Genomic DNA, 115,343 nt, shown 5'->3' with positions numbered 1-115,343 from the left:
CAGCGTTGCCGAGGTTGATCGACGTCGTGCCGGCGTTGGCCAGCGTCAGCGCGGGCAGGGTGCCGGTGGCGACGACCTGGAACGTGCCGGACGAGGGAACCGGCGTGTTCGGGATGGTCAGCGTCGACGACAGGTTCTGGACGCTGCCCGCGTTGTCCACGGCGATGTTCGTGGTGAGCGTGCCGTCGACGGAGCGGCCGCCGATCCACCACAGCGTGTTGCGGACGTCGTCGGACACGGTGGACGTCACCGACGCCGACGCCGGCGCGGTCGGCACCCCGACGGCGGCCGAGTCCGGCATGTTCGGTGAGCTGACCACGGTCGGCACGTCGTGCGTGCCCGCAACCGAGAACTGGCACGAGTAGGTGAGGCTCAGCTCGGCGGTCGCGGCGGAACTCGTGCCGGCCGTCGCCACGCTCAGCGCTCCGGCAACCATCAGAACTGCGGCTGCGCGCGTGAAAAGTCCGGTCTTCATCTGCAGGGACCTCCTGAGTACGTCATTGAACTGCAAGAAGGCGATGTTGCGTTACTCGTCAGTAAAGTAGCCAGCTCCGATTCGGCAAGGCAAGCGAAAACCGGCTTTTGTCACCTGCGTACGAAATGACTTACGGGTGTTTGTCAGTCGCGCAGCAACAAATAGTGCGCGCGCAGGGCGAGTTCGAGGTTGAAGCGCTCCTCCGCGTCGTGCATCCGGTCGCCGAAGAGTTCGTCCAATTGGTTGACGCGGTAGCGCACGGTCTGCGGATGCACCTTCAGCCGGGCGGCGACCTCGGGCGCCCCGCCCCGAGCCGACAGCCACACCAGGAGGGTCTCGGCGAGCTTGGTGCGTTGCAGATCGGTGAGCGAGGCGAGCGGCGCCAGCGCCCGTTCGGCGAGCTGCCGGGCCAGGAACTCGTCCGCGAGCACGGTCAGTTCGACGATGTGGTCGGCGCAGTCGAGGACCGGCCGGTCCGGCAGCACCTTCTCCCTGGACAGGGCGAGGACCCTGCGTGCGCAGGCCAGTGACCTGCGCACGTCCTGAGGAGCCACGGGCAGACCGACCGCGGCGCGCCATCCCGGCAGTGCCCTGCGCAGCCAGCGCGTCACCGCGGCCGGGTTCGGCACCAGCAGGTAGGGCGTGGCGTCCTCGAAGTTGACCAGCACGTCGGCCGGCAGGTCGTCCGCGGGCGCGGCGGACGGCTCGAGCGCGACGGCCACCAGCCTGTCCGGCATCGGCCAGACCGCCGCCCGCGCCGCGTCCAGCACCGCCTGCCAGTTGCCGGCCGAGTCGCCGACGAGCAGCTCCATCAGCTTGCGCCGCTTGCGTTCCAGCGTGCCGGCCGCACTCGCCTGCGCGGCCGCGTACCCCTCGACCGACAGGCTCACCAGCTCGTCGACGTGGGCGAACATCGCCTCTCCCAGCACCGACATGAGGCGAAGCGACAGTTCGCGCCGCTCGGCGAACCCGCAGACGTGCCGCCACGCCACCCGCGCGCCGATCCGGTAGGCGGCCTGCAGGCTGTCGAGGCTGCGCCCGGACTTGAACTCCCACGCCCCGAGCTTGCGGTGGATGTCGTCGTGCGGATCGGGTTCCGCATCCGGCGCGGCGATGCGGTCGACGAACTTCACCAACGCCTGGCGGATTCCGTCGACCACGTTGTCCCGGAACGCGCTGTATTCCGGAATCGATTTCTCGATCGCCTCGAAAATGCTCACCGAAACCGGCGTCACTTCCACCCGGAGCAACGGCGCCAGTTCGCGCGGGACCGATCTGCGCGGATCGTCCAGCCCAGTCACCCTGGCAAGTGTAGAAGGAAAACGAAACCGGGTCGTTCAGCCAACCGGGCCAACCGGTTCACACGAAGAACAACCGCGCGATGGCGTCGCGGGCGACCAGGAACCCGGCGATGCCGAGAATCCAGCCCGTCGTGCTCGCACCCTTCTCCGCGAACCACGTGCTGATCTTCGTGAGGAACGGCTCGATCCGCTCCCGCACGGCGAGCCTGGCGACGAGCAGGACGAGCGCCGGCACGATCATGACCAGGCAGTACCCGGCGAGCAGCAACCCGATCTGGCCCGCGTCGAGGTTCGCGGTGCTCATCATCCCGATCGCGCCGAGGTACGGCAGCATCGTCGCGAGCTCGACCACGCCCGCCAGCACCGCGATCCCCGCCAGCGCGGCCACCGACCCGTTGGCGTTGATCCGGTTCTGCCACTTGCCGGTGTTCGCCTTCTTCTTGCCGTCGAACCGGAAGCTGACCGCGAACAGCAAGACGCCGATCACCAGCTGGATCCACAGCGCGACAGGTCCATCGAGGTGGCCGACCACCTGCGAGGCGCCCAGCACGAGCAGAACGCCGATCACGAAGTAGAAGACCGTGATCGTGCCGAGGTAGACGGCGAGCCTGCTCACCTTCAGCCGCCCCGGCGTGAGCATCAGCCAGATCGGGATGAACAACGTCCCGATGCTCGTCGAGTCGAGCAGCGCCAGTCCCGCCAGCGCCGCCACCAGTCCCAGAGTCATGTGCTCCCCCACAGTTGTTCGAGGTGGCGGCCGATCACCTGCGCGGCCACCTCCTCCGTCATCACCTCGGGCTCCAGCGCCCGTTGCACCGTCACCCCGTCCACCAGAGCCGCGAGCCCGACGGCCTCCCCGCCGTCCAGGTCCGCGAGCTCCAGCACGTGCCGGCACAGATCCCTGATCACACGGGCGCCCTCCACGTGCCGTTGAAGCAGCACCGGACTTGCGGCCGCACGAGCAGCGAACGCGAGCCACACCCGTGCGCGCGCCGCGTTGTCCACGAGCGCGATGGCGCACAACGCCTTGTGCAGCCGTTCCTGGAGGCTCCCCTCCTCCTCCAAGACCGCCTGCACGCTGGCCGTGAGCTCCTCGGTGAGCTGGTCCTGCGCGAACAGCAGCAGCTCGTCCTTGCTGCGGAAGTACTTCTGCAGCAGGCCCGTGGTGGCACCCAGCTCCCTGGCGATCCTGGGGAGGCTCGCCGCGTCCAGGCCCTCGGTGTCGACCACCCGGTAGAGGGCGGCCACCACCTGCTGACGCCGTTCGACGGGATCCGCGCGTTTTGGCACAGTCGTGAGATTACGTCCTTAATCTGATCACTGCAACCTGCGGCCGACGCCAACGGCGAGAGTCATGACATCTGTCATGGGGAACTGGTGTGGGACGGCACTGCCGGTCCGCCGTTTCTCCCGAGATCGTTCACCCATGACAGCGATCGAGGTGCGGGGGCTGACTCGCCGGTACAGCGGGGGTTTCGAAGCTGTGCGGGGCGTGTCATTCGACGTGGAGCGGGGCGAGATGTTCGCGCTGCTCGGCACGAACGGAGCGGGGAAGACCTCGACGGTGGAGGTCGTGGAAGGACTGTCGCGCCCGGCCGAGGGGTCCGTGCGCGTGCTGGGGCACGACCCGTTCGCGGAGCGCAAGCTCGTGCGGCCGCGGATGGGCGTGATGCTGCAGGAGGGCGGTTTCCCGCCCGACCTGACCGTGGTCGAGGCTGCCCGGATGTGGGCGGGGACGCTGACGTCGCCGCGGCCCGTCGACGAGGCGTTGTCCCTCGTCGACCTGGCGCATCGGGCGTCGGTGCGGGTCAAGCAGCTCTCCGGGGGTGAGCGGCGGCGGCTGGACCTGGCGCTCGCGTTGCTGGGGAAGCCGGAGGTGCTGTTCCTCGACGAGCCGACGACCGGGCTCGACCCGGAGAGCCGGCGCAACACGTGGGAGTTGATCCGTGCCCTGTTGCGGGAGGGAGTGACCGTGCTGCTGACCACGCACTACCTGGAGGAGGCGCAGGCGCTGGCCGATCGGCTGGCGATCATGCACCGCGGCCGGATCGTGGCGCAGGGAACGGTGTCCGAGGTGGTCGACGCGTATCCGTCGCGCATCTCCTTCGTGCCGCCCGAGGGGATCGCGCTGCCCGTCGTCGCCGACGTGGACTCGTCGGGGCGCGCGACCGTGCGGACGAACGAGCTGCAGGCCACCCTGCACGAGCTGCTGGTGTGGGCTGAGCGCAACAACGTCGAACTGTCCGGATTGGACGCCCGGTCGGCGTCGCTCGAAGAGGCGTTCCTGGCGATCGCGGAGGAGGCGGCATGAGGGCCGTGGCTGTGGGACAGGCCGAGCTGAAGTTGTTCTGGCGCAACCGGACCGCGCTGTTCAACTCGCTGCTGCTGCCGTTGTTGCTGGCGCCGGTGCTGTACTCGGTGGACGCGGACGGCGTGCCGCTCGTCGTCGGGCTCATCGGGTTCGCGCTGCTGAAGGCGGTGTACTACAACCTCGTGACCACGTTCGTCGCGCGACGCGAGGAGCTGGTGCTCAAGCGGCTGCGCGTCGGTGAGCTGACCGACCCGGAGATCCTGGCGGGCGCCGCCCTGCCGTCCGTCGTGGTGGCGTTGGGTCAGATGGTGCTGTACACCGTGGTCGTCGGGGTGGTCACCGGCGTCGCGCTGCCGTCGCGGCCGTGGTTCCTGCTGCTCGGTGTGCTCGGCGGCGTCGCGGTGTTCGTGCTGCTCGCGGCGGCGTCCTCGGCGTTCACCCGGACCGTGGAGATGGCGCAGGTGACGTCGTTGCCGGTGCTGATGGCGTGCCTGTTCGGCTCCGGCCTGGTGTTCCCGCTCTCCGTGCTGCCCGACGAGGTCGCGTCCGTGCTGCAGTACCTGCCGCTGACGCCGGTGCTCGAACTGCTGCGCGCGGGGTGGGCCGACGGGCCCGTGCTGAAGCCGGTGATCGTCCTGGCGGTGTGGATCGTCCTGGGGACCTACGCTGTGCAGCGGTGGTTCAGGTGGGATCCGCGGAGGTGAACTTGCTCGGCTGGTGGCGGTCGCGGGGCAACGCGGCGCGGTTCGACCTGTTCGTCCGCTACACGTTCTACCTCAGCTACGTGTTCCTGCCGCCGCTGCTGATCACCAGCCTGGCCCCGGAGATCAGCACGGCCGCCCTGGTCGTGCTCGTCGCCGGGCTGCTGGTCTACGTGGCCCTCAGCTGCCGCCTGGTCCACCTCGGCATCGAGCACCACCTCGGCCGGGGCCCGTTCCCGCGCACCCTGCTGACGACCTACCTGATCGCCACCTGCGCGGCGCTGGCCGCCGGCGCGCTGGCCTACCCGGATCCGTTGCCCGGCAAGCCCGACAGCCCGGGCGACGGCATCTCGGTTATCTTCCTGGTCCTGGCGATCACCACCCTGTCCGCCGTGCTCCGCCCGCGCTACCTCGTGCTGGCGGCGCTGGCGGGCGGCGCCTGGATGCTGCTCACCGCCCCGCCCGGCCACGCCCTGTTCGTCAGCCTCATGCTGCAGTTCCTGGTGGTCGCGTTCCGCTCGACCCTCTGGATGCTCGCGATCGTCTGGGAGCTCGACCGCTCCCGCGAAGTCCGCGCGAACCTGGCCGTGGCCGAAGAACGCCTCCGCTTCGCCCGCGACCTGCACGACGTGGTGGGCCGCAACCTCTCCGCCGTCGCCCTGAAGGCCGACCTGGCGGCCCAGCTGGCCCGCCGCGGCCGTTCCTCGTCGGCGGTGGACGAGATGCTGGAGGTCCGCCAGATCGCCCAGGACTCCCTGGACGAACTCCGCGAGGTGGTCAGCGGCTACCGCACCGCCGACCTCTCCGTGGAGCTCGCGGGCGCCCGCTCACTGCTCGCCTCCGCCGGCATCGACTGCCGGGTGATAGGCGACGTGACGTTCGACGGCGAACCGGCCGGCGCCCTCGGCTGGGCGGTCCGCGAGGGCGTGACCAACGTCCTGCGCCACAGCGAGGCCAAGAGGTGCACGATCACGTTGCGCGGCAAGGTCCTCACGATGACGAACGACGGCGTCTCGCAGAACGCGTTCCGCTTCGGCAGCGGGCTGACGGGCTTGCACGAACGCGTGGCGGCCCTGGGCGGCTCCGTGACCGCGGCCCCGGAAGCCCCCAACCGCTTCGTCCTGACCGTGGAGCTCCCGTGATCCGCATCCTCCTGGCCGACGACGAACACCTGATCCGAGGCGCCATGGCGGCCTTGCTGTCGCTGGAAGACGACCTGGAGGTAGTAGCCCAAGCCGCCACCGGCGCCGAAGCCATAGCCACCGCCCGAGTCGTCCGCCCCGACGTGGCCGTCATCGACCTGCAGATGCCGGACCTCGACGGCGTAGCGGTAGCCCAGTCCCTGGCCGTCGAACTACCCACCTGCTCCACCATGATCGTCACCAGCCACGGCCGCCCAGGACACCTGAAACGCGCCCTGGCGGCAGGAGTACGAGGCTTCCTCCCGAAAACCGTCTCCTCGGACGTCCTGGCCACAGTGGTCAGAACCGTCCACACAGGCGGCCGCTACGTGGACCCGGCCCTCGCCGCCGAGGCCATCAGCGCAGGCGACAGCCCCCTGACCCCACGAGAAGCAGACGTCCTGGAACTGGCACTGGAAGGCGCCCCCATCGAGGAGATAGCCCGCCGCGCCTCCCTGTCCCCAGGCACGGTCCGCAACTACCTCTCCTCAGCCGTGGGCAAGACCGGAGCCTCGAACCGCCACGAAGCAGCCCGCTTCGCCAGGGCGAAGGGCTGGATCTAGCTCTCCCACCACCGAAGAACCCTCAGCGCGTAGAAGGTGAGCCACTTCGACGGCAACCCCTTCTCCACGTCGATCTCGAACCAGACCCGCCCAGGGTGCCGCCCACCCTGCAACCAGGTCCCGTCCTCCTGCCGAGCAGCCCGAACCACCTCAACGGCCTCCGCCATCCGAGGATCCTTCTTCCCGGCGGCCCGGAAGTAGTCCAAGGCGTTGAGCACGCTGTACCCCCACCGAAACGGGGACCGAAATACAAAGGCCCACTCCCCCACAGCCTCCCCGGTAGAAAGCCGTTTGAAGAGCGCGCGCTCCAACAGGTACTCGTCCCCACGCTCCCGAGCAGCCCGAGTAGCCACACTCCCACCAGTGGCAACCTCGTGAGCCAGCAACCCCTTCAACGAGTTGAGCGTCGAGTGGAACGAAGACCGAACCGACCCCTCAACCCACTCGCAGTTCCACCCGCCGTCCCCAAGCTGGTGCTCGACAAACCAGTCGGCGATCCCCTCGACAGGAGCCCCAAGCCACAGCCCGTTGGCCAAGGTCCACGAATTGATGCAGCAGTCAACCTCGCCACCCCAGTAGGGCAGGTCCTGGTACTCCCACCGACACCCGGCCGCAAGCAACTCAACGGTCCCCTCCAGCACCGCCGGCTCAAGCCCCCACTCCCGCAACGAAGTCAACGACCAGGTAGTGGCCGTCCAGGGCTGCCCCTCCTCCTTCCCGTCGAACCCAGCGGGAAAGAAGGCCCCACCACCCCACATCCCATCCGCACCCTGAAGCCCAACCAACCGAGCCCCGAACCCCTCAAGACCCACCCGAGCCCGAGTAGCACGCCAAACAGCCTCAGGTGCCCCCACCAAATCCCGCTCGACCTGCCACCGAAGCGCAGGGTCGGAGTCAAGCAACCACCCAGTAACCTCAACCACACCACGACCCTAACTGCAGCCCGCCGACCAGCACAGACACAACCAGGTCCCCCCGATTTTGGCGCGCGCTGACGATCATGTAACCTATGCACACACCACGGCGCGAGCCGGGGCACAACCGAATACGTCCGGGTGGCGGAATGGCAGACGCGCTAGCTTGAGGTGCTAGTCCCCGAAAGGGGGTGGGGGTTCAAGTCCCCCCTCGGACATAAGCATTACCCACATTGGCCGTGAGATTGATGGAAACATCAGCCTCACGGCCAATGTGCGTATAGAGGACTTGCAGGTCAAGCCGCTTGTAGACGTCAGCGAGGCTCTCAGGCTTGGCGTCAGCCAGCTTGGCGCCCACGTCCCCGAGCGCATCGATCATGGCCTGGATCTCGGCAGCCTCGAACCCGCGCGCGGTCGGCACGTCCACGAGTTCAGCCTGAGCAACCGCCCGACTCGCCTGTGCCTCGTTGATCCCCTCGACCAGTGCCGCCGGATCGACGCCCGCCTTGATCGCGTTCTGGAACCTCTTCAATTCCTCCTCCGCCTTTGTCAGCCGCTGACGGGCCGAACCGTGCTTAGTCTCGCTCCGCTTCTCGGGTTCCTGCGCCTCCAGCAGCGCCGCGACCGTTCGATCCACGTTCTCGGGTGCGAACAAACCGCCGATCCAGGCATTGACCGCCTCGGTCAACACGTCCTCGCGCAAATAGACCGACGGAGGATGTTCGCCAGCCACCTCAGAGCCTGGGACCAACGTCCGGCTGGCGCACCGGTAGTACATGGCCTTGCGCGGAGCACCCTCCATCTTTCGCTGGCATTCGGCATGCCGCAGTCGACCGCGGAACAAGTACGGCCGTTTCGTCGGCCGTCCCGACCGTTCCGCTTTGCACGCTGTCGCCAGCCCACCAGCGCCCTTGCCCTGCCGGATCAATTGCGCCTGTGTGAACTCCTCCACGCTGATGATCTGCGGATGCGCCGGCATCCTCGACCGAACAACCTTGTCCGGCGCCGCGCGACGGAATCGCACCACGTGACCAGCGGCCACGTCATCGGGATCAAGCAGCACCTCGTGACGCGTCCAACGCCCAAAGAACGCATACCCCGTGTACTTCGGGTTCTCGACAATCACCCGGACAGTGCTGCCCTGCCAGCCGTCCGCAAGGCGATGCTTGTTCTGCTCAGGCTTCTGCCTCGACGGGCACGGAATCCCATCCCGGTTGAGCCCCTCCGCGATAGCACGGTCTCCCATGCCCGCGATGTACTCGGCAAAGATGCGCCGAACGACCGCCGCGCAGAACTCATCGACCGCCAGAACTCGCAGCCGGAACCCCTCAGCAGCCTTCTTTGGGTTCGGATGCGGCCCGCCGTCCACCGTGACGAACCCGTAGGGCGCTCGGCCGCCCTGATGTCGCCCCTCGTTGACCACCTGGGCGTCCATCGCGGCGCGGACGCGTGCCTGCACGTGCTGGCGCTCGGACTCGCTCATACCTCCGAGCACGCTCATGAGCATCTTGTGCGAGGGGTTTCGCGGGTCGTATTTGCCGCCCAACTCCGGCACCCACAGGTCCACGCCGTACGCCTCGAACCGCGGAGCGATCAGCGAGAACTGGTTGCCGAACCAGCACCGCGTCCCCTCACCCACTACCACCGCGTGCCAGCCGCGGCGCGGATTCTTCAACTCCGCCAGCAGTCGCGATGCCTCGTGCCGCCGATCCCAGGGCACCGAACGCGACTGGCCAATGTCGAAGAACTCCGCGACAACTTCCGCGCCGAAGGGCTCTACGAACTTCGTCGCGTTCCCGAACTGCCAGCCGCGAGAGGTCTTCGGATCCTGGTTGTCCTCGGTCGAACAGCGCCCGTAGAGCGCCACCGGCCCGATGCCGTCCAACACGTCCTCAGCGACTTCAAGACCCCACAGGTCGTCAAGAGTGGGCCGGCGTAGGCGGACAGAAACGCTTCACCCTGACGAGATCAGGAGCTGGACTGGTCAAATTCCTGTTGTCTGAGGACCCCATCTCTCCCGACACAAACTGACATGGATGCCTGGCTCTGCCCTCCTTCGGAACTGATCCTCTCAGCGGCGGTAGTCACGCAGCCGACTATCCACCACGCGCCAGCCCGGCTGACGCTGGTCCCTGTCCGAACCTGTGCGTGCCGAAAACTACGTCCATGCAATTCGAGGCATGGCGATAGTCCTGGATGACTCTGCCGAGAAGATCTAGTCGGTCTGTGGCCAAGCGTTCGATCTGAGCGGGTTCGACAGGCTGAGGCCGGATCTACAGGAGTGCCGCGCCAGAGTGATCGGTGGTGCGGTGCTCGTTGTGGTGCCGCTCGTACTCACACAGTGCTTGCGCAGGTGGGCCTGATTCCGCATCAGCGTGCCGTCCAGCAGTTCGCCGCGAACGTTCTTGACCTCAGTCACCAGAACCTAGCGACGAAAGATTGAATCGTGTCGACCGGCCCTCTTCCATCCCAGCCTGCCTCCCTTGCCAGCCGGAGATCACCATCTTGCCAGTCGCCGCGACAAGCCGTCAGCGACGGCTGCTGATCACAACAGATCCCGTCATAATCCTGGGAGACGACGAGATAGGCGAAGCGGACCATCGCGGCCGCGATCATGCCGGATGATGACCGCTATCCACCGACGCCTGCTGACCTGCACGGACGCATTTCCCGGCACGCACAGGGCCGACGCCGCTACGCCCATGCATTCAGGTGGTCGACTTTACTGAGCTCGGTGACGCCTTACTGCAGCAGGGCTCGCAGCACCGTTTGGCGGTCGGTATCGCTCAGCTCGCTGAGGCTTGCAAGTACGTAGCTGGTGGCGATGGACGGTGGAAGGGCGATCGAATAGGCGTTACGGAGAAGGGTGGCGCTCAGTGGTAGCGGGTCGGAGGCGTGCTGGTCAACATCGTCGCTGTCAGCAAGCGCTCGTCGGGCGGCCGTCACGAGCTTGGACGCTAGTGCGCCTTGGGCGGCCGTGTTCTCAAGTGCGAGGGCGAGCAAGCGTGCGGCGATGTCGGTGGCCGTGAAGGGATCGGCGGCGGCGAGTGTTGCGCCAACAATGGCGGCGTAGAGCCAGTCCGGCGCGTCCATGGGGCGATATGGGCGCGAGGATTGGAGCAGGTCGGCGAACAGGGTGACGGTACGTGACCTGTTGGTCCATGCCGCCGGACGTGAAAGGACAACCGCGACTGACACCGGTGCCCATTCTTCGTCCTCAGCGAGCTCCATGAGGCGCTGGCCGTTGACGGGAAAGTCACCCACCCGCGCTTTGATCATTGAGCGAACGGCATCCTCGTGGCGATCGGACGTCAGGACGCTTTGCTCGAACAGGTAAGCGAGTAGCGCTGGGGTGGATAGAGCGGAGAGCCCAACTTGACGCGCAATGGACCGCAACACGTGATCGTCTGTCCAAATGGGTATCTGTTGGTCGAGCGCCAGGTCGATAACAGACATCCAACCGGCGAAGGCCGGCTCATCGGTATCCAGGACCGCGCGGCAGGCCGGCCGCGGGTAACGGGTGAGTCCCTGGATCATTGCCAGCAACTGGGCTGATTGACGAGCGAGCCGGTCGGCCTCGGCCTCCGACACCTCGGCCATCCGCCCAGACCGGGCATGAACGTCATAGAACCAGGTCGCCGTGGTCCGCTGGGTAAGACTGTCGTGACCGTTGCGGACGTCGCGCAAAACGTCATCGGTGGTGACGAGCCGACTGAAGCTGCGCGCGGCCAACTCCTGAACGTCGGCTGGCAGCGTGGCGAAAACGGCGACTGCGTCGATTCCGATCGCTACGTCCTTGTCGATGGCCCGCCTGACCGCAGCCATGGAAGCGGTGAACTCGCGCTGGTCGGGATGGAGCGCAGGAATGATCCCGACGCCTCGACGGACAATGATCTCCGTGTAACTCCGTTTGATTGCCTGGGTGAGGATGCCCAGCGGAAGACGTCCGATCATGAGATCTCGGGTCAAACGCCGCCGGCGAACGAGTTCTTCCTCAGACGGTGTGACCATCTCGGTGAGGCGAGCGAGGAGTTCGGTGGTGTCGTCGGTGCTGATCCTGCGCAGGTAGGGGCTGTCGGGCCACTGCTGGAAGAAGGCGTCGATCGCCCGGTGGAAGTCGGCGAGGACTGCGGGTGGCAGCGGGTCTCGTGAGGAACCGGGAGCCAGTAGCGACGTGAGGACGTAGGCGCTGAATTGTTCTGACGTGCCGAAACGGCGTAGCAGAGCAATCGATCCGTTAACCGTCTCGTCAGCCGGGCCGAAGCGACGGTGAAGCTCGATCCACATCTGCGCTTCGCCGACGTTGCGCGCTTCCAGTGGGTGCGGGGCCGTGGTGAGTGTGCGCCACGCGGCGGCGAGGTCGCTGCGTCGCATGAGGATATGGACAAGGGCCCAGCGACTCGACTCGTCGGTCGGCGCGAGCCGCATCAAGGTCTGCAGTAGTTCGGTGGCACGATGAAGGTCGTGACGTCCGTAAGCGAGCTGCGCGGCGGATCTGACCGCGTCGGCCCTTCCCGGCCAGTCATCTGCTGTCACGGCCAACAGTGACTGCAGCTCCTGCTCAGCTTCGATGGTCCGACCGGCTTCGGCGAGGGTGGTTGCCGCGCTGTAGCGCAGGGAAGGGTCGTGGAAGTCGCCTGCGGCCTCCAATAGCGTGGTTACGCAGCGATCGATCTGTCCGGAGGTCCTGTATGCCTGGGCGAGACTCAGCGCGGCAGTGATCGAGGTGCGCCGCTGACCTCGCAGCCGGTTAATGGCCGCACCTGGATTGCCTGCGGACAGTTCGGCCATGGCCCGGATCTGTTCGCCCGCCTCGGGATAGCGTGCCGCGAACTGGTCGAGCCCAGGTACGTCCTGGCTTTGGGCAGCCATCGCGTATCCGGTAAGTGCTTGGGCAAGCCGCTCGTCGTTATCACCGGCGAGGGCAACGGCTTGCCGCCAGTGAGGTACGGAGTCGGTGCCACTCGCCTCAGCGAGAAGCGCGTCAACGCGGGCCCGGGCGAACGGGTCTGTGAGGTGTTCGGCCGACGCCCGTGCCAAGGAAAGATCGCCAAGTTGGCTTGCCGCGACGGCCACGTACTCGCGCACCTCGGGCGTATTCGCCTCTGCCGCGGTTGCGCCGTCCTCGCCAGGCGTGCCCAGGCGGATAGCACCGACGAGATCGATCGAGAGAACCGCCGCCTGGCAGGCGAGAGCCGTGGGCTCGGCGCTGTCGCCACGCCAAGCGCGCCGTTCATCGCGGGCACGAACTGCAAGATCGCGGGCTTGCTGCAGGTCCCGATACAGTGCCGGTGAGTCGCCCAGCCGTGCGCGGTACATCAGCATCCGAGCCCGGGCAATGGCCAAACCCGACGTCCACTGCTGGTCGAGGGCGCGGCCGGTCACCTCTAGGGCGGCCTCCAGCGAAGCCACGCTGAAGGGTTCCTCCGGATCGCCAACAGCCAATCGCAGTGCAAAGCCTGACCGGACGGCCTGCTCCATAGGGTCATCGGGAACCCACTCCTGCAGGTGGGCCGATGCCCCTGCAAGGTCGCCCTCGAACAGGGCAGCAACCGCACGCGCTAACGGGTCCGTGCTGTCGGCGCATCGGCCGTTCGCGGTCAGGGCCGCGTCGCGACGACCTGGGTCGTCAATGTTGTCGAACAGTAGCGCGGCCCGGGCAAGCCAGCGATGACGGCGCGGGACTCCTTCCCGAGCGGCCCGAACGAACAGGTCGCCAGCGAGGCGCCGTGCCCCGTATGCAGTGGCGAGTTCACCGGCCGCAATCTGGACTTGCCAAGGTGCGTCGATCAGCCATTGCGGTGCGGCGTCCTGCCATTCGTCGACCACGTCGCGGGGCAGGGCGTCCATACTGGTCAGGGTGGTGACTAGTCTCCATGTTCGTGCCTGATCGTCGTGCCAGGAGGCCTCGAGTCTGGAATGGGTTAGTGGTGGCAGCTGATCAAGGCGATCCCGCAGTTGCTGTTCATCGGCAGCTGCCTGCGTCGATGGTGCTGTGGCAGCGATTGGTAGGCCACCTGATCGACGTGCTGTGGGCGCGGCCCGCGCCGTCGGGTGTATGCCTCGGCCTTCAAGATGTCGCCAAAGATCAGCCGCTTCCAACTCCCGATGGATCTGGTCATCGGCGAACTGCCCCAGGATGTCGTTGACCGTGTCGGGATGGCCGTCGACAAGGCCGCCCAGGCGTATCCGGACCAGCTCAGCGAGGTTGCGTTCGTCCATGGTTTGGACGTCAACCCGTCGTAGGTTCTTGAAGACGTGCTCGTCGTCGATTCCGACCCAAAGGTTGCGTAAGCGAGTGAATCTGGTTCGCTGCTGCTCCGCGACGAGGAAATGTTCGTCGTACTCCGCCCATGTTTGGGCATCTCTCGCTCGTTCACACAATTCGCGCAGTTCATCAGCACTAGTACCCGAGGCAAAGACGCAGTGCCCACCTGCCTGGAGCTTTGGGAGCCAGGCTTGGAGGAAGCCCTCGTTGGCCATCGCCGCGATCGTCCAAGCCCCCGTGTCGCGTTGCCGCTTGGACTGGTACCAGTACGGCGTTCCGCCGACGATTAGTCGAAACTCGGCACCCGCGCCCTCCTCGCCGGGCACCTCGATGCGCAGTGACTCGGCGACGCCGGCGATCACATCGAGCATCGCGCGTACCGCCCAGCGCCGCTCGTATCGGTTGCCCACCTTGTCGGCCGGGCCCCCGGCCATCGGCATGGGCGCTCCTCACGAAATGTCCGACTGATTCTACGGCCGGACGTCCCCACGGGTAACAGACCACGCCGACGCCTACGCACTAAGCCGATGCGAGACCGCTCAAGGCGCGCCTGGAGGAGGTCGCCATGCGCGTGGCTCACGGCTCCGTTCCCGCCTGGATCGACCCGATGCTCGGCTCCACGGTCGCTTCCCCGGTGTCGAGGGCGATTGGCTCGGCGTCGTGAGCTACGAGATCGACTACGCCGCCGGGACAAGCCGTACCTGGTCGATCAGCTGGTGCCGTTCCACGTACTCCGAAAGCTCTAGCCGTCCTGGCGATCCCGATCGGCTCTGACGCGCGACGTTAGGCCGATCGGGTTACCTCCAGATTCCTGCACGCATGCATCGTTGTCACGTGATCAACTCTTTGCGAGGCTGATCGGATGCCCGACGATCTGTCGTACTGGGACTGGCGCGACGCGTTGCTGATGCACCCGGAAGGACGCGCGAAGGGTGGCGAGCCCTGCGTCAAGTGCTCGGAACCGGTCCCGGCCAACGCGCATTGGAAGCATCGAGACCGGCATGTCTGCGGTACGCGCTGCAACTCCAACCTGGGTCGACAGATCAACCGACTCATCAAGAACACCGGCGACCTGGATCTACACGGCCGCGAACTCGGTGCTCCCGCGAAGATGACGAATCCGCGGACGAGCGGTCCGCGGATCTTCCGCACGATCAACGGGCAGGAACCACCGTTCGAGTGGGAAGGGTTCGGTGTCCGCCAAGGAGATCTGGTTGAGCGCTATGGCGTCCTGGTCGGGTACGCGTTGCTCAGTCGCGCCACCGAGGAGGCGTGGCCGAACTGGTGGCCGGACCACGTGCTGATCGCAATGGAGCTGCGGAGCAGACAACAGTTCATCTGCGGCGCCACCGCCGATTGGGACCTCACGCGCCTGCAGATCGGCTACTTCGGGCCGCAAGGCGAGCCACGCAACGAGGCGACGTTCACGAGCGGCGGCCAGCTGCTCCGATGGCATTGGGAACGCATCCGCGACGTCACCCCAGACGGCCAGGAGTTCAACTGGGAAGCGTTGGTCGCTGCGCCCGCCGACTCGCCGTACCGCGGCGACTGGTGGTCGCCGGCACGTACCGCGTTGAGCGAGAAGCGCAAGCGCGAGACGTCCACGAAGTCTCGGCACGCGCGACGGGTCAGGCTCGAAGACGCTGTCGTCGAGCGGTTCGATCCTGAGGAGATCTATGAGCGGGACGGGTGGGTCTGCCAGCTGTGCCTCCGGCCCGTGGACCGCACGCTGGCGTGGCCGCATCCCGAGAGCAAGAGCCTCGACCACGTGTTGCCACTCGTGGCGGGTGGCAACCACTGTCGCGCCAATACACAGCTCGCCCACTGGCTGTGCAATGTCCGAAAAGGCGCGCGGACGACTTGAGCGTGAACTCCGAAGGGCCGAGGTCCAGTAGTTCCTCGTAGAACCCGCCGATCTCCTTGTCCCGGTCGACGAGGTCGATCTCCAGGATCCAGTGGCAGATCTGGCCGTTGCGGTCGGTGCGGCGCATCAGCTGGTCGTTACCGGGGGCGATGTACGAGGCGATCTTGGCGCCGTCGGTGGTCTCGTGCGGGAACTGGTCGATCAGGTGGCCGCTGTACGCCCCGCCGAACTCCCTGTGGGGTGCCAAAACACGGCCCGATAGACCTGACCTGCGCATCAAGCCGCTACAGGTTCGTACTCGTTGATCAAGCCGCGTGCGCCACGTGGCGCCTTGTTGTATCCCCGGTTCAGCCGGGAGGAACTCGGAGGATGGTTCTTGGGTCCGATGGCTTACCTGGAGCCGAAATGCGAAGGGGACAAGAGCATGCCAGGAAAGCAGCGGTCGCGCCCAGGTGAGCTTCCCCGATAACCGAGGCGGTTGTTACCTGACTGCGGTCGGTGATGCCGGGATGGTAGTCGGTTCCGTTCGGGTGGTGTGCCAGGCGGTTTCGTACTCGTCGGGGCTGAGCCAGCCGAGGTCCTTCTGGATGCGTTCGGTGTTGTAGAACCCGTCGATATAGCGGAAGAGCTCGTTCTCGGCCTCGTCGCGGGTGCGCCAGGAGCGGCGATCCCACCCGATCGGTTCGTCGCCACCCCGGCGCTTTGATGAGCAGAAGCCGGAGGGGTATGGCATCCTGCTCAGCTGACCTCCGGTCGGCACGGCCGCCACAGCCGGCAGCGGACACGTTGAGGAGAAAGCCTGTGATCGCTCCCACCATGGAGGAGCTGCGCGCACCCGACGAGCGCACACAGCACTGCACCCCCTTCGGCTTGGGTATCACTCACATGCTCACGCCGGAAGCTGCCCTGGCCTATCAGCACACGTTGCTGACCGGCACCGACTTGGTCGACGAGGTCGCCGAGGGCACTCGCCAACACTTCGAGGCCCTGCGCACTCTCTACCTCTACGGCGTGCTGCGGTATGAGTTCTTCACCCTCGCCGGAGACACCGCGCGCCTAGTCGTCGAGCACGCTCTGCGCGACCGGTTCCTGGCCTTCTACGAACACCGCATCGTCCAGGTACACGCTTCCAGCGGGCTGGAACGTACCGTGGACGCGTCCACGTTCGACCAAGTGCTGGCCGCCTTCAAGCAGCGGCGCACTCCATGGCGGCTCAAGCTAGCCGCGCCCGGCAAGCCGATGGTGTTCGACGGCATGTTGAGCGCCTTGTGGGAGTGGGCACGACGGGAAGGGCTTCTGCCCGGCCAGCGGGCCAGAAGCATGCAGCGTGTACAGGTCTCGCTGCGCAACATAGTCGCGCACCCTTCCGGATATCACCTTGGAACTCCTGGCGACGCGGCACGGGTCATCCGCGACCTGGCCGAGATCATCAACTGCCTATGGGGCGTTCGGACTCCCGGTGGGCGTCTGCACCCCGCGCCCGTGCACAGGTCGGTGCTGCTCATCGCCTGGGACAACACCGGACGAGTGGAAATCGGCGGCGACGACTACAAGCCAACCGGGAAGATGGCACCAGATTCGACCTGCGTACTCGTGCGCGCGGTAGCCGAGGACCTCGAGCAGTTGCTCGGATACGACCCTCGGTTCGAGTCCACACACCGTCCAGTGCAACTGCTATGGGGACCTGGTTCCATCGACCATGCGCATGCTTGGACCCAGACGCACCAGCCCGAGGGCGACAAGGCCGACATGCTCGACCGCCACTTTGCGATTCGTCACCACGGTGACCACATCGACCCGCCCCGCAGCACTGCGGTGACCGCCGGACTGCCCACCGACCGGCGCAGCGGCACCTGGTTCCTCGTCAAAGCCGACGACCCGCTCAGTGCGTTCAACCACATCCGAAACCAGACTGACCGCACCAGCGCCTGCGCACGCCGCGGCGAATGCCGCAACTGCCCAACCCATACCGTCGCCCAGGGCGACTGGCGCACGATCCTCCAATACGCCGCCCACATCGGACTCGACACCGCTCCCCTGACACCGCCAGAGGTCCAGGTGCCCTCGTTTCTTCCTCCCTGGACCGACTCCTGAACGAAGTTCACACAGGTGCGGTTCGCCTCGCTGTCCCGTCGGCCAGCGAGCACGCCGGCCGACGGGACGGAGCAGTTCCTAGATCTAAAGCGGGCGATCCGACACCCTTTCCGAGAACACGCTCCACTGCGGCCACGACCTTCTCACGACCAGTCATGCGCAGGGAGCCACAGCGCGGCGACGGCGGGCAGACGGCGAGGTAGGCAAAGCGGACCAGTACGACCGCGATCATGCCGGATGATGATCGGCAACTCGCAGATGCCCGCTGACCTGCACGGACGTGTTTCTCGGCACGCACAGCGCTCTCGCATTCAGACACGTAACCGCCGCGTCAACGCGGCCAGCACCGCGCGATCAGCCCAATCCAACCTCTGATGCCGATAGCCACAACACAACACCGCGACCTCGTGCACAACACCGAGCAACTCGACGTCCTTGGCCGACGAGGACCGGCCGATCAGAACCAGCCAGCCACCAGCTGAACAAAGACGAGGCATAGCAGTCGCAGCGCCACGCCCACGATCATGCTGTCAGGCCATCAACGTGGTCACCTCAGCTCAACGGGCAAGTGCAGAGTTTCGGCACCCCACAAGCGACCAGTCACACTCCACAGTGGAAGTACGGCGCCCATACTGTCGGCTGGCGACGCCCACGCAGGTCTCGGAGTATTTCGTGCAGTGACTCAGCGCCCCGGTGAACACCGAGGGGTCTGCTGCACGAGTAGGTGACACTGTCACCTATCGGTGCAGCAGACCCATGCGCCTCGGCATCAACCTGTCTACCAGCGCTCCTTGAGCCAACCGACAGCCGCGAGATCGCGAGCCAACCATTCGTAAGCGACGGTCGTTGCGGCGCAGGAGTCGTGCAACGGCAGATCGATGTCCTGGACAACGTGCTGCTTGAACGCGGCACGCGTGATCTGCTGGCGATCGCGTCCGAACTCCCAGAAGGTTTGGTCATCGCGGCTGGTGATCAGTCGCATGTGGACCGGCGGGCTTTCGTTGTCTGCGGACGTCGGCGTGGGATCGAGAAGGAGTCGCAGCTCGACAGCGGTTGCGTCTTCGTCCTCAGCGAATCTGCCTACCAGGCCGTCGACTCGAAGCGGCATCATGCTGTACAGGCCCAGCGCGTCGCCAAACGTCGGAAAGTTCTGCTCCACGAGTTGCCGATAGCCGACCAACGCCTCACGCACCACTGCCGTGGCCAAGGTCAAAGTGAGCTCTGGCGAGTATCCCTGCCAGACCCACCTTCCGCGATGATCTATGTCCCCTTCTGGCCAAGGCGCCGCCAGCACGTCGCTCTCCTCGGTCGCGAGCTGGGCGGACAACCACCGGATGTCATCATCACCATCGACTTCGCGACCACTGCTCGAGCCCCACCTCATCAACTGTGCCGCGTCCGCTCGTTCCTTCCAAGCAGCAACCGTTTCCCGGAGCTCGGCTACGTTGATGAACCGGCTCGGTCTGCCGCGACCGTGGTCGACCACGAACTTCCCGAGCCAGAACGTGCGTTCACGCGCGAGCCACGAATTCGGCGGCACCTGCAACTTCCGGCGTGTGATCGTGGTGTTCAGCTCCCTCTGCAGGCTGTCCTGCGCAAGCTGCCAACGCCCGAAGTCCGCCGTCGGAAAACTGAAATTGGTCGATCGATGCCATCCCTGGGATAGGTGCGCGCGAGGTTCGGCGAGCCTGATCACTTCCGGAGGCGGCACTCTGTCACGGGCGCGGGCGAGCGTGAACCGGCCGCCTTTCAGCCAGGCGCCCCACTGCGTCAATTGCCCGTCACGATGGCGAGCGAGTCGATGCGCGAGCGGGCCGATCCCTTGGAGCAAGGCCTTCTCCGCGTCACGGAGCCACAGACCAGCCCTGATCGCAAGATCAGGCTCCACCGCGCCGCCTGTGACGTCGCGGCGTCGGAGCAAGGCCGCGATCGCCTCCTCGGGCGGTCCCTCCAGCGACTGGTGCTCCTTGGAGGCGATCTCACCGAGCACCCAGAACGCGGCGGCCGGGTTCACCCTCGCGAGGGTCGTCAGCAGTTCCTCCTGCCGACGCGGTGCCGCAGTTGTGACGGCGAAGGCCAGTGCATATCGCCATCGGGGAAACGCTCGCGCCCCAGCTGCGTCGTTCAAGCTCACCAGTCCCAACGCGATAGCCTGGGAAGCGAAGTACTGCTCGAACACAGGCAGCGCGAACGTCAGTTGGCGTCCGTCATGGACGACGAGACCAGTCTCTATGAGCCGGCGCACCCGTGGCGGCGGTCCGAACCGACGGCCTTCGGCGAGGTACGGCTCCTCCAGGACGGCGACAGCAAGCCTGGCGAGATCGTTCCACGTGTCGTCGGAGACATCTTTGCCGTGTGATTCCAGGACTTGAGTAGCAAGATCTGCGAGAAGCTGAGATCTCGTCACCTTGGTGTCCCGACCGGCATGTACACGGGCAGCCAGTGCCAAGGCGGTCAACGGGCTCGTCAAGAGATCAGACGTCTCGGCGGTCCACAAGCGGTGAGGAACGTAGTCGCCGAGCGCGAGTTCAACAAGGGCCGCCCCGCGGTCGACAGTCCATCGCGGAACGACAATCTTCTCCTTGTCCCCCAACGGAATACCTGGACGCGTGGTGGCGAGAATGCTGACTTGGGGCCACACTTGCACCAGTTGCCGTGCTTCGCTCAAGATGCCTGAGGCTTCTGCGATCGACACGCCGTCGAGCTCGTCGACGACGACGCGACAGCGACGCACCGGATCCCCACCCAGGTTATCCGCGATCGACTGCTCCAGTACGTCTACTACCGTGCGAGCGGTGAAGTACTGAGGGAGCTCGTGTTCAGGATCATCGGCGGCTGTCTGCAGGCCGTCCTCCCACCAGCGAAGTGCCTGCTCCGATTTCCCTGCACCGAGCGGTGCCACGAGCACTCGGACGCTGCCGGCCGGGACGTCCACAATCGGATCGTCAAGGCCCTTCATCCAGGCCAGCACTGCATCCAACCGCTCCTCCGGCACGAACGGAATCAAGCGATCCACCCGCCGAGCACGCGCCTTGCGGGCAGCGATATCCAATGCATCCGCTCGACTCCGCATCCGGAGACCGGACTGCACCACGCCCCTCGCTACTTCCGAAAGGAACCGGATGACCTGGGAGAGCTGGTGATCGGCAAGTTCGAGTCCAGTCCCCCCGGCGGTCTGAAGCCGTTTCCAGTCGAGGAGTTCATCGATGGAATAGGTCGACTCGTGGTCGTCCACAGGCTTATGGTGCACACCGCACAACAGCAATAGGTTCTCTTCGGAGTTGACCTTTCTGTAGCCGGGTACATGCCTTGGGCCTTTGAACGACTCAGACCTGATGTGCGCGATCTGGGCAACGACGGAGACGCGGCCACGATCTTCGAAGATCAGCTGTTGACCACAGCCTGGGTAGGCGCACCTGTTCGCACGGCCGAACAGAATCTTGAGCGTTCGCTCCTGGTATGTGCGCCCCACGGCAGCACCCTAGCCTTCCCACAGCCAGGCACAGCGACAACACGGCCCTTTGGAATGGTGCAGGGTGATTCGCGTGATCCGGACGCCCTCACAACTCGTGCGATCGCGGGCCTCTCAGCCAAGGACCTACCTCCCGAGCCGGAGAAGGCGCGAACCGCCAGCACCGATGTCAGCAGGGATAAGATCGCAGCGCGACCCGATCGCGCAGCGCAATTCGACGACCGGGTCGACCAGTGCGTGGCGGTGGCCGGGGCCGACTCCAGCGTCGCGGTGATGACCGCCTCGACCTGATCATCGGTGATCGTGCGCGGACGACCCGGACGTGCCTCGTCCAACAGGCCATCCCACTGGTCGATCCGCGTGTCGCCACGCCAGCTACGTGGGACGAGGTCCGTGGTTACACCAACCCGAAGCAGTTGATGTTCACTGCCGAAGAGGTGGTCGATCGGGTTGCGCTACTGGGTGTCCTCCCTCGTACCGGTCGAACACATTCGACCCCCTGTCTTTGGGCATTGACGTTGTTCTGGCTCAACTGTCCGCAGGTAGGAAACCGTCAGCGGAACGCGTCACCTAGCCGGTAGGTCAGAGCCACACCTTCAGGCCAGCCAACGCGAACGAACGCCTCGAGCAACGAATGAATCGCGGTTAGCAGATCGGCGTTCGAGGTCAGGTGGTCGCGGAACTCAGCGAGGTACCGTTCGATGAGCCCGATGACCACGTCTGACGCCATCGGGTCGTAGGTGTAGGCGTCACCAGACCTTACGTAGTCCTGAACCAGCCGCAGAGCCCGAGCAGGATCCACCGGCGCCAGATGCGACAGTGTACGAACAGCGTGATGCACGGTCGAGGGGCTCTTGAAACCGGTCAGCAGAGCCAACGCTGCGAACACCTCGCGGGCGAACCCGGGATCAGGGTCCCGCGCCGGCTCGTCACCGTTCGTGTGCGCTCCTGACGCGAAGTAGATCTCAGAGACCAACGCATCCGCACACCTGTGCACGTTCCGGGCTGTCGGGTCCGCATTACGCGACTGCTCAAGCGCCGCCGCACCAAGCTTCAGCAAATCGAACGCACGAGCACGTTCTTGGGCCCGGTAGTCACCGAGCTCCAGCCATGGCCGCAACTGGTCCGCCGCCTGTCCCGCCGCATCGGTGTCGGATGGAGACCTGAACCAACTGTCAGCAAGTGCAGTCGCAGTGGGCGTCCGCCACCGCAAAGCCAGATATAGAACCAGATCGCATAGCAGCTCGATACGATCGTCGTGACCTTCGTGGGTTCTCGTCTGCAGCACAGTCCGCCAGTGCTCGACATCGAGCACCGCACTGAGCACGGTGTCGATTTTCTCGTGGGAGGAGTCCTGGAACCTCGCAATCTGCCGAATCAACACAGCCGCCACCTCACGGTGCGGCTCAGCGAGCAATCGGGTCTGGAGAAGTTCTAGGCTTTCCACCTCGCCGTCACCGAGGAAGACCAAGCTATGTGCGGCGTACCACCGGATCACAGGGTCCTCGTCAGCTACGGCGTCCAGCAGGCGTCGCCTGATCTCGTCGCCGTACTCCGACGACCGCCACTCCGCGCGGCACTGTAGGTTGACGAGTCCCGATATCGCTCTGCGACGCGGTGTAGGAGACCAAGTCATCATCGCTACTTCAACGCTCCGTCCTCGGGAGACTCCGTCTCTGCTGCGGCCAGGCAGAGCTTGACGACCAGCTCGCCCAGCGGTGTGCCTGGATCCGGTCGACGATGCGTGACCAGCAGATCGGCCGCCCAGATGACGAGGCTCGCAGTGCGCTCATCCGGCCCGTCGTGGACCGTGCGCCACAACTCGGCCTCCAGCGCGCCAACCGCGGACGGATCCGCATCCTCGACGCTGGCCGCATCGATTGCTTGTCTGAGCGGGTCGTCGACCACCTGTTCAGGCAACGGAACGGCTGCTTCATCAGCGTCGACGACGGTGGGCGGGAGTGGCTCGGCGATCACGATCAGCTCGGCAATCCTGTCCGCAATGTCCGCCGGAAGATCCCGGATCGCCGCGTCGACAACGTGACGCTCCGATGGGGAGAGCCGTGGTACTGCGGCCCGCACGAGTGCGCAGGCGGACTCGCGCGTGCCCGAGTGGATGAACAGCCCGCCAGCCAGCAACGTTGGAACGAACGCGCGGCCGATTACGTCGAAGTTTTCCGCGGCCGCGTGCAGAACTCCGCTCCATGCCTCGGGGTGCCTGATCAATCGCACCATGGCTGCCACGAGTCGGTCAGCATCGGAACCGGACAACTTGCTCGCGCGCATGGCCTCCGCGAAAGCGTCCACCAACGCCGGAGACTCCCGGGCAACGGTATGCCTCAGCGACCCAACCACCACGTCGATACGACCGCTGGCCGTCGCTACCTCCACCGGATAAGACGAAGCGGGCGTGAGCACATACGGAGCCTCGGCAGTGGTCGCGGCGGCCAGTACCGGAACTGCTCGCTCGAGTCCCACCACTGCGATGTAGGCCTCGAACTTCCGTCCGATCAGCCACTTCACGTGCCCGATATCCTGGTTTCGCGTGCTCGTGATCGCCACAACGCCTCGCAACACCGACGTGATCTCCTCGCTGTTGTCATGCAGACGCCAGGACGACAGCAGCACGTCCTCTGCCAACTGGGCATCCGTCGTAGCGATCAGCGCGACGTTGTCTACGTAGAACTCGAGGTAGCGCGTGAGCCACCCGCTTATGACCTCTGGGGCGAGAGTCCGTCGTAGGACGTTCGCCGGTTCAGGACTCACTCCCAAGGCCCTGGGCAGGTAGCGGGCCACCTGCTGCCCGTACCACTCCCGTTCGGCAGGCTGTTGCAGCGAGGCCGTCATCAACTGGACCAGGAACAACGCCCGCTCCTCGGCCCCGGAGACGCCCGGCCCCAGCGGATCCAGATCATCCAGGGCGTGCATCAGCCGGAGAGACTGGCTCGCGAGGTCATGGTCGAATTCGTCGGCAAGGCTCGTGCCGGCGGTGGCCAGGATCGAGGCCCACAGGGCCAATACGCCACGAACACGCTTCTTCACCCTGTCCTCGGCAGCACTCATCACTCCCGCGATCCAGCCGATGATCGCGCAGTACGCAGGACCGGCCGGTAGCTCGATCAGCCATCGCAGGTCTTCGCCACGACGTGTTTCGCGCACCAGCACGGATGCGGCCGCGAGGCCAGCGATGCTGTGACCTGCTTCGGCCAAGCCGATCACCACCTCCGCGAACACCTGCCGGGTGCGGTCGGCGTGCCACACGGCGGCCAGGTGGAGGTCGATGCTGGGACGCGCGACCAACACGAGGTTCGGATCGCCGTCGAGCGCATCGCGAAGCCGTGACCGGTCGCCCTCCGCTAGCAGCAGCGCCGCGACGGCGTAGTCGAACAGGACGTGGTGGGAGAACACGAGCATGTCTGCTCCTCCCAGCGCCAGCCGCGCCGGGCTCTCCCTCAGCACGCCGTCACGCAGTACCGCTCGCCGGGCGGCAAGCGACGATTCCGGGATGATCGACGACCGCACCCGCAACGCGCGCTGCCTCACCATCTCCTGGCTCACCGCACCCAATACTCGGCCGCGTTCCTCACCGTCCGGCTGGTCCAGCACCCGCCTGCGCCAGTACCGCTGCAACAGGTCGAGCCGATCGCGTGCAGCCACCGGTTCGGCGGACGGAAGCAGCTGACACGCGAGCCTGAGGTTGAACGGGTTCCTGATTAGCTGGAGGAAGTCCTCGTCGGCGTACTCGACGAGAGCCCGGACAGTGGCATCCTCAAGCGCCAGCCGTTCGAGGTCTTCCGCAGCGAAGTCGCCGAGAACGACGTGCCTGACATCGCGGAGCTCAGGGTCGCGTCGTGCGCGACGTGCAGAGATCGGCACCCCGGCGAACGCATTGCGCCACACCTGGGCATAGCGAAGATCGAAGCTGCGCATCGTCGCGATAGTCCGCCAGCGAGACCCATTCAAATCGCCGACGAGGTTCGCCAGCCAGGTGAGCGAACCCTGCCTCGACGCGTCCAGCCCGTCGATTAGCAGCGTGCCCCGCTCTTCACTCTGCCAGCCGTTGAGCACCTCAAGTGCAGGGCGCGTCAGTGTCACGTCACCACGCACCGCCCCAGCTGCCTCGCCTAGGGTCTCCACCGTCAGCAAAACGACGTCCTCGCCACGTTGCCGCAGGGACTCCGCGATCCCGTACAACGCACCCGACTTGCCACTTCCGGGCTCCCCAGTGATCACAAAGCTGCGCTCAGTACGGAGCAGCTCTTCCAGCTCCGCGCGGTCCACTCGGGATCGGCCAACACCGCGAGCAGGAAGGCCACTATGGTCCGCCAAGGCTCGCAGATTGGCTTCGGTGACATCGCGCAACGTCTCAACGTCGTCCCGGCCGTTCTCGGAGGGCACGGCGCGGGCCGTAAGTGCGCCGATGAGAAGTGTGAGTGCGACGACCACGAACCAAGTCCATGGCTTGCTGTCGGAATCGGTGGCCAGGTTGATGAACACACCCGCGGCACTGGCCAGTACCGCGGAAACCAATCCCCACAACCATCTGCGCACCGTTGGGTCGCACCTCCCCCAGCACGACGTGCCGACGACTACTCCTTCGGCAGCAGATCAGCATGTGTTACCACGAATGCCGACAAGTGCGGACGACCATATCAACGGGTCAGCTGCAACCGCTCGAGCAGCCGAACACGCTCTGGTAGCCGTGAGCACGCTTCTTCGCATTGACGGCGTCTGTCCTCGGAATAACGGTCGTCCGACGCGGGGCCGGATCGGCGCCAGCGGTCTTGGGGATCTCCCACACCGTCGAAGCGGCGATCGCGACACCGAGCAGCGCGAGTTCACCGTGGATACGTCGATACCCCCACGACGGGTTCTCGGCCGCCAGGCGCAGGACGAGGCGTCTGATCGAAGCGACAGTGCGCGGGCGTCTGGGCGCCCGGTTCACGCTCACGCGAGCGTGGCGCCGCTTGATCAGGTCGCGATGCCACCTCAGCACCGTGTCCGGGCTGACCAACAGCCGAAGCCGGCGCAGCGACGCGCGGGCCAAGGGTACGAGCAAGGCTGCGAGCAAAGCCCTGTCCTCAGGCCACAACCGTGGGCGCTCATCGCCGAATTGCCTGCGCAGGCCCGCGAGTTGGTGGCGTAACGCGAGGATCTCCACGTCCTTCTCCCGATCGGTCATGCGCAAGAGCCACAGCGCGGCAAAGGCTTGAGAGACGGCAAGGTAGGCGAAGCGGACCAGCACGGCCGCGATCATGCCCGAAGATGATTCGGCAACATGTCGATGCCTGCTGACCTGCCCGGACGTAGTTCTCGGCACGCACAGGCCCCCGGAGTCACACTCTGCGGCATTGGCATGTGCGTTGGTCCGTTCGGGGCGTAGAGGCGCGTTGATAGACGTTGCTGGTGACGTCGCGGTGCACCATCGCACGATGCGTAGGTGGGTCATGGTGATCCTGGCCGGTGTGGCCGTGCTAGCTGTTGGCGGAGTGATGCTGGCAGTCGGGTTGGACACCGCGGACAAGATCGGCAGCGTCGTCGGTGCTGTGTGCGGCATGGTTGGCCTCGGCATGTCGGCCTATGGATTGGTCGTGGCGCGTTCTGCGGACCGACAGACGGCACCGGGGGCGCACACCTCCGTGACGAACTCGGCATCTGGTTCAAGCGTCACGGGTGGCGTCACCCAGGTCGGTTCGGTCAGCCGCGACTTGGTGATGGGTGGGATGAGCATCAGTGGCGCAAACCCGGTGGTCGCAGGACCGGGCAGCACCATCATCGGCCGCGTGGAACCGGTAGGGCCGCACACGTCGGCTGTGGCGGCCGAGCCGTTGCCTCCTCCAGCGGTTGAGCTGTGTATAGGGCGCAACGAGCAGATTCACGCGGTGTCCAGGGCATGGAGGACCGGTCAGTGGGCTGTCGTAACTGGTGGACCGGGGATTGGTAAGTCCACGCTGCTGGGCCGCGCGATCGGTCTGGATGTGATCGTCACGGCGTTCGGGGAACGCAGGTTTGTGGTGTCTTGCGATGGCGCCAATGCTCCAGGTGCAGTGATCGACAAGATGGCGACGGCGCTGGGTGTTGGCCTGGGTGAGCACTTGCGGAACCGAGTGGTGTCATTCCTGCGTGCTGCGCCTTGCGCGCTCGTGCTGGACAACTTCGAGACCGTAACCGATGCCGATCCGGCGGGGGCTGCAGAGTTGCTGTCGACACTGCGCGCAGTCCCAGGTCTTGTTGCAGGGATCGGATCACGTGGCGCACATGTACCCGCAGGCCTTGTCGGACTACGTGAGATCAACCTGGGCCCACTGCCCCAGGAAGCCGCAGTGGACGTATTCGTGGCTGTCGCAGACGAGCACCATCGTGCCGATCCCGCATTGGAAGCGTTGATGGCGGATTTGGACGGGGTGCCGTTGGCCATCGTGCTGATGGCCTCTCTCGCCCGCTCAGAGTCTCGCCTGGACACCCTGGCCGCGGCGTGGCGTTCCAAACGCACCGACCTTCTTCAACACAGTGCTAATTCCGACCGGACATCCAGCCTGCCGGTGTCGATTGAACTGTCCTGGGACCAGCTGAGCCCAGACGGGCACACAGCACTGTCACTGGCCGCGCTTCTGCCCGATGGCTGGCCCCACAACAAGGCCGGGATGTACCTGCCGGACGAACTGGCGGCCGGAGTGATTGAACTCAGCCATCGGGCACTACTGCATGACGACGAACTCCGGCAACGATGCCTGGCCCCCCTACGCCAACACGTCCTCGCACGACACCCACCCGGCCCCGCACAAGTCGGTTTGCTCACCGCGCAAGTCCACAGGCTCACCTCGCGCGCCGTACAGGTGGGCCGTGTGGGAGGCGCTGAAGCCGCAAAAGACGTTGCTCCTGAACTGACCAACCTGACCGAAATCATCCGAGCCGGACTTCCCAGCACATCCGACCTGGGCGACGCGGTGCCCGACCTACTGGAATTCCAACGCTTGACAGGCCTCGGAGATGACCAGATCGGCGTAGCCGCACTCGCTCATGCCAAGTCACCAACTTCCCGTGCAAGACAAGCCAGTGCGCTCGCTCAGCTCTACCTCCGCCGCAGCAACAACGAGCAGGCGCGTGGGCTGTTCAACCAGGCACTACCCCTCTACCAGCGCATCGGCTCAGTCCTGGGCGAAGCCAACTGCCTGAATAATCTCGGCCGGCTGGCGTTCCGCGAGTCCGACAACGAGCAAGCCCGTGGACTGTTCAACCAGGCACTACCCCTCTACCAGCGCGTCGGCGACGTCTTGGGCGAAGCCAACTGCCTGATCAACCTCGGCCGGCTGGCGTTCCGCGAGTCCGACAACGAGCAAGCCCGTGGGCTGTTCAACCAGGCACTACCCCTCTACCAGCGCGTCGGCGACGTCTTGGGTGAAGCCAACTGCCTGATCAACCTCGGCGAGCTGGCGTTCCGCGAGTCCGACAACGAGCAAGCCCGTGGGCTGTTCAACCAGGCACTACCCCTCTCCCAGCGCATCGGCTCAGTCTTGGGCGAAGCCAACTGCCTGATCAACCTCGGCGAGCTGGCGTTCCGCGAGTCCGACAACGAGCAAGCCCGTGGGCTGTTCAACCAGGCACTACCCCTCTCCCAGCGCGTTGGCGACGTCTTGGGCGAAGCCAACTGCCTGAGCAACCTCGGCCGGCTGGCGTTCAGCGAGTCCGACAACGAGCAAGCCCGTGGACTGTTCAACCAGGCACTACCCCTCTACCAGCGCATCGGCTCAGTCTTGGGCGAAGCCAACTGCCTGATCAATCTCGGCCGGCTGGCGTTCCGCGAGTCCGACAACGAGCAAGCCCGTGGGCTGTTCAACCAGGCACTACCCCTCTACCAGCGCCTTCAAGATCGACACTCGGCAGCAATCACACACGCGTGGCTCGCACGCACCACAGATAACGAACAGCACACCGAGCACAAGAGTCAGATGGAACGACTGGCCACTGAGCTAAACCTGCCAGACTTCCACGAATCGCTTCGCACCATCGCCGAGGGATGATCCCGAAGTTCCATCGTGCGGCGTTTGGATACAGACCCTGTAAGTCGCCGAACTGCACTAACACATACGCAACGTTCCTGCGTCCCGTGACTGTCCCGCGCTCGACGACACCACGCCAAGGGAGATTAATCAACGGTAGCTACTTGCCAGTCGGATCAGGCTCGACCGCAGCTCCGGGCTTAGGTTTGGTGGTAGCCAGCAAGCCTGACGCCTCTGTTACATCTGCGGCTAGTTCCACTACGTCGCCACCGTACGCATCGTGGTTGACGACACGCAGCACCAGGCAAAACGACGTCAGTGCACCGTACTGGGAGTACAGCGAATCTTGCTGCTCCACCAGGTATTGCGCTGCCGCGCGGTTGGTGACAGCAGATTGACCACAGACTAGGAACAGCGGGTGGTGTTTGCCTGGGACTACGACGCGGGCCAACAGCACGTACTCCGACACGCCCTGTTCACGAGTGAAAGCTCGGTCACCCACGCCGCAGTGCCAGTCCCTTCGGATCCTCCTCATAGGACGCCTGAGAGACACCCGGCAATAGCCAACGCAGGTGTGCAGCGGTGCGATGGTTCGACGACGGACCACCTACGCAAAACTCGACCTGATCTCCGACACCCTCAACAACAGCTGTGTGCAGCGCGATCTTGATGGCTGCCTGCGAGGCCATGTAGTCCTTCTCGCTCAGCACGACGTCCGTGGCCTCACCAGCCCGATTCGGCACGAACCCGTGCAGGTGCAGGATCTGACCGGGTTCGACGTGGTCGGCGATCTCGAAGTCAGGATGCGGGTCCCGCAACTCGATCACCGAGGTCCGCAGCTCGACCGGGGGCAGTCCGCGCCGCTTCCGGTTCTGCGCCAGCACACCGGCTTCCTCTTCGATGAACTCGTCGTAGTTCGTGGTGACCACACAACAACTCTTGCCGTGGTCAGCCAACGCGGCCGCGAGCTTCACCACCGCCGTCGCCAACGCCCCTGCCGCCACGCCCGCCCCTCGTAGAGAAAGCCCCGGATGTCGTTGCCCAGCTCGCCCTGCCAGCCGTCCGACCGGTTCGAGTAGAGCTGGATGACGATCGACCCGGCCTGCAACGGCGTGTTCGTGGCCATGATCGCCCGGCAGGCCTCATCACTGTCCTTGTGCTTGCGCAGCAACTTCTGCACGAGCGCGGGCCACGACAACCCCGTGCGGTCGATCGTGACACCCGCGCCGGCGTAGATCACGAGCGACTGCTGGTCGGCGACGCGTTCGATCAGGGTGTAGGTCTCGGGATCGTTGAAGAACGGGTCGGCACTGCGCGAGAAGGTCATGCGGTCCCTCCTCTGGGCGGCGTCCTTCCACAGCAGACGTTTGATCGCATTGGCGCGATGTTCGTTACGCCGCACCGATTCCACGTCGGACGGCTCAGTGCCGCACTGCCCGGCACCACACCTACTCCGGCGGCTGCATTCCAGAGCACAGCTCGTACGCCCTCGCGAACTCCATCGTCCCCACCCGCACGTCTTCCACGGTCCCGGTCGGCTCGCCGGACAGGAAACCCAGCGTGCCCGACGTGCCGGTGACCGTGACGAAGTAGCCGCTGACGCTGTAGCCCTCCTCCATCGGACTGCCCGCGTACGCCTGACGGACCGCGGCGAAGGTGCTGCCCACCCGACCTCGCGCTCGGTCTTCCCGCCACGCGGGATCCGTACGCCCAGCACCCGGCCAGAGCGGTTGAGCAACGCGAACACGTCCTGCGGTGCCGGCCCCTGGAGGTAGGTGCACACGCCACTCGTGCGCTGGGTCAGCGCCACCTTGCTCGCTTTGATGGCTTCGGCGGCGGTCATGCCGAGCTTGATCCCGTCGTAGCCGTCGGCGAGGACCGCCCGCTTCACCGGAGTGGCGGCCTGGGACACGGCGGCGACCAGGCGGGTGAGCACCTTCTCGTCGCCGAGCTGGTTGCTGTGCGAGCAGGGCGCGAACTTCGTCGCTTCGAGCAGGTACGCGATGGCGGTGGGGGAAAGCTCTTCCTCCTGGAGCGCGGGCAGGGTGAGGAGGTCCGCGGCCGCCACGGTCCCGGCCCGGCCGCCGAACGCCACGGAGAGGGCACGGCCGAGCACGCCGTGGTCCACCCGGCAGCTCTCGCTGGCCGTAACGGTCTTCGCACCCAGTGGAGTGCCCGGACCGGAACGCGCGTAGCCGAGTGCCGAGCTGACGGGCACGATCCCGTCGCTGGACAGAGGAAGCGAGTACAGGCGGAACCCGAACAGGTTCCGGTCGATGGACACGTCACCGGCGATCTGAGTGACGCGCGTGGCCGCCGGAAGCCAGGGCGGCAGATCCCCGCAGCCTGACACCAACGGTGCGCCGTCGGCGTGCTTCGCCAGGCACGTCGCACCCGTCGCGTCGCCTGCCTTCGGTACCTCGCGCCCCTGGGCGTGCGCCGATGCGTAGCCCGTGGCCAGTCCGGTGCCACCCCAGGGCGAGCCGAGTGCCGGCGTGCCCACGGTGATTACCTCCGACACCACGTCACTCTGACCGCGCAACGCGTACCGGATCGCCAGCCCGCCCATCGAGTGCGCGACCACGACGACCTTGCCGTCACCACCGTTGTTCCGGTGGACCTCGGCCACGCTGGCGACGAACGCGGCGAGGCACCCGGCTATCGAGTCGTCCGATGCCCAGAACATCGCCCGGGCCCGGTAGTCGAAGGTGAAGGTGGAGACGCGCGAACCGAGCCGTTGCTCCAGCACGCCGGCGACCGGCGCCATCGGGTCGCCCATCCACCCGTGCACCAGGACCACGGGCCTGCGGTCGGCGGGCACGTCGCCTGTTCGTTCCACGCAGGAGGGCGCCGCGACCGCCCCTCCCCACGCGATCGGCAGCAGGCTGAGCACGACCGCCAGCACCACCGCTCTCACAACGCCTCCGTGCTGCTGATCTTCCACGCCTCGCCGACCAGGACGAGGTAGACCGTCCACATGGGACTCCCACCGCGCAGCGCCGTCACTTTCGCTGTGCCGTCACCGTTGTCCTGGAACGAACTCACGTCGAACGTCAGCGGCGCCAGCGTGGCGAACTGCGCCACGGCGGCCGATTCGATCTGCTGCCCGTCCGCCACCGCGACCACCGCGCGCAACCGCTTCTCGTCGCCGCTCGTCAGCTCCGTGGTCAGGAACGCCGCCTGCTGCTCGGAAAGCGTCGGCGCGGCGGGAGCCGAGGACGTGGGAGGCGGTGAGGCCTGCGGTGGAGCGGACCGCACGAAGTACAGCGTCAGCGCCGTCGCGGCGCCCACCACCACGACAACGAGCGCGATCCAGGCTCGTCTCGACATGACCGGCGTGTCGCAGGCGGGCGCGGGCACGTTACCCGGATGTCCACTTTTGTTCCTGTATCGGGTTTTCGGTTGGGCGGTTCGTGTGGACTCGCGGTCTCATCGCTAACCGATGGGCTCGGCGCCGCGACAGTTCCCCTGTCGTTCCACGGAAAGAGGAGCCGGTTGTGCGGATTGCTCATGTCCTGCGAAGACGTTTCGCTTTGTTGGCGGTGCTCGCGGTGGTGCTGGCCGGTTTCACGGCTCCGGCGTCAGCGGCGTCGACCACGTTGTGCACCGGCTACGGCGGTTGTGCCGCGGTCAACCGCAGCGACTCCGGGTACAGCGCGAACAGCAGCACTTCCTACTGGGGCATGACCCCCGGCCACAACTGCACCAACTACGCCGCGTACCGGCTGTCCCGCAACGGCGCGGACGCGAGTTACCTGCGGGGCCACGGCAACGCCAACCAGTGGGCGTCCCGCGCCCGCCAGTTCGGCGTTGCGGTGAACCAGACACCGGCCGTCGGCTCGATCGCCTGGTGGGGCACCGGCGCGGGCCACGTCGCGTACGTCGAAGAAGTCGGCGCCGGTTTCATCATCGTCTCCGAGGACAACTACCCGATCGCCGGCAGCAGCGGCGAATTCCACTGGAAGAGGCTCACTCCGGGCGACCGCTACCCGGCGGAGTTCATCCACTTCAAGGACGTCACCCCCACTCCACCGCCACCACCGAACAACCCGCCGAGCGATACCGACGGCGACGGGGTGCCGGACGCGATCGACAGATGCCCGCTCGTACCCGGCAAGACCAACAACCGCGGCTGCCCCACCGACGAGCACACCGTCTCCGGATACTTCTACGGCAACGACGACAAACTCGACGTGGTGTCGTTCTACGACTACGGCGACGACAGCCTGGGCGCCTGGACCTTCCCCGGCACCGCGACCGGCACCGGCCCAGCCGTGCACCTCTGGCGCACACCGGTAGGCACGTGGAACTGGAGCAGCGCCGTATTCGTGGCCGGCGACTTCGCCGACAACGACGGAAAGACCGACGTCATCGGCTTCTACGACTACGGCAACGACGAAATGGGCGCGTGGCTGTTCCGCGGCACCGGCAACGGCCTGGAACGGGAACGCCTGCTCTGGCGCACCGGCCCAGGACGCTGGAACATGCTCAACGGCCGCACGTTCCTGGTAGGCGACTTCGCGGGCAACGACGACCAGGACGACGTCCTCGCTCTGTACAACTACGGCGGCGACGACATGGGCGTGTGGTCTATGCACGGCAACGGAAAAGGCGTAGACCCACAAACGTTCAACTGGCGCACAGGCCCGGGCATGTGGAACATGAAGAGCTCCAAATTCGTCGCGGGCGAGTTCACCGGCACCCCAGGCACAGACCTGGTCGCGTTCTACGACTACGGCAACGACGACCTCGGCACCTGGCTCTTCCCCGGCAGCGGCGACGGAATCGGCCAGGGCCGCATCTCCTGGCGCAGCGGCCAAGGCACCTGGCGACACCAGTCGGCCTACTACCTGGCAGGCGACTTCGGCGACGACAACCTGACCGACGTGGTCGCACTGTACGACTACGGAAGCGACGAACTGGCACAGTGGTCGTTCCGCGGCAACGGAAACGGCGTGGACCAGCAAACCTTCCGCTGGCGCACCGGCCCAGGCATGTGGAACCCCAGCAGCAGCAAGTGGGTGGTCACCAGCGGGTCCGAACTGACCGCGTTCTACAACTACGGCAACGACGACCTCGGCGCATGGCAACTGCCCAGCGCCAACGGCGGCGGGCACACCGAGGTTCCTGTGGCGTACCGGCGTCGGCATGTGGAACTGGACCGCGATGTAAGTGCCAGGCCAAGGTGCCGTGCAACCTGCATCCATACGGGTTGCACGGCACTAACCCAAACCATGCTCGCTTGTCCAGCCCATAGCCGACTGTCTGCACCGTTTCCACACCTGCCGCCGGTTCGCCTCGATCACGCGCCTGTTCCGCGTTCAGCCAGAAGGCCCACGACGGCAAATGTCCGAGTCCCTAACATCGACAGTCGGAGGCCGTAGGACGACCTTTCGACACGGGTCCCCCGCGGGGCCTGCCACCTGTCGGTTCCGACAGTTCGTCGCCACGATGGCGGTTCGCCGAACGAAATGCCCGGAAGGAGCAAGCTTGTCTCCTCGACGAGCGGTTGTGGTGGGTGGAGCAGGTTTTCTGGGGTCTCACCTGTGTGAGCGGCTATTGCTGGACGGCATGGAGGTGGTCTGCGTCGACAACCACGTCACCAGCTCACCCGAGAACGTCGCGCATCTGCGCGAGAGGGGAGCTTTCACCGAACTGCGGCAGGACATCACGTCACCGATCGACATCCCAGGCGACGTCGACGTGGTGTTGCACTTCGCTTCACCGGCGTCGCCCACCGACTACCTCCGTCTCCCCGTCGAGACACTCGAAACCGGCGCGGTAGGGACCCAGCGCACACTTGATCTCGCGCGGGAGAAAGGTGCGAGGTACGTGCTGGCCTCGTCTTCCGAGGTCTACGGCGATCCTGAAGAGCATCCGCAGCGCGAGGACTACTGGGGAAGGGTCAACCCCGTGGGGCCGCGCAGCGTCTACAACGAGGCCAAGCGGTTCGCGGAAGCGCTGACGTCGGCATACCGGCGCACCCGTGAGGTCAACAGCGCGATACTGCGGATCTTCAACACGTACGGGCCGCGGATGAGGCCGAGCGACGGTCGCATGGTCCCCACCTTCATATGCCAGGCACTGACGTCACAACCGTTGACCGTCGCAGGCGACGGCAGCCAGACGAGGTCCGTGTGCCACGTCGACGACCTGGTCGAGGCAGTGGTGCGGACGATCGAGACGGATGTCGCCGGCCCGATCAACATCGGTGGCACGGAGGAGATGTCGGTGCTCGACCTGGCGAACAGGATCAGAGAACTCGCAGGTTCGGCCTCGACCGTGGAATACGTACCGAGGCCGGTCGACGACCCCTCGCTGCGCCGCCCGGACATCTCACTGGCGAGCAAACTCCTCGACTGGGAGCCGAGGATCGGGCTGGACGCGGGGCTCAGGCGAACCATCGACTGGTACCGCGAATCGGACGGGATCAAGCACCTCGCGGCTCCGGACCCGTCGCGATCGCCCGAATCACCGCACTGATGTCACGCTCTTGGTCAGCGTGTTCGGACAACTGTCGCAACGCCCCGCCCACCACACCGGCTTCGAGCGCCCCCGCCTCGAGGACGAGCCTCAGGCTCTCCACCGCCAGCCGCGCGTCGAACACGACGGGCGAGGCGGGATCCTCGATCCGGCCGCGCAATCCGCCGACCAGTTTCCCCAGCGCCGTTCGCGCGAGTGCGTCGAACGCGCTGTCGCGGTCCACGTCGAGTACACGGGCAAGGCCGAGCGACTCACCGAGCGCGACGATCGCGGTGAGGTTGGCGAGGTTCACGACGAGCTTCATGGCCGCACCGGCTCCCAGGGGCCCGCAGTGCTCGACCTGGCCCAGCACGGCCAGGACGTCCTGACACCGTGCGACTTCGTCCTGACTTCCGCCCACGAAGATGTGCAGCTCGCCGGCGTTGACCTGAGGGATGCTCCCCAGCACCGGCGCGTCGATCAGGCCGACCTGCGAAGGCAGTGTCCGCCGCAACGACCGCACCGCGTCGGGACCCGTGGTGGACATTTCCACGACCGTCGTGCCGGCATCGACCTTGAGCGGACCGAGGACCTCGGCGACAGCGCGCCTGTCGCTCAACATCGTGATCACCAGGTCTCGACCGGTCACCGCGTCCTGTGCGGAGGTGGCGACCGTCAACGGCGCGCTCGCCGCAATCGTCGCCGCCCGGTGCGCGGTGCGGTTCCAGACGGCGAGGTCATGTCCTGCCTTTGCGAGCCGTTCCGCCATCGGCGCACCCATTCGTCCGAGGCCGAGGAACCCGATTCGAGTCATGGTCCGGTACCTTTCGGTTCATCTCGTTGGCTGGCCGCGTTGACGTGCGGAAAGTCTTCATCCGGTTGCCCGGCGTCCAGGAACGGGCACAGCCGAGCCCAGCCTTCGCCGGCACAGATGTCGATTTCCAGTAGGTCATCAGGACGAACGGCGAAGTACTCGCACACGCCTCGAACATGGGAGTCGTAAGCGTCACCGAAGGAGACGGCGTCGAAGTCCTCGACGCCGTAGACCGCTCGGTTGACCCGGTTCACGTAGGTGGACTCCCCTACGTCCATACGCTGTAACAGGGGACGCAGAATCTCGCGCCAGTAGACCTCGCACGAAGACAGCCACGCCCTTCTGTCCCGCGTGGTGAGGATGAAGCGACTGCCTGGATACGCTCGGTCCAACGCCCGGTACGCGGCACTGACCGGCGTGTCGGTGAGAGCATCCCTGTTCCTGAGCAGCGCCAGCCTCAGTCGATCCACCGGTGCTTCGAGAAATCGGGTCAGTTCCGCCCGTGACACGTCGTCATCCGGGAAGTGCTCCGTCGCGAATCCGAGCCACTGAAGCGCGCGGGTGAGACTCAGGGTCCCGGTTCTGCTGAGCCCGATGCCGAACACCTTTCGCGGGCTGCCGCTCGCGTCCCGGGAAGCGGGCCTCATCGTCATCGGTCCTCGTCGAACCGAACGAAGATCGAACAGTTCACGTCGATCTTCAGGCACGGATGACGCTGACGGTGCATCTCACGCCAGGCAAGTTGATCATCGAAGCCCGTGTCCGTTCTGCACCATGGTTCACCTGCCTCGATCCCGTGCACGATCTGCTCCAGACAGCGGCGTACCTCCGCCGTCTTGCCGATGTAGCTCGCGTTGAGGTGGCGGTGCGCCCACGACGCATCGCGGTACACGTCGGCCTCGAACCGCTCGTGCTCCCGTGAGGGTGGCCAGTCAGTGGCGGTGCAGCCGAAGAGAATCTCCGCCGAGGTGGCGTGAAATCGTTCAAGGATCATCTGCGGGCCGTCGAGAATCAGCGTGTCGAACGCATCAAGGCACATCACGTTCTCAGCCGGCTCGGCCGACTCGAGGTAGTCACGCACCAGGGTGATCTTGTGCTCCCACGACCAATCGCGCACGGTACGGCCGAGCACGACAACGGTGATGCCGAGATGGGCCCCGCACCTCTCCAGGAGTGATTCCCTGCCACTGGCGTTGTACGTGATCACGGTGAGTCTCGGATCGTCCTGAAAGGACTTCCCCAGCGACGCGTCGGCGAAGAACGAAAGCTGCGCCTGTTCCCACTCGACATGGACTGGATTGTCCCGCCTTCGCAGGGGGCCAGGACAATGAAGAACGACAGCGTCCGTGGTCAGACCGTACTGTTGCCGGCGCCGTAGATCGTTGCTCTGCAAGGGCCACGCTCCTGAAGGTCCGACAATCGGTTCTAGTCGTCAAGAGCGGCCGCAGTCAACCGTTCCCGTCACGAGACAGCAGCCCCGAGACCGCCGCCGCATTGACCGATATGGCGCTAGCGACATCACTTCGCCGTCTGTTTGGCTGGCTGGAGACGGTCGATGCCGGACGGAGGCCGAGTGCGTCACCACGAAGTGTTGGCATATGACACAGGTCGGCTGGAATCCGTTCTCGGCGCCGACCGAGTGCGGGCGTTCAACGAACGGCTCGAGTGGGCCGCCGGCGCGTTGAAAGGCCGGCGGCTGGTCAACGTCACCGGCGACGACCAGCGCAAGGGCGGCGTGTACGAGATCATGCGAGGCACGATCCCCTATCTGCGGGGCGCGGGCATCGACGTTCTCTGGGTCGATCTCACCACCTCACCGAAGGCTCGGCCCTCACTGGAGTTCTTCCACCTCCTGGCGCACGGGCGGTCAGTGGCAGCGGACTGGCGCGCGGAATTCCCAGTCCGGACAGCAGAGTTCGTCGAGTTCGGTCGTGCGGCCGCTCCCGAACTGGTGCAGCTCCTCCGTCCTTCGGACTTCCTCGTGTTGCACGACACCCAGACGGCGCCGGTCCTGCCCGAGCTGCGTCCGTGGCGAGACTCCCTCCTGTGGCACGCCCACATCGGAACCGGTGACCAGAACGAACTGGTCGACGGCTACTGGGAGATCGTCGGTCCGAACGTGGCCGCCGCGGGCGGAAGAGTGTTCTACCGTCCCGAATACGCGCCTCCGGCGTTGCGTGACAGCAGCATCTTCGCCTCGCCAGGGGTCGATCCGTCCGCGCCGAAGAGCATCCCGCTCGACCGCGACGAGGCAAGACGAGCGCTCTCCTCGCCGCCGGCGGCGTGGCCGTTGACGTGGCTGACCGGGCAGGACCGCCTGTTCGACGAACCGCATCAGGTTGTCGCGGCGCAACTCTCCCGCTGGGATCCGCTGAAAGACATGTCCGGAGCGTTTCGCGTCTTCGCCGAAGTCGCCGCACGAGTGCCGTCGTTCGTGGGGCTGGTGGTGGGACCGAGCGCCCAGTCCGCGTCCGAGCGGGCAGAACTCGAACTCTGCTTGGAAGAATGGAAGAAGGCCGCGCCGGACATCTCGTCCCGAGTCCACATCGGAGTGATCGAGAACTGCGGCACCGCCGAGCACGACGACGCCGTGCGAACCGTCCAGTCGGCCGCGGACGTGATCCTGCAGAAGAGCGTGCAGGAAGGCTTCGGGCTCACGGTGACCGAAGCGATGCTCCGAGGAAAACCGGTGGTCGCCGCCGCGGTCGGCGGTATCCCGCTGCAGCTGCACGATCGACACAACGGAGTGCTCGTCGATCCGGGCTCCGACGAGACCTCGTGGGCTGATCACCTGCACGAACTGGTCAGTAACAACGATCTTCGGTCACGTCTCGGCACGCGGGCACTGGGCGACGTGCTCGAGCATCACACCGTCGACAGACATCTGAACGCCGTGATCGACGCCGTGGCGGAGATGCCTCCCTGCGATGCGCCACCGGGGGGACGTTGATGGTCCAGGACCGCACACCCAGCCTGCCGCCGGCGGCCGAGGAACTGGACCGCCTCCTGCCGGCCGTGGCGATCTTCGGTGATCCACTGCGGGACCGCCCCACCGGTCGCAGAGCTCCGGTCGACGTGCCCGCGGTGAAGGCGGCTCTGGCCGGACTCAACGGTTTCACCGAAACCGCACACCGCATGAACAGCGTGACCACGATCCGCACGGTCGCCGCGAGTGAGGCGGACGGGCTGGCGATCGAGCTGAAGGCTCAGCGCGGAGAACCGCCACCACCGACACGGTCCCCGATCCAGCAGTACTTCCGAATCCGCACCGCGGCCCTCACGGCCGATCAGCTGCTCTGGCACTGTCTCCGGGTTATCGCCGACACGGCAGAAGACCTGGTCGACGCGCCGATGTCGGGCAGTGATCTCGGGCGACTCGGGTCCGCGGTCATCGCGGTGCTCGACGGCGATTCCGGACCACGGCACGAGTCCTCGACACCGCCACCGCCCTCGCCCCGGCGTGATCTGGCGATCGAGGAGGTGTGGCTCCGCCGCTGGATCATCGGTCATCAGCTGCACGCCTTGCTGAACGTCCACGCCGCCTACGCGGTGAACGACGCCGCCGAGGCACTGCGTCGCGGCAGCTACAACGCCGCCGTGGCGGCCGTCTGCTCCGCCACGTCCATCGTCGAGGGGTTCGCGGGCGCGCGGGCGCACGCGTTGGCCATTCCCGCAGACTTCTACCAGGAAGTGCTGCGCCCGACGATGCTTCCTCCGCTCACGGAAGTACCGCTCAGCGGACGAATGCACGTCGAGTACCAGGGCTACCGGCGTCGCATGGAGGAACTGCTGTGTCTGGTTCCCCAGCCGGCCGAGAAGCTCGCCGCGGCGCAGCCGAGGCTCGCGCTCGCCGTCGAACGGCTCGTGGAAGCAGACTTGATCGACGTCGAGCGGCACATCACCTCGGTCGAACCGCTCGTCGGTGACTCACGGTCGCTGATCCAGACCGGCAAGAGCACCGAGAACGCGGTGTCCTCGCTCAGACGTATCCGCCACCGTCGAGCGGCCGCGATCGCCCGGCACGTCAGGTTCCCCGATTCGGCGCTGTTGAAGGGCGGGCACGAAGCCGATCGAACCGGACACCCGTGAACGGCAGCCTGACGCGGCTCGGCGATCGCGACGTGCGACGCATCGGCTTCGGCGCCTTGCGTCTGCTGGGCCCCAACGGCTTCGGCGGTCCCGAGGTGCCGGAGAACTCCGAATCGGTGCTTCTCGCCGCAGCGCGGAAGGCCGACGTCATCGACACCGCGGACTGCTACGGCCCGCACCTGTCCGAGGAAATGATCGCTCGAACACTGTGGCCGTACCGCGAAGGTCTGGTGATCGCGACCAAGGGAGGACTGACGTGCCCGAGCCCCGGAACCTGGATCCCCGACGCGGCACCGGACAGGCTCAAGCGCTGCTGCGAGGAGTCGCTCACCCGCCTCCGGCTCGATCGAATCGAGCTCTACCAACTGCACGCCGTGGATCCGGCGGTGCAGTTCGAGCAGTCCGTCGAAGCGATGGCCCGCCTCCGCGAGGAGGGCTCCATCCGCCACGTCGGGCTGTGCAACATCACCATGAGCCAGCTCGAACGAGCACGTCGAATCGTCCCGATAGCGTCGGTGCAGAACAGGTACAGCGTTGCCGATCGCGGTGACGACGCCCTGGTCGATCGATGTACCTCTGAGGGCATCGCCTTTCTTCCCTGGTTCCCGCTCCAGCGTGGTTCACTGGCGCGAGCGGTCGCCGGCCCGCTCGCACTCGTCGCGCGAAGGCACCGGACCTCGACGGCCCGTGTTGCCCTTGCCTGGCTGCTGAGCAGATCTCCGGCTGTGGTGCCGATACCCGGTACGGGATCGCTCGACCATCTCGACGAGAACCTGTCAGCGGGCGACCTGACCCTCACTGGGGCTGATCTCGATCTCCTGGACGGGCGAGAACTGAAGGAGTGACGGCAGGTGAAGATCAGCGCTGTGGCGGCTTCCGACCTCAGGACCGAGGTGTTCCAGGTCAACTCGGCCGGAGATCTGGAGCATCGCTGGCTGGACACCACACGTCCCGCGGCGGAGTGGACCGCGTGGCGCAGAGCCCCGTTCGAGCCGGTGGCGGTCGCGGTCGCTGCCATCAGCGGCTGGGCCGAACAGATCGAGGTGTTCGTGCTGGACACGTCGGGCACGGTGTGGAACCGGTGGTGGTGGCACGACCGCGGCTGGACGCCCGTGGATCGGTTCAACCCGCTCGGCGCACCGTTCGGCAGGTCCGGATCTCGCGACCTGTCGGCGCTCAGCGCGGGCAACGGGCACTTCAACGTCTTCGTCGGAGCGGAGGACGGCCGCCTGGCGGTGCTGCCGCACATCAACGGGCCTCAGGGTCCGTACTGGCACCGTTGCGACACCGCCGAAAGACTCGGCGACGGCTGGTGGCCCGCCTTCTCCCCGGCATCGACCGGTGCGTACCGCCATCCAGAGCGGTGACGCTCGTGGAGAGGCAGGACGACATCCCGCCACGACGAGCGGTCCTTCAGGGCCCGTTCAGCCACAGGTCGGCTTCGATCGAGGCGGTGGATTCGCCCATCAGCACGGATCTGCACCACACCTCTGCCGACCAGATCCTGATGCGCGTGGCCTTGACGGCTTTCGCCACCTGCTCACTCATCTCTGCTCGTGTCAGTCCCAGAACGTCGCGCAGCACTCCCTCCGTCATGAACGCCGGATCGGCCGCCTCCTCGATCCACCTGTCCGCCGCGAATCCCATTCCGTAGATCTTCGGCCGATGCGCGATCTCACGGGGAAGTGTCCTCCTGGCGACGTCACGCAGGATCCCCTTGCTCCACGGGCCGGTTCGCACTTCGAGAGGAAGGTTCAGCACGAGTTCGAGCACAGCAGGGTCCAGGAACGGGACCCGTGCCTCGACAGAGTGCTGCATCATGTTCTTGTCCATGCGGTTCAACAGGTGACACAAGGTGTAGTCCATGCGGGCGAGAAGTGCCGCTTCCAGGTCCCCACGTGCGCCGGGGTGGTGGCGGTAGGCAGCGCGGGCCTCGACGGGTGTCACCAGGCCGTCCCGCACGCTCGTCAGCGACGACCAGGTCGGCTCCGTGCGCCGGCGCACTCCCAGCGCTCGGACTCTGCGCCGGATCGACCCGTTGTCCCCCGGGCCTGGAACCAGGAGTGGTTCCAGCGCTCGGACCGCTCTTGCCCACGGGGAGCCGAACCTCGACAGGGCAGCCCGGTGCAGGCCGCCATAGCCGGCGAAGAGCTCATCGGCGCCTTCTCCGGTCAGCAGCACCTTGAAACCCCGCTCCCGCGCTCGTGCGGCCATCTGTGCGACGACCACGGCGCTTGAGTTGGGCAGCGGTGCACCGAAGTGCACAGTGGACTCGACGAAACCGTCGCGCCAGTTCTCCGCGGTCACGTCCAGCAGGTCCAACTCCACACCGATCGCCGCGGCGGCACGGCGAGCTGCTGGACCTTCGTCCAGACCGGGGTCACCGGCGTGCCGCGCGCCGAATGCCACGAGACCTGGCTTCACCTCCGCCGCGTACGCCGTGACCAGGCTCGAATCGACGCCTCCCGAACACAGCGAGCCGATGGGGACGTCGGCGAGCAACGAATCGTGCACAGCCTTGCGAAGAACGTTCTCGAGTTCGTCCGTCCAACGACGTCGACGCCCAGGCCTCCCTGTGGCTCCTCGCTGGACACTGTCGGCAATCCTCGTCCAGGCGGAGTGCGCGATCTCTCCGGTGTTCACGTCGACCGACGTCCACACACCAGGTGCAACCCTCCGGATACCGGCCGCGAGCGTCGACTCGCCGGAGTAGCACGACCCCTCCAGCATCGACTGCAATCCGCCGGCCTGCCACACCGGGCGAATTCCGCAGGCGACGAGAGCCTGAGGCTCGCTCGCGAACCACAGCCCCTCGTCGTCTTCGGCGATGTAGAGAGGCTTGATGCCGAACCGATCTCGTGTCAGCCACAAGCGGCCACGGGCAGAGTCCAGGGCTGCCAGCGCGAACTGGCCGTTGAGCCGTGACACGTAGCCAGGCCCGTGTTCGACGAACCCACGCAGCAAAGTCGCCGTGTCCCCCGCGGATGCAAGACTCGCGCCTCCACCACGGCGCCGAAGCTCCAGGTGGTTGTAGATCTCGCCGTTGTAATTCAACGACCAGCCGCTTTCACGGTCGCACATCGGTTGCCGCGCCGCGTCGGTGGTGTCGACTATGGCAAGGCGTGCGTGCACGAAACCCACGTTTCCGAAGACCTCGGTCCCGGAGCCGTCCGGACCGCGGTGGCTCAACGCGGCCCGAAGCGCGGACAGCCGTTCGAGAGACGGCGCTGCTCCGTTCCGGAGAACGCACCCTCCGATCCCGCACACGACGACCAACCTACTGGTTTCCGCCGCTGCAGCGCTGTGCTGCTTCCGGGTGGCTTTGCTTCAAGATGCCATGACTCGACCAGCCCTGTTGCCACGTCGGATCGAATCCTGACTGGATCCCGTTACTCCAGTTCCCCACCGGCCGCGACAGGCAGGTCGACCTTCATCCGTCCAGAAAGAAGTCGACACGAAGCGCCGAGATTATCAAGGAGAAATTCTCGCCAGGACCGTCACGCTACCGGGCTCCACGTACATCGACGAAAAGCTTTCGGCATACGGGAAGCCCAGACAGACGACAAATGGCTCACCCTTGAATTCACGATCGAGACTTCTCCAGTTCCTGACCAGGAAATCAGCCGCAAGCCAACTCCCCTCCGACCGCGCCCCATAACAGAAGAACACACTTCCCGAACGATCCGGGCGGCCGATCTTCTCCACCACGGCAAGCCCCTGCTCGGACTGCACGAGCTGCTTGTCACCGCCCGCGCGATCTATTGACACCCGGTGCACGTCGTCCGCGTTGACGCCATATCCGATGAGCACCTCATTCTCCAGCGAAGCCGCCACTGCCCCACTCGCGAGGTAGTGCCTGCGATAGGAGTTGCAGCAAGCGCTGCCGATCACGATGAGTGCCTCGGTCGCATCGACCGTGTCGACGTCACCCGGAGGCGAAACATCGACGGAGGAGTTGATCCGACCGCGCAACCACAGATGGTCGACAAGTCCGCGCACGATGTCCGGCGCCCGCCCTTGATTGTTCTGAAGAAACGTGGTCACGATGTTCGACGCCTGCAGCTCATGCCGCGAGATGCTGAACCCGACCTGTCTCATACTGCCCTCAGGTCGCCATATGTTCGACAAGATGATTCTGACGTGATTCGACCGCCCAAGCCCGAGAAACCGGGCGATCTTCTCACGCGAGGCTTTGGCGATCCCCCAGAACACGACACCCAGAAGAGCCCAGAAGACAACGTTCGCCACCACGTTACCCAATACGCCAAGCCAGAATGACAGCACGGACACATGTTGTCACAGCGACAACGTCAACGCCATCACAGCGCGCAACCACGACTGGAATCTTATTTCAGGTTGCGACCACAACCCGGTCGTAACTCTGCGAACAGCAGCCCACTTACCGAGCCCCACTCAGGCACTGAATACCTGGGCGGGGCCACCATCAGCAGGCGCCGGGGAACACGACGAGGGAGCCGCCCTGACGCAACGTGCGGAGCGAGAGTCGCTCCCGGCGAGAAACGCCACGGAGACGATCACTTCCGCGACGCGGAGGTCAGGACACAACCGATCATCCAGGAGCCGGCCCGCACGGACCTGTCGCAGCGGTGCTCACAACCGGTCTGTCAGCTGGAGCCACCTCGAGCGCAGGCGAACACCACCTAGCCGCACCGTCGATCTATCCATAATGGACGATCACTTGAGTATGCCCGCAGGCACTTTCAGCGATCCTCACCGCTCACGCGGTCGACGTGAGGCGAGCAACAAGCTGCCGAAGCTCACGATCGACATCGACCTTCAGAAGCCGGAGTTTGCGTTCCGCCTGGTCTCTGATCGGCTGGTCGAACAGCGGTTCATACCAGGGCAGGAGAACCCACATCTCCACGCTGGCGTCGAGTCGCTTCAGTTCTTGCAGTCGCCACAAGCCATAGGTCGGTGTGGGATCGAGCACGAGCCGTCGTGCGGCTTCTACCGCGCCGTGGTCGGCCATCATGCGTTGGAACACCGTCGCCGGGTAGCCAAGACGAGCGAGCTCACTCACTCCCTGGCGCATGTCACCGCTGAACCGCTGCGCGAGCTTCGCACGCTCCGTCGACGCACTCACGTTCTGTCCATCGCTCGCCGACGTCGCGGCGTTAGTATCCCGCGCTTCGCGGTGGGCCGGGATGCGAAGCCCACGGCGTGGTTGCCGTCCGACAAGCTGCGGCACGTGCTGTCGCTCCCCGCGACAGGCTGACTCCGGCAAGACTTCGAATGGGTGCTTGCCGCCCCCTTATCGCCACTACCAGACTTCAGGAGGCGACGTCAGGTGGTGCGCGCATGTCGGGAGACGACGAAGAGGACCGGGCAACGGCGGCTACCACCCACTCGGAGATGAGCGGTTCCGCTCACAACGCCTTCCAGGCCCGGGACATCTACGGCGACGTACACGTCCAGGACCGCGGTTTCGCGCACGGCCGTCCGCGTCAACTGCCTGGCGCCGTGCGGCACTTCGTGAACAGAACCGCGGAGCTGGACCGACTGGACGACGTCCTCGACGCCGCGCGTGACACCGCCGCCGTCTGCGTGGTGACGGGCACAGCGGGCGTGGGCAAGACGTCCCTCGCGGTGCACTGGGCGCACCTCGTCGAGCACCGCTTTCCTGACGGTCAGTTCTACATCAACCTGCGCGGGCACGATCCTGGGCCGCCGGTGGCGCCCGACGCCGCACTCGACCAGTTCCTGCGCGGCCTCGGTGTTGCGGCCAAAGATGTTCCCGCCGACCTTCAGGCGAAGGCCGCGCTGTTCCGGTCGCTCGTCGCCGGGCGCCGGGTCCTCGTCCTGTTGGACAACGCGATCTCGCCCGAGCAGGTTCGTCCGCTGCTGCCCGGCACGGCCGGCTGCCTCGCGCTCCTCACCAGCAGGAGCCAGCTCTCCGGTCTGTCCATTCGGGAGGGAGCGTGGTCGGTGCCGCTGCACGTGCTCGACTCGGCCGAGGCTGCCGCGTTGCTGCGGGAGGTGATGGCGGGGCACCGGTCCGCCGACGACCCCGCCGACCTCACCGAGCTGGCAAGGCTGTGCGCGGGTCTTCCGCTGGCGCTGCGGATCGCCGCCGACCGTGCCATCACCCACCCGTGGACACGACTCACGGATCTCATGGCCGATCTGCGCGACGAGTCGGCGCTGTGGACGGCACTGTCCACAGCAGACGGCGACGAATCGGGCGCGGTGCGCGCGGTGTTCGCGTGGTCCTACCGGGCGCTCACGGCCGATGCCGCCCGTCTCTTCCGGCTGCTCGGCCTGCATCCCGGCGCCCAGTTCAGCCTCCCCGCGTCCGCCGCCCTGGCGGGGCTGGACGGCAGCACCACCCGGATCCTGCTGGACGGCCTGGTGGCGAACCACCTGATCGACCAGATCGCCTCGGACAGATACCAGTTCCACGACCTCCTGCGCGCGTACGCACTCGACCAGGCCCGCCTCGACGAGCCTCCCGACGAGCAGGTCTCGGCGACTCGGCGCGTGCTCTCCTGGTACCTGCACGCAGCGGATTCGGCCCGGCAGGTCCTCGCGCCGTCCCGGCACCGCATGCCGATCCGGATCGCGGCCGTGCCCGAGGGCGTCTCGCCTCTCACGCTGTCCGACCACCACCGCGCCGCGGACTGGTACGAGACCGAAAGGGCGAACCTCCTCGACGCGACGAGAACCGCGGCCCGCACTGGAAACCTGGCGATCGCCTGGCAGCTTCCCGCACTGCTCGCCGGGATCTACGACAACCGCGACTCGGGACGGACCTGGGCCGACGCGGAGCAAATCGCGCTGGACGCGGCCAGGAAGGTCCCCGACCAGTACGGCGAGGGGGTCCTGCTCGACCGCATCGGTATCAAGCACCGCGCACGGCGCGACATCAGCACGGCCACGAACTGCTTCGACGCGGCGATCGCGGCGTTCCGGGCGGTCGGAGACAGGCTCGGGGTGGCCAGGTCGATGCACAACCTCGGGCTGACCCGCCTGGTGGATCACCGGCCGGTCGCGGCGCTCAGCACGTTCGAGGAGAGCCTCTCGATCGCGTCGGAGGTGGGCAATCGACCTCTCGTCTCGGTGATCGAGGTGAACCTCGGCGTGACCTTGTCGCGGCTGGGCGACCCCGCCGCGGCCGCACACCACATCACCGCTGCGGTGGCCGTGGTGCGCGAGATCGGCGATGAAACGCTCGAAGCCCGTGCGCTGCGCGAACTGTGCCTGGTGCAGCAGGAACTCGGGAGATTCGACCTGGCGTTCGAAAGCATCCAGCGGGCGCTCGTGATCGCCCGCGACCACACATCGCTGCCACTCGAAAGCGGCTGTCTCGTGGCGCTCGGCAGGCTCCAGATCGCCATGAACGCACCGGAGCGGGCGATGGAGGCGAGCCGGCGCGCCGCGGCGATCGCTCGACGGTTCGGCAACCACACCGTCGAGTCCGAGGCGTTCGACGTCACCGGCCTCGCGTACCAGGAGCTCCACCGCTACGCCGACGCCGTCGACTTTCACCGCATGGCAGTGCGCATGCGTCGCGACCGTGAGGCCGGCTGGGAACTCGCGGTCTCCCTGGAACATCTCGCGACGGCCCTCGACCACACCGGCCGGACAGGAGAGGCAGTGGAGCGGCGGCGTGAAGCGCGGACGCTTCTCACAGGCTCGTCCTGGCCCGCTGCCGACGCACTGAGAGACCGCATCGACCGCCACCGAGGTCCCCGCACCTCATGAAGATCACGAGGACACGATGACGACCGGCCCGCGTTGGATCAGATCATCAGCGAGCAGCACGACGTCCGGTGACGACTGCGTCGAGGTGTGCCTCACCCCGGACGGCGTGCTCGTGCGGGACAGCAAACATCCCGTCCCTGCACTGCGCCTCCCCCATGACCAGTGGGCGGCGTTCCTCTCCATGATCACCAGGAGCGTGCTCACCACGCCGTCTCGGTGAGCCGCTCGACCCGCTGCGGCAGGCTCTGCGCGATCGGGCGCCCACCGGGCGCCTTCTGCAGGCACTGGTCCACCAGCGAGGCGAGCGAAGGCGGCGCGGTCGCGGGAACATCGGGTTTCACGGTCAGGTGCTGACGCTTGAGTTCGTCGCGCTTCCCCTCGAACGGCAACCTTCCCATCATCAGCTCGTAGGCCATCACCCCGAACGAGTAGACGTCCGACGCGCTGGTGACCCGCTCGCTCCTCCACCTCTCCGGCGCGGCGTACGGCGAAGACCACTTGTCCTTGCGGGTGAACGGCCCGGTGGACGCCTCGGAGTACCGGGCGATACCGAAGTCCGCCGTGCACCAGCGACCGTCCAGGAGCAGCACGTTGTGCGGCTTCACGTCGCGGTGGACCACCTTGGGGGCAGCGACGTCCAGGTCCGCGAGCGTCGCCGCGACGTCGCCGAGGATCTCCTTGCACGCCAACAGGTCGAGCGGTCCTCCTACCGCCGCCAGGTGCTCGTCCAGAGATTTCTCCGCTCTCGGCATGACCAGCGCCCACATCTCGTCGGTCTCACCGTCGTCGATGATCGGCACCACGTTCCGGACGCCGGCCACGTTCGCGAACAGCAGCTCTCGCTCGGCCCCTGGGTCCTTCGGCACGAGCTTGATCGCCCCGACGAGACCACCGGGCTCGGACAGGGCCTCGTACACGGTGGCCCAGCCGCCCTTCTTGATCTTCTTGCCGACGCGCCAGGTCCACCGTTCGCACCGAACGAGTTCGCCCTCCATCACACCTTCCTCCAACTGTCCTCAACCAGACGTTCAGGCCGCAGGTTCGGCGCGGTAAGGGTGCCGTCCATGGCCTGGGCGAGAGTGTTCGCCCACCTGTCGACGAAGTCGTTCATGTCGCCGGGCACCACCGGCATGAACGGCCACGCGTGTCTCCACTGTCCGCTCGCACCGCTGAGCGCCATGCCGATCTCCGGACTGGGCGACATCGAGAACGGGGTGACCGACGCGATCTCGTCCCGGGAGAAGACCATGAACCCCGTTTCGTACCACTGGAAACGTCCGGCATCCTCCACGTCGCAGTACCACAGCGAGTGCGAGCGGCCTTCGTAGCCGCAGTGGTTCACCGGCATCTCGACGCTGATCTCCGTGCAGGCGACGACGTCGAAGGGAACCTCGCCCCAGCCGCCCCACACGTTGTTCCGCACACGGGAGAGCCAGTTCAGAGAGAGCGTCGCGTCGCCCAGTCCGACGCGCAGTCCGTGATCCGTGACACCCACGTCTCCAGGAAAGGCCGCGGCCGACATCGTGGCCTTCAACTCCGCGACGATCCACTTCAGGATTCCCGCCGCCGCAACGACCAGGTCCTCCCGCTGCTCGCTCCTCGTCTGCACCAGCGACAGGTCCGCCGCCTGCTGAGCTCGCCTGCGTGCCTCGACCTGGCCCGCCGCCTGCAACGCGGCCACACCGGGGAGGGTGGGCATGATCTCGGTGCGCCGGAGTCTGCCGGGCAGATCGACCGACAGCGGCCGCGCGGCGGACGGTTTGGCCAGACACATGTCGATCAGAGCCGCGAGCCGGGAGGCAACACCCGGCAGAGCCGGAGGCACCTTGTGCAGGTGCTGATCGCGCAGTTCGTGGGTGTCGCCGCGGAACGGCCGCTCGCCCGCGAGCAGCTCGTAGGCCATGACACCGAACGAGTACACGTCCGCTGCGGTCGTCACCTCCTCGTCCCGCCACCGCTCGGGCGCGGTGTACGCGGAAGACCTGGCGTGGCTGCGCGTGTTGGAGTCGGCTGTGGACTCGGCGTACCTGGCGATGCCGAAATCGGACGTGCACCAACGGCCGTGCACCATGAGCACGTTCTCCGGCTTCAGGTCCCGGTGGATCACCGCACTCCCGTCGCGCTCGGCGAGGTCCGAGAACGTCTCGGCGACGTCGGTGAGGATCGCCGTGGCCTCACCGACGTCCAGCGGTCCCCCGCGCTCTTCCAGGTGCTGCCGCAACGACTTCTCGGCCCTGGTCATCACGATCACCAGGTGCGTCTCGGTCTCACCCCTGTCGATCACCGGTACCACGTGGCGCACTCCGGTGAGGTCGACGAACAAGAGCTCGCGTTCCGCTCCCGGCTCCTTGAGCACCAGCTTCGCGGCAGCGATCTCGCCGCGCTCCGTCCACGCCTCCAGCACCTCGCCAAACCCACCTCGGCCGAGCCGCTTGCCCAGAGTCCACACCTCGCGTTCGAGGCTCACCTGCATCTTCTGCTGTTCCCGTCGTTTTGGACCGATGCGCTACCGCCCTACCGGCCATAGTGCACCGGCGGCGTTCCCGCTCCTTCCAAAAGGGCTCGCACGTGCCTCATCCGGGTGATCAGATCGGGGTCGATCGTCTCCAGCTCGTCGAGGTTCTCCCGGAGGTCGAGCTGACGCGCCCACAGCACACCGCGTCCGGCTTCGAGCAGTTCGAGGGCCTGTTCGGGAAGGTCTGCCGCGACGGCGGAAGCGCCGGCGTCCGCGGCGAGACTCGACCACCCGGCCAGTGCGTCCTCGCTGTCGCTGCGCAGCGCGCCCGCCCACACCAGGTCCGGCAGCAGGCCCACAGCGGCCTCGTAGGACTCGACCGCAACCGGCCACGCCCCGCGCTCCGCAGCGGCGCGTCCGCGTGCCGCGCACGCGATCAGCCGCGTCGAACTCGCAGCGCTTGCCGTGCCGCCCGCCTGTTCCCACACCTGCTCGGCACGCACGGCGTCATCGGCCGCGCCGTCGCGGACGGAACGGGCACGCAACGCGCTGCCCAGGTTGAGCAGGGACTTGGCCCTGTCGGGATGCTCCGGCGGAACCGAATCGACCGCTTCGGTGCAGTAGCGCACGGCATCGTCGAGATCCACGTCGTCGCCGTCGCGCTCGTACTTGCGCAGCAGGACGAGTCCTAGGTTGGCCGCACGGCCCGGCCGGCCGATCGCCTTCTCAGGTGTCGCCTCGACCGCGCCACGGCTCATCCGGACGGCCTCGTCGAGGTCCTCGGGGTCTCGCTTCAGCCGGTACCTCAACTCCAGTGCGATGCCAAGGTTCGACATCCGACCGGCGCGATCCGGATGTCCCGCCGGCGTGTTCTCGACGGCCGCCCGCCCGGAGAGGACGGCATCGTCGAGGTCACCGCCGGACTCGGTCCTGACGAACCTGGTCATCGCCAGTGTCGTGAGGTTCGTCAACGCCCGGTTGCGGTCGACGTGCCCGAGCGGGAGTTCCTCCACCGTCTCGCGGTTCGCCTCGATCGCCTCGTTGAGATCGCCCAGCGCGCCGAACCGCTCGAACCTCGAGACAAGGCCGGCGGCGAGAACAGAAAGACACCTCAACCGGTCCATGGCCGAGAGCGACCGTGTGCCGGTGGCCTGCCGAGCGACGTCGATGGCCTCGTCCAGGTCCGTGGCACCACCGGTCCGCTCGTAGCGGGTGAGCAGGATGCTGCTGAGGTTCGACCGGTAGCGGTTGCGCCTGGGATCGAGTTCCGTGCTCTCGTCGACCGCGTACCGCTGATGCTCGACCGCGGCGTCGAGGTCGGCCTCATCCCCGCCGTGCACGAACCGCACGCGCAGCATCGCCCCCAGGTTCGAGCGGTAACGGGGCAACGACGCATGCCCGCCGGGAACGGCCGCGACCGCCCGTCGCGCGGTCTCGATCGCCAGGTCGAGGTGATCGGTCCGGCCCAGCAGCTCGAACGACGTCCGCAGCGCGTTCGCGCAGTTCGACAGGATCGCTCCTGCTCCCGGTTCGTTCTCCGGCAACGCCTCTACGGCCGCCAGGTGGTGTTCCACGCAGATCCGCAGGTCCTCTGCCGACGACGTCTCGTCGTAGTTCGCGCGGAGCACCATGCCCAGGTTCGAGAGCCGGCGCGCCAGGTCGGGCGAGCCGGGCTCGGTGCACTCGACCGCGCGATCACACGCCCGCACCGCGAATTCCAGGTCCGCGAAGTCCCGGTGCCGTTCGAAGCGTGTCAGCAGGGTGGTGCCGAAGTCCGACGCCCACGCTCCGAACCGGACGTCCTGGGGCGACCCATGGTCCCACGCGATGCGAAGCGCGTCGACCGCGGCGTCCAGGTCCTCGTCCGCTCCGGTCGCTTCGAACCGGCCGCGCAGGGTCAGGCCGAGGTTGGCCGCCCGCGCCGGCTGCAGGGCGTCGTCCTGCTGTGTCATCCGCAGTGCCTCCTGGTGAGATTCGACCGCTTCATCCAGAACGGACAGATCCCGGGTCCACTCGTACCTGAGCACCAGAGCGGCGCCCAGTGCGGTCAGCCTCACCGCTCGCTCCTGGTGCCGGCCGGCGGTCGCGGTCGCGCGCAGCAGGTCGATCGCCTCGTCGAGATCGGGAACGGATCGGCGCCGTTGCGCGCGGGAGCGGAGCGTGATCGCCAGGTTCGTCAGCCGCGCTGTTCGCCGAGGATCGTCGGCCGGTGTGGCGGCGACCGCCTCGCGGAGATGGTCGACCGCGGGGTCGCGCAGGTCCTCCGTTCCGGTGTGGTCGGCTAGCAGGCCAAGGCAGACGGCCAGTGTCGTCAGAAGGTTCGGGCGCGCCGGTGAACCGGGGTCGGAGGCCTCGACGGCACGTTCCGCCCAGTCGAACGCCTCCGCGAGGTCGGCGAGGCGCCTGGTGCGCTCGTACCTCATGCGCAACGCGGTGGAGAGGTTGGACATCGCCTCCAGACGGTCGGGGTGGGTGCCGCCACCGTCCTGCTGGAGCGTGGTGCGGTAGCCGGAGATCGCGTGCGCGAGCGCGTTGGCGTCGCCGGTCTTGATCGCTATCTCCATCATGTGCTTGCCGGTGCGCACGTTGCCCACGTCGTCGAGGTCCACGGCCGCCGCGATCGCCGCTCGCACCGCGGGTGCCATCCCCTCACTGTGCCGGGAGACCTCGGCGAGTACGGACCTGGCCGCCCCCAGCGCGGCCGTTCGCGCCTCACCTGGCGGCAACGCGTTGCCGTGCGCGAAGAGGAGCATGCCCGCGATCAGCGCCACGTCGACGGCGTCGTGTCCCGCGGGCACGGTGGCCGAGAGCAGCTTCTCCGCGATCGCGGGCGTGACCGGGTCCAGGACCCCTTCGCGGTTCCCGCTCTCCGCCGCCCGCAACCGGGCGGCGGCGGTCTCCAGTAACGCCTCGAACTCGTCCACGTGCTGCCTTCCCGTCATGGCCGTGCGGCCGGGTTCAGGACGGTCGACGCGATGCTTCCCGCACCGCGCGGCGGGTGGTTGAGCAGGCGTCCCACCTCGGTGAGCCGCCGATGCAGTGCCACGTCCGGCCCCGGCAACCCGCCTGTGGCGTCCTTCAGCTGGTTCCACAGCACGGACCGGCCCGTTTCCAGCGCCTCCAGGGCCTCTTCCGGCCGCCCGGCCTCGATCAGCGCCGCACAGGCGTCGGTGGCCAGGCCCTGGGAAGTGACCAGATGGGCTTCGCGTGAGCGGCGGTCCAGCCCGTGCCACGACGTCACCCCGATCAACCCGACCGCGTCGGTGTACGCCGAGGCGGCCTGCTGCACGAGCCCGTGGGCGGCGGCCACCCGGCCGCTCCAGCGGGCCGCCAGCATGCGCACCACCGGTGGAGCCTCCTGCTTTCCGAAGGCATCCGCGAAGCATGCGAGCGCTTCGTCCACAAAGGATCCGTCGCCTGTCTCCCGGCCTGCCGACCCCAGAGCGATACCGAGATCGGTCAGGTGCAGTGCGCGTTCGGGCCGTCCGGGCGGTGTGCCCGCTACCGCCTCCCTGGCCCAGGAGATCGCCTCGTCGAGCGTCTGCGGCTCGTGCGCGGCCGTGTGCAGTGACAGCAGCGTCATCGCGAGGTTGGCGCACAGCACAGCGCGATCCGACGAGTCCGGCTCGGCCGCGCGGACCGCTTCACGAAGGTGACGCACTGCGTCCCTGAGGTCCTCGGGTTCGTCGTCCCGGGCGGCCCGTGCGGCCAGCACGGTTCCGAGGTTGCTCCAGCGACCGGCCAGGACGGGCGAACCGGCCGGGGTCAGTTCGACCGCCGCGGCGGCGGCCTCGGCGGCGGCGTCGAGGTCTGCCGGACGGTGCAGGGCCTCGTACCTGGTCAGCATCGCACCGGCCACGGTCGACAGGCGGGCGGCGCGGTGGGGTCCGGGGAGCAGGTCTCCTCGGACGGCTTCCCGCGCCAGCTCCACGGCTTCGTCGACGTCTTCCAGCTCACCGAGACTTTCGAACCGCTCGCACAGCACGGCGGCGAGGTTGGCCAGTTGCGGTCCGCTGTCCTGGTGGTGTGCGCCCAGCACGGACACCGCACTCCGGCCGGCGACGACAGCGCGGTCGAGGTCTTCGGTCACGCCCCGGAGCTGATACCGGAAGCTCAACGCGACCGAGAGCGTCGAGCCGAACATCGCCAGATCGTCGCGTTGCCGCGCTCTCTCGACCGCGCGTTCCCCGGTCGCCACCGCGTTGTCCAGGTCCTGCGGATCGGCGGACCACTGCGCTCGCGCCCACCAGGCCGCGGCAAGATTGCCGAGGAACGTGGCCGCCGCGCGGTGTTCGCCTGCGACCGGGGCTACCACCTGCTGCGCGAGGTTGATCGACTCGTCGATGTCGGCGATCGATCCGTGCGCCTCGAACAGTCCGTGCAGGGCGAGGCCGAGCACGGAAAGGGCTCTTGGTGTGTGCGCATGAGATGTGCCGGCCAATGTCACGGCTCGTCGCCCGACCTCCACGGCCTCGCCGATCGCCGCGAGGTCTCCCGCGCGCTCGAACCGGGTCTGCAGTGCCACGCTGAGGTTGATCAGGCACGAGACCACGTGCGCGCTGTCCTCGGGCAGACCGTCTGCCGCCGAACGCACCAGGCCGATCGCCTCGTCCCAGTCGCCCTCCTGTCCCGTGCGGCACCACCGGTCGAGCAGGAGGAGGCCGAGAGTGGACCGGCGTACTTCCCTGGCGAGCACTTCTCTTGTGGCGCAGGCCGAGCGCGCCACGGTGATCGCGGTGTCCAGGTCCTCGATGTCGCCCGCGGCCCGGTAGCGCGCGGCCGAGGTCGCGGCGACGGCGTCTGCGGGTTCGGCCGGATCCAGTCCGGCCCTGAGCGCGAGGTCCGCTGCCTCGCGGCCACTCCGCACGGCTTCGTCGAGATCCGCCTCGGCGCCGTCCCGTTCGTAGCGGGCCAGCAGGGCACGGGCGAGTGTGGTCAACGCGTCCGGCAAGCCCTCCTCGTCCGTCGCGGTCACGAGCGCGCGGCAGACGTCGATCGCCTCGGTCAAGCCTGCGTCGTCTCCCCCGGCCTGGTGCCACGTCACCAGCGCCTGCGCGAAGTTGTTCCACAGCAACGAGTTCTCCGCGAGGATCACGCTCTCCACCAGCGAATCCCGGTAACACGAGACGGCCCTGCCGATGTGGGTGACGTCGCTCGTCCGGTCGAACGACGTGAGCCACACGGCTCCCAGCACGGCGAACACCCCGCCGCGGTGCGGGTCGTGCTCCGAGACGAGACCCGCCGCGCGCTCAGCTGCGGCAAGGGCGTCCTCCAGGTCGCCGGTGTCCCCTGACAGGAGGTGACGTTCTCTCAGCGCGCTTGCCAGGTTGGTGCACCAGGAGGAGAGCACGTCCGCCTCGGCGGAGGTGCCGCCGGAGACCGCCGCCGCCAGAAGGGTCACGGCCGTGTTGAGCTCTGCCGCCTCACCCGTGTCGAGGTACGCGACGAGCGCTGCCGCACCGAACTCGGCCGCCGAGCCGGGATCGATCAGCGCGTGGATCTCCTCCGGCACGTGCTCGGGAGCGACGTCGATCAGCGCCTGGAAGACGTCGATCGCCCGGCGCAGATCGGCTCGGGCCTGGTCACCGTCGCCCGCGACGACCCTGCACCAGTACAACCAGCCCGCCGCGACCCGCGTCTCCACATCCGGCCCGGAGTCGGGCCTCTCGGTGTCCAGCAGCGCGGCGGCCTCCTCGGCTGCTTCGTCGCCGAGCACGGCAGCACCGTCCCGCGTGGTCGCGTACCTCTCCACTCTGGACTCGACCCGGCGCAGCAGCAGCTCACGGTCGTCCGTCATGAGCCGGTGTGGGTGAAGGGCAGCCACACTTCCAGCGGCCGTCCCCCATCACGCATGTCACGCACGACCGCGTGGAGCATTTGCGCCGAGCGTTCGGGGAAGAACACGCCGCCCACGATCGATCGGAGGTAGAACGCCTTGGTAACCTCCGCGGCGACGGTGCTGTCGATCGACCAGGCGGTCGCGACGACGTTGCGGAAGCCGCCGTAGTTCATGGCCGCCGCGAGTGTGATCACCTCGTCCGGCAGGTGCAGTCCGCCTGTCGCGGTCCGGCACGCGGACAGGAACGCGAAGTCTCCCTCGAAGCGGGACTCGGCGAGCCGGACGATGGTCAGCAGGCCGTCGGACAGCATGAAGCCCGCCCGCGACGGGTCGTTCACGTCCTGCCGGCCGTGGCAACTGAGGTGCACGCGCCGATGACCCACGATGTCCTGCTGTACCGCCCCGACGGTGGCGTCCGTGCCTTCCCGCAAGGTCACGCCACCGGGGTAGCACCTGCGCAGGAAATCACGCTCGCGCGTCACCTCCTCGCGCAACGCCACCTGGTCCTGGTGGTCGGGAGCGCCGACGAACAGCAGCGGGGAGGTGACGCCCCGCTCGTCGCGGGACGGGCGGGAGAGGCCGAGCGCACGCACCGTCGGTGTGTAGGAGGGAATGACGCGGTCGATGACCGTTCGCCTGCTCCCGTCGAAGTGGTACCCGGCACCGTGCAGTGGCAGCAGCGTGAGCAGGCCGGTGGGGCACCACCACAGGCGGCGCTCAGGTTCGGCCGACGACTCGGTGATCCCGAGCTCGGCGAACACGGGCTCCGCCACGGCGTCCCACAGCCACTCGACGGTCTCCCGCAGAACGGTCTCCCGCTGTTTCCGCGCCTCGGCCTCCGCCTCGAGTTCCTCCACAAAGGACAGACCTGCCACCTGCCCGTCACCGCGCAGCGCGTTCAGGTAGGCAACGGTCCTGCGCATGACCTCGTCGGCCGTCAGCGGGAGCTCGACGGGACGCACTCCCTCCGGACCGACGATCAGCGCATCACACCGCAGCGTGCTGACGTTGACCACCACGACGGGCCCCTGCCGGACGCCGGAGATCAGCGCGTCGAGTCGCGGTGGCCGAAGGAAGTCCTCGAATCCGTGACCCCGAACGCGTTCGACCAGGCTGTCCCATTCCCTGGCCAGCGCCATCCGCCGATCGGCTTCGCTCGGATAACCGCCATCAGCTTCACGTGACACCAATCGAGCCCGTCCTGTTCCGGTGAGCCGTGATCCACATCAATCTCCGCCACCATATACTTCCTCGGCCAGAAGCAACGCCCCGCTGGAGAGTGATCACGTGAACGACCAGTTCGAGCCGGGTTTTCACGGCGACGTATCGCTCTTTCTGGCGAGGCCCGACAGAGATCTGGCGGATGCGCCCGGCAACGTGATCATGGGCCGGATCAAATTGAACTCCTGGCGGATCAACCGACTGGAAAAGATTCCATCCGACCTCGCCGGAAAAATCGGATACCTGATCCGGCTGAGCTATGACTTCGACCTGAGACCAGGGGTTCCTGAGCCCGGCTGGGCGACGGTGCGGTTCAGGTTCGCCGACTCAACGGCGACAGTCCTCGACGCGATCCCCGACCACGTGACCACACCCGTAGGCCGCACGACCTACCGGCTGACCGAACAACTGCACTTCGTGCCCGCGGTCGGCGACGCCCCCTCGCCGTGGCCCGCGGGTTCGCCGGCGACGAGCGTCGTCCTGCCCGCCGTGCGCCCGGAGATCTCGTGCTCGGGCACCCAGAACTCACACGTGGGATGGAGACACACGAACGGCATGCCGGCAGGCACGCACACGGCTTACCTGGTGCTCCTGACCTCCGAGCACGACGACCACGTTCACGTCATCGCCGAAGGACACTACGACTACATCCCGCAGGCCGGCGTCCGCCTCCGACCGGCGAGCACCGCGGACGCCTTCGTCGTGCGACTGCCCCGCAACGAGCACGAACGACCCGAGCCCGCGCCCCCGGCGATAGGTGGTCGCGTGCTGGTCTCCTATGCGCCGGAACACGAGTCCTGGGTGCGCTCAGTGGAGGAGACCCTCACGAAGGCGGGCTTCCGGGTCGAGTCCGACCGCTGTCCACTGCCCTCCGCCGAGGAGTGCGGCGACTGGGTCACCACTCAGGCCCTGCGCGCGGACCACGTGATCGTCGTGACCTCTCAGTCCTATGTGGATGCCACCAGGGCGGTCGCGCCTACGGGTGATCGGCTGCGCGCGAAGCTGGAGCACGGCAGCTTCGCCGGCCTGCTCGCGAGGAACGGCGCGAAGTGGGCGAGGAAGTTCCTGCTGGTCCGGCCGGTGGCGAACGGTGAACCGGCTGCGGACGTGCCGCGGGACTGGCTGCCCGAGGTCACCGAACTCACCGTCGAGAAGGACTCGGAGGCCGGGCTGGACGAACTGCTCGAGTGGCTCGCCCGAGCACCGACCGCGTGAGCGAATCGGGGTGGACGACGTCCGGTCACGCCGGCGAAAACCTGCTCCGGACACGTCTGCTCAAGCCCGTCGACGTGGCCCGCTACGAGGGCCGCGGGCTGAACTCCGGCGGCATCAGGTCCACCGAAAGCCTCGTCCAGCGCCGCGAGCTGGGCGTCCGGACAGCCTGTCCGGACGCCCTTGCGGCGTCCAGCGAGATCACAGCGGTTCACCCGGTTGTCCGGGGCCCTGTGCGTGCCGAAAATTACGTCCGCACAGGTCAAGCGGCGTGCCGATACTCGTGGAGGACTCCACCGAGACGGTCCCGTCGGAGCACCGCAAGGCGTTCGATCCGGTCAGGTCCAAGGGGCTGGTGCCGGGATCGCAAGGGTGCTGCCGCGGCGAGGGATCGGTGGGTACGGTGCTCGTTGTAGTGCCGCTCGTACTCACGCAGCGCGCGCCGAAGATGGGCCTCGTTCCAGATCAGTGTGCGGTCCAGGAGTTCGCCGCGCAGCGTCTTGACCCAGCGTTCCATGATCGCGTTCATGCGGGGCACCCTGACGCCGGTCAGGATCGTCGCGATCCTGGCACCGCCGAGGATCTCGTCGATCAGTGCCGGGTACTTGCCGTCGCGGTCGCGAATGAGGAACCTGATCCGCACGACGCATCCGGTGTCCTCGAGGTCCATGAGCAAGTTTCGGATCGCCTGGGTGAACCCAGGCATGGGTGGGGTGCGCGGTCGTGCCGACTATCCATGCACGGCGACTGGCGTGGTGGATGACGGCGAGAATGTACTGGCGCTGGCCGGTCAGCGTGACCGGCTCGATGAAATCCATTGCCAGGATCGCCTCCGCCTGCGAGCGCAGGAAGTCGCCCCAGGTAACGGTTGTCCGGCGCGGCGCAGGATCGACGCCGGCAGTCTTGAGGATCTCCCACACCGTCGAGGCGGCGACCGCGACACCGAGGAGCGCGAGTTCACCGTGGATACGCCGATACCCCCACGACGGGTTCTCGGCCGCCAGCCGCAGGACGAGCAGGCGGATCGAAGCCACCGTGCGTGGACGTCCGGGCGCCCGATTCACGCTCGCACGGGCATGGCGACCCTTCGTCAAGTCGCGATGCCACCTCAGCACCGTGTCCGGGCTGACCAACAGCCGGAAGCGGCGTAACGCCGCGCGGGTTAAGGGCTCGAGGAAGGAAGCAAGCAACGCCCTGTCCTCAGGCCGCAGTCGTGGGCGCTGATCACCGAGCTGTCTGCGCAAGACCTCAAGCTGATGGCGTAGAGCGAGAATCTCGACGTCCTTCTCACGATCGCTCATGCGCAACAGCCATAACGCAGCGAAGGCGTGGGAGACGGCGAGGTAGGTGAAGCGGACCAGCACGGCCGCGATCATGCCGGAGGATGATCGCTAGCACGTCGATGCCTGCTGACCTGCACGGACGTATTTCTCAGCACGCACAACGCCGCAGATGGTCAGGAGACCTCGTAAGGGAGCGCGGCGAGTTCGAGTAGCAGCTTCGACGTCGAGTTGAGTTCCGCGGCGATCGTGCCGAGCGTGGCGTCGGCCGGTAGCTGGAACCGGGCGCCGAACATGCATTGGCCGCGCTGCTTGGCCTGTTTCTCGCCGAAGCCGATGCCGAGGTGTCGCGGCCCGCCGTCAGCGATCATCTGTTTCCACGCTGCTCGGTCGTGCGGGGCCTTGGGGTTGGCCGAGGTGCTCACCCAGTCGTGTCGCGCGGCCTCCATCGTCGGCCACAGCGAGCGCAGGTAGGTCCAGTCGAAGTCTGCGGACGTGCGCACGTCCCTCTGCATGAGGCAGACCTTCACCGACGGTCCCTGGACACTTCCCCACCTAGGATCTCCCGCGTGCTTGGGGTAGGCCTGGACACTGAGTCGTTCCTCGGCCTCGACGTGGACCCAGTAGCCCGGTTTCCGGGCGGGCGCGTAGAGCCTCGCTACCCAGCTCTGGCCGGCCGACGAGCTCACCAGGTCGTGCTCGACATCGGGTGGTGGCCGCAGCTGGCGGTACACCCATGCCATCCGGGCACGCATGGCGATGACGAAGCCCTCGCCGTCTCGCAGGTCGTTCCATCGCGTGCCCGCCGAGAGCCGTGGCATCTCCCCGTCGACGTAGGACAACCAGGTGGACGCCGTCTGCGCGACCAGTGGGACGCTACTTCTGGACAACGCCCGCAGCAGGTCCTCCCAGCGCACCGAGCGCCATCCCGCAGAGCTGGGGACGTCGATCGGAAAGTGCTCCAACGTGATCAGCACGTGATGGGGAACGCCCGCGAAGTGGTCGCGGTAGCGCCGCAACTGGTCGAGCCCGAGGCCAGACAGGACCTTCGCCTCCGCGACGCAGCGCTTCTCATTGCCCACGCTGATGAGGAGGTCGACGCGGCCGCCGCTGCCGGCCGACGCCTCGCGTTCGACCGAGACGTGGGCCGGCAAGTCGCCAAGGCCCAACAGGTCAGCCACCGGGTCCGGATCCAGCTCGATCAGCGTCGCGACCAAGTCGCTCCACTTGTTCTCAGCGCCCAGCGGCACCAGATGGCGAATCGGCTTGGTCATGGTGCTGCATCCGTACGCACGGTCAGCCGAAAGCCTTTCTCCGTCGAGTCGAATGCTGCAACGGCAGTCGTCTCAGGGCACGGCCCAGATGACCGTAAACAAACATCGCGTTGGCCGAGTCAGGCGGTGACCTGCCCTGCTGCTCGACAAAATCTACGACAGACGACCACGCCACCCGCAGACTGCAACACATCTCGTTCCCCAGCGGACTCATCAAACGTGTGCAGATGCCGCGCGTGACGTGCAGCGACGACTTTTCGAGCGGCACAACCTTGCTCAAGCTCCGCATGGCCGTGTCGCCAACGACCGAACGAGTTCGCGCGCCTCTTCGCGAAAGAGAGCGCTGCAGTGCGCCAGAGTACGAGCGGCTCCAACGCGCACTTGACGACTCACCGACTCGTCATATGCAATCGCACGAGCAACCAGCGCGGCCTCCTCACGGAGATCACGACGCAGTTCCACCATCGCGTTGGAACAGCGAAGGCGCACAACGGGACCAAGATCGCAGTCAAGCGCCATCGCCCGCAACTCCCGCGCGGCCACGTCCGGTTCGATCGTGCCAAGCGATCGCAATACCTGCTTACGCAGCATCGGCTTGCCAACCGTCGACAAGAGAACCAGGATCTTCCGAGCATCTCGACGCCGAGCCGGAGAGATCTTGCCAAGAACAGCAGCGGCGTTAGCACGGGCGGTGACGGGGTTGGCGTCGTCGTTTGCGATCACCCAGAGCGCCTGCGACGCCTCCTCGTGACCTCGGATACCGAGTTCAGAGAGGTCCTCTGCCGCTCGCCACCGCATGCCCGCCGGAAGACGGAGATCGGTCGCGATGGCGCCGAGCACCTGCACCCCAGCCGCTCGATCGTCAACTGCGGCAGCAACGAGGTGCTTCGCGATCTTCCAACGCGCCACAGGGTGTGCTCGTTCGTCGTCACGCATGGTGCGCAGTGCACTCAAGCCGTCGACGCGACTCAACTCGATGAGCGCACGGACACGCCACAACACGGGGTGCAGGCAGTCCGCTGCCACCTCGCGCCACAGGTCTGTCATCTGTGGACGACGATGTAGACTAAGCTTCCTCAACATCACTGCGCATCGAAACCGCTCGCGCACGGGTTTCGTGACATCGGACGCGGTGTCGTAAGCAGTTTGTCGAATGCGATTTCGGTGTTCGACTCCAAGTTTGGCGATTTGCAGCCTCGCCGAGTCGGCAACACCGGGTTCATTCGACAGGTGCTCAAGATACCCAAGCGCTTCCTGGACAAGCCTCGCCGACGAACTCGCCAGCGCCGATGCAGCGACGACCTTCTCGCGCCGTGAGAATTCGGGCGCCGTCAGCACATCGCGGACCTCAGTTTCTATTTCCGCCGCCAGCGGATTCTCGCCCCACAGTCCAGGCCGAGGCAAGCGGTGCTCGATCGAAATTGTGTGGTCAGTAAGCAAGCCGCGCTCGACCTCCAAGCGGACGTCAGGTGGCAGGACACGAAGTATCCCTCGGCGAGCCGATTTCTCTGCGCCAGGATTTCTGGCAGCACCAACGGCAAGGTTCACGACGTCATCGAGCCTTGCTGGGATCAAGAAGTCGAGCCGTTCTATACAGGCTTCTCGTTCGCTCGGCGTGATCTCAGAGCTGGCCGCGAGATGCCGGAGTGCCGACGAGACGGTTTTCATCTCAGACTGGTCAAGCCTGACCAGTCGGTAACCAGCCGCGCATCTGATCGCGATGGGCGCGGACTCGTCGCGGAACACCTCCCTGTGGTGGTCGACGATTTTAGCCGACGCGGAGTTGTCCAGTTCCACTAGCCTAGCCATCACGCGACTGCGGGACTCGTCTCCCAGACAGTCATCCGCGGCTTGGTCACGAAGTTCTTCAACACCCTCGCCCGTGAGGTCAACTAACACTGATGCGACGGATTCCCGAACAACCCTATAGTTCGAACTCTGCAAGATCGCCCGGAGTGGTACAACCACGTCAGCCCCGAGCCGGACAAGGTCAAGCAGCGCCCGCCTCCAGCGAGCAGGCTGAACCTCGTGCACAGCAGCAAGAACCCGCGCCGTCGAGTCAGCGACTTGTTCGGGCACGAGGCGGGCCCACAGGACTGCAGCCAACAGGCTTTCCTGTGGCTCAAGGAAATCGTCGTGGACGATTTCTCGCAGCGAAACAACCACTTCCGCAGACTGCCCGAAGCCTAGTTCATTCAAAGCACTGATCGCATTCCATACCTCAAGGACGAGCGCATCAGGATCCTGCACAATCGAATGCAATCCGTCAGCCAGCCGCATGCGGTGGCCAGGCCCAACGGACACAAATGGCCTGACGACGTTCGCGTAATTCAGGCCCGCTATTCGTTCCGAAAGAATCTCAAGAACACCGTCGACGGCAGACTGATGAAATTTCGCCCCGAGCTGCAACATGCCTCGCGCTGCCTGCACTCGATCTCGAACAGCTCGCTTAGCATCCCCAAGTACAGCCCCCATTGCGGTCCCGACAACCTGCGTCGGATCACCCCCGCCGGAAGACAAAACTCGGGCGACGCCCCAAGCAATATTAATTGCGACACCGCCCTCTTGCATCAGACAAGACAATTCTCGCAACGCCTTGTCCCGATACTCCACTCCGAGGCCAAGCAGGGATCTCCACGCGCGCGCAATTAACTCGGGCCTGTTGTTTCCATGAGCAACTTTCAACAACGCTTCGACGATTTCAGCGTGAAGTTCAGGGCCTACACGAATGAGAGTATTGGCCGCTTCGCAGCGCATACGAGGGTCAGTGCCAATGCCACTTAGGTATCGGCGCAGCCTAGCCACAGCCGGAGATCTGTACGGTTCGCCAAGTCCGATGAGCAGGTCCAATGCACGAACTTCCTCATCAACGCCGAGCAGATGATCTTCAAGCACGCGCCGCGCGATTTCGGCAGACTCGTCGCAAAAATCTGGGCCGAGCTCTGCAAACAACTCTGCCACCCACATCAGGTTGTTCGCGCTGGTCGATGTGTCTCGCAGAACATCGCGCAACAACGGTAGAGTGTCACTTCTGAACTGTGGGCCGAGTTGACTCAACTCGCGAATACACCATACTTTATCAAAAGGATCGACCGCAGGTTCAACAAGAAGTCTCAAAAGCAACTTACGCGCTGCAAATTTATACAGAGGGCCGAGTTCGGCCAACGCAGCAGCAAAGGTGGTCCGACTACTTGAATGATATCGGAGGTCATCAAAGAGGACATTCAAATATCTTGCCGCCTCGTCCAACTGATCAGACCCTAGACACGCCAGACCCAACGCAGCACCACGACGAGAGGATGGATCGAGGACGGGGTCTCGCAGAACCGTCCTGAACGCATCGGCGCTTCTGCCGTAAAACTCGACACCAATCTCGATTAAGCCTGTCGCCGCTTCAAGAAAATCTTCTGTCGGCGTGTACTGGTTCTCCAACAACGCCGACAGTGCCGTTACGGCGTCTTCACGTGCGGCCGGACCGAACTTTGCCAGTACCACGGCTGCGGCTCGGCATTGAGCACCATTCGCTGATCGGGATGTCAGCACTGCCCGTAGACCACGTTCAGCAGTTTCCCGTTCGTCAGTGCTGCTCTGCGCCAGGGCTTCTGCCGCCGCCAGGCGGTGATCGACGAAAACCGTCTGCTCGTCGACGACCGACCGCAACAACTGGAGCGCTTCGCCGCCGTGGTTCGCGTCGCGCAATCTGATTGCAAGTGCGGTGGCCGCTTCCAGGCGTGATCGCCATGGCATGCAGACATCGCGCATCAGTCCGACCAGCCAGGTGGCCAGGCGCGGATGATGCGTAGCGCGGCTGGCCTGCCCGAGGATCTCCGTACTGAGGTAGTGCGTCGTAATCGCCCATCCCCGCACGGTTCCGAGGAACACGTCGATGACGTCCGCACTTGCCGGGAGGTGCTGGGCGAGCAGTCGAGCTGCCAGCAAGTGCTGTTCAGCCTCGCCCGTGTGCAGCCAACGCATGAGATGGTCGGCCTCGGCCGGCAGGAGGCGGGTGTAGTGGACCAGGACCGCTCGGCTGTGCTCACCCGCGTCCTCGGGCCGTGCGTCGTGCACCAAGCGGGCGAACGCGGTGTGATCGGGCTCGAAGTGTGGGGGAAGCTCTCGAGCCCTCGCAGAAGCGGCCAGGTGATCGGCGAAGCTGTGGTGCATGAACGCCAGGTCGTCGTCACCGCGGATTATCATCGGTCCCACTGCAGCAAGGAACGAGACGAGTCGTGTTTCCCAGCCGAAGGTGAGCTGATCTGCGGACATGTGTTTCGTGGCCCATTCGCAGGCTGCCACGACGAGCGAGGTGTCCGTATCCAGCCTCGTGCGACCAAGATGTTCGAGCAGTTTGACGCGGTGTGCCTCGAAAGGTCCCTCCATTACGACGTGTGTTGCGGCGAGCTGAGCCAGGTATCTGTCGTACAGCTCATACCGGTTGTCCGGTAGCGGCCGGTCACCGCGCTGTTCGAAGATGATCGCGGCGATCGTCGCGAGCAAAGGCACCCGCGCCAGCTCATCGAGGTGAGCATCGCGAACCTGTTGCAGGAAGCGGTAGGCACAGTTCTCCCCGACCTCTGCGAACCAGTGTTCGGCGAAACGTTGGACCGCCTTGTCGTCGAACGGCAGGAGCTCGTACCGGTTCGCACCGATGCGATGAAGCGGGGCGAGGCCACTCCCTTCGATCGGCCTGGTGGTGAGGACGATGCGGTAGGGAGATTCGTCAACGTCCGAGGTGATCATGGCCAGCACCTTTACCAGGTGCTCCCGCTCGGCGGGGTCGGCCACCTCGTCGAGAGCGTCGACCAGAAGCAACCAGCGACACCCCACCACCCTGCGCGCCAGGACGTCAGCGCCAACCTGGTCGCACAGCATCATGGCGGCGTACTCGACTCCAACGCAATCCGCTAGGAGCTGCGCGAAGGGCAGGCCGTCACGGGCACGGGCAGCAAGGTTTCGCGCGGTCACCTTCAGCGGCACCACGATCTCGAACAACGGCGGCTCGGAGCTGTCCGATCTCATCCAACGCTGTGCTGTCTCGGCAACAAGGCGCTGCAGCATCGTGGACTTCCCCTGCCCAGGGCCGCCGGTCACGATCAGATGGTCGTCGCCGTCGAGCGCCTGGCGAATCGTGCGAGCCGGCGGCCGGACCGCCAACCGAACCACACGGGCCGTAGGTGGCATACCAATCCATTGATCGTCCTCGTGCACGATCGGAACAGGCCGCGCGTGTTCAGGCTGCGACTCGTCGGTGGAGGTACCGAGGTCTTGCTGAACATGGACAGTGTCCAAAGACGGCTGCCGCGCGCCCCTCAGTCGATAGGGCGGTTCCTCCGCCATCGTCAGCTGCGCGCGCAGCAGCGATCGAACCTCTCGCGGAAGCGCGGGAAGCGTGTGCCAGCTTTCTGGTGGTTCGTGGTGTTCGTTGACCTGTTGCTGCACACCCTGGTGGAGGTGCACGTCACCATGGATGACACCAGCCAGCAAGGCGTTCCCCAGGACATCCCCCGCGATTTGGTTGGATGTCGTTGACGTGTTATCCCCGTCCACCTGATCGTTCTCCTGGCCCGAAGGGCGTGCTCGGGTAGCTCTGGCGGGCGAGTGTACGGGCCGCAGGTCCTCGCAGTGACTTGGAATTACTTGCTAAAGCTCAGCAATTGCCCCCAAGCTCTGTCCACATTGGATCGAGCTTGCCGCCTGTGGGGTTCCAAAACTAGGTCCAGAGTCCTGACCTGCGGCTCAGGCCTGTGCGTGCCGAAAACTACGTCCATGCAGGTTAAGCCGCATGGCGATACTCATGGATGACTCCGCCGAGACGGTCTTGCCGAGCTACGTTGAGACATTCGATCTGGTCGGGTTCGAGAGGCTGGGGCCGGACCTTCAAGAGCACCGCGCCAGCGAGTGATCGGTGGGTGCGGTGCTCGTCGTAGTGTCGCTCGCACTCACAGCGCACATAGGCCGATCTGATTCCAGGTCAGCCTGCGATCCAACAGTTCGCCACGAAAGGCCTTGACCCCAGTCGACAGAACTTAGCGACGAGAGGTTGAATCACATCGACTGGCCCTCTATACTAGGTTCGAGCTATCCAATAGCGCATGAACACACGATCTGCGCAAGCTTGCTACATATGGGGACTCAAGTCCCCCCTCGGACATAAGCATTATCCACACAAGTCGCGAGATTGATGGAAACATCAGCCTCGCGGCTTGTGTGTGAGTAGCTGACCTGCAGGTCAAGCCTGCGGCAGAGGTCGCTGAGGCTCTCCGGCTTGGCCTCGCCCAGCCTGACGCCGACGTCTCCCAGGTTGTCGACCATGGCGTAGAGGTCAGCGCTCTCGAACCCACCCGCAGTCGGTACGTCCACGAGTTCGGCCTGCGCAACCGCGCGCTTCGCCTGCGCCTCGTTCACAGCCTCGACCAGCGCCGCCGGGTCCACCCCCGCCTTGATCGCGTTCTGGAACCGCTTCAACTCCTCCTCGGCCGCTGGGCCGAGCGCCCAGCGTTGCTGGCAAGGATGTCCGCTTTGCTTGATCGACTGCGCACTCTGCCGGACGGCGACTGGCACCTGCTGGTGCCCGCGGCGGAGCAGTTCCCCGGTTAGGTGCACGTAGATCAGCATTATGCCGCGATAACGGTGAAGGAAATGGGCCACGCGCACGGCACCCTTGCTGCGTGGCGTAGGAGCCGACAGGGCAGCACGTTGCCCGGTTCAGTTCTGTCGAACCCGCTCCAGCGGTCCCAATGCGCCCTCGACCACGTCCATCGCCTCGGCCACGGCGGCCAGGCGCTGGAAGTAGGCAGGTTGGATATCTGCCTGCCCCTCGCCAATCCAGCCACACATCACCTCGAACGCCAGCGCGATGTCACCTGCCGCGACTGCCTTGCGCACGTCAGCACGCACCTCGTCCTGAGAGATCGGCGATTCATCCAGCAATTCGAGAACGACGTCCTGCAGTCGTTCAGCGGATTCGTTCGCTTTCAGGGATTCACCAATCTCCGACAGGTGCCGTGTCAGCAGGTCCCGGTAACGCCGCACCATCTCGGCCCGCAGCTGCCGAATCTGATATATGGCGGTCATGTTGTCGTCGTGCGCATCACTCAGAAGTTCCTCACTTAGCACCGACCACAGCCCGCCGAGCACCGCACCTTTGCGTCGCTCAGGAATTTTTTCCACCCACAGGGTGTTCATCACCAGCGAATCCGTGCAGACATCCCGGTCCACCGGATCCGTCGAGCGTTCCAGCAGACCGGTTATGATCCTCTCGAAAGTGGGACTCTTCATCCAGACCTGTCCGACCTCGAACGCAATCAAAGCTGACATCGTACTCCTGACCGTTGGTACGAAACCGGCTTCGCACGAAGCGCGAGCCGGTCATCCTCACGCTGCCTCGAAGAGACGAGGATGCAGCACCCGTACAGGGTCTCCCACACCGTCGATGCGGCGACCGCGACACCGAGAAGCGCGAGTTCACCGTGAATGCGTCGATACCCCCACGACGGGTTCTCGCTTGCCAGGCGCAGGACGAGACGGCGAATCGAAGCGACAGTGCGCGGACGTCCAGGCCGACGGTTCACGCTCGTTCGGGCATGGCGGCGCTTCATCAGGTCGCGATGCCACCTCAGCACCGTATCCGGGCCGACGCAGCGTCGCGCGGGCCAAAGGCACCAGCAGGGCCGCGAGCAACGTCCTGTCCTCTGGCCGCAATCGTGGGCGCTGACCGTCGAGTTGCCGGTGCAGAACCGCGAGTTGGTGGCGTAACGCGAGGGATCTCGACATCCTTCTCACGCTCGGTCATGCGCAGGAGCCACAGCGCGGCGAAGACGTGAGAGACGGCGAGGTAGGCGAAGCGGACCAGCACGGCCGCGATCATGCCCGATGATGATCGGCAACATGCCGATGCCTGCTGACCTGCACGGACGTATTTCTCGGCACGCACAAGGCCCGGACCGGGCAGACCAGCCGCCGCACGCGCAGGCGGACGACGACCTGGCAGCATCGACCGGCACATCCTTCACCGTCCGGTGGTGATACCCGTGCACCTTCGCCGTCGCAATCCCGCAGAACGGACACGGCACGGCCACATCCCGAGTGCGAGCCGTGACCGCCACCATGCCGTCGCCGTCCGACACGTCCTCAACGATCAACGCCGACCGTCCGGAGAACACCGTCCCCACAAGGGAATCGACCGTCATCACAAGATCATGATTGCGAACAGCTACTCGACGTCACCACCGACTACGAGCCAGAGTCGTTCGTTTGACAGACCCCGCTCAACTGTTGCGTCGCCAGGACGAAGAGCTGGTCGAGGTAGGCGTTCCCGGTGGGTTCTGTCAGCGGCCACCAGACGAATTCGTCATGCGTGCTGTCGACCTGTGGCCGGGCGTCGTGCTCGGTGCTGGCGAGAAAGGTGACGTTGACGGTGTGGGTGGAAGAGTCGCCGTGGGCTGAGGCCTCGAAAACGGTGGAGAAGGTTCCCAGCACGCTGCGCAAGGTCAGGCTCAGCCCGGACTCCTGCTCGGCCGTGCGCAACGCGGCCTCGGCGAGTTGCTCACCCTTGCGCATGCGGCCGCCCTGCAGCCACAACGAGCCTGCCTGAGGTTCCTGGCGGCGGCGGGTGAGCAGCGCCTCGCCGGCGCGGACGACGAGCGTGTCCACGCACACGACGGGCATCGTTTCCAGGATCTCGCGGTACAGCTGCTCCGGTACCCAGGCTTGTCCTGCCGCACCGCCGCCGTCACGCCAGTCGAGCGCGGGTAGAGCGGGCAGTGCCTCCGACTGCACGGACTTGAGCGGTCCAGCCATCACCCTCCGCCTTCCAGTGATGATCACGGCCGCGGCCGGACCCGTATTCCGGCCCGGCCGCCTCGAGCACATTTCCGCAGAAAGGTAGGGGCCGATTGCACGATGGGCCATCCCTCGTTCCGCACGCTGGAACCGATGCTGCTCTGCCGGGCTCGTTCCCAATTCTGTTCCGTGAAGCGGAACGGGTCTGGGGATGGACGGTGCTGCTGACGCATACTCGCTTCCTCCGACCGGCATTGCGGTGCCGGGGCAGTTCTCCCGGTCATCGAGAAATCTCGACTGCGACCGCCCCGAAAAACACCGCGGCCCGTTCTCACGAATGGAGATCACTCATGCCCCAGCAGGAATTCTGGCACGGTAAGCGAGTTCTGGTCACCGGCGGCTGCTCGTTCATCGGATCGCACCTGGTGGAGCACTTGGTCGGCGCCGGCGCCGAGGTGCGCGTCGCCGACGATCTCAGCTCGGGGCGTCTGGAGAACCTCAGCGCTGTTCCGAAGTCCGCCTGGGAGTTCGTGGAGGGCGACCTCTGCGACCCGCGGCTCGCCGCCGAGGTGATGCGTGGCATCGACGTTGTCTTCCACCTCGCCGCGATCCACGGGGGACGGGGGTTCATCGAGCTGCACCAGGCCGCGTGCTCGCGCAACTTCGTCCTGGACGGCGTCGTCACGCAGGCGGCAGTTGACAAGGGGGTGGAGAACTTCGTCTTCGCCTCCTCCGGCTGCGTCTACCCGGTCGACCTGCAGGCCGACGTGAACGAGGAGGTGCGGCTCACCGAAACCCAGGTGGGGCCACCGTTCCACGCGGACGGGATCTACGGCTGGGCCAAGCTGATGACCGAACAGCGGCTCGCCGCACTCCACGCCGAACTCGGCTTCCCGTCGGTGTCGTGCCGACTGTTCACGGTCTATGGCGAGCGCTGCCCGGAAAGCCACGCCCTGACCGCCATGGTGGGCCGGGCGTTCATCCAGCAGCAGCCGTTCGAGGTCTGGGGCGACGGGACCCAGATCCGCAACTGGACCTACGTCACGGACATCGTGCGCGGTCTGGTCCTCGCCGGAGAACGTCTCCACGACGGCAGCGCCATCAACCTCGGCACCGAGGAGCCCATCCAGGTCAGGGAAGCGGCCAGGATGATCCTGGAGTTCACCGGCCAGGCCGACACGGAGATCAAGCCGTTGCCGGACAAGCCGACCGGCCCGTACAACCGGGTCGCCTCCGCCGCCATGGCGTTCGAGCGCCTCGGCTGGACGCCAGAGGTGCCGTTCCACACCGGTCTCAAGAGGCTCACCGAGTGGTACTTCGAGTCGCGGCAGGCGGAGCGGATGACGACGGACGAGTTCGCCGAGCGGCTGACCACGAGGTAGAGATGACCGACGCACCGCAGTCGACGCCTGGTCTGGTGCTCGGCACCGGGGAACGCGGTCGCACGGCGTGGTCCAACTGGAGCGGGGCGGTCCGTGGCATCGCGGACCGGCTTCTCGCTCCCCGCACCGCGGACCAGCTGCGCGACGTCGTGCTCGACGCCACCGCACGCGCACGCGGCATCAGCGTGGTGGGGTCGGGGCACTCGTACGCGAACCTGGTCGCGCCGACCGGCCGGACGCTGGTCGACCTGCGCCACCACCGCGGCATCGTCGCCGTCGACCCGGCGGCCATGACGGTCACGGTGAAGGCGGGCACGACGATGCGCGAACTGAACCAGGAACTAGCCGCAGCGGGCTTGGCGTTGCCGAACCAGAGCGCGATCGACGAACAGACCGTCGCCGGCGCCGTGGCCACGGCGACGCACGGAAGCAGTCCCAGGCACGGCACGCTCTCCAGCCACGTCGTGTCGGCGCGCATCCTCACCGCGGACGGCCAGGTGCGCACGATCACGCAGGACGACCCGGAGCTCGACGGCGTCCGCGTGCACCTCGGGTGTCTCGGCGTGGTCCTGGACCTCACCTTCGCCGTCGTGCCCGGCCACCGGCTGCGCAAAGTCGTTCTTCGCAGGCCGCTGACGGAGGTGCTGGCCGGTCTCGACAGGTTCCGGGAAGTCCACTTCGGTGGCTTCTGGTGGTACCCGCACACCTCACAGGCGATCGTCTGGGAGGCCGCGCCGACGGACGAGCCACCGACCCCGTCACCGGGACCGCCCGGTGCCCTGCTCTCGTTGCTGTGCAACAACTCCTGGCCGCCGCTGGTGGCAGGCACCGCGCACTACGCTGCCGCCCTTGCCGCCGGCCGGGGACGTGCGCAGGTCATGCGCTGCGACGACGCTCTCCTGCACCACCTCCCACCACCCGTGCAGGGCACCGAGTACAGCGTCCCGTTCGACCGGGCGGCCGACGCGATCCGTGCCCTGGTCGGGGAGGTGCGTCGCGGCGGCCCACGCGTCTGCGCACCGGTGGACGTCCGCTTCACCGCCGCGGACACCGCCTGGCTCAGCCCGAGCAGGCAGGCCATCACCTGCCACATCGGCGTGACACACCCCGTGTCGGAGCGTGATCCGGAGAGGTGGATCGCACCGCTTCGCGCCGTGGAGTCGGTGCTGTGGGAGTTCGAGGGCCGTCCGCACTGGGCCAAGGTCCACTCCAGGACGGGTCAGGAGCTGGCCGCGCGCTATCCGGACTGGAGCCGGTTCCAGGAACTGCGCAAGGCCTGGGACCCGGACGGCGTCTTCCTCGGAGGGCACCTGCGAGAGCTCTTCGAACACTGACTCCACGAGACCATCAAGCGGCTGGCGCGGATCGGGTACGACGGCATCGACATCGGCGCCGCCGCATCCCACGCCTATCCGCCGTACCTGAGCCCGGCCAGGCGGCGCGAAGTGCGCAGCCCTGCTCGACGACCACGGTATCGAGGTCTCGGGTATCGGGCCCGCGCCCTCTGGAGGTCCCGGCTACAACCCGAGCTCTCCAGTGGTCGAAGAACGCGAAGCGACCGTGGAGCACTAGCGAATGTCCGGCCCAGGTCGCCGATGACGCCGCGCAGTACGGCCTCACCGTGGTGATCGAGCCACTCGCGGAGAACTCGAACCTGTGCGAGAGCGGCGAAGACGCCATGGAGCTGATGGAGGACATCGGGCGGTCGAACGTGAAGGTGATGTTCGACTGCAGCCACGTCCGCTGCCGGCGGGCCTCGGGGACGAGGACTGGGAAGGCTTGGTCGACACCTTGCCGCCCGGAAGTGCGCCGAACGCGCCGCCGCGTCCACGGCGACGAACCCCGCGCCCTGAACGCCGCCCGGCAACATGATCGAAAGGTGATCGGCACCATGGAGACAGTCGCCCTGCACACCAGGCTGAAGCCGGGCAAGGAAACCGCCTACGAGGCCGCGCACGCCCGGATTCCCGACGAGCTCGACGCGGCACTGCGTGCGGCGGGGGTGCGGTCGTGGCGGATCTGGCGCAGCGGTCTCGACCTCTTCCACGTCGTCGAGGTGGACGACTACGCGGCCATGATGCGGCAGATGCACGGGCACCCCGCCGACATCCCGTGGCAACAGAAGATGGACGAGTTCCTCGACGCTCCCCTCGACTACGACTCGGGCCGCTCGGACACGAAGTTCGTGTGGGAGCTGCCGTGATCGACGGCCTCGGCCTCGGCGGGTCCGCGCTGGGGAACCTGTACCGGGCCGTGTCCGATGTGGACGCCCGAGCCACCGTCGACGCCGCGTGGCAGGCGGGCGTCCGGTACTTCGACACCGCTCCGCACTACGGGCTCGGTCTGTCGGAACGGCGGCTCGGTGCGGCGCTCGCGGACCGGCCCCGGTCGGAGTTCGTCATCTCCACCAAGGTCGGCAGGCTGCTGCAGCCCTGTGACACAGGCGGTGATGACCTGGCCGAGGGTTTCGCGGTGCCCGCCACCCATCGCCGGGTGTGGGACTTCAGCGCGGACGGGGTGCGCCGGTCGCTGGAGGATTCGCTGGCGCGGCTCGGCCTGGACCGGATCGACCTCGTCTACGTCCACGATCCGGACGACCACGGCGAGCAGGTCCTGCGTGAGGCGTTGCCGGCCTTGGCGGAGCTGAAGGCCCAGGGCGTGGTCCGCAGGATCGGTGTGGGCGTCAACCTGTGGCAGGTGGCGGAGCGGTTCGTGCTCGAGCATCCCCTCGACTACGTCATGCTGGCCGGCCGGTACACGTTGCTGGAACACGCCACGACTGCGGACTTCCTTTCGCTGTGCGAGGAACGAGGTGTCTTCGTCGTGGCGGCCGGGGTCTTCAACTCGGGACTGCTGGCCCGCCAGGAGGTCCCGGCCGATGCCACACACGACTACACGACGGCACCGGCCGCGCTGGTCGAACGCGCCCGCAGGATCGCCGAGATCTGCCGGCGGCACGGCGTCCCGCTTCCGCAGGCGGCGCTTCACTTCCCGTTCGGGCATCCGGCGGTGCGGGCCATCGCGGTCGGCGCCCGGTCGGCGGCGGAGATCACCGAGAACGCCGCGATGGCCACCGGCGAAGTGCCCGCCGCCCTCTGGTCCGACCTGCGCGCCGAGAACCTGATCTCCTCGACCGTTCCCGTGCCGCTGCCACAGGGCTAGGAGACGGCGGCGCGCTGATCCCGTGCGGTCAACCGGTCGCCGGCGGGCTCCTCACCGAGACCGTTCCGCCAGACGAAACGGGTCTCGCATCCGAGCCGGTCCGGACTGCACAGTGTCGGAGAACCGCGGCGACACGATCTCCACGAGCTTTCGAGAGCAGAGTGCCCACCGCTTGGCGCGATCGAGACCCGGTCCACGTCCGCCGAATCCTTTGGCAACGTGACCGCGGTTAGATGCCGCCGCCCCCTGTCCAGCGGCATCCTCAACCGCCCCTTGGAGGTCAGCTGTGTTCGACGCTTACCGCAGCGCCTTCTCCAAGAGGGGGGCCGCGTCCTTCTGCACGGCGGGTGTGGTGTCACGCCTCTTCGTCGGGATCTACCCGCTCGCTCTGCTGCTGTTGCTGGCGTTGCCCACCGGCCAGTACGGGAAGGCCGCGTTGGTCAGCGGGTGCTGGACGATCGGAAACGCACTCGGCAGCCCCGTCGCCGGGATGGTCGCGGACCGTTTCGGGCAGTACAAGACCGTGCTCTTGTCCCTTGTCGCCCATTTCGTGCTCGCCGCGATGATGCTCGGGGCAGTCGCACTCGACTCGTCTCTCCCGGCGACCCTGGTCCTGGCGCTTCTCCTCGGCGCTTCGGTGGTCAACACCGGCCCCATGACACGTGCGCGATGGGCAGCGCTGTGGGCGGACGACACTCCTGAGAGGTCTGCGGCCTACTCGGTCGAAACGGTTCTGGACGAGGTCGTCTTCGCGATCGGTCCTCTTCTGGCGGCGGCACTCGCGATCGAGGTTTCTCCTTATCTCGCCGTCGCCTCGGCGTTCCTGCTCTCCGCCTGCGGTGGGACCTGGCTGCTGTTCCAGCGCCGCACCGAGCCGCTCCGGCGACCTCCCGCCGCCCGTGTGAACCGACGCCTCGCCGCGCGGTATCCGGGCATGCCGTTGCTGCTCGTACTGCTGCTCGCGGTCGGAGCGACCTGTGGCTCCGCGGAAGTGCTGCTCGTGGCACGCACGGGCGAACTGGGCGACCCCGGTGGCGCCGGTCTTGTCCTGGCCTGCTTCGCGGTCGGCAGTGGCGTCTCGGCCATCCTCTACGGCGCACGGACACGAACCAGGACGGCGCCGCTTCGACTTGCCTTGAGCGCCTCGGCGTTCGGCCTGCTCCCCGTCCTCTACCTCACCGCGGACAGCTTCGTCGCCCTCATGGTCTGCTCTGCGGTCAACGGTCTCAGCATGGCACCGACCGTGATCAACGCCTTCCACCTGCTCGGCGAGCTCGTTCCGGTGGAGATCCAGACCGAGGGGATGAACTGGGTGTGGTCCAGTCTCTCGCTCGGCTTCGGTTCGGGCACAGCCGCGGTCGGCAGAATCGCGGACGAGATGGGTTCCCGCGCGACCTTCCTCCTGCCCGTCCTGTGTGCACTGTCCGCCGCCGCGACGGCGTATCTGCTGCATTTCCGGCTGAAGCCGAGATTTGCGGCGGAGGAGCTCAAAACCCCGTGATGAACGAGCACGCACTTCCGATCCGACGACCTCGACGCCGAAATCGGCTGACATGAGCAGGGAAGGACTGCCTGACATGGTGAACGATGTTCTCGAAAGGCTTGAGGGTTCACGCGTGCAGCTGGAAGCCCAAGCCGCCGAAGCGGAGGAGCTGGGGACGCTTCCAGGGCACACTGCGGACATCCTGAAGAAGACCGGCCTGGTGAGAATGCTGCAACCTGCGAGGCACGGCGGGCTCGAGGCCGATCCGCGCGACTTCTTCGACGCGGTGATCCTCACCGCCGCGTCCTGCGGCGCCGCGGGCTGGGTCGCAGGCGTCCTCGGATCACACCCCTGACAGATGGCCCTGATGCCGGAATCCGTTCAGAACGACGTGTGGGCGGCCGATCCGGACACCTGGATCGCATCGCCGTTCTCGCCTTTCGGCAAGGCGCGCGCGGTCGAGGGAGGCTACCTCCTGAGCGGCAGGTGGCAGTTCTCGTCCGGCACGGACCACTGCGAATGGGCCTGGCTGGGTGCGACCGTGGTCGACGCGGAAGGCGATCGCGCCGGCTCCGAGGGCACTCTGCACATGCTGCTGCCGCGAAGCGACTACACGATCGTCGACGGGTCGTGGAACGCGGTCGGATTGCGCGGCAGCGGCAGCAAGGACGTCACAGTCAGCAACGCGTTCATTCCCGCCGAGCGCGTGATTGCGGAGCAGAAGGTCGTAAGTGGCCTCGCGGCACGAGAAGCAGGCAGGAGCGAGAACCTCTTCCGCATGCCCTGGTCCGCCATCTTCCCCAACGCGATCACAGCGGCCGTCATCGGCATGTGCCGTGGGGCGCTCGCGGCGTCCTTCGACTACCAGCGCGATCGGGTCGACGAGACGGGCAGGCTGGTTCGCGAGGACAAGTTCCTCCTGGCGCAACTGAGCGAGTGCTACTCCGAGGTCGAGTCCGCACGGGCTCAGATGATGGCCAACCTGAGCCGGATGTGGGACATCGTCGACTCCGGGAAAGAGGTTCCGTTCGAGATCCGCGCGGCCGCGCGTTGCGACCAGGTCCGCGGCAGCCGACGCGCTGTGGAGGCACTCGATCGCCTCTACAGCCACTCGGGCGGCAACGCCCTGCGCTCGGATCGGCCGATGCAGCGTTTCTGGCGCGACGCGCACGCCGGGCTGAACCACGCCATCAACGTCCACGCCGGCCCGTACCAGGCTCATGCGCTGACGAGGATGGGCGCCACGGTTCCCACCGCTCTCCAACGTGACATCTGAGTCACGAGAACCAGCAGCACCGATGACAGCGAAACCTTTCGCCACTTCACCTGTCACCACATTCCGACCTGACTCGACACAAAGGTGAGGCAGGAATTCTCATGACCGCGACCAGTGCGGTGAGCGAGCACGCGGCGGCCTCCACCACCGGTGCACAGCAAGGCGGATCGACACCGGGTCTGGCGCACTCGATCCGCTCGCAGATTCTGCGACACGGCAAGGACCGGCTCGCGGAGCAGGTTCTGGACCAGGTCAGAGCGAGCCGCACCGGCACCGCGATCGAGCCGACGACCGCAGCGTTCTACGACTGCGTCCTGGACAAGGCGGAGAACCGCTACTCCTACCGGAGCTACCTGGCACTGGATGTCCTGAGTCCTCTGCTCCCCACACCGGGAGACGTCCAGAGCGGGCGGGACCTGGTGTCGCACCTCTTGCTCGACCTGGCCGAGTTCGAGCAGATGACGTTGGACGACCACGACAGCGAGTTCCTGCCGAACGGCCGGCCGAGCCACCAGGTCGTGCTCAGGCGAATTCGCAAGACAGATCTTCTGCGGGGAAGCGCCGGTTCAGCGGACTGGAGGGCCTCCCCTGCAGGGGAGTCGGTCGAGAAGATTCTGCGGTTCAGCGTTCTTCCCGTCTCGGACCAGCACGACGAGTACCTCTTCATCCGGGTTCTGCAGTGCTATGAGGCGGTTTTCACGACAATGGCGACGATGCTGGAGCAAGCACTTCTGGCCGCGGGATCGGACCGCGTCCGGGAAGTCGCCCGCCACGTCGACTCGGCTGCGACGACCCTGGACCAGGCGTCAGGGCTGTTCAGCCTGCTCGCCACCATGCCTCCCGCGCACTTCCGGTCCTTTCGCATGCAAACCGACGGGTCGAGCGCCATCCAGTCGGAGGCCTACAAGCTGGTGGAGATCTTCTGCGCTTTGCCGACGAGGGCTCGACTCGACTCCCCCGCCTTCCTCTCCGTTCCCGACGTGCGGCTGCACGCCTTGTCCGGACACGAGACGTTGTCCTCGTGGTACGGCCGTCATCAGGACAGGTGGAGCGTCGTCGAGGGCGAGATGATGACGAACGCGTTGCAGCACCTGGAGCTGAGTCATCAGAAGTGGAAGCGCACTCACCACTCCATCGCGAGGTCCATGATCGGGACCATCGGTGGGACCGGCGGCACGGACGGCATCGAATATCTGCGGCGATGCATGGAGAACCGCCTCTTCTGGCGGATCAGCGAACAGGCTTCTTCTCACCACAACCCATGAGCCGCACTGGCGACGGAGGTCGAAAACAGCCGTGGACCTGTTGAAGTGGATGATCCGAGCACACGAGGAGAACACGAAGTGGCAGAACTCGTTCTCCCCGTTCTCACCTCACCCGTCGATGGAGGTCGGGGACGACGCGTTCGCGGCGGTCTTCCACGACTTCACGAAGAGGCTGGAGAAGAACTACCCTTTCTTCCACCCCTCGTACGCCGGGCACATGGTTCGTCCGCCGCACTTCGCCGCCACGATCGGCTACCTGGCGACCATGCTGGTCAACCCGAACAACCACGCGTTCGACGGAGGTCCGGCGACCGTCGAGATGGAACGGGAGGTCGTCGACCAGCTGTCCGCGATGTTCGGGTTCGAGAGCTCGCTCGGCCACTTGACGACCAGCGGCACGACCGCGAACCTCGAAGCTCTTTATGTGGCGCGCGAACTCCGTCCCGGCCGAGGCGTCGCCTTCAGCGAGGAAGCTCATTTCACCCACAGCCGCATGTGTCGCGTCCTGGGCTTGGAAGGTCATGAAGTGCGGGCAGATCGACACGGCCGGATGGACGTCGAGGCTCTTGAGGAGCTGTTGCGGACACAACAGATCGGTACGGTCGTCCTGACAGCCGGAACTACCGGGCTGGGTGCGGTCGATCCGATCCACGACGTCCTCGCGCTGAAGGAACGCTACGACATCCGCATACACGTGGACGCCGCCTACGGCGGTTTCTTCACCCTCCTGCGGGGATCGGGCGCAGCGGAAGCGCTACCGCCAGAACCGTGGCAGGCGATCTCCCGGTGTGATTCCGTGGTGGTCGATCCCCACAAGCACGGGTTGCAGCCCTACGGCTGCGGCGCCGTGCTCTTCAACGACCCGGCCGTCGACCGGTTCTACGACCACGACTCCCCGTACACCTACTGCGCGCCCGCCGAGTTCAACCCCGGCGAGACGAGCCTGGAGTGCTCGCGGGCCGGCGCGGCCGCCGCAGCTCTGTGGCTCACCTTCCAGGTCCTGCCACCGACTCCCTCCGGGCTGGGCCAGGTGCTCGGCGCGGGCAGGCGAGCCGCCCTGGACTGGGCTACCAGGATTCGGTCCTCCGAAGCGCTCGAGCTGTACCAGGAACCCGAGCTGGACATCGTCACCTACTTCCCGGCCGTCCGGCCGGCGAGCACGCGGCTCGTGGACGAGACTTCGGCGCGGATGCTGGAAAGCGGTGCGAGAGAAGCGGATCCCGTGTTCCTGAGCACTTTGAAGGTGCGGTCCGACGCACTCGTCAGCCGGCATCCCGGTGTCACCGCCGACGCCCCCGAGGCGCGGATCATCCGGAGCGTGCTGATGAAGCCCGAGTTCGAGGACTTCGTGCCGCGACTTCACGACAGGCTGGAAGCGCTGGCCTGCTCCCAGACCACCCTCCGGTAGAACGAGTCCCGCACAAGCCTGACGCCGCCGACCACCTTCTGACCGGCCAGTGACAGGTTCTCGCCATCGATCACATCTCGATCTCGTGCCTTGACTCCGCTTCAGCGGGCCGCATTTTCTCCGCGTCCCGTCAAGTGGTCGCCTACGCGCCGCCGGGCGCGGACAGTCCGCGGTTCCTCCGCACCGTGCGTCGGTCTCGACGAGGCCTGGCCGGCGGGGCGGCAACTCGTCCGAGGTCCCGGCTAGTCTCGTTCGACGACGACCGCGCAGGCGGTCAACCCCGCGCCCGTTCCGATCAGGAGCGCGCACTGACCGGCTCCCAGCAGGTCACCCGCCAGGATGTCAGCCAGGTTCGCCGGCAGGTCCCCGGCCCCGAGGTGCCCGGTCTCCGTCCCGAACGCGCGGTAGCGATCGCGCAGGGCTCGCGGCAGGGCACGCCGCACGACCTGGTCCGTCACCTGTGCGCCCAGCCGGTTCGACGAGACGAGTGCGATGCGGTCACGGGCCGTGTCCTCGTCCCCCAGACCTGCGTCGGCCAGTGCGATCTCGACGGCCTCCCGGATCACCTCGCGGGATCCCTTCAGGTTCGCCGCGAATCCGAGCGCGTCCGTCTGAGGACCGGAGACCGGCTCGGGCAGCGGGCGGAACGGGTGGAAGGCCGGGAAGGTCTCCTCAAGCAGCGGGCGGCCGGCCGAGCCGATGGAGCGGACCACCAGCGGGCCTTCGCCGCGTCCCAGGAGAACGGCGGTCGCGCCGTCCCCGAAGACGGTGGCGGGAGCCGTTCGCCACCGGTCGTACGGGAGCGCGCCGAAGTTGCCTGCGGTGGTGCACAACGCGTGCCGGACGCTGTCGTCCGCCTGCATCAGGGTGGTGGCCCAGCCGATTCCCGCGGCTCCGCCGTTCGACATCTGGGCCAGCCCGATCGCGACCGCCCGGGACGCGCCGAGCACCCTGGCGAGCCGGTGCGCGGGCGACCAGGGGGCTTCTTCCACTCCCGGGGTCATGCCCGCGTAGGCGACGAAGTCGATCTCCGCGGGATCCACCCCGTGTGTGGCGAGGCACTGCCGCGCTGCCTGCCACCCCATCCACCAGGCGGGCATCTCAGCGCCGACCGGCACCTCGGAGCACGCCGCCCCGGAGGCCTGTTCCGCGGTGATCGCTCCCGCTGCGACGGCACTCGTGGACGGGTAACGCTCGTCGGGCAACCACGTCGTCGCGGCGGCGATCCGGATCGTGCGCTCGACCTTCATACCGGCCGCTCATCGGGCCGAAGGCGGACGGGCACGGAGAACAGGCTGCGGTCACCCAGGTTGGTCGTCCAGCGGAGGTCCTCGATCGCGACGGCGAGGGACAGCCGCGGAAAGCGTGCAAACAACGCGGGGAGCGCCACGGTCGCCGTGGTCAGCGCCAGCGGGGCGCCTGCGCAAAAGTGCGGGCCGTGCCCGAAGCCGATGTGGGCGGGGCTGCCGGGGCGGGGCACGACGAGCTCATCCGCGTCCGGGTACGCCTGGGGATCGCGGTTGGCGGCGGCGACGAGCACGAGAACGGTGGCGTCGCGCGGGATCGTGACACCGCCCACCTCCACGTCCTCGGCGGCGAACCGCCAGGTCGCGCACGGCGTCGGCGGGTACCGGCGCAGGACCTCCGCGAGCACCGCCGAGCACGACGCCGGACCGGCCGTGATCGCGTCGAGCAGGTCGTCCCGGGTGGACGCCAGAGCGGCGGCGTGAGCCAGCAGTGTCGTGGAGGTAGTGGTTCCGGCGAACACGGTCAGGGCGACCATCGACATGATCTCGGCCAGGCTGAGCCTGCCGTGGGGGTGGTAGTCGCGGAAAGCCAGCTGCAGCAGCGTGTCGGTGCCGGGGAACCGGTCGTGGTCGTCGACGGCCTCCAGGATGAGTCGATGCTGTTCGTCCGCGGCTTTCCGAGCCTCCGCGCTCCGCGGATCCGCACCCGCGATCACCAGTCGGACGGCGGTGAGCAGCCGGTCGAGGAGGGTCTGCTCGATTCCGATGACCTCGCTCATCACCGAGGTCATCACCGGCCCGGCGAACGCGGTCACCAGGTCGGGGGCCGCCGAGGCGGCAAGGGTGTCGAGGCTGGTCCCGACGATCTCGGCGATCCGCTCGCGGCGCCGATCGACGGCCTTCGGGGCCAGGCACTTGGTGAGCAGGTCCCGCAGACGGCGGTGGTCGGCTCCGTCGGTGTTCAGCACGTGCCGGCCCAGCACCGCGTAGCTGTCCTCGGGGTGCCTGCCCCCGTCGAACAGGAGCGCGGGATCGGACAGCGTCGCCGGATCCTTCTTCAGCCGGGTGTCCAGCAGGACCGCTTTCGCCTCGGCGTAGCGGGTCACGACCCAGACCCGGAGCCCGGTCGACAGCACGACCTGCTGAACCGCACCTCCTCCGGACAGCGCGGCCAGCATCGCGTCGTTGTCGGCCTGGTCCGGGCTCAGCGCGAAGACGCGGGTCACCGGTTCACACCTCGCAGCCGGCAAAGAGCCGCTCGCGCACTTCGCCACGACGCCACTTCCCGCTGCTGGTCCGCGGCAGCCAGCCCCGGTCGACGGTCCGGACGTCGACGTCCGCCAGTCCGACCTCGTCGGCGATCCGGGCACGGATGCCGGCGACCAGGGCCGCCGGGTCGTCGGCTTGCGTCTCCGCCACGACGACCATGCGCTCACGGGCCACATCCGCCACGACGACCACGTGGCGCTGGTAGACACCGTCGACGTCGCGGACGGCCATCTCCACGTCGTGGGCGTGGAAGTTCCGGCCGGCCACCACGATCATGTCGCTCAGCCGTCCGGACACGTAGAGCTCGCCGCCGAGCACGAACCCGGTGTCCCGCGTGCGGAACCAGCCGTCCCGGATCGCGGCGGCGGTGGCGGCGCGGTCGCCGAGGTAGCCGCGCAGCATGTTCGGCCCCCGCGCCTCGATCTCGCCGAAGTGCCCTTCGTCCAGCACCCGGCCCGCGCCGTCGCTGATCCGGAACTCGACGCCGGGGAAGGCGGGCCCCTGCGACACGACGGGCACCGTGCCGGGCTCCGCGCCGTCGCGCGTCACGACACGGGCGCCGTCCCGCAGTGACGCCCGATCGACGTGGACCAGCTTCGCGACCTCGCCCGCGGGCTGCAGCGAGATTCCCACGCAGAACTCCGCCGCACCGTACCCCGGCGTCATCACGGTCGGCCGGGCGCCGAGCGGGCCGAGCAGTTCGCCGAACCGGCGCAGCGTCTCGGCGGCGACGGGTTCACCGGCGTTGATCGCGGCCTTCCAGCTCGAGAGGTCGATGCCGTCGAGCCGTCCGGCCGCGGCGGCGTCGAGGACGCGGTCGTAGGCGAAGTTCGGGCCGGTGAAGAACGCGATGCGCTGGTCAGCGAAGTACCGGATGGTCTCCGCGGTGCGCCGGACGAACGTCACGGGGCTGAACATGTGCAGGTCGCTGGCGGTCACCAGGTGGGTCAGCAACGTGACGAGGCCGAAGTCGTGGAACAGCGGCACCCACACCATCGCGGCGTCCCCGTCCTCCACACCGCCCCGCTCGGCTGTGCCGAGCACGCTGGCCACCAGAGCACCATGCTCGATCATCGCCCCCTTCGGCGAGGAGGTGCTCCCGGAGCTGTACTGCACCACGGCCAGGTCTTGCGGACCCGGCATCGTGGTCCGCGGTGCTTCGGGCAGCGGTGCGCAGTCGGCGATGCGGATGACCGCGACGTCCGGGTACCGCTCGCGCACGGCGTCACCGAACTCGTCGAACGGCGGGCCCACCAGGACGCACCGCAGGCCCGCGCCGCGGACCAGTGCGTCCAGCCGCTCCAGGGCGGACTCCAGTCCCCCGGCGAACGACGGCACGGGAATCGGCACCGCCGCGCTGTTCGCGGCGAACACCCCGAACAGCGCCGAGACGAACTCCGGCGACGTCGCGGCGAGGATCCCCACACGCTGGTCCGAGCGGTCGTCCAGGCCGGCGCGGCGCAGTTCCGCGGCGACCCCGTACGCCCGCGCCGGGATCTCCCGATGGGCCAGCGAGGTGTTCAGCTCCGGAAACACCACCTCCCCCACCGTCCGCCGCGCGAGGACCGGCAGCAGGTCCGCCATCGCGCGGAGGTCCCGGGCTTCTTCGAGCCAGCGGAGACCCGATCCCCCGCCCCGTGAACCGGAACGGGTGGCCGCATCGACTTCCAGCCGCAATGGACTTCCTCCCACCTCGTCCTGATGCGCCGACCCGACCGTGCGAACGCCACCTCACCGTAAGAAGGACACACCACGTCGACCATGTCGTGTTCCACCGCGTGGAACGAACATGACGTCCTGGCCGGACTTCACGCCGACCGCGAACCGGTCACCGCACCCCGGAGGAGCGGATCCCGGCTTCGACCAGGTTCGCCAGGTCGGCCACCGTCCGCACCCGGACCAGGTAGTCGGGATCCAGCTCGAGGGACAGCTCGTCCTCGATGGCGTTGACCGCGGTGAGCAGCCGCAGCGAGCTGGCGTTCTCGAGGTGGGTGAGCTGTGCGTCGAGGGAGATCTCGGCGGCGGGCACACCGAGCGCGGCCGACAGGTGGCTGACGACCACTCGCGCGAGGTCATCGGATGACGTCATCGGGAATCCTTTCGGCTACAACCGGACAAGCCTGGAAACGCGGTATCTTCCGGACGACCCCATCGGCCGGTCACAGCCGCGCGGATTCCGTTGTTCGCTTACCGCAACCGCCTGGAGAATGACGGAAAAGCAATCGGACGCCAGTAAATCCCAGCCGACAATCCTCGGCACACCCGGCGTTCCAGCGTCCGGAACGGGCGGTTGCCGGCAGATTCACCTCCGACTATTCATAACCGATGCTCGATGGGAGCTGCTGCCAAGTCATCCCACAACTCCCCCGCCTCCATTACGACACTGTCGTCCGCGTCAACTCCTGAGCGTCAAATGCCGCGTGGACTTCGGAGAGGTTCCACGACGATGACCCATCCACACAGGACAGACACCCTCCGGCCGTCGCCGACCCTCATCCGCCCGATCCCGTTCGAGTCCGTCGCTCCCAGGCCGGTGCCGGGCTGGAGGAAGATCCGCGTCCTCGTCGACGGACGTGCCGACGGCACCGTGCCGGGGTTCTCCCTGGCAGCCGGCGGACTGGAGCTCCCGGCGAACTTCCGCGGCGACCCGCAGCAGCACCCGGACAGCGACACGGTCCTGCTGTTCACCACCGGCGGCCCGGTCCTCACCTACCACGGCGAAGACCTGCGCTTCTGGTCCGTCCAGTGGCCTGGGGACCTCCTGACGATCCCGCGGGGCACGCCTTACGTCGTCGACGTCTTGTCCGAGCACCTGGGCAGCACCGGCTACGTGGTGCGCTCCACCAGCAGCCTGCTCGACGGCAACCTGGCCCGGCCGGACCTCGACGACCAGGCCGCGGCCATGGCCGGCGCCGCCCGCGAGCACTGGGAGAACCGGGCGCCCGCACCCGGCCGCTGCACCGCGGTGCCGTTCACGTCCGTCGCCCCCGTCGTCACCCCGCAGGGCCATCGCATCCGGCCGCTCGTCGACGGAGAACCCGGCGGCAACACACCAGGGATGCGTCTCTCCGTCGGTGGACTGGACGTGCCCGGTGCCTTCCTCGCCCACCCCCACCACCACCCCGGGACCGACGTCCTCGTGCTGCCCACCGAGTGCCCCGCGGAGGGAGCGCTCACCCTGCACGGGCAGCAGCTCGAACACGACGCCGTGCAGTACTCCGGTGACCTGCTCCCGATCCCGGCCGGGCGCGAGTTCGCGCACACCGTGCAGAACCTGAGCCTGACCGAGCCCATCGGCCGCGTCTACGAGTTCCGGTCGCAGCCCTCGGTCCTCTGCGACAACCCCAGGCTCCCTGGGTTGCTCCCGATCGCCGAGCGGCGGGGGCGTGCGGCGCTCGACCGTCTTCACGGCGTGGACGCGGTCACCGCGCACCTGCGCGCCGCGAACCCCGTGCACGCGCGCCTTTCCGGAACCGGGGCGAGGCCTTGATCACAGCACCGAACGCCGTACGGGAGACCTCATGGAGAACAGCCGCGACAGAACGCGCCACACCGGGCACCACCAGCAGTTCATCGGCGGGAAATGGCTCCCCGGCTCGGCGGACGAGGTCCTCGTGGACCGCAACCCGTTCGACGGCTCGACCGTCGCGGAGTTCCGCTGCGCGAGCGTCGCGGACGTCGACGAGGCATACCGGTCCGCCCAGCGCGCCAGGTCCGAGTGGGACGGGGTGAGTCCCGACGACAAGCGGGCGGTGTTCGAGCGAGCGGCCTCCTACGTCGCGGACCACACGCCGGAGATCGTCGACATCATCATCGACGAGCTCGGCGGCACGCGGCTCAAGGCGCATTTCGAGATCGGCCTCGTGCTGGGCATGCTCGCGGAGGCCGGCACCTTCCCGCTGCGCATGGACATGCGGACCCTGCCGTCCTCCAACCCCGGCCGGGAGAACCGGGTCTACCGGGAGCCGGTCGGTGTCGTCGGGGTCATCAGCCCGTTCAACTTCCCGTTCTTCCTCGGCATGAAATCCGTGGCGCCCGCGCTCGCCGCGGGCAACGGTGTCGTGCTCAAGCCGCACGAGGACACCCCGATCGCGGGGGGCACGCTGATCGCGGAGGTCTTCGAGGCCGCCGGCCTGCCCGCCGGCCTGCTCAACGTCGTGATCACGGAGATCGCGGTGATCGGTGACGCCTTCGTCGAACACCCCGTGCCGCGCGCCATCTCGTTCACCGGCTCGTCCGAGGTGGGGCGACACGTCGCCGAGGTGGCGGTCCGCAACCTCAAGAAGCCGGTCCTGGAGCTGGGCGGCAACAGCGCGCTCATCGTCCTGGCGGACGCCGACCTCGACGTGGCGGTGAACGCGGCCGTGTTCAGCCGCTTCACCCACCAAGGTCAGGTGTGCATGTCGGCCAACCGGGTTCTCGTCCACCGCGACGTGTTCGACGAGTTCGCCTCCCGGTACGTCGCGAAGGCCGCGTCGCTGCCGGTCGGCGATCCGCGCGACCCGGACACCGTCCTCGGCCCGCTGATCAACCAGCGGCAGGCCGACCGACTGGCGGAGCAGGTCGGACGGGGCATCGCCGAAGGCGCCGAGGTGCTGCTGCGCGGCGAGGTGGAAGGCACGCTCTTCCGCCCGACCGTGCTGACCGGTGTCACGCCCGGGATGTCGGTGATGCGGGAGGAGCTGTTCGGCCCGGTCGCGTGCCTGGTGCCGTTCGACACCGAGGACGAGGCGGTAGCCATCGCCAACGACACCCCCTTCGGCCTGTCCGGTGCGGTCCACACCAGCGACCTGGACAAGGGTGTCGAGCTGGCCAGGCGGTTGCACACCGGCATGGTCCACATCAACGACTCGACCATCGCCGACGAGCCGAACATCCCGTTCGGCGGCGAGAAGCAGTCCGGGTTCGGCCGCATGAACGGGGACTGGAGCCTGGACGCGTTCACGACGGTGAGGTGGATCTCGGTCAACCGGGGCCGCGCCCGCTTCCCGTACTGAGCCTTGACAGCTCTTCGGCGGGCGGGTGATGACATCCCGATTCACACCGAACCCGGAGGCTGACGCGGATTAAGATCATCCGAATATCTGTCAGATATTTCACCAACTTTCAGGGCAATACATCCGGTCTTCCGCGGTTGCCGACGCCGTAAATGCTCCGCGCCGCCGGACAATGCTAGCCTCGCAGACAACATATGCGGTCCACGTCCATGTCGATGTGACCGCCGCAAGCGGTGATGTTCGTCAACAACCGGGATCCGCCGCGGCAGCGGTCGTCACAATGGGAGCACGTCCTTGCGGATTCTCTTCACCGTCGCGAATTCACCGTCCCACATCCGGGCGCTGGTGCCGGTCGTCAGGGCCGCCGAGGCCGCGGGGCACACGGTGGGAATCGCCACCGGCGCGGCCTCCGCCGGGGACATCGCCGCCTACGGGATCGACCACCTGCCGGCAGGGCTCGACATCCTGGACCTCGTGGCGCGGACGCTGGAGAAGACCGGGATGACGTTCGCCGACCTCACGGCGATGGAGAGGACGGTGGACTTCTTCATCGGCCCTCCGGCCGAGGCGATGGCCACGGATGTCATCGAGACGGGGTGGAACCCCGACGTCATCGTCCGCAGCACGCTCGAGTTCGGCGGTGTGCTTGCCGCGGAGGTGCTGGGCGTGCCGCACGCCTCCGTCGCGATCGGCGGCGCGGTCAACGTGATCTCGCCCCCTTCCACGCTCGCGCCGCTGATGGCACCGTTGCGAGCCTCGTTCGGCCTGGCACCCGATCCCACCGGAGAAGCCAGCTTCCGTCACCTGCACGCCTGCCTGATGCCCGAGACATATGACGCGGCAGAGGCGACCGTTCCCCACTCCAGGTTCTACCGGCACGAGAACCCCGGCAGGCGGGGCGACGCCCTGCCGCCTGCTCTGGCGGAGCTGCCCACCGACAAGCCGTGGGTGTTCGCGAGCTTGGGCACGCTATCCGCGTTCGCGTCAGACGGGCTTTCTCTGCTCAAATCCGTCGTCACGGCCTTAACACGACTGGACTGCGTCGCAGTGGTCAGCACAGGACGCGACGTGGCGCACGAAGCGTTCGGCGTCCTGCCGTCCACTGTGGTCCTGGTGGAGTCGGTTCCCCAGCCGCTCCTGCTGGAGTGCTGCGACCTCTTCATCACACACGCCGGTCACAACAGCGTCCGTGAAGCGATGCGCTCCGGCGTTCCGCTCGTCTGCACGCCGCTGTTCTCCGAACAGCCGTACAACGCACGCAGGTGTGTGGAAGCCGGCGTCGGCGAGCAGCTGCACACCGAAACCATGACCACGGACGACGTCCTGGCCGCCTGCCGGAAAGTCCTGGAAGACCCGCAGTACCGCAGCAACGCCAGGCGCATCCGCCGCGACCTGCTCGCCCTGCCGCCACTCGAGACGTTCATCGCCGACCTCCAGTCATTGGTGGGAAGCGGACTTCCGAACAGCGGCTAGCCGTGCTGCTGATCCCTGTCGTCGACGACCTGGGTGTGGGCGGCGGTAGTTGTGCGTGCGGACTCGTAACGGCACTGCGGATGTCCGCAGTCACAACGGAAAGCGCTGTTCCCAGACTCGCCTGCAGGATCAGCCGAGTGGAACAGGACTGACGAGATGACCGTCATCACGCTCATTCCGGCGACCCCAGCCGAACCGGACATGACGTACTGATCCGAGCGTGCGGGCGCGAAGGCGGCTCCGCGCAGAGCAACTACCCGCGTACCCGTGTTCGCCGGGACGCTCCTGGCCCCACGACCTGGCTGGGCCGTGCCCGGCAGATCCGGGACCGTTCGTCCGGTGCGGGCATCCGCACCCTCGAATTCGCCACCGCGGCCACACCGCGCTCGAGAAACCACCCCACAGCCGCGTTCTCAGCCTTTCAGCACAGCTGTTCACCACATCGCGACGACAAGAACAACGCATGGCGATCGACATTTCCGGCACGATCGTGGACGCGATCACCTGCGCGCCAGGCGACCGCGGTCGAATGATCTTCCCGGAGTCCACGGCGGTCCTGACGCGTGCCGAGCTCGGCCCCCGCGCCAACGGTGTCGCCGCGGCATTGCTCGCCTCCGGCGCCGAACCCGGTGAGGTGGTCGGTGTACTGCTGCCCGCCACCCCCTCCTTCCCACGCTCTGCTGGGCGTGCTCACGATCGGCGCCGCCGTCAGCGTGCTGCCGCTGCCCGCCATCGCCCACGACCTCGCCGCGTTCATCCGGACCGTCGGCATCGCTGATCACGAGCCCGGTGGCGCGGGTGTGGCTCGCCACCGGGTCTCGTCTGCGATCAGTCCGCCGAGGCGTACTGCCGTGCCGGTACGAGGAAGCGCGACACGCTGCGCAGCTTCTCCCGCGTCTCCTCCAGTTCCCGTTCGGGAGTGGACTGGGCGACGATGCCCGCGCCCGCCCGCAGCCAGGTGTTGCCATCGCGGCAGAACACGCTGCGGAGAGCGAGGGCCGCGTCGATGGCGCCGTCCGGATCGACGGTCAGCACGGCGCCGCTGTAGAGGCCACGTGGCTGCGTCTCGGCCCGCCGGATCAGCTCGCAGGCGGGCGCCTTCGGGACACCGGACGCCGTGACCGCCGGGAAGAGCGCGGCGAACGCGTCCCAGCCGGTGCGACCCGGTGCGAGTGAACCCGAGAGCTGAGAAGCGAGGTGCTGCACGCTGCCGCGTTCCTTCACACCCATGAACTCCTCGACGCGGACGGTCGACGGCGTGCACACGGTGGACAGTTCGACCGCCGCCAAGCGCACCGAGATCGCGTGTTCGAAGACCTCCTTCGGGTCGCGGTAGAGCTCGTCACGCCGTGCCTGGTCGGCGTCGTGGTCGCCGAGGAAGGCGCGCGTGCCGGCGAGTGGCTGGGTGACCACCTCGCGTCCGGAACTCACGCTGACCACGATCTCCGGGCTGAACCCCAACGCCCTCCAGCCCTGCAGGCGCAGCAGGAACGAGCGTGCCGGGTTGTTGGCAAGCCGGCCGGTGAGGTAGGTCGCGGGCATGTCGATGTCCTCGGGTACCGGCACCACGCGGGAGAGGATCACCTTGTCCAGGGCACCGGAGTGGATCTCCGCGATGGCCGCCGCGACCGCCGCCCGGTAGCTCTCGGCGTCGTGGCCGTCCACGTCGACGTCGATGCGCGTCTCCCCCGGCTCGATTCCGCCGGTCAGCACGGCATCGGCGAGCCGCGCCTCCAGCGCGTCCAGGTCGGCCGCGGTGAGCGCGCGCAGCAGGGCGGTGCCGTTTTCGACGCGCACCTCACGCCTCGGGATCATCAAAGTGACCGCGCCGGTCTCCGGCACGTCTTCCACTCCGTGCAACGCGTAGGACAGTTCGAAGGTGGCCCAGCCATAAGCGCGCCAGTCCTCGACGTCGACCTCCGCGAGCCGGGAGGCGATCGCCGACAGCGGTTCGCCCGCTCGCGTGGCCACGGTCGCGTGGGCGCCTTCACCCCAGCAGATCGATCCCTGGTTCTCATAGAGCACGTTGTCCTCGGTCGACGTGGCCGCGAGCGCGGCGGCCACGCGAAGAGGATCGGCCGGCAACACGACCTGACGTTCCCAGTACTTCACCGTGGTTCTCCTAGGTTTGGCCGGTTCTGCCAGCCGGGTACACGGGCCCGGTCACGAACGGGCCGCAGTCGTGCGGCACGTGCTTGTGCAGGCTCGGGACGAGTAAGGGCACGCCACCGTCCACACATGAGCGCGGCTGTGCGGGACAAGTCCGCGCTGAGATGGGCGCCGTGGAGGTGGCGGATCGAGAGTTGGCGATGTGCTGACGACCGGCGGACTCGGCATCGACATGCAACCGGTTGCTGAGCAACGGCAGCGGTGTGTCCTCAGTGGACTCGGCACGCAGCTGCACGACCGGGCACGGGAATGCGGCACGCTCGACGGACCCATGTCGTGGGCGTTGGCCGCCGGTCAGGTGCCCGACGAGCGGAACGCCGCACCATTCGTCCGCCACGTGGCGGCTCAGAGCGGGGCCGGGTTGTCGACCCACAGGCGCACGGGGCCGCGGAAGCAGGCGTTCTCGTGGAACCGCACGACTTCGTCGGCCGCGAGCCGGAGATGGGGCAGGCGGGCCGTCAGTTCCTCCAGCATGACCCGCATCTCCAGCCGTGCCAGCGGAGCACCGAAGCAGGCGTGGATACCCCTGCCGAAAGTGAGGTGCTGCTGGGAGTTGGCGCGGCGGACGTCGAACTGGTCCGGGTCGCGGAAACGTGCCGGGTCGTGGTTCGCGGAACCGATGAGGAGCAAGAGCTTGGCGCCCGCCGGGACCTCGACCCCACCGATGTCGACCTGCCTGGTGGTGATCTTGCGCCAGGTGTGCAGGCTCGGGTCGAATCGCAGGCCCTCCTCGACCGCGTTCGAGATCAGCGAGGAATCGGCGCAGATCTCCTCCCATTGTTCCCTGTGTGTGAGCAACCGTTGCAGCGTGCTCGACGACGCGTTGGTCGTGGTCTCGTGGCCGGCGAAGCTCACCGCGTGGATGACGTTGACGATCTCCTCGACCGACAGCGCGGCGGGATCCGCGAGGTGCGAGCGGAGCAGGTCGCTGGTGAAGTCGTCCTTCAGGTCCATCTTGCGCGCGGCGACGAAGTGAGTGCAGTACCGCCAGTACTCGACCATCCTCCCCGCGATCCTGACCTGCTCGTCTGCTGTGGACCGACCCCAGGTGAAGGCCATGCGGTTGAGGGCGAGCGCCTTGAGAGCTTCCCAGTCCGACTCGGGGAAGCCGATCAGGCTGAACACGATCGTGGCGGGCAGCGGTGCCGTCAGCTCCTGCACCAGGTCGAACCGCGACCGGTCGATGACACCGTCGAGCAGTTCGGTGGTGCGGGCGCGGATGACCGGTTCGAGCCCCGCGACCCTGCGGGCGGAGAACGCCTTGACGTTGAACGCACGGATCCTGGTGTGCTTGGGCGGGTCGCAGTTCGAGACGGTCGGGGTAGCGTGGAACCCGGCGTCGAGGACCTCCCTCGCTTCCTCCGCGAGCGGGTAGAAGGGGGTCTGGGTGATCGCACCGGAGAAGCTCTCGTGATCGGTGAGGATCCTCTTGACGTCCTCGTGCCTGGTCACCGGCCACATGTCGAGTCGCGGCTCGTAGAAGACCGGACCCTCCTCGCGCAGAGCGGCGAGCGCCGGGTAAGGGTCCGCGATGTAGTCGGGAGCCAGCGGATCGAATAGGCCCTGCACAGGGCATCGGCCCGTGCTGCTGTTCAGCATCTCATCTCCACGAAGGTGACCAGGTGAAACGGGATCTCGGAGGAACAACTGCCGAGGCGCCCTCACAGTCGCCTGCCGAGCATCTCGGCCTCCCGGATGGACGTGAGCATCGTTCCCGGCGCGTACGCGTCCCCGATGACGTGAACGGGCACTCCGCGCGCCGACAACGGCTCCGAAAGCTCGTCGACCGGCCGGCGGGGAGTCGACCAGGTGAACAGGGCGACGTCCTCGATCTCGGTGAGCTGTCCGGTGAAGACGTTGGCGCAGCGCAGCACGTGGTCCTTGTACAGCAGCGGTTCGGTCGCCAGCTCGATGCGCACACCCGCCTCGTGCAGTCGCCGGTGGACGCCCAGGCGGCTCACGTACGGCACCCCGTCGCCCAGGGACGTCCTGGCCGTCATGACCACCACGTCGCGGTAGCGCCGCGCCAGGAGGTCGGCCACCGCGTAGGTCCCGGCCGAGTGGTCGAAGTCGAACAGCACCGCTGTGCCGTCACCGTTTCCGGCGTCGTCGCGTGCCAGGTAGTCCCGCACGCTGACGCCGTCCTCGCTGTCGGCGCCGAGGGTGGGTGGTCGCATCATGTGCGCTCCCGTGGCGAGGACGACGACGTCGGGACCGGTCGCGAGGACCGCCTCCTCCGTGGCGTGCGCACCCTGCTCGACGCGCACCCCGTTGCGCTCCACCAGCCACCGCTGGTGCTCCAAGACCGCGGTGATGTCGCCTCGACCCGGCAACATCGACTCCACCCCCGCCTTGCCTCCGAGACGTGGTCCGGCCAGCAGGGTCACCCGGTGCCCGTGTTCGGCGGCCGCCGCGGCGGCCTGCAGACCCGCCACACCGGCGCCGACGACGGTGACCTCGCGCCTCTTCGGCGACCGGCGGACCGGGCGAGCCGCTTCGCCGTCGGTGCCGAGATCGGGGTTGACCACACAGGCGATCGTGCGGCCGCTGGTGACCTCGCCCCAGCAGACGTTGCAGTACACGCACGGCCGCACCTCCCGCTCGCGGCCCGCCCGCACCTTGGCCGGGAATCCGGGATCGGCCACCAGGAGGCGTCCCAGACCGACCAGGTCACCGGTCCCGTCCCGGATCACGGCCTCGGCCTGGGCGGCGGAGGTGACCCGCCCGAACGCCAGGACCGGAGGGCTCACCGCCGCGTTGAGATCCCGTTGGATCCCGAGGTACGGGCCGGGCGGGTAGTGCATGTCGGGCACGTGGTCGCCGAAGCTGAGCGAGGAGTTGCCCTGACCGAACGCGAGGTAGTCCGGAGGTGTCTCCCGGCTCACCCGGTTCGCGATGCGGGCCGACTCCTGCGCGGTGATGCCCCCCTCCACCAGTTCGTCGCCCGGCATCTTCAAGCCCAGCACGAAGTCCGTCCCGCACACCGACCGGATCCCGGCGAGGACCTCGCGCAGGAACCTGGTCCGCCCGTCCAGGTCACCGCCGTACTCGTCCTGCCTGGTGTTCGACCACGGCGACAGGAACTGCGTGATCAGATGACCGTGCGCCGCGTGCACCTCGACACCGGAGAACCCCGCGCGTTGCAGGACGCCGGCGGAAGCCACGAACGCCTCGACCATCATCCGGACCTCCGCCGTGGACATCACATGCGGAACCGTCCAGCTGTAGGGGTCCGGCAGGGACGACACCCCGATCGAACTGTCCGACACAGGACCCCGCACCTGCTGCCTGCCCGAGTGCATGAGCTGACCGATCATCCGGCAGTCGTGCTCCTCGACCGCGGCCGCGAGGCGCTCGAAACCCGCGATGTTGGCGGGTTCGTACGCCGCCAGAGTGGTTTGCGCGGGCACCGGGCTCGGGTGGACGAACAACCCCTCGGAGACCACCATCGCCGCACCACCGGCCGCGCGCTCGGCGTAGAAGGTGACCGTGCGGTCGGTCACCAGCCCCTGGCGCGCGTAGTTGTTCATGATGGCCGGGAACACAATCCGGTTCTTCAACCGCGCGCCGCCCACCTCCAGCGGGGAGAACAGGTGCGGATATCGGTCCTGTTCCTCGGAGATCACGCGCGGATGCCTTCGCCCGCGGCTGTGATGATCTCGCGCAGCTCGCGGCCGATCCTGCCGATGTCCGGCTCCGCCCCGTCGAACAGCGCACCACCGTCGGCGTCGACGAAGATGGTGTTGATCTGGTCGCGGTGGATCGACCGCAGTGGTGCGGCGTAGGGCGACAGGGCGTGGATCGCGGTCTCCTGACGGCTGGACTCGCCGACGGCGAGGATCGTGATGCTGCCGTCGAAGCCGCTCGGGGGGTCGTAGGTGAGCATCGCCGAGAGGTTCGCCTTGTAGATGGCCATCCGGTTGCGGAAGACGTCGAGGTCCATTCCGGACAGGAGGTCGTGCTCGTCGACGTAGCGGACGACGTACTCGACCTGTGCCTCTTCGTCGAGCTCGTTCAGCTCGTCCCACGGCAGGTCGATCCGCACGGCCAGCAGGCGTTCGATGATGTAGACGTAGTCCATGATCGCCCGCTGCTGCAACGAGGCGCCGTCGACCGGAAGCTCCTTCCAGGGGCGGTTGAAGTTCGGCATCAGATGCAGGACGAGGCCGGTCCGTTCGCCCTGCTCGTGGAGCTGGCGGGCCGTCTCGTAGGCCGGCAGCCCGCCCATGCAGTTCCCGGCGACGTAGTAGGGGCCCTCCGGCTGGACGCGGCGCATCTGGCGGATGCCGTGCGCCGCCAGCTCCTCGACGGTCCGGTACGGCGGCTGTTCACCTTCCATGCCGGGGGTCTGCAACGCGTACACGCCCCAGGACTCGGGGATGTGCGGCAGGTAGTTGTTCATGTAGCTCACGCTGCCGTCCGTGGCCGGGTAGAGGAACAGGATCGGGCTGCCCTCCCTCAGCACCTTGACGTTCGAGCCCTCCAGGGTGAGCAGCCGGTCGTTCCCGATGTTCCTGTTCTCCAGCAGCCGCAACAGCGCCAGCCGCTTGGTGTCGGACAGCTGCAGGAGCCGGTCGGTCGTGTTCATCGCTTTCTCCTGGTTCACTGGTTCGTCAGTGCGGGCCGTCGAGCAGGCGCGCGACTTCCTCGTCCGACATCGACTCGAGCCGGTCGAGGGCCGCGCTGATGGCGAGGTCGTCCTGTGCGCCGCGGGTCAGACCGTCGTCGATCCGCGCGGCGAGCGCGGCCACCGCGGGGTTCGCGAAGAGGGTCTGCAGCTCCACCCGCACGCCGAAGCGCTCCTCGACCCGGAACAGCGCCCTGGTGGCCAGCAGGGAGTGCCCGCCCAGGTCGAAGAAGCCGTCGTGCCTGCCGACGCCGGTCCGGCCGAGAAGGTCTTCGTAGATCTGTGCGACGACCGCCTCGGTCTCGCCGACCGGCGGTGCGCACGGAGTGCCGGACGGAGCCGGCTCGGGGACGATCGAGGAGAGCGCCTTGCGGTCAACCTTGCCGTTGGGGGTCATCGGAAGCGTCGTGTGCACGACGAAGCGCTGCGGCACCATGTAGGCGGGGAGCACGGGAATGAGCAGCTCACGAAGCTCCTCCGGGATCGCGGTATGGCCGTCGGGCGCTGCCACGTGGGCGACGAGCACACCGTCCGCCGTGAGAGTGACCACGGCGTCGGCAACCGCGGGATGCCGGCGCAGCGCGTGTTCGACCTCGGCGGCCTCGACACGGTGACCACGTACCTTGAGCTGCTGGTCCGTCCTGCCGAGGAAGGTCAGGGTGCCGTCTGCCAGCTCGCGGACCAGGTCACCGGTGCGGTAGACGCGTTCGGGCACCTCCGCCAGGTCGGCGAACCGCTGCCCGGTCTCCTCGGGCCGGTTCAGGTAGCCGTTCGCGACGCCCTCACCCGCGATGCACAGCTCGCCCGGCACTCCTTGCGGTACGAGCAGGCCGCGTCCGTTGACGACGTAGAACCGGGTGTTCTCGATCGGCTCGCCGATGCGGACCGGATCGGTCGCGTCGACCTTCCAGCGGGCGGACCAGATCGTCGTCTCGGTCGGGCCGTAGAGGTTCCAGACCTCCTTGCACCCGCCCAGGAGCCGGTCGGCCAGGTCGCGGCTCAGTGCCTCCCCTCCGCACAGCGCGGTGAGCCGGGAAAGCCCTTTCCAGCCGGAGTCGAACAGCATCCGCCACGTCGAGGGCGTCGCCTGCATGACGGTGGCGCCACTGGTGTCCAGCAAGCGGGCCAGGCGAGCCGGATCCGTCGCCTCCTGCAGGGTGGCGACGACGACCGTCGCACCGGTGACCAGCGGGAGCAGGAGCTCCAGCAGCGAGATGTCGAACGACAGGCTGGTCACGGCGAGGAACACGTCGTCCTGGCGGATTCCCGGTTTCACCGCCATCGCGTGCAGCAGGTTCAGCAGGTTGTCGTGCCTCACCTCGACGCCCTTGGGCCGGCCCGTCGACCCGGACGTGTGCAGCACGTAGGCGGGGCTGCCGGACGCGGGTGGCTCCAGGAGCCCGCCGGGCTTCGTGTCAGGTGACTCGTCGACCGGCAGCGGCTCCACCTGCTCGGGCAGGCTGGCGGCGACGTCCGACGACGTGATCGCCAGGAGCATGCCGGTGTCCTCGACGATCCAGGCCATCCGCTCCGCGGGCAGATCGGTGGCCAGCGGCACGAAGACCGCGCCCGCGCGGACCGCCGCCAGCACCGCCACCACCATCTCGGGACCGCGGTCCAGGAAGATCCCGATGCGCCGCCCGCGGCCTCCCGCAGCATCGATCCGGCAGGCCAACGCCGACACGGCGCGGTCGAGCTCCGCGTAGCTCAGCTCACGGCCGTCGCAGCGGACGGCGACGCGTTCGGCAGCGGCGTCGGCCCATCGAGCCACGAGCCGGTCGACCGTGGTGTCCCGTGCGTGGTCCGACGCGGTGCTGTTGCGCCTGCGGAGGTTTCGGCGCTCCAGCTCCGTCATCAGGGAGACGTCGCCGATCGGGAGATCCGGTGAGCCGAGCAGTGACGCGGCGAGGTGCTGCCAGCGGCGAGCCATGGCCTCGACCGTCGACCGCTCGAACAGGGCGGTGTCGTAGTAGAAGCTGCCCAGCAGTCCCCGTTCGTCGACACCGGGGTGGAAGTGCAGTTCGAGGTCGAACTGGACGCTGCCGGTGTCGAACGGGCGCAGCTCGGCCGTCGCACCGGGAAGCCGCAGCGGGTGGAACGCGTCCTGGAACGCGAAGAACGCCTGGAACAGCGGACTGCGGCTGAGGTCCCGGCTTCCCGCCACCTCGCCCACGAGCGTCTCGTACGAGTAGTTCTGGTGGTCCCAGGCGTCCGCGCACACGGCGGCGGTCCTGCGCACCAGCTCGCGGAAACTCAGCTCGGGCGACAGGCCGACGCGCAACACCAGGGTGCTCACGAAGCATCCGGCGGTCCGCTCGAACGCGGGCTCCAGCCGGTTGGCGAACGGCGTGCCGATCGAGATGTCGTCGCGCTCGGTGGAGTGCCACAGCAGCACCAGGTAGACGGCGAGCAGCGTGGCGAACCGCGTCGCCGCTTCCTCCTGGCCGAACTCCGTCAGCCCGGCGACCAGCTCCGGCCTCAGGACGAAGTCGACCCGCGCGCCGGCGTGGCCGCGCCGGGCGGGGCGCGGGTGGTCCAGTGGCAGTTCCAGCGGAGTGCTGCCCGACAACGCACCCACCCAGTGGTCCAGGTTCGCGGCGGCGGCAGGGCTGGCGGCGTGCGTGCGTTCCCACTCGGCGTAGTCGGTGTAGTCCAGGCCCACGACCGCGGCCGGGTCGTCCTCGCCGCAGAGGATCTCGGCGATCTCCCGCACGACGAGCCCGGTCGTCCACCCGTCGGCGACCAGGTGGTGCAGGGTCAGCCCCCACACGTGTTCCCGCTCCCCGGTTCGCACGAGCATCGAACGCATCAACGGCCCACGAGACAGGTCGAACGGCGCGATCAGAGCGTCTCGCAGTGCCCGGTCGACCTCCTCGCGGGTGGCGCCGGGGAGGTCGGCGGTCCTGAGCACCGGCGTCGACTCCGGCTCGATGAACTGGACCGGCACTCCCCCGATCTCCTCGAAGGTCGCCCGCAGACCGGGGTGGCGGCGCCAGACCGTCTCCAGTGCCGAGGCGAGCGCCGCCGCGTCGACCGGCCCCTCGATCCGGTAGGTGACGGTGAACGTGTACGCCACTCCCGTCGGGTCGAGCTTGGTGAGGAACCAGATGCGGTCCTGCACACCGGTCAGCCGGCAGGCGGAGCGCCCGCCGAGCACGTCCAAGAGCTCGGACTTGTGCTCCTTCACCGCATCCTGCCCGGCAGGATCGAGGATTCCCGGGGCCGCCCGCAGTCGCAGCCGGTCCCCCGCCGGCGTGAGCTGCACGCCCCTGCCGACGAGTTCCACCAACGAGGTCATCGCGTTCACAGCTCCATCCGGTCCATCGATCCCACGACCGCCGCGGCGCCGGGCGCCGCCTCGCCGGTGCCCGTCGAGGTCTGCACCTCGGCCGCGAGTGCGGAGATCCCGTCCGCCTGCAGCACCCGTGAGACCGGGAGGGACACGGCCAGGTCCCGCAGCACCAGGTTGCGCAGTTCCATCGCCATCAGGGAGGTCATGCCCAGCTTGCTGAGCTGGACGTCCCGCTGGACGTCGTCCTGCCGCAGGCGCAGCACCCAGGCCACGCGGTTCGCCAGCCGTTCCTCGAAGTCCGCGCCGTCGTCGGCGCCCGCGGCCTCGTGCCGGACGACTTCTCCCTGCTCGGTGGACGAGCCGTCATCGACCGCGATCGTCCGCCGAGCGCCGGGGACGCGGTCGTGCCAGTACCGTTCACGCTGCCAGGGATAGGTGGGCAGCGGGACCGTGCGGCCGGCCGGCTGCACCCGATCCCAGTCGATCTCGTGCCCCGCCGTGTACAGCGCCGCCACGGCCTCCAGCAGGCCCGTCCGCTCGCCCCGCTTCCTGTGCGCCCTGGCGATCGTCGTGGCCGTCGCGCCGACGGAGTGCAGTGTCGAGTCGATCGCCGGACCGAGCACGGAGTGCGGGCCGATCTCCAGGAACACCTGGTGTCCCTGCTCGGCGAGCAGAGCGACGGCCGGTCCGAGCATCACCGGCTCACGCAGGTTCCGCAGCCAGTACGACGTGCCCAGTTCCTCACCGGCGCGCATCGCACCGGTGACGCTGGAGCAGAACGGCACCGCGGTCGGGGCCGGCCAGATTCCGCGCAGCCCGGCGCGGAGCTCGCCGAGCAGCGGCTCCACCTGGCTGCTGTGCCCGGCCACGTCGACGACCATGCGCCGTGCGAACACGTTCGCGCGCTCGAGCTCGCCGAGCACCTCTTCGACCGCCTCGGGACTGCCGGCCAGCAGCGTCGAGGACGGACTGTTGCTCGCCGCGATCTCGATCCGGCCGTCCCACCGGCCGACGAGCTCCCGCGCCTCCTGGAGGCCGAGCTCGACCACCGCCATCGCTCCCCGCCCGCGGATCGACGCCAAGAGCGCGCTGCGGCGGCACATCACCAGTGCGGCGTCGTCGAGGGACAGCGCGCCGGCGACGTGTGCCGCGGCGATCTCTCCCATGCTCTGCCCCACGACCGCGTCCGGTTCGACACCCCACGACCTCCACAGGGCTGCCAGCGCGACCTCCATCGCGAACAGGGCGGGCTGCACTTCCTCGATCAGCGGAATGTCGGTTTCGCGGTTCTCCCGCCGCAGGAACTCGAGGACGGAGAACCCGCTGATCCGCCGGATGGCCGCATCGCAGTCTTCGAGTGCGTCCCGGAACACCGGCTCCGTCGCGGCGAGCTCCTGTCCCATGCCCTGCCACGCGGCACCGTGTCCGGGGAAGACGAACACGACGGACGGCTTCTTCCACGTCGGCGCCGGCCGCCGTTCCGCGGCTGCTTCGAGAGCGTCGGCCAGTTCGGCGCGCGAAGCACCCACGACGGCCAGTCGTCGCGCGTGCGGAGAGCGGCGGGCGGCCGTGTAGCCGATGTCCCCCAGGTCCGCGTTGGTCCGCACGACCGCGGCGAGCTCGGTGGCGGCCTGGGCGAGCGCGGCAGGAGTGTGCGCGGACAGGGGTACGACCACCGGCTCCTGTTCCTGCTCGTCCGGTGCGTGCGGGAGCACCCCCGGCTCTCGGCCGGTCCGCGAGTGCACGCGTGACCAGTTCACGTCCTGCCCCTGGCAGTAGAGACGGCCGAGGGAGTCGAGCAGTACCGGGCGGCTCGGCTCACCGCGCCGGGCGGATGGCAGCACGTGGCCCTCGCACCCCGCCTCCGCCAGACACTGGGACACGTTGTGCACGAGGAGCGGATGCGGGTTCACGTCGATGAACTCGCGGTGCCCCTCCGCGAGGAGCAGTCGCACGACCTCCGCGAAGAGGACTGGCTCACGCAGGTTGTCGCACCAGTACTCGGCGTCCAGTTCGTCGCCGGTCAGCAACTCGCCGACGACCGTCGAGTAGAAAGGAATCGCACCGAGGTGGGGACGCACGCCGCTCAGCGCCGAGCGCAGCTCGGGCAGCAGCGGATCCATCTGGGGCGAGTGCGACGCGTAGTCCACCTGGATCGGCCGCAGGGTGATCCCCGACCGCGCGAGCTCGGACGAGAGGTTCTGCACGGCGTCCGCCGCTCCGGAGATCACCGTCGCGGCGGGACCGCTGCTGACGGCGACGGAGATCTCGTCCGCGCGACTCGCGATCAGCCGGCGAACCCGCTCGGCCGGAAGCTCGACCACGGCCATCGCGCCCGAGCCGGACGCGGCGCCGTGCACGATCTCGCTGCGGACGCAGACGATCCGGACCGCGTCGTCCAGGCTCAGGCACCCCGCGACTTGAGCTGCCGCGATCTCGCCCATGCTCTGCCCCACGACGGCGGCGGGACGCACTCCCCAGGAGCGCCACAGATCGGCGAGGGCGACCTGCACGGCGAAGATCGCCGGTTGCACCAGCCGCAGGTCTTCCAGCCAGGCCGGGTCATCGGCGAGCAGGACGTCCACGACGGACACGTCGAGGTAGGACCGCATCGCGCGGTCGCAGCGCCGCAAGGAGGCCAGGAAGGCGGGCTCGGGCAACAGGTCCCTGCCCATGCCGAGCCACTGCGAGCCCTGACCGGCGAACAGGAACACCGGGTTCCCGCGTTCTGCCGGCACGGCGCCGGTCACCGTGCCGGGCAGCGGACGGCCGTCGAGGTGCGCGGTGAGCCGCCTCGCCAGGTCGGCGTGGTCCTCCGCGGTGATCGCCAGCCGCCGCCTCTCCCCGGCTCCCCCGGCCAGGGCAGTGGACACCAGCGCCGACATCCTCGCGCCGGGTCGTCCGCACGCCTCGAGCAGCTCTGCCGCCGCGGTGCGGAGCCCGTCCTCGTCACGGGCCGACAGCGGCACCAGGTGCGCCCCGCCCGTGCCTGCTCCCTGCAGGACCACGTGGCAGTTGGTTCCGCCGAACCCGAAGGCGCTCACCCCCGCGAGCCCGGGGCGGTCCTGCCGCGGCCACGGCGTGCGCTGCGCAGCGACCCGCAACCGCAGGCCGTCGAAGTCGATGTGCGGGTTCGGGGTCTCGAAGTGCAGGCTCGCCGGGATCGACCGGTTGCCCAGCGCCAAGACGGTCTTGATGAAGCCCGCCATTCCCGCGGCCGCTTCGAGGTGACCGATGTTGGTCTTCGCCGAGCCGAGCACCAGGGGACGGTCGGCCGGACGTCCCGCTCCGAGCACCGCGCCCAGCGCTCCCGCCTCGATCGGGTCGCCGAGCATCGTCCCGGTGCCGTGCGCCTCCACGTAGTCGACCTCCGCGGGGTCGATCCCGGCGTTGGCGTAGGCGGCTCGCAGGACCTCCACCTGTGCGGCCGGGCTGGGTGCGGTCATGCCGTTGCTGAAACCGTCGTTGTTGATCGCACTGCCGCGGATGACGCAGTGGACCGGATTGCCGTCGGCCAGCGCGCGGGACAGCGGTTTGAGCACCACCACACCGCCGCCCTCGCCCCGCACGTACCCGTTCGCCCTGCTGTCGAACGCCTTGCACCGCCCGTCCGGGGCCATCGCACCGAACCGGTCCATCGCCACCATGCTGTCCAGCGCGAGGATCAGGTTGACCCCGCCGGCCAGTGCGAGGGACGACTCGCCGAGCAGGAGGCTCTGCCGCGCCTGGTGGATGGCGACCAACGCGGACGAACACGCGGTGTTCAGCGTGATGGCCGGCCCACGCAGCCCGAGGAGGTAGGAGACCCTCGCGGGGATGATGCTGAGGTCCTGACCCGTCGCGGTGTGCTGCGTGACCCCGGCGAAGTCCCCCGCCGCCAGCTGGGCGTAGTCGTGCCACATGGCGCCGAAGAAGACGCCGGTCCGGGTGTCCCGGAGGCTGTGCGGCGCTATGCCCGCGTCGTCGAGCGCCTCCCACGACAGTTCCATCGCCAGCCGCTGCTGCGGGTCCATCTCGGTCGCCTCGCGCGGTGAGACGCCGAAGAACTGCGGATCGAAACCGTCGACCTGGTCCAGAAAACCACCGCGCCAGCCACCGGCCTCGACCTGTGCCGACTCGGCGTCCCAACGCCGCGACGGCACGCGGGTGACGGCGTCCACCCCGTTCGACAGCAGCGACCAGTACGCGGCGGGGTCAGCGGCTCCCGGGAAGCGGCAGGACATGCCGACAACGGCGATGGGGTCGTCCGGGAGGGCACCGCGCGTGACCGGAGCCGGGACCGGGTGCGGCTCCTCGGACCGCGCGGAGGCGCACACCGCCCTGGCGAGTGACCTGGTGGTCGGGTTCTCCCACATCATCGTGGGCGGAAGCGGCCTGCCCAGCTCGGCCCCGAGGTCGGCCAGCAGGCGGACCATGCGCACCGATTCGAGGAGGTACCTGTTCACCCGCTCGTCCACGTCGACGAAATGAGCAGGGGTGCCGGTGAGTTCCGAGATGCGTTTCACGAGCCACTTTTCGACGGCAGTGGCGGAGAATTCCAAGTCGGACGACATCACTTGCTTCCTCGGCTCTCGATTAGTCGCAGACGCTTTCCCACGTGATCCACTGTGGAAGTGGATCACGATCTGGTCAAGACGCCGTCCCGATCACCGGAACGCGGACAGTTCCGCGGAAATTACGTCGCCGAACAGCCCTGACAAACATCGACAGAAATCAAGAATGCTTTCGCGCGAGAGGTCGTCCACCACCCGCGGCATCACGTCGCAACGGACCGGAGTTGTGAGTCCCGCATGCCCAGAGCGGCGTGGTGTGCGACCCGCTTGAGCTCAGGAGCCACTGCTCGCACGTCCACCCTGGCGGAAGGACCGACCACCGTGATCACGACCGGCGGCGCGGTTGCGGAGTCCCGCAGAGCGACCGCCAAGCTCGTCACGCCGGACCGCCACTCGTTGACGTCCACGGCGATACCACTGGCCTGCGCCGACACCAGTTGCCGTGAGAGCCTGCCCCCGTCCGCGTGCGCCAGGAGCAGCCTGCCCGCAGCCGTGCAGTGCAGGGGCAGCGTGTCGCCGAGGAGGGTCGCGAACCCCGCGGTACGGCTGCCGCACACCCGCTTGACGACACGGGCGACGGACCCGTCGCGCACGACCAGCAGAACCGGGTGCTTGACCGTTTCGTGGAGATCGGTCAGATGAGGGAGAACACGGTCGTAGAGCCCAGGTTCGACGTCAGCGCCGGAATACGCCAACCTCGCGACCTTGACCGTCAGCTCGTAACGCCCGGCAGCTGTCCTGACGAAGCCTTCGTCGCACAGGATGCCCAGCATCCGGTGCGTCGTCGACTTCGGCAGACCTGCCTTCCGCGCGAGCTCGGCGACGCCGACCTCACCTCGGCAGAGGTTGAAGGCCTCCAGAACGGCGAGCACCTTCGCCGCGGCGGTCCTGCCCGTCACGATGTTCCTATCCGGTCGCGGAGCATCGCCCCCGGTCGGTGAACCCGTGCGAGATGTGCTGATCGACAACACCGCCACCACTCCTCACGACCTCCTCGACGCACCCTGCGGAGGAGAGATGACTGACGCTATGGAATAGCGGTCACGGCGAACCTGCGGAACTCCGCAATCACCGCAGGTGACTCCGCAGGTACCTGTGCAACAGGCCACCACGCTGTTCCGCGGGGCGGAATGGCGGCTTGTTCCTCATCGGCGCCACGGAGATATTTCGAGCACAGCACACCGATGAGGGAGTTCTGTGAACCAGCACACCGACAACCCGGTTTTCCTGTTCGCCGGCCACGGCGGTTATCTTCCGGGTGGCCTGCACGAGTTCACGGACGACTTCGCGGGACTCCCTACCGTACTGGAGCGGATCAACGCGGCGTCCACGGCCGTAGGCGGACCCGAGGTGGCCGAGCTGCTCACCGACCGCACGGCTCCGACGCTCCGGAGCCTGGTCGAAGACAACCCCTGCAGACTTCACCTGGCGATCTTCGCGACCGAAATCTGCCTGTACGACTTCTACACCCGTTGCTGCGGCCTGTCGCCCGCCGTCCTGGTCGGCCACAGCCTCGGCGAGTTCGCCGCTCTCGTGGCCTCCGGATGTCTTCCACTCGAGGACGCGGTCCGGCTGATCATCGCGCGGGACGAGGCACTGCGCGGGGCAGGCCTGCCGACGGGCGGCATGCTCGCCCTGCGCACCGGCAGGCACCACGCCGCCGAGCTGCTCACCAGACTCGCCGATCAGCGGGTCGCACTCGCCGTCGACAACGGCACCGAGCAGGTCGTCGTCTCCGGGCCGGCGGAGTCACTGCGGCGCTTGACGCGCCTCGCCGCCGCGGCGGGTGTCGAGACGACGCACCTGCACGTGTCCTACCCCTTCCACAACGCGCTCCTCGACGAGGCGGCGGCCCGGTTCTCCTTCGCGGTGGACGCGGTCACCTGTGCGGCACCGGGCATCCCGGTCCACTCCCCCGTGCTGGGCCGACGGATCGTGCGCCCGGAGGACGTCCGCGAAGTGCTGACGTGCCATCTCGTGCGTCCGGTCGGGTTCCTGGAGACCCTGCTGGCGCTCGGCACAGAGGGGCACCGCACCTACCTCGAATGCAGCGCCAGATCAGTGCTGATGAAACTCGTGCGAGCTGCCGGCGGGCGTGCGCCCGTGAGCGTCTCGGCCTGAGCGATCCCCAGCTAGCCGGCCACCCGCGTGTCGTCGGATTGCCGCTGCTGCCGAACGCCGGAATTGAAGGCCTTCAGCACGTTGGCCATCAACGGCGAACGCTGCGACTCGTGCCAGGCAAGGGCGACGCTCACGGTCAACGCGTCGTCGAGGCACCTGATGGCGATGCCCGGCAACGGGATCGAACGGGCCGACTCCGGCACGACACCGATCCCGAGACCGGCCGCGACCAGAGCGAGGAGTGTCGGCATGTTCGACACCACGTGCTTGCGCTTCGGGCTGAAGCCGGCGTTCAGGCACATCTTCAGCACCGCCTTGGCGATGCCCGCCTCCGGCTTCACCTCGGTGATGAAAGCCTCGTCGCGGAGCTCCCCGAAGCTCAGCGAACTCCGCTCCGTGAGCGGGTGGCCGGCCGGTAGGACGACGACCAGCCGCTCGTCGAAGACGGGCAGCAGTTCCACGTCGTCACAGTGCACCGGCGGGTGCACGACCCCGAGGTCGAGAGTCTCCTCCCGGAGCATGACGCACTGCTCCTCGGTGGACAGGTCTGAGTGCACTTCGAACTCGAGAGCGGGCAGCTTCTCGCGGATCGTCTGGACGAGGAAAGGCATGTGCGCCAAGGCGGCCGATCCCGTGAGCGCGATCCGGAGGAGCCCCGACTGGCCTTCTCCGAGCAGCCGGACACCGTCGATCCCGGCGTCGATCCGGTTCAACGTGTTCAAGGCCTCGTCGAGGAAGAACTTTCCCGCCTCGGTGAGCTCCACCCTTCGCGTCGACCGCGCCAGAAGGCACACACCGAGCTCGTCCTCCAGCTGCCGAATCGCGTGCGACAGGGCCGGCTGGGCCATGTTCAGCATTTCGGCGGCCTGACCGAAATGGCGTGTTTCAGCAACTGCGGTGAAGTACCTGAGGTGCCTGATTTCAACCCTGTTACTCATGAAGAACCTCAATCATCCGGCCACGAGACCGGCTCGTTGACCTCGGCCCTCACGACCGCAACAACAGAGCGCATCCGAAGTGGCTGACCGCTGGCGCCACTGTGGTGCGCGCTGCTGCACGCCATCACGTTCGGTTGTCGACCAGCAACAGTATGTCCACTCCTGGCGGCCGCTGCAACCGCACAAAATGTTAGCGCTATCATTCACCTGCCGATTTGCGGAGTCCCAGTTCCAAGGCCTGAACAGGACCACTGCACCCGGTGGACTTCACCACTCCGCTGTCCCGGAATACGGCGACGCGGGCCACGAAAGAAATCTCTCGCAGCCAAACACACAGGCCGCAACGAATTGGAGACGGCTTCGCACCGTCGGCGTGCGGCCCGCCGCCGCGCCCGGAGCTACGCCTTCGGCAGAAGGCCCTCGAACGCCTCCAGCACGCCGGCCATCACCGGCGACCGCTTCGACTTGAGCCACGCCAGGGCCACGGGTACCACCGGCGATCCACTGAGCGGACGGCAGACGATGCCGGGGACGGGAACCGACCGGGCGGCGTCCGGCACCACGCCGACGCCGAGACCGGAGGCGACCAGCGCGAGGAGGCTCGGCATGTTCGACACCATGTGCTTCTTCTTCAGACTGAACCCGGCGTTCAGGCACATCTTCATCACCGCGTTGGCGATGCCGGACTCCGGCTTCACCCCGGTGACGAAGGACTCGTCCTGCAGGTCGGCTATGTCGAGCGACTGCTTCTCCGCGAGGGGATGGCCGACGGGGAGGACGACGACGAGGGGCTCCTCGCAGATCGGGATCAGCTCCACGTCCTCGTCCCCGTCGTGAACCGGCGGGTGCACGACCCCGAGGTCGAGGGTCTCCTCCCGGAGCTTGACCCACTGCTCCTCGGTGGAAAGGTCGGAGTGGACCTCGAACTCGAGACCGGGCAGCTTCTTCCGGATCGACTGGATCAGGAACGGCATGTGCGCGAAGGTGGCCGAGCAGGTGAGCCCGATGCGCACCAGGCCGGCCTGGCCCTCGCCGAGCAGTCTGGCGCCGTTGATCCCGGCGTCGACGCGGTTCAGCGTGTACAGCGCCTCGTCGAGGAAGAACCTGCCCGCGTCGGTGAGCACCACCCGCCGCGTGGTGCGGGTCAGCAGGCTGACGCCGAGCTCTTCCTCCAACTGCCTGATGGCATGCGACAGCGCGGGCTGGGCGATGTTGAGGCGTTTCGCGGCCTGACCGAAGTGGCACGTTTCGGCTACTGCGGCAAAATAACGCAGGTGCCGGAGCTCCACCCTGTTGCCCACGGTATCCACCATTCACCTTGCAGCGCCGGGCCAGCCGAAGCGAAAAACCTCACTGCCGTAACACTCGGCTATCCGGCTGCGACTCTATGTCAACGGACAAGGAGATCGCAACCGTCTACAAAGTGAACGTTCTTGACCTACCAGTCTCACGCGTCGGGATCAGCCCGGCTCGCCCGAAAATTCACCCGCACGGGGGATCAGGAGTGAGAACACAACGATCACGCAGGCGTCGGAGCGCTATTTCTACGAGCACTTACCGATCGGGATGATCTGCTCCAGCGGGTCCACACCGAACAGCAGAGGCGGCGCGCCTCGAGTCGCTGCGCCGGAAGTCCGTGCGCGGGCAATCGGAGTTCGATGACCGACTGGGCCGCCAGGGATGACGGATCCCGTCTACCTCCTGGCCGAGCACCTCACCGGAAACATCGGCGCGGTGCTGCACGACCTCGGCTGAACCCGCCCGGCGTCAGCTGGCCAGACCGGCGCACAACGGCTCGTACAAGCGTCCCACGTGCGCCAAGGCGGTCTGGACCTCCGGCCGCGTGACGAACGCCTGCGGCCCGCTGACCGACACCGCGGCGAACAGGGGACCGTCCGCGACGACCGGCACGGCACAGGTGCGCAGCCCCCGATGGGTGACTCCGTCGTCGTGGGCGACCCGGGAGGCGGCGCGTCCAGGGGAGGTCCGGTGCGCCTTCAGCGTCAGCACCGCCTTTCCGGCGGCGGTCTCCAGCGCGGACCAGGACCGGTCGAAGTCGATCGGGCGGGACAGCAGGCCGGCACCGGGTGGCTCGAACTGCTCCACGCAGCGGACCTCGTTGTCCTCCACGACCATCAGCTGGACGAGCAGGTGCGTCAGCTCGTACAGGCGCAGCATGCCCTTCAGCGCGTGCCGCCGCAGCAGGTCGTGGTCATGGGTCGTCAGGCCTGCCGTGAGCCGCAGGTCGCCCAGCTCGTACCCGTTGGGCGTCCGCCGGACGGCCTGCTCCGCCTCCAGGGTGCGCAGCAGCCGGTGCGTGGTCGTCTTGGCGAGCTGCAGGTCCCGTGCGATGTCGGCCAGGGCACAGACCCCGCCCCTCTCCCCCAGGTAGCGGATGATCAGCACCGCCTTCTCGACGGCGCCCTGGGTCTTCTCCACGGAACACGTCCCGTCCACCAGCGCCGTGCTCACCGAGGAAACGCGCGCAGACGTCATCTCCACCTCCGATGACCGGGATTCTGAAAAAGAATCATTGAACGCGGCGGAGCGTAACCAGGCGATTCCGCTCGGATCAACACGCGATCGTCATTTATCGATGAGCCGAATCGACTGATAAGCCAGCCACCAGGACCCGCTGTGACGTCACCGGCCCGCACTCGGCCGGACTCCCCCAGGCCTGCCTGTACCGCCTCTGCTCGCCCGGGGCACCCGCGCACCTGTCGCATGTGGACTCGTGGCCGTCGGATCGCGCGGAAGGCGGAAACCCGGACACCGCAGGCGTTCCAGACACCGGAACGGGTCACTGAGGGACTGTTCCGGTGAGCGGAATGTCGTCGGAAGACACCCGTTCGTTTCTTAGGGTCCTGGTGCACAAGCGACGCGTGCCGATCCATAACCACACAGCAAGGCGGAGGGGTTCATGACTCAGGCGGCGGAGAAGACAACTCTGAACACCGGCACGGTGCTCACCACGGACATGCTCGAAGCGTCGGCACGCCCCCTCGCCATCGCCCGGGACGACGACTTCGACCGGCGCGTGCGCCGCGGGTTCCAGTTCGTGCAGGAAACGCTGTCGGGCACCAAGGAGGTCTACGGGGCGACGACCGGGTTCGGCCCGCTGGTCACCTACGACGGGAGCGAGGACCAGGCCGCGCAGAGCGACAACGCCTTGCAGCACCTCACCGCCGGGCAGGGGCGTGAGCTGCCGCCCGAGGTCGTGCGCGCGACGATGCTCGTGCGCACCTGGTCGCTGGCGCGCGGCGTCTCCGGCATCTCGCCGACGGCGCTCGACGCGCTCTGCGCCGCCCTCGGGACCGACTTCACCCCCGTCGTCCCCGGCCTGGGCTCGGTGGGAGCGAGCGGCGACCTCATTCCCCTGGCCCACATCGCGCAGGCCTTGCGCGGCAACGGCCACGCGCTGGCGGGAGGCACGAGGATGAGTGCCGCCGACGCGCTGGCCGTGGCGGGCCTGCGTCCGCTGACCCTCACCGGCAGGGACGGTCTGTCCATGGTCAACGGCACCTCGGTCACCAGCGCCGCGGCCGGCCTCGCCGTGGCGTCGCTGCGGCGGTCCCACCGGATCGGCGTGCTGCTCACCGCGGCGCTGGCCGACCTGCTGGGCGCCGAGCCCGCCTTCCTGGTGCCCCAGCTGCTCGACGCGTACGGCCACCCCGAGGCCGCGACCGTCGGTGCCGCACTGCGAGCGCATCTGAAGGGTACGAGGCCCACCGGCGACCGGCCCCTCCAGGAGCCCTACAGCATCCGGTGCGTGCCACACCTCATGGGGGCGGCGCTGTCGACTCTCACCTGGGCGGCGGACGTGGTGGACCGCGACCTCAACGGTGTCAGCGACAACCCCCTGTTCTTCCCGGACGACGACGTGGTGGCCCACGGCGGCAACTTCTTCGGCCAGCCCGTCGCGTTCGCGGGGGACCTGCTCTCGATGACCGCCACGCAGATGGGCAACCTCGCCGAACGCCAGCTCGACCTGCTGGTCGACCCCGTGCGCAGCAGCGGACTTCCCCCGATGCTCACGACCCGGCCGGGCCGGCAGCACGGCGTCCAAGGCGTGCAGCTCGCCACCACGGCGATCGTCGCGGCTATGCGCCGGGCGTGCGTGCCCGCCAGCGTCCAGAGCCTTCCGACGAACCTGCACAACCAGGACATCGTGCCCTTCGGCACTCAGGCGGCCCTCACCGCGCTGGACCAAGCGCAGAACCTGCGGATCCTGCACGGCAGTCTCGCGGTCGGTCTTCGCCAGGCCGCGCACCTGCGTCCCCACGGTGCCCGCGCGCACGAGTGCGCGGAACTCGTGGACGCGCTGGCCCAGGAGATCCCGCCGATCGACGAGGACCGCGGGCTGGACGTGGACGTCCGCACCGCGGCGGACGTGCTCGACCGGTTCGTCACCGAACGGGTCACCGCCTGAGACGCGACCGGAGTGTCCGAAGTGGACCATTACGCGGCGCCCGAGAGCGCACGACCCGAACGGAGTGGACGATGAACACCACCGCGGTGGCACGGACACCGACGCCGTCCGCGGGCGAGAAGCAGGGACTCACCTTCCCCGCCCTGTTCGCCGCCGCGGCCTCCGCGAGCCCCTCTTCGGTCGCCGTGACCGATGGTGACCGTTCGTGGACGTGGGCGCGGTGGGAGTCCGACGCGGCCGCCGTCGCGAAAGGACTCCAGGACCGCGGTGTGAAGCCCGGCGACCTCGTCGCGGCACAACTGCCCAACAGCTGGGAGTTCCTCACCCTGCACGTCGCCCTCGCTCAGCTGGGTGCCGTCCTGATGCCCCTGCACCTGGCCCTGGGCCACGCCGAGGTCGACGCGCTGCTCGGTCTCGCCCGGCCGGTGGTGGTCGTCGACCGGGAGGAATGGGCGCGGATCCGTGCCGAGGGAGAGGGCGGTGCACCACGTCCCGTCGCGGTCACGCCGTCCATGCCGTTCGTGGCCCTGCCGTCGTCGGGCACCACCTCGACCCGGCCGAAGATCTGCCTGCACAGCCACGACGGCCTGCTCTCCAACGCCTCCGCGCTGGCCTCGACCAGTCCCCTGCACGACGGCGACGTCGTGGTCAGCGCGAGCCCGTTCTCCCACCTGTTCGGCCTGCACTCGGTCCACCTCAGCCTGCTGGGCGGTGCGGTGGTCGCCCTGCTACCCGGCTGGGACGCCGACGACTTCCTGGCGCTGGCGGACGAAGTCTCGGTCACCGTCCTCTGCGCCGTGCCGGCGCAACTGCACGACGTCCTCTCCCGGCTCGGCGGACGGTCGCTGCCCGCGCTGCGCACCGTCCGGACCTCCGGTGCACCCGTGCCGGCTCGCCTGGTCGAGGACCTCCGTGCGGCGGTGAACGCCCCCGTGCTGGTGACCTGGGGCATGTCGGAGATCGGCGCCGGCACCTCGACGCGGCCGGACGACCCCGACGAGGCCGCCTCGTCCACCGTGGGCCACCCCCTCCCCGGTGCCGAGGTCCGTGTGCGGAGCGGCGAGCTGCAGTTCCGCAGCGCCACGACGTTCCTCGGCTACCTGGCCGATCCGGACCTGACCCGGGCGTGCTTCACCGGCGACGGCTGGCTGCGCACCGGCGACCTCGCCCGGATCCGCGACGACGGACGGGTCGAGCACCTGGGCAGGGAGGGCGACCTGATCAACGTCGGCGGCCGCAAGGTGGTCGCCCGCGAGATCGAGGACCTCCTGGCGCACCTCGGACGCGTCGCGGTCGTGGGCGTGCCCGACGACCGGCTCGGCGAATACCCGTGTCTTGTCACCGATGACCCGCGCCTCACGCTCGACGACGCCGTGACGACCCTGGGGCAAGCCGGTGTGGCGGACTACAAGCTGCCGCTGGAGCTGGTCACCGTCGACGCGATGCCGTTGACGCCCTCCGGCAAGATCCGCCGCGGCAGGCTCGCGGAGCTGATCACCTCCCGCACCGCCGCTCGGGGACAGCGCACGACCACCGCGGATCTGCTCCGCGTCGTGCGCGAGTGCGCGTCACGCCTCCTCGGCAACGCGGCGCTCATCGACCCGGACAAGACGTTCCGCGATTACGGCCTCGACTCGGCGTCGTCCGTGCGGTTCCGCAACGAACTCGCCGCCGCGACCGGCCTGTCCCTGTCCAGCAGCGTCGTGTTCGACCACCCGACCCCGGCCGCGTTGACACGGCACCTCACCGCCGCCGCCCCGTGCACACCGCCCGCCGGGTTCGAGCAGCTCTACCGCCTGCTCTGCCGGAAGGACCCCCGCGCCGCCGCCGACATGATCCGTGCCGCGTCGGTGTCGCGACCGGTGTTCACGGCGAGCGATCCGGTTGCGGGACAGGTGGTTCCGCTCGCGAGCGGGCCTGGTCCCGTTGCGTTGGTCTGCTTCTCGTCGATGCTTCCCATGACCACGCCGACGAAGTTCACCGAGTTCGCCAGGGCCTTCGACGACGTCGCGGACGTGCACGGCGTCGCCCACCCCGGTTTCGCGGAAGGGCAGCCGGTGCCCGCCGACGCGGACGCCCTGGTGGCCGCGCACCTCGCCGCACTCACCCCCGTCGTGGGGAACAGGCCCTACCTGCTGTGCGGCTACTCGTCCGGCGGCTGGATCGCACACCTGCTCGCGGAACGGCTCGCGAACGACTCGACAGCCGGCTTGCGCGGTGTGGTGCTCCTGGACTCGTCGTGGCCGTCGCCGGACTTCATCCGCGACAAGGCCTCCACGGCCCTCGCCGGCTCGGTGGAACGCGAGGAGGCGCTCGGCATCGACGAGGTCGGCCTGACCCGGCTCACCGCCACGGGCGCGTACCTGCGCCTGCTCGACAGCTGGACGCCCTCCCCGCTCGCCACGCCGGTGCTGCACGTGGGGGCCGAGACCGACGGCGCAACCTGGCAGCTACCCCACGAGCCGGCCATGGCGTCCGGCGACCACCTGACCATGCTGCCCGCGGCCGGCCACGTCGTGGCGGCGTGGCTGGGCCGGTTTCCGGGAGGTGACGCGTCGTGCGATCGGTGAGGATGGGGAAGAGCGGTCTCACCGTGTCCGGGATCGTGCTGGGCTGCATGGGTTTCGGAGATCCTGGCGGTGGCACCCACCGGTGGGCGGTGGGGATCGACGACGCGCGTCCGTTGTTCCGGCACGCCGTCGAGTCCGGCATCACGACGTTCGACACGGCGAACGTGTACTCGCACGGCGCCAGCGAGGAGATCGTCGGGAAGCTGGTGCGCGAGTTCCTCCGGCGCGACGACGTGGTCATCGCGACCAAGGTGTTCGGCAACATGACCCAGGGCCCCAAGGGCGGCGGCCTGTCCCGCACCGCGATCCTGACCCAGGTCGACGAGAGCCTGCGCCGTCTCGGCACCGACTACGTCGACCTCTACCAGGTGCACCGGTTCGACCCGGACGTCACCGTCGAGGAGACGATGTCCGCCCTCCACGACGTGGTGCGCGCCGGCAAGGTCCGCTACCTCGGCGCCTGCTCCATGTCCGCGTGGCAGTTCGCCGAGCTGCAGCACGCGGCGGACCTGCACGGCTGGACCAGGTTCGTGTCGATGCAGAACCAGTACAACCTCCTGCAGCGTGAGGAGGAGAGGGAGGTGCTGCCCTTCTGCCGTTACCAGGGGGTCGGCGTCATCCCGTGGAGCCCGCTCGCCCGGGGACGGCTCACGCGGTCCTCCGACACCGAGACCACGCGCAGCCGTGTCGACGAGTCGGCCCGCCGCCTCTACGACGCGACGGCGACGGCCGACAAGGCGATCATCGACGCCGTCGCCGCGATCGCGGAGTCCCGCGGGGTCACCCGCGCGCAGGTGGCCCTGGCGTGGGTGGCGCAGCAGCCCGGCATCACCGCCCCGATCCTGGGAGCGACCAGGCCGCACCACCTCACTGACGCCGTGGCTGCCCTCGACCTCCAGCTGAGCTCCGCGGAACAGAACCAGCTCGTCGAGCACTACACGCCCCGCCTCGCCACGGGCGTCAGCCGGTCGCGCACGGGAGCGGCACCGGCGACATCGGCCTGAGGCCGTCACCGCGGCACGTCTCAGACAAGTCGTTGCTCCGGAGGTTGCGCGGGCCGAAGACAGCTGGGTGCCGCGGATCGACGACGACCTCCGAACGTTCATAGTCCACTTTGTACAGTCCACAGTGTTCAACTCTGCGGAACGACCTGCCACACAACCGATCCGCTGACGTAGCCTCAGTCTGTGAACTGGACCGTGGACGTGCCGGTGGACGCGTTGCCAGAACTTCCATCGCTGCCTCTGCCACTTCGGCTGAAGCTGGACGACGCACTGTCGCGCCCGGCCGCCCAGCAGCCCGAATGGCCCGACGCCGAACAGGTGCGTCGCGTGCGGACCGTGCTCGAGAGCGTGCCGCCGATCACCGTGCCCGCCGAGATCGACCGGC

At 67.4% G+C, this 115,343-nt stretch carries 80 protein-coding genes, 1 tRNA gene and 3 pseudogenes (1 of these 84 running past the window's edge); 36 read left to right on the top strand and 48 right to left on the bottom strand.

From position 1 onward, the window contains the following. From ORI60_RS17930 to ORI60_RS17915, 4 genes are all read right to left on the bottom strand, one after another. Positions 1 to 475, bottom strand: the 5' portion of a protein-coding gene (locus ORI60_RS17930; protein WP_266038565.1) for a DUF6801 domain-containing protein. The gene continues 119 nt to the left of window position 1, outside the view; the window shows 475 of its 594 coding nt (coding positions 1-475); its start codon is at positions 473 to 475; the stop codon falls past the left edge of the window. A gap of 143 nt (positions 476 to 618) precedes the next feature. Beyond that, a complete protein-coding gene (locus tag ORI60_RS17925; protein ID WP_266038563.1) occupies positions 619 to 1,776 on the bottom strand; it encodes a PucR family transcriptional regulator in 1,158 nt (385 codons plus the stop codon). 58 nt (positions 1,777 to 1,834) lie between these two features. Next, positions 1,835 to 2,503 (bottom strand): GAP family protein, encoded by a 669-nt coding sequence (locus ORI60_RS17920; protein ID WP_266038562.1) that lies wholly within the window; start codon positions 2,501 to 2,503, stop codon positions 1,835 to 1,837. Continuing rightward, the gene (locus ORI60_RS17915) at positions 2,500 to 3,066 is read right to left on the bottom strand and encodes a TetR/AcrR family transcriptional regulator (RefSeq protein WP_266038560.1); all 567 of its coding nucleotides are present in this window, start codon (positions 3,064 to 3,066) and stop codon (positions 2,500 to 2,502) included. Before ORI60_RS17915 ends, ORI60_RS17920 begins: the two co-directional genes overlap by 4 nt. Positions 3,067 to 3,268: 202 nt before the next feature. Here ORI60_RS17915 and ORI60_RS17910 point away from each other — a divergent pair, with 202 nt between their 5' ends. From ORI60_RS17910 to ORI60_RS17895, 4 genes are read left to right on the top strand one after another with little or no spacing between them, the layout of a single operon-like run. Further along, positions 3,269 to 4,087, top strand: a complete 819-nt coding sequence (locus ORI60_RS17910; protein WP_323055921.1) for an ABC transporter ATP-binding protein — start codon at positions 3,269 to 3,271, stop codon at positions 4,085 to 4,087. Further along, positions 4,084 to 4,791 (top strand): ABC transporter permease, encoded by a 708-nt coding sequence (locus ORI60_RS17905; protein WP_266038558.1) that lies wholly within the window; start codon positions 4,084 to 4,086, stop codon positions 4,789 to 4,791. Before ORI60_RS17910 ends, ORI60_RS17905 begins: the two co-directional genes overlap by 4 nt. Continuing rightward, a complete protein-coding gene (locus tag ORI60_RS17900; protein ID WP_266038555.1) occupies positions 4,773 to 5,930 on the top strand; it encodes a sensor histidine kinase in 1,158 nt (385 codons plus the stop codon). Before ORI60_RS17905 ends, ORI60_RS17900 begins: the two co-directional genes overlap by 19 nt. Beyond that, a complete protein-coding gene (locus ORI60_RS17895; protein ID WP_266038554.1) occupies positions 5,927 to 6,532 on the top strand; it encodes a response regulator transcription factor in 606 nt (201 codons plus the stop codon). The genes ORI60_RS17900 and ORI60_RS17895 overlap by 4 nt, the downstream gene beginning before the upstream one ends. On the opposite strand, the gene ORI60_RS17890 is transcribed toward ORI60_RS17895, so the two are convergent. Beyond that, positions 6,529 to 7,209, bottom strand: a complete 681-nt coding sequence (locus ORI60_RS17890) for a squalene cyclase (RefSeq protein ID WP_323055920.1) — start codon at positions 7,207 to 7,209, stop codon at positions 6,529 to 6,531. The two genes, ORI60_RS17895 and ORI60_RS17890, sit on opposite strands and share 4 nt — an antisense overlap. A gap of 372 nt (positions 7,210 to 7,581) precedes the next feature. Here ORI60_RS17890 and ORI60_RS17885 point away from each other — a divergent pair. Next, positions 7,582 to 7,664: transfer RNA gene (locus ORI60_RS17885), tRNA-Leu, on the top strand. Here ORI60_RS17885 and ORI60_RS17880 read toward each other — a convergent pair. Continuing rightward, positions 7,646 to 9,334 (bottom strand): recombinase family protein, encoded by a 1,689-nt coding sequence (locus ORI60_RS17880; protein WP_266038552.1) that lies wholly within the window; start codon positions 9,332 to 9,334, stop codon positions 7,646 to 7,648. The genes ORI60_RS17885 and ORI60_RS17880 overlap by 19 nt on opposite strands. 854 nt (positions 9,335 to 10,188) lie before the next feature. Continuing rightward, positions 10,189 to 14,154: a PIN domain-containing protein gene (locus ORI60_RS17875; protein ID WP_266038551.1), complete on the bottom strand. Its 3,966-nt coding sequence runs from the start codon at positions 14,152 to 14,154 to the stop codon at positions 10,189 to 10,191. Between the two features lie 422 nt (positions 14,155 to 14,576). Between ORI60_RS17875 and ORI60_RS17870 the strand changes: the two genes are divergently transcribed. Next, positions 14,577 to 15,578 carry an HNH endonuclease gene (locus ORI60_RS17870; protein ID WP_266038550.1) on the top strand — a complete coding sequence of 334 codons (1,002 nt, stop codon included), beginning with the start codon at positions 14,577 to 14,579 and terminating at the stop codon, positions 15,576 to 15,578. Positions 15,579 to 16,059: 481 nt separating this feature from the next. Here the strand turns inward: ORI60_RS17870 and ORI60_RS17865 are convergent, their stop codons facing one another. Beyond that, positions 16,060 to 16,347 carry an IS3 family transposase gene (locus ORI60_RS17865; protein WP_266038549.1) on the bottom strand — a complete coding sequence of 96 codons (288 nt, stop codon included), beginning with the start codon at positions 16,345 to 16,347 and terminating at the stop codon, positions 16,060 to 16,062. A gap of 32 nt (positions 16,348 to 16,379) precedes the next feature. On the opposite strand from ORI60_RS17865, the gene ORI60_RS17860 reads away from it, so the two are divergent. Further along, the gene (locus ORI60_RS17860; RefSeq protein WP_266038548.1) at positions 16,380 to 17,672 is read left to right on the top strand and encodes a hypothetical protein; all 1,293 of its coding nucleotides are present in this window, start codon (positions 16,380 to 16,382) and stop codon (positions 17,670 to 17,672) included. A gap of 778 nt (positions 17,673 to 18,450) precedes the next feature. Here the strand turns inward: ORI60_RS17860 and ORI60_RS17855 are convergent. The 5 genes and pseudogenes from ORI60_RS17855 to ORI60_RS17835 form a co-directional block, all read right to left on the bottom strand. Further along, complete coding sequence (locus tag ORI60_RS17855) at positions 18,451 to 21,144, bottom strand: HNH endonuclease signature motif containing protein (RefSeq protein ID WP_266038547.1); 2,694 nt, start codon at positions 21,142 to 21,144, stop codon at positions 18,451 to 18,453. A gap of 218 nt (positions 21,145 to 21,362) precedes the next feature. Continuing rightward, a pseudogene (locus ORI60_RS17850) lies at positions 21,363 to 21,491 on the bottom strand (IS630 family transposase); the annotation flags it as partial. 206 nt (positions 21,492 to 21,697) lie between these two features. After that, complete coding sequence (locus ORI60_RS17845; protein ID WP_323055919.1) at positions 21,698 to 22,642, bottom strand: hypothetical protein; 945 nt, start codon at positions 22,640 to 22,642, stop codon at positions 21,698 to 21,700. 143 nt (positions 22,643 to 22,785) lie between these two features. After that, complete coding sequence (locus ORI60_RS17840) at positions 22,786 to 25,695, bottom strand: hypothetical protein (protein ID WP_266038545.1); 2,910 nt, start codon at positions 25,693 to 25,695, stop codon at positions 22,786 to 22,788. Between the two features lie 109 nt (positions 25,696 to 25,804). Next, the gene (locus ORI60_RS17835; RefSeq protein ID WP_266038544.1) at positions 25,805 to 26,401 is read right to left on the bottom strand and encodes a helix-turn-helix domain-containing protein; all 597 of its coding nucleotides are present in this window, start codon (positions 26,399 to 26,401) and stop codon (positions 25,805 to 25,807) included. Between the two features lie 190 nt (positions 26,402 to 26,591). On the opposite strand from ORI60_RS17835, the gene ORI60_RS17830 reads away from it, so the two are divergent. Next, complete coding sequence (locus tag ORI60_RS17830) at positions 26,592 to 29,165, top strand: tetratricopeptide repeat protein (protein WP_266038543.1); 2,574 nt, start codon at positions 26,592 to 26,594, stop codon at positions 29,163 to 29,165. Positions 29,166 to 29,304: 139 nt separating this feature from the next. On the opposite strand, the gene ORI60_RS17825 is transcribed toward ORI60_RS17830, so the two are convergent. The 4 genes from ORI60_RS17825 to ORI60_RS17810 are packed head-to-tail and all read right to left on the bottom strand — an operon-like array spanning position 29,305 to position 32,474. Next, positions 29,305 to 29,613, bottom strand: a complete 309-nt coding sequence (locus ORI60_RS17825; protein ID WP_266038542.1) for a hypothetical protein — start codon at positions 29,611 to 29,613, stop codon at positions 29,305 to 29,307. A gap of 25 nt (positions 29,614 to 29,638) precedes the next feature. Further along, entirely contained in the window at positions 29,639 to 30,148 is a 510-nt protein-coding gene (locus tag ORI60_RS17820) for an SIR2 family protein (RefSeq protein ID WP_266038541.1), read from the bottom strand. Continuing rightward, on the bottom strand, positions 30,115 to 32,061 hold the full coding sequence (locus ORI60_RS17815) for an esterase/lipase family protein (RefSeq protein WP_266038540.1): 1,947 nt from the start codon (positions 32,059 to 32,061) through the stop codon (positions 30,115 to 30,117). The genes ORI60_RS17820 and ORI60_RS17815 overlap by 34 nt, the downstream gene beginning before the upstream one ends. Further along, on the bottom strand, positions 32,058 to 32,474 hold the full coding sequence (locus ORI60_RS17810; protein ID WP_266038539.1) for a hypothetical protein: 417 nt from the start codon (positions 32,472 to 32,474) through the stop codon (positions 32,058 to 32,060). The genes ORI60_RS17815 and ORI60_RS17810 overlap by 4 nt, the downstream gene beginning before the upstream one ends. A 353-nt stretch (positions 32,475 to 32,827) precedes the next feature. On the opposite strand from ORI60_RS17810, the gene ORI60_RS17805 reads away from it, so the two are divergent. Both ORI60_RS17805 and ORI60_RS17800 read left to right on the top strand, forming a co-directional pair. Beyond that, a complete protein-coding gene (locus tag ORI60_RS17805; protein ID WP_266038538.1) occupies positions 32,828 to 34,528 on the top strand; it encodes a CHAP domain-containing protein in 1,701 nt (566 codons plus the stop codon). A gap of 67 nt (positions 34,529 to 34,595) precedes the next feature. After that, a complete protein-coding gene (locus ORI60_RS17800; protein ID WP_266038900.1) occupies positions 34,596 to 35,627 on the top strand; it encodes an NAD-dependent epimerase/dehydratase family protein in 1,032 nt (343 codons plus the stop codon). Here the strand turns inward: ORI60_RS17800 and ORI60_RS17795 are convergent. From ORI60_RS17795 to ORI60_RS17785, 3 genes are read right to left on the bottom strand one after another with little or no spacing between them, the layout of a single operon-like run. Beyond that, the gene (locus ORI60_RS17795) at positions 35,575 to 36,420 is read right to left on the bottom strand and encodes an NAD(P)-dependent oxidoreductase (protein ID WP_266038536.1); all 846 of its coding nucleotides are present in this window, start codon (positions 36,418 to 36,420) and stop codon (positions 35,575 to 35,577) included. The genes ORI60_RS17800 and ORI60_RS17795 overlap by 53 nt on opposite strands. Further along, the gene (locus tag ORI60_RS17790) at positions 36,417 to 37,025 is read right to left on the bottom strand and encodes a sulfotransferase family protein (protein ID WP_266038534.1); all 609 of its coding nucleotides are present in this window, start codon (positions 37,023 to 37,025) and stop codon (positions 36,417 to 36,419) included. Before ORI60_RS17790 ends, ORI60_RS17795 begins: the two co-directional genes overlap by 4 nt. A 44-nt stretch (positions 37,026 to 37,069) precedes the next feature. After that, positions 37,070 to 37,813, bottom strand: coding sequence for a glycosyltransferase domain-containing protein (locus tag ORI60_RS17785; protein WP_266038532.1), 744 nt, complete (start codon positions 37,811 to 37,813; stop codon positions 37,070 to 37,072). Between the two features lie 162 nt (positions 37,814 to 37,975). On the opposite strand from ORI60_RS17785, the gene ORI60_RS17780 reads away from it, so the two are divergent. Genes ORI60_RS17780 through ORI60_RS17765 form a run of 4 tightly spaced genes read left to right on the top strand, consistent with a single transcriptional unit; the run spans position 37,976 to position 41,876 of the window. Beyond that, complete coding sequence (locus tag ORI60_RS17780; RefSeq protein WP_266038530.1) at positions 37,976 to 39,370, top strand: glycosyltransferase; 1,395 nt, start codon at positions 37,976 to 37,978, stop codon at positions 39,368 to 39,370. Continuing rightward, positions 39,370 to 40,509 (top strand): hypothetical protein, encoded by a 1,140-nt coding sequence (locus ORI60_RS17775; RefSeq protein WP_266038529.1) that lies wholly within the window; start codon positions 39,370 to 39,372, stop codon positions 40,507 to 40,509. The genes ORI60_RS17780 and ORI60_RS17775 overlap by 1 nt, the downstream gene beginning before the upstream one ends. Then, positions 40,506 to 41,354, top strand: a complete 849-nt coding sequence (locus ORI60_RS17770) for an aldo/keto reductase (protein WP_266038528.1) — start codon at positions 40,506 to 40,508, stop codon at positions 41,352 to 41,354. Before ORI60_RS17775 ends, ORI60_RS17770 begins: the two co-directional genes overlap by 4 nt. A gap of 6 nt (positions 41,355 to 41,360) precedes the next feature. Then, on the top strand, positions 41,361 to 41,876 hold the full coding sequence (locus ORI60_RS17765) for a hypothetical protein (RefSeq protein ID WP_266038527.1): 516 nt from the start codon (positions 41,361 to 41,363) through the stop codon (positions 41,874 to 41,876). A gap of 46 nt (positions 41,877 to 41,922) precedes the next feature. On the opposite strand, the gene asnB is transcribed toward ORI60_RS17765, so the two are convergent. The 3 genes from asnB to ORI60_RS17750 form a co-directional block, all read right to left on the bottom strand. Next, positions 41,923 to 43,776, bottom strand: coding sequence for an asparagine synthase (glutamine-hydrolyzing) (asnB, locus tag ORI60_RS17760; protein ID WP_266038526.1), 1,854 nt, complete (start codon positions 43,774 to 43,776; stop codon positions 41,923 to 41,925). 204 nt (positions 43,777 to 43,980) lie between these two features. Continuing rightward, positions 43,981 to 44,793 (bottom strand): hypothetical protein, encoded by an 813-nt coding sequence (locus ORI60_RS17755; RefSeq protein ID WP_266038525.1) that lies wholly within the window; start codon positions 44,791 to 44,793, stop codon positions 43,981 to 43,983. Between the two features lie 454 nt (positions 44,794 to 45,247). Beyond that, positions 45,248 to 45,613, bottom strand: a complete 366-nt coding sequence (locus ORI60_RS17750; protein ID WP_266038524.1) for a hypothetical protein — start codon at positions 45,611 to 45,613, stop codon at positions 45,248 to 45,250. Between the two features lie 269 nt (positions 45,614 to 45,882). On the opposite strand from ORI60_RS17750, the gene ORI60_RS17745 reads away from it, so the two are divergent. Beyond that, positions 45,883 to 48,231 (top strand): ATP-binding protein, encoded by a 2,349-nt coding sequence (locus tag ORI60_RS17745; RefSeq protein WP_266038522.1) that lies wholly within the window; start codon positions 45,883 to 45,885, stop codon positions 48,229 to 48,231. A 16-nt stretch (positions 48,232 to 48,247) separates the two neighbouring features. Next, positions 48,248 to 48,451 (top strand): DUF397 domain-containing protein, encoded by a 204-nt coding sequence (locus ORI60_RS17740; RefSeq protein WP_266038520.1) that lies wholly within the window; start codon positions 48,248 to 48,250, stop codon positions 48,449 to 48,451. On the opposite strand, the gene ORI60_RS17735 is transcribed toward ORI60_RS17740, so the two are convergent. The 5 genes from ORI60_RS17735 to ORI60_RS17715 are packed head-to-tail and all read right to left on the bottom strand — an operon-like array spanning position 48,432 to position 57,712. Continuing rightward, positions 48,432 to 49,226: a serine/threonine-protein kinase gene (locus tag ORI60_RS17735; RefSeq protein ID WP_266038519.1), complete on the bottom strand. Its 795-nt coding sequence runs from the start codon at positions 49,224 to 49,226 to the stop codon at positions 48,432 to 48,434. The genes ORI60_RS17740 and ORI60_RS17735 overlap by 20 nt on opposite strands. Then, entirely contained in the window at positions 49,226 to 50,698 is a 1,473-nt protein-coding gene (locus ORI60_RS17730) for a serine/threonine-protein kinase (RefSeq protein ID WP_266038517.1), read from the bottom strand. Before ORI60_RS17730 ends, ORI60_RS17735 begins: the two co-directional genes overlap by 1 nt. A 47-nt stretch (positions 50,699 to 50,745) precedes the next feature. After that, positions 50,746 to 53,610, bottom strand: coding sequence for a hypothetical protein (locus tag ORI60_RS17725; RefSeq protein WP_266038516.1), 2,865 nt, complete (start codon positions 53,608 to 53,610; stop codon positions 50,746 to 50,748). Positions 53,611 to 53,624: 14 nt separating this feature from the next. Further along, the gene (locus ORI60_RS17720) at positions 53,625 to 56,483 is read right to left on the bottom strand and encodes a tetratricopeptide repeat protein (protein ID WP_266038515.1); all 2,859 of its coding nucleotides are present in this window, start codon (positions 56,481 to 56,483) and stop codon (positions 53,625 to 53,627) included. Continuing rightward, on the bottom strand, positions 56,480 to 57,712 hold the full coding sequence (locus ORI60_RS17715; RefSeq protein WP_266038514.1) for a CHAT domain-containing protein: 1,233 nt from the start codon (positions 57,710 to 57,712) through the stop codon (positions 56,480 to 56,482). Before ORI60_RS17715 ends, ORI60_RS17720 begins: the two co-directional genes overlap by 4 nt. Before the next feature lie 397 nt (positions 57,713 to 58,109). Between ORI60_RS17715 and ORI60_RS17710 the strand changes: the two genes are divergently transcribed. Further along, complete coding sequence (locus tag ORI60_RS17710) at positions 58,110 to 58,961, top strand: toll/interleukin-1 receptor domain-containing protein (protein ID WP_266038512.1); 852 nt, start codon at positions 58,110 to 58,112, stop codon at positions 58,959 to 58,961. Between the two features lie 259 nt (positions 58,962 to 59,220). Here ORI60_RS17710 and ORI60_RS17705 read toward each other — a convergent pair whose 3' ends face one another. Next, a complete protein-coding gene (locus ORI60_RS17705) occupies positions 59,221 to 59,628 on the bottom strand; it encodes an integrase core domain-containing protein (protein ID WP_266038511.1) in 408 nt (135 codons plus the stop codon). Between ORI60_RS17705 and ORI60_RS17700 the strand changes: the two genes are divergently transcribed. Beyond that, entirely contained in the window at positions 59,627 to 60,109 is a 483-nt protein-coding gene (locus ORI60_RS17700; RefSeq protein WP_266038510.1) for a hypothetical protein, read from the top strand. The genes ORI60_RS17705 and ORI60_RS17700 overlap by 2 nt on opposite strands. Positions 60,110 to 60,414: 305 nt before the next feature. On the opposite strand, the gene ORI60_RS17695 is transcribed toward ORI60_RS17700, so the two are convergent. The 5 genes from ORI60_RS17695 to ORI60_RS17670 form a co-directional block, all read right to left on the bottom strand. Further along, positions 60,415 to 61,455, bottom strand: a complete 1,041-nt coding sequence (locus tag ORI60_RS17695) for a hypothetical protein (protein ID WP_266038509.1) — start codon at positions 61,453 to 61,455, stop codon at positions 60,415 to 60,417. Between the two features lie 333 nt (positions 61,456 to 61,788). Then, entirely contained in the window at positions 61,789 to 67,059 is a 5,271-nt protein-coding gene (locus ORI60_RS17690) for an NACHT domain-containing protein (protein WP_266038508.1), read from the bottom strand. A gap of 585 nt (positions 67,060 to 67,644) precedes the next feature. Continuing rightward, positions 67,645 to 68,127, bottom strand: coding sequence for a hypothetical protein (locus tag ORI60_RS17685; protein WP_266038507.1), 483 nt, complete (start codon positions 68,125 to 68,127; stop codon positions 67,645 to 67,647). 90 nt (positions 68,128 to 68,217) lie between these two features. Further along, a complete protein-coding gene (locus ORI60_RS17680) occupies positions 68,218 to 68,820 on the bottom strand; it encodes a MafI family immunity protein (RefSeq protein ID WP_266038505.1) in 603 nt (200 codons plus the stop codon). 924 nt (positions 68,821 to 69,744) lie between these two features. Further along, positions 69,745 to 70,311: an NUDIX domain-containing protein gene (locus tag ORI60_RS17670; RefSeq protein ID WP_266038504.1), complete on the bottom strand. Its 567-nt coding sequence runs from the start codon at positions 70,309 to 70,311 to the stop codon at positions 69,745 to 69,747. Between the two features lie 332 nt (positions 70,312 to 70,643). On the opposite strand from ORI60_RS17670, the gene ORI60_RS17665 reads away from it, so the two are divergent. From ORI60_RS17665 to ORI60_RS17625, 10 genes and pseudogenes are all read left to right on the top strand, one after another. Further along, on the top strand, positions 70,644 to 71,675 hold the full coding sequence (locus ORI60_RS17665) for an NAD-dependent epimerase/dehydratase family protein (RefSeq protein ID WP_266038503.1): 1,032 nt from the start codon (positions 70,644 to 70,646) through the stop codon (positions 71,673 to 71,675). A 2-nt stretch (positions 71,676 to 71,677) separates the two neighbouring features. Continuing rightward, positions 71,678 to 73,009 (top strand): D-arabinono-1,4-lactone oxidase, encoded by a 1,332-nt coding sequence (locus ORI60_RS17660; protein WP_266038502.1) that lies wholly within the window; start codon positions 71,678 to 71,680, stop codon positions 73,007 to 73,009. 287 nt (positions 73,010 to 73,296) lie between these two features. Next, positions 73,297 to 73,359 (top strand): annotated as a pseudogene (locus ORI60_RS44765) (hypothetical protein); the annotation flags it as partial. Between the two features lie 207 nt (positions 73,360 to 73,566). After that, positions 73,567 to 73,878, top strand: coding sequence for an L-rhamnose mutarotase (locus ORI60_RS17655; RefSeq protein WP_266038501.1), 312 nt, complete (start codon positions 73,567 to 73,569; stop codon positions 73,876 to 73,878). Further along, the gene (locus ORI60_RS17650) at positions 73,875 to 74,837 is read left to right on the top strand and encodes an aldo/keto reductase (RefSeq protein ID WP_266038500.1); all 963 of its coding nucleotides are present in this window, start codon (positions 73,875 to 73,877) and stop codon (positions 74,835 to 74,837) included. The genes ORI60_RS17655 and ORI60_RS17650 overlap by 4 nt, the downstream gene beginning before the upstream one ends. Positions 74,838 to 75,123: 286 nt before the next feature. After that, the gene (locus ORI60_RS17645) at positions 75,124 to 76,338 is read left to right on the top strand and encodes an MFS transporter (protein WP_266038498.1); all 1,215 of its coding nucleotides are present in this window, start codon (positions 75,124 to 75,126) and stop codon (positions 76,336 to 76,338) included. Positions 76,339 to 76,390: 52 nt separating this feature from the next. Continuing rightward, entirely contained in the window at positions 76,391 to 76,675 is a 285-nt protein-coding gene (locus ORI60_RS17640; protein WP_266038497.1) for a hypothetical protein, read from the top strand. A gap of 12 nt (positions 76,676 to 76,687) precedes the next feature. Further along, the gene (locus tag ORI60_RS17635) at positions 76,688 to 77,596 is read left to right on the top strand and encodes an acyl-CoA dehydrogenase family protein (protein ID WP_266038496.1); all 909 of its coding nucleotides are present in this window, start codon (positions 76,688 to 76,690) and stop codon (positions 77,594 to 77,596) included. A gap of 101 nt (positions 77,597 to 77,697) precedes the next feature. Continuing rightward, the gene (locus tag ORI60_RS17630) at positions 77,698 to 78,861 is read left to right on the top strand and encodes a hypothetical protein (RefSeq protein ID WP_266038495.1); all 1,164 of its coding nucleotides are present in this window, start codon (positions 77,698 to 77,700) and stop codon (positions 78,859 to 78,861) included. Positions 78,862 to 78,892: 31 nt separating this feature from the next. Beyond that, the gene (locus tag ORI60_RS17625; RefSeq protein WP_266038494.1) at positions 78,893 to 80,269 is read left to right on the top strand and encodes a pyridoxal phosphate-dependent decarboxylase family protein; all 1,377 of its coding nucleotides are present in this window, start codon (positions 78,893 to 78,895) and stop codon (positions 80,267 to 80,269) included. A 242-nt stretch (positions 80,270 to 80,511) separates the two neighbouring features. On the opposite strand, the gene ORI60_RS17620 is transcribed toward ORI60_RS17625, so the two are convergent. The 4 genes from ORI60_RS17620 to ORI60_RS17605 form a co-directional block, all read right to left on the bottom strand. Then, positions 80,512 to 81,519 (bottom strand): ketoacyl-ACP synthase III family protein, encoded by a 1,008-nt coding sequence (locus ORI60_RS17620; RefSeq protein WP_266038493.1) that lies wholly within the window; start codon positions 81,517 to 81,519, stop codon positions 80,512 to 80,514. Continuing rightward, complete coding sequence (locus tag ORI60_RS17615; RefSeq protein ID WP_266038491.1) at positions 81,516 to 82,742, bottom strand: cytochrome P450; 1,227 nt, start codon at positions 82,740 to 82,742, stop codon at positions 81,516 to 81,518. The genes ORI60_RS17620 and ORI60_RS17615 overlap by 4 nt, the downstream gene beginning before the upstream one ends. 4 nt (positions 82,743 to 82,746) lie before the next feature. Beyond that, complete coding sequence (locus ORI60_RS17610; RefSeq protein WP_266038490.1) at positions 82,747 to 84,462, bottom strand: AMP-binding protein; 1,716 nt, start codon at positions 84,460 to 84,462, stop codon at positions 82,747 to 82,749. A gap of 151 nt (positions 84,463 to 84,613) precedes the next feature. Next, a complete protein-coding gene (locus tag ORI60_RS17605) occupies positions 84,614 to 84,874 on the bottom strand; it encodes an acyl carrier protein (protein ID WP_266038489.1) in 261 nt (86 codons plus the stop codon). Positions 84,875 to 85,231: 357 nt separating this feature from the next. On the opposite strand from ORI60_RS17605, the gene ORI60_RS17600 reads away from it, so the two are divergent. From ORI60_RS17600 to ORI60_RS17590, 3 genes are all read left to right on the top strand, one after another. Beyond that, positions 85,232 to 86,275, top strand: a complete 1,044-nt coding sequence (locus ORI60_RS17600; RefSeq protein WP_266038487.1) for a hypothetical protein — start codon at positions 85,232 to 85,234, stop codon at positions 86,273 to 86,275. 31 nt (positions 86,276 to 86,306) lie between these two features. Next, complete coding sequence (locus ORI60_RS17595; RefSeq protein ID WP_266038486.1) at positions 86,307 to 87,782, top strand: aldehyde dehydrogenase family protein; 1,476 nt, start codon at positions 86,307 to 86,309, stop codon at positions 87,780 to 87,782. 294 nt (positions 87,783 to 88,076) lie between these two features. Beyond that, positions 88,077 to 89,255 carry a glycosyltransferase gene (locus tag ORI60_RS17590; protein ID WP_266038484.1) on the top strand — a complete coding sequence of 393 codons (1,179 nt, stop codon included), beginning with the start codon at positions 88,077 to 88,079 and terminating at the stop codon, positions 89,253 to 89,255. Between the two features lie 828 nt (positions 89,256 to 90,083). On the opposite strand, the gene ORI60_RS17585 is transcribed toward ORI60_RS17590, so the two are convergent. The 7 genes from ORI60_RS17585 to ORI60_RS17555 form a co-directional block, all read right to left on the bottom strand. Continuing rightward, a complete protein-coding gene (locus ORI60_RS17585; RefSeq protein ID WP_266038482.1) occupies positions 90,084 to 91,367 on the bottom strand; it encodes a salicylate synthase in 1,284 nt (427 codons plus the stop codon). 402 nt (positions 91,368 to 91,769) lie between these two features. Beyond that, the gene (locus ORI60_RS17580) at positions 91,770 to 93,023 is read right to left on the bottom strand and encodes a cytochrome P450 (protein ID WP_266038480.1); all 1,254 of its coding nucleotides are present in this window, start codon (positions 93,021 to 93,023) and stop codon (positions 91,770 to 91,772) included. Positions 93,024 to 93,085: 62 nt separating this feature from the next. Next, positions 93,086 to 95,050 carry an FAD-dependent oxidoreductase gene (locus ORI60_RS17575; protein ID WP_266038479.1) on the bottom strand — a complete coding sequence of 655 codons (1,965 nt, stop codon included), beginning with the start codon at positions 95,048 to 95,050 and terminating at the stop codon, positions 93,086 to 93,088. After that, a complete protein-coding gene (locus tag ORI60_RS17570; protein ID WP_266038478.1) occupies positions 95,047 to 96,012 on the bottom strand; it encodes a thioesterase domain-containing protein in 966 nt (321 codons plus the stop codon). The genes ORI60_RS17575 and ORI60_RS17570 overlap by 4 nt, the downstream gene beginning before the upstream one ends. A 25-nt stretch (positions 96,013 to 96,037) precedes the next feature. Further along, entirely contained in the window at positions 96,038 to 99,349 is a 3,312-nt protein-coding gene (locus ORI60_RS17565; protein ID WP_266038477.1) for an amino acid adenylation domain-containing protein, read from the bottom strand. A gap of 5 nt (positions 99,350 to 99,354) precedes the next feature. Then, positions 99,355 to 103,848, bottom strand: coding sequence for an acyltransferase domain-containing protein (locus tag ORI60_RS17560; protein ID WP_266038475.1), 4,494 nt, complete (start codon positions 103,846 to 103,848; stop codon positions 99,355 to 99,357). 251 nt (positions 103,849 to 104,099) lie between these two features. Next, on the bottom strand, positions 104,100 to 104,795 hold the full coding sequence (locus ORI60_RS17555) for an IclR family transcriptional regulator (RefSeq protein WP_266038474.1): 696 nt from the start codon (positions 104,793 to 104,795) through the stop codon (positions 104,100 to 104,102). A 298-nt stretch (positions 104,796 to 105,093) separates the two neighbouring features. On the opposite strand from ORI60_RS17555, the gene ORI60_RS17550 reads away from it, so the two are divergent. Next, positions 105,094 to 106,017 carry an ACP S-malonyltransferase gene (locus ORI60_RS17550; protein ID WP_266038473.1) on the top strand — a complete coding sequence of 308 codons (924 nt, stop codon included), beginning with the start codon at positions 105,094 to 105,096 and terminating at the stop codon, positions 106,015 to 106,017. An 11-nt stretch (positions 106,018 to 106,028) separates the two neighbouring features. Here the strand turns inward: ORI60_RS17550 and ORI60_RS17545 are convergent, their stop codons facing one another. The 3 genes from ORI60_RS17545 to ORI60_RS17535 all read right to left on the bottom strand — a co-directional run bounded on the left by ORI60_RS17545 (position 106,029) and on the right by ORI60_RS17535 (position 109,451). After that, a complete protein-coding gene (locus ORI60_RS17545) occupies positions 106,029 to 106,955 on the bottom strand; it encodes a LysR family transcriptional regulator (RefSeq protein ID WP_266038472.1) in 927 nt (308 codons plus the stop codon). 398 nt (positions 106,956 to 107,353) lie between these two features. After that, positions 107,354 to 108,256, bottom strand: coding sequence for a LysR family transcriptional regulator (locus tag ORI60_RS17540; RefSeq protein ID WP_266038471.1), 903 nt, complete (start codon positions 108,254 to 108,256; stop codon positions 107,354 to 107,356). Positions 108,257 to 108,722: 466 nt separating this feature from the next. Then, a complete protein-coding gene (locus ORI60_RS17535) occupies positions 108,723 to 109,451 on the bottom strand; it encodes a helix-turn-helix domain-containing protein (protein ID WP_266038470.1) in 729 nt (242 codons plus the stop codon). Between the two features lie 424 nt (positions 109,452 to 109,875). Here ORI60_RS17535 and ORI60_RS17530 point away from each other — a divergent pair, with 424 nt between their 5' ends. The 4 genes and pseudogenes from ORI60_RS17530 to ORI60_RS17515 all read left to right on the top strand — a co-directional run. Then, positions 109,876 to 111,384: an HAL/PAL/TAL family ammonia-lyase gene (locus ORI60_RS17530; RefSeq protein WP_266038469.1), complete on the top strand. Its 1,509-nt coding sequence runs from the start codon at positions 109,876 to 109,878 to the stop codon at positions 111,382 to 111,384. 71 nt (positions 111,385 to 111,455) lie between these two features. Then, positions 111,456 to 113,954: an AMP-binding protein gene (locus tag ORI60_RS17525; protein ID WP_266038467.1), complete on the top strand. Its 2,499-nt coding sequence runs from the start codon at positions 111,456 to 111,458 to the stop codon at positions 113,952 to 113,954. Further along, positions 113,942 to 114,958, top strand: a complete 1,017-nt coding sequence (locus ORI60_RS17520) for an aldo/keto reductase (RefSeq protein ID WP_266038465.1) — start codon at positions 113,942 to 113,944, stop codon at positions 114,956 to 114,958. Before ORI60_RS17525 ends, ORI60_RS17520 begins: the two co-directional genes overlap by 13 nt. A 183-nt stretch (positions 114,959 to 115,141) precedes the next feature. Beyond that, positions 115,142 to 115,343 (top strand): annotated as a pseudogene (locus tag ORI60_RS17515) (3-deoxy-7-phosphoheptulonate synthase); the annotation flags it as partial.

Origin of the sequence: Lentzea sp. NEAU-D7, from assembly GCF_026242055.1 — a bacterium.
Classification (GTDB): domain Bacteria; phylum Actinomycetota; class Actinomycetes; order Mycobacteriales; family Pseudonocardiaceae; genus Lentzea.
Note: the sequence above shows the minus strand (reverse complement) of the source record. Positions and strands in the feature narration are given on the sequence as shown.

What these genes read in the sequence shown, in the direction of transcription:
- ORI60_RS17635 (WP_266038496.1), top strand. Translation starts at nt 76,688, where the DNA reads ATGCCGGAATCCGTTCAGAACGACGTGTGGGCGGCCGATCCGGACACC.
- ORI60_RS17735 (WP_266038519.1), bottom strand. Translation starts at nt 49,226, where the DNA reads ATGGAGGGCGAACTCGTTCGGTGCGAACGGTGGACCTGGCGCGTCGGC.
- ORI60_RS17780 (WP_266038530.1), top strand. Translation starts at nt 37,976, where the DNA reads ATGCCGGACGGAGGCCGAGTGCGTCACCACGAAGTGTTGGCATATGAC.
- ORI60_RS17565 (WP_266038477.1), bottom strand. Translation starts at nt 99,349, where the DNA reads ATGACCTCGTTGGTGGAACTCGTCGGCAGGGGCGTGCAGCTCACGCCG.
- ORI60_RS17595 (WP_266038486.1), top strand. Translation starts at nt 86,307, where the DNA reads ATGGAGAACAGCCGCGACAGAACGCGCCACACCGGGCACCACCAGCAG.
- ORI60_RS17665 (WP_266038503.1), top strand. Translation starts at nt 70,644, where the DNA reads ATGCCCCAGCAGGAATTCTGGCACGGTAAGCGAGTTCTGGTCACCGGC.
- ORI60_RS17630 (WP_266038495.1), top strand. Translation starts at nt 77,698, where the DNA reads ATGACCGCGACCAGTGCGGTGAGCGAGCACGCGGCGGCCTCCACCACC.
- ORI60_RS17700 (WP_266038510.1), top strand. Translation starts at nt 59,627, where the DNA reads ATGAGCAAGTTTCGGATCGCCTGGGTGAACCCAGGCATGGGTGGGGTG.
- ORI60_RS17620 (WP_266038493.1), bottom strand. Translation starts at nt 81,519, where the DNA reads ATGAAGGTCGAGCGCACGATCCGGATCGCCGCCGCGACGACGTGGTTG.
- ORI60_RS17605 (WP_266038489.1), bottom strand. Translation starts at nt 84,874, where the DNA reads ATGACGTCATCCGATGACCTCGCGCGAGTGGTCGTCAGCCACCTGTCG.
- ORI60_RS17810 (WP_266038539.1), bottom strand. Translation starts at nt 32,474, where the DNA reads ATGTCGAGACGAGCCTGGATCGCGCTCGTTGTCGTGGTGGTGGGCGCC.
- ORI60_RS17740 (WP_266038520.1), top strand. Translation starts at nt 48,248, where the DNA reads ATGACGACCGGCCCGCGTTGGATCAGATCATCAGCGAGCAGCACGACG.
- ORI60_RS17805 (WP_266038538.1), top strand. Translation starts at nt 32,828, where the DNA reads ATGACCCCCGGCCACAACTGCACCAACTACGCCGCGTACCGGCTGTCC.
- ORI60_RS17835 (WP_266038544.1), bottom strand. Translation starts at nt 26,401, where the DNA reads ATGATCGCGGCCGTGCTGGTCCGCTTCGCCTACCTTGCCGTCTCTCAA.
- ORI60_RS17745 (WP_266038522.1), top strand. Translation starts at nt 45,883, where the DNA reads ATGAGCGGTTCCGCTCACAACGCCTTCCAGGCCCGGGACATCTACGGC.
- ORI60_RS17655 (WP_266038501.1), top strand. Translation starts at nt 73,567, where the DNA reads ATGGAGACAGTCGCCCTGCACACCAGGCTGAAGCCGGGCAAGGAAACC.
- ORI60_RS17545 (WP_266038472.1), bottom strand. Translation starts at nt 106,955, where the DNA reads ATGAGTAACAGGGTTGAAATCAGGCACCTCAGGTACTTCACCGCAGTT.
- ORI60_RS17535 (WP_266038470.1), bottom strand. Translation starts at nt 109,451, where the DNA reads ATGACGTCTGCGCGCGTTTCCTCGGTGAGCACGGCGCTGGTGGACGGG.
- ORI60_RS17775 (WP_266038529.1), top strand. Translation starts at nt 39,370, where the DNA reads ATGGTCCAGGACCGCACACCCAGCCTGCCGCCGGCGGCCGAGGAACTG.
- ORI60_RS17570 (WP_266038478.1), bottom strand. Translation starts at nt 96,012, where the DNA reads ATGAACACGACCGACCGGCTCCTGCAGCTGTCCGACACCAAGCGGCTG.
- ORI60_RS17870 (WP_266038550.1), top strand. Translation starts at nt 14,577, where the DNA reads ATGCCCGACGATCTGTCGTACTGGGACTGGCGCGACGCGTTGCTGATG.
- ORI60_RS17525 (WP_266038467.1), top strand. Translation starts at nt 111,456, where the DNA reads ATGAACACCACCGCGGTGGCACGGACACCGACGCCGTCCGCGGGCGAG.
- ORI60_RS17685 (WP_266038507.1), bottom strand. Translation starts at nt 68,127, where the DNA reads ATGCTGATCTACGTGCACCTAACCGGGGAACTGCTCCGCCGCGGGCAC.
- ORI60_RS17920 (WP_266038562.1), bottom strand. Translation starts at nt 2,503, where the DNA reads ATGACTCTGGGACTGGTGGCGGCGCTGGCGGGACTGGCGCTGCTCGAC.
- ORI60_RS17875 (WP_266038551.1), bottom strand. Translation starts at nt 14,154, where the DNA reads ATGCCGATGGCCGGGGGCCCGGCCGACAAGGTGGGCAACCGATACGAG.
- ORI60_RS17580 (WP_266038480.1), bottom strand. Translation starts at nt 93,023, where the DNA reads ATGCTGAACAGCAGCACGGGCCGATGCCCTGTGCAGGGCCTATTCGAT.
- ORI60_RS17800 (WP_266038900.1), top strand. Translation starts at nt 34,596, where the DNA reads ATGGCGGTTCGCCGAACGAAATGCCCGGAAGGAGCAAGCTTGTCTCCT.
- ORI60_RS17530 (WP_266038469.1), top strand. Translation starts at nt 109,876, where the DNA reads ATGACTCAGGCGGCGGAGAAGACAACTCTGAACACCGGCACGGTGCTC.
- ORI60_RS17660 (WP_266038502.1), top strand. Translation starts at nt 71,678, where the DNA reads ATGACCGACGCACCGCAGTCGACGCCTGGTCTGGTGCTCGGCACCGGG.
- ORI60_RS17670 (WP_266038504.1), bottom strand. Translation starts at nt 70,311, where the DNA reads ATGGCTGGACCGCTCAAGTCCGTGCAGTCGGAGGCACTGCCCGCTCTA.
- ORI60_RS17640 (WP_266038497.1), top strand. Translation starts at nt 76,391, where the DNA reads ATGAGCAGGGAAGGACTGCCTGACATGGTGAACGATGTTCTCGAAAGG.
- ORI60_RS17795 (WP_266038536.1), bottom strand. Translation starts at nt 36,420, where the DNA reads ATGACTCGAATCGGGTTCCTCGGCCTCGGACGAATGGGTGCGCCGATG.
- ORI60_RS17720 (WP_266038515.1), bottom strand. Translation starts at nt 56,483, where the DNA reads ATGACGGACGACCGTGAGCTGCTGCTGCGCCGGGTCGAGTCCAGAGTG.
- ORI60_RS17600 (WP_266038487.1), top strand. Translation starts at nt 85,232, where the DNA reads ATGACCCATCCACACAGGACAGACACCCTCCGGCCGTCGCCGACCCTC.
- ORI60_RS17705 (WP_266038511.1), bottom strand. Translation starts at nt 59,628, where the DNA reads ATGGACCTCGAGGACACCGGATGCGTCGTGCGGATCAGGTTCCTCATT.
- ORI60_RS17905 (WP_266038558.1), top strand. Translation starts at nt 4,084, where the DNA reads ATGAGGGCCGTGGCTGTGGGACAGGCCGAGCTGAAGTTGTTCTGGCGC.
- ORI60_RS17830 (WP_266038543.1), top strand. Translation starts at nt 26,592, where the DNA reads ATGGTGATCCTGGCCGGTGTGGCCGTGCTAGCTGTTGGCGGAGTGATG.